This is a genomic window from Streptomyces sp. NPDC053069 (assembly GCF_044546895.1).
In the GTDB taxonomy this organism is placed as follows: Bacteria; Actinomycetota; Actinomycetes; order Streptomycetales; family Streptomycetaceae; genus Streptomyces.
Window position 1 is genome coordinate 1 of the sequence record NZ_JBITZN010000024.1, and the last position, 109,997, is coordinate 109,997.

At 71.5% G+C, this 109,997-nt stretch carries 93 protein-coding genes, 1 tRNA gene and 2 pseudogenes; 50 read left to right on the plus strand and 46 right to left on the minus strand.

Going from position 1 to position 109,997, the window contains the following annotated elements; translation table 11 throughout:
• Both ACIGXP_RS37830 and ACIGXP_RS37835 read right to left on the minus strand, forming a co-directional pair.
• Positions 1-827 (minus strand): adenosylhomocysteinase (locus ACIGXP_RS37830; protein ID WP_399776242.1); only part of this gene is annotated, 827 nt, incomplete at its 3' end.
• A gap of 90 nt (positions 828-917) precedes the next feature.
• Positions 918-2,207, minus strand: a complete 1,290-nt coding sequence (locus ACIGXP_RS37835) for a nucleotide disphospho-sugar-binding domain-containing protein (protein WP_363218766.1) — start codon at positions 2,205-2,207, stop codon at positions 918-920.
• 260 nt (positions 2,208-2,467) lie between these two features.
• On the opposite strand from ACIGXP_RS37835, the gene ACIGXP_RS37840 reads away from it, so the two are divergent.
• Positions 2,468-3,694 (plus strand): cytochrome P450, encoded by a 1,227-nt coding sequence (locus ACIGXP_RS37840; RefSeq protein ID WP_399776244.1) that lies wholly within the window; start codon positions 2,468-2,470, stop codon positions 3,692-3,694.
• A 64-nt stretch (positions 3,695-3,758) separates the two neighbouring features.
• On the opposite strand, the gene ACIGXP_RS37845 is transcribed toward ACIGXP_RS37840, so the two are convergent.
• Positions 3,759-4,982: a cytochrome P450 gene (locus ACIGXP_RS37845; protein WP_399776366.1), complete on the minus strand. Its 1,224-nt coding sequence runs from the start codon at positions 4,980-4,982 to the stop codon at positions 3,759-3,761.
• 225 nt (positions 4,983-5,207) lie between these two features.
• Between ACIGXP_RS37845 and ACIGXP_RS37850 the strand changes: the two genes are divergently transcribed.
• Positions 5,208-5,705, plus strand: a complete 498-nt coding sequence (locus tag ACIGXP_RS37850) for a VOC family protein (RefSeq protein ID WP_399776246.1) — start codon at positions 5,208-5,210, stop codon at positions 5,703-5,705.
• 80 nt (positions 5,706-5,785) lie between these two features.
• Here ACIGXP_RS37850 and ACIGXP_RS37855 read toward each other — a convergent pair whose 3' ends face one another.
• Both ACIGXP_RS37855 and ACIGXP_RS37860 read right to left on the minus strand, forming a co-directional pair.
• Positions 5,786-6,808 carry a methyltransferase gene (locus ACIGXP_RS37855; protein ID WP_399776248.1) on the minus strand — a complete coding sequence of 341 codons (1,023 nt, stop codon included), beginning with the start codon at positions 6,806-6,808 and terminating at the stop codon, positions 5,786-5,788.
• Between the two features lie 69 nt (positions 6,809-6,877).
• Positions 6,878-7,258 carry a hypothetical protein gene (locus ACIGXP_RS37860; RefSeq protein WP_363218771.1) on the minus strand — a complete coding sequence of 127 codons (381 nt, stop codon included), beginning with the start codon at positions 7,256-7,258 and terminating at the stop codon, positions 6,878-6,880.
• A gap of 165 nt (positions 7,259-7,423) precedes the next feature.
• Here ACIGXP_RS37860 and ACIGXP_RS37865 point away from each other — a divergent pair, with 165 nt between their 5' ends.
• From ACIGXP_RS37865 to ACIGXP_RS37880, 4 genes are all read left to right on the plus strand, one after another.
• Positions 7,424-8,440: a Gfo/Idh/MocA family oxidoreductase gene (locus ACIGXP_RS37865; protein WP_363218772.1), complete on the plus strand. Its 1,017-nt coding sequence runs from the start codon at positions 7,424-7,426 to the stop codon at positions 8,438-8,440.
• A gap of 82 nt (positions 8,441-8,522) precedes the next feature.
• Positions 8,523-9,569, plus strand: coding sequence for a methyltransferase (locus tag ACIGXP_RS37870; protein ID WP_399776251.1), 1,047 nt, complete (start codon positions 8,523-8,525; stop codon positions 9,567-9,569).
• Positions 9,566-10,657, plus strand: a complete 1,092-nt coding sequence (locus ACIGXP_RS37875; protein ID WP_399776253.1) for a methyltransferase — start codon at positions 9,566-9,568, stop codon at positions 10,655-10,657. The genes ACIGXP_RS37870 and ACIGXP_RS37875 overlap by 4 nt, the downstream gene beginning before the upstream one ends.
• Positions 10,658-10,800: 143 nt before the next feature.
• Entirely contained in the window at positions 10,801-11,523 is a 723-nt protein-coding gene (locus tag ACIGXP_RS37880; protein WP_399776254.1) for an SDR family oxidoreductase, read from the plus strand.
• Positions 11,524-11,615: 92 nt separating this feature from the next.
• Here the strand turns inward: ACIGXP_RS37880 and ACIGXP_RS37885 are convergent, their stop codons facing one another.
• Both ACIGXP_RS37885 and ACIGXP_RS37890 read right to left on the minus strand, forming a co-directional pair.
• Positions 11,616-13,163 (minus strand): MFS transporter, encoded by a 1,548-nt coding sequence (locus ACIGXP_RS37885; RefSeq protein ID WP_363218776.1) that lies wholly within the window; start codon positions 13,161-13,163, stop codon positions 11,616-11,618.
• 153 nt (positions 13,164-13,316) lie between these two features.
• The gene (locus ACIGXP_RS37890; RefSeq protein WP_363218777.1) at positions 13,317-14,471 is read right to left on the minus strand and encodes a winged helix DNA-binding domain-containing protein; all 1,155 of its coding nucleotides are present in this window, start codon (positions 14,469-14,471) and stop codon (positions 13,317-13,319) included.
• Positions 14,472-14,665: 194 nt separating this feature from the next.
• Here ACIGXP_RS37890 and ACIGXP_RS37895 point away from each other — a divergent pair, with 194 nt between their 5' ends.
• The 3 genes from ACIGXP_RS37895 to ACIGXP_RS37905 are packed head-to-tail and all read left to right on the plus strand — an operon-like array spanning position 14,666 to position 17,501.
• Entirely contained in the window at positions 14,666-15,898 is a 1,233-nt protein-coding gene (locus ACIGXP_RS37895) for a class I SAM-dependent methyltransferase (protein ID WP_399776257.1), read from the plus strand.
• A 41-nt stretch (positions 15,899-15,939) separates the two neighbouring features.
• On the plus strand, positions 15,940-16,521 hold the full coding sequence (locus tag ACIGXP_RS37900; RefSeq protein WP_399776259.1) for a dTDP-4-dehydrorhamnose 3,5-epimerase family protein: 582 nt from the start codon (positions 15,940-15,942) through the stop codon (positions 16,519-16,521).
• A gap of 11 nt (positions 16,522-16,532) precedes the next feature.
• Positions 16,533-17,501 (plus strand): NAD-dependent epimerase/dehydratase family protein, encoded by a 969-nt coding sequence (locus ACIGXP_RS37905; RefSeq protein WP_399776260.1) that lies wholly within the window; start codon positions 16,533-16,535, stop codon positions 17,499-17,501.
• Here ACIGXP_RS37905 and ACIGXP_RS37910 read toward each other — a convergent pair.
• From ACIGXP_RS37910 to ACIGXP_RS37925, 4 genes are all read right to left on the minus strand, one after another.
• Positions 17,488-18,582 carry a winged helix DNA-binding domain-containing protein gene (locus tag ACIGXP_RS37910; RefSeq protein WP_399776262.1) on the minus strand — a complete coding sequence of 365 codons (1,095 nt, stop codon included), beginning with the start codon at positions 18,580-18,582 and terminating at the stop codon, positions 17,488-17,490. The genes ACIGXP_RS37905 and ACIGXP_RS37910 overlap by 14 nt on opposite strands.
• Positions 18,512-19,978 carry an NDP-hexose 2,3-dehydratase family protein gene (locus ACIGXP_RS37915; protein ID WP_399776264.1) on the minus strand — a complete coding sequence of 489 codons (1,467 nt, stop codon included), beginning with the start codon at positions 19,976-19,978 and terminating at the stop codon, positions 18,512-18,514. The genes ACIGXP_RS37910 and ACIGXP_RS37915 overlap by 71 nt, the downstream gene beginning before the upstream one ends.
• A gap of 27 nt (positions 19,979-20,005) precedes the next feature.
• Entirely contained in the window at positions 20,006-20,536 is a 531-nt protein-coding gene (locus tag ACIGXP_RS37920) for a nuclear transport factor 2 family protein (protein ID WP_363218783.1), read from the minus strand.
• 98 nt (positions 20,537-20,634) lie between these two features.
• Positions 20,635-21,795, minus strand: a complete 1,161-nt coding sequence (locus tag ACIGXP_RS37925) for a winged helix DNA-binding domain-containing protein (protein WP_399776265.1) — start codon at positions 21,793-21,795, stop codon at positions 20,635-20,637.
• Between the two features lie 195 nt (positions 21,796-21,990).
• On the opposite strand from ACIGXP_RS37925, the gene ACIGXP_RS37930 reads away from it, so the two are divergent.
• A complete protein-coding gene (locus ACIGXP_RS37930; RefSeq protein ID WP_363218785.1) occupies positions 21,991-23,055 on the plus strand; it encodes a glucose-1-phosphate thymidylyltransferase in 1,065 nt (354 codons plus the stop codon).
• Positions 23,056-23,147: 92 nt separating this feature from the next.
• Here ACIGXP_RS37930 and ACIGXP_RS37935 read toward each other — a convergent pair whose 3' ends face one another.
• Complete coding sequence (locus ACIGXP_RS37935) at positions 23,148-23,984, minus strand: mycofactocin-coupled SDR family oxidoreductase (protein WP_363215318.1); 837 nt, start codon at positions 23,982-23,984, stop codon at positions 23,148-23,150.
• A 155-nt stretch (positions 23,985-24,139) separates the two neighbouring features.
• Positions 24,140-25,261 (minus strand): epoxide hydrolase family protein, encoded by a 1,122-nt coding sequence (locus ACIGXP_RS37940; RefSeq protein ID WP_399776268.1) that lies wholly within the window; start codon positions 25,259-25,261, stop codon positions 24,140-24,142.
• A gap of 219 nt (positions 25,262-25,480) precedes the next feature.
• Between ACIGXP_RS37940 and ACIGXP_RS37945 the strand changes: the two genes are divergently transcribed.
• From ACIGXP_RS37945 to ACIGXP_RS37990, 10 genes and pseudogenes are all read left to right on the plus strand, one after another.
• Complete coding sequence (locus tag ACIGXP_RS37945) at positions 25,481-26,503, plus strand: CaiB/BaiF CoA-transferase family protein (RefSeq protein WP_363215316.1); 1,023 nt, start codon at positions 25,481-25,483, stop codon at positions 26,501-26,503.
• A gap of 110 nt (positions 26,504-26,613) precedes the next feature.
• The gene (cimA, locus tag ACIGXP_RS37950) at positions 26,614-28,233 is read left to right on the plus strand and encodes a citramalate synthase (RefSeq protein WP_399776270.1); all 1,620 of its coding nucleotides are present in this window, start codon (positions 26,614-26,616) and stop codon (positions 28,231-28,233) included.
• 25 nt (positions 28,234-28,258) lie between these two features.
• Positions 28,259-29,290, plus strand: a complete 1,032-nt coding sequence (locus tag ACIGXP_RS37955; protein ID WP_399776272.1) for a ketoacyl-ACP synthase III family protein — start codon at positions 28,259-28,261, stop codon at positions 29,288-29,290.
• Positions 29,291-29,413: 123 nt separating this feature from the next.
• Entirely contained in the window at positions 29,414-30,430 is a 1,017-nt protein-coding gene (locus tag ACIGXP_RS37960; RefSeq protein ID WP_399776274.1) for an aromatase/cyclase, read from the plus strand.
• Positions 30,417-31,046, plus strand: a complete 630-nt coding sequence (locus ACIGXP_RS37965; protein WP_399776276.1) for an antibiotic biosynthesis monooxygenase family protein — start codon at positions 30,417-30,419, stop codon at positions 31,044-31,046. The genes ACIGXP_RS37960 and ACIGXP_RS37965 overlap by 14 nt, the downstream gene beginning before the upstream one ends.
• A gap of 117 nt (positions 31,047-31,163) precedes the next feature.
• Positions 31,164-31,355, plus strand: coding sequence for an acyl-CoA carboxylase subunit epsilon (locus tag ACIGXP_RS37970; RefSeq protein ID WP_363215311.1), 192 nt, complete (start codon positions 31,164-31,166; stop codon positions 31,353-31,355).
• A gap of 11 nt (positions 31,356-31,366) precedes the next feature.
• Entirely contained in the window at positions 31,367-33,154 is a 1,788-nt protein-coding gene (locus ACIGXP_RS37975; protein WP_399776278.1) for a fatty acyl-AMP ligase, read from the plus strand.
• Complete coding sequence (locus ACIGXP_RS37980; RefSeq protein WP_399776280.1) at positions 33,151-34,884, plus strand: acyl-CoA dehydrogenase family protein; 1,734 nt, start codon at positions 33,151-33,153, stop codon at positions 34,882-34,884. The genes ACIGXP_RS37975 and ACIGXP_RS37980 overlap by 4 nt, the downstream gene beginning before the upstream one ends.
• 48 nt (positions 34,885-34,932) lie before the next feature.
• Positions 34,933-36,192 (plus strand): acyltransferase domain-containing protein, encoded by a 1,260-nt coding sequence (locus tag ACIGXP_RS37985; protein ID WP_363215308.1) that lies wholly within the window; start codon positions 34,933-34,935, stop codon positions 36,190-36,192.
• Positions 36,193-36,559: 367 nt separating this feature from the next.
• Positions 36,560-36,826 (plus strand): annotated as a pseudogene (locus ACIGXP_RS37990) (4'-phosphopantetheinyl transferase family protein); the annotation flags it as partial.
• Between the two features lie 192 nt (positions 36,827-37,018).
• Here the strand turns inward: ACIGXP_RS37990 and ACIGXP_RS37995 are convergent.
• The 4 genes from ACIGXP_RS37995 to ACIGXP_RS38010 form a co-directional block, all read right to left on the minus strand.
• Entirely contained in the window at positions 37,019-37,630 is a 612-nt protein-coding gene (locus ACIGXP_RS37995) for a response regulator transcription factor (RefSeq protein ID WP_363215324.1), read from the minus strand.
• 38 nt (positions 37,631-37,668) lie between these two features.
• Positions 37,669-38,835, minus strand: coding sequence for a sensor histidine kinase (locus ACIGXP_RS38000; protein ID WP_399776282.1), 1,167 nt, complete (start codon positions 38,833-38,835; stop codon positions 37,669-37,671).
• 162 nt (positions 38,836-38,997) lie between these two features.
• The gene (locus ACIGXP_RS38005) at positions 38,998-41,274 is read right to left on the minus strand and encodes a TOMM precursor leader peptide-binding protein (RefSeq protein ID WP_399776284.1); all 2,277 of its coding nucleotides are present in this window, start codon (positions 41,272-41,274) and stop codon (positions 38,998-39,000) included.
• A complete protein-coding gene (locus tag ACIGXP_RS38010) occupies positions 41,271-41,573 on the minus strand; it encodes a hypothetical protein (RefSeq protein WP_399776286.1) in 303 nt (100 codons plus the stop codon). Before ACIGXP_RS38010 ends, ACIGXP_RS38005 begins: the two co-directional genes overlap by 4 nt.
• A gap of 292 nt (positions 41,574-41,865) precedes the next feature.
• Here ACIGXP_RS38010 and ACIGXP_RS38015 point away from each other — a divergent pair, with 292 nt between their 5' ends.
• The 7 genes from ACIGXP_RS38015 to ACIGXP_RS38045 all read left to right on the plus strand — a co-directional run bounded on the left by ACIGXP_RS38015 (position 41,866) and on the right by ACIGXP_RS38045 (position 49,518).
• A complete protein-coding gene (locus ACIGXP_RS38015; protein WP_399776288.1) occupies positions 41,866-42,663 on the plus strand; it encodes a BTAD domain-containing putative transcriptional regulator in 798 nt (265 codons plus the stop codon).
• Between the two features lie 53 nt (positions 42,664-42,716).
• Positions 42,717-44,306: an acyl-CoA carboxylase subunit beta gene (locus tag ACIGXP_RS38020; RefSeq protein WP_363215303.1), complete on the plus strand. Its 1,590-nt coding sequence runs from the start codon at positions 42,717-42,719 to the stop codon at positions 44,304-44,306.
• Positions 44,307-44,562: 256 nt separating this feature from the next.
• Positions 44,563-45,828: a beta-ketoacyl-[acyl-carrier-protein] synthase family protein gene (locus ACIGXP_RS38025; RefSeq protein WP_363215323.1), complete on the plus strand. Its 1,266-nt coding sequence runs from the start codon at positions 44,563-44,565 to the stop codon at positions 45,826-45,828.
• A complete protein-coding gene (locus tag ACIGXP_RS38030; RefSeq protein WP_399776290.1) occupies positions 45,825-47,042 on the plus strand; it encodes a ketosynthase chain-length factor in 1,218 nt (405 codons plus the stop codon). Before ACIGXP_RS38025 ends, ACIGXP_RS38030 begins: the two co-directional genes overlap by 4 nt.
• 100 nt (positions 47,043-47,142) lie before the next feature.
• Positions 47,143-47,367 (plus strand): acyl carrier protein, encoded by a 225-nt coding sequence (locus ACIGXP_RS38035; RefSeq protein ID WP_399776369.1) that lies wholly within the window; start codon positions 47,143-47,145, stop codon positions 47,365-47,367.
• A gap of 154 nt (positions 47,368-47,521) precedes the next feature.
• Positions 47,522-49,306, plus strand: coding sequence for an acyltransferase domain-containing protein (locus ACIGXP_RS38040; protein WP_399776292.1), 1,785 nt, complete (start codon positions 47,522-47,524; stop codon positions 49,304-49,306).
• Between the two features lie 5 nt (positions 49,307-49,311).
• Entirely contained in the window at positions 49,312-49,518 is a 207-nt protein-coding gene (locus tag ACIGXP_RS38045; RefSeq protein ID WP_363215300.1) for a DUF6059 family protein, read from the plus strand.
• A gap of 39 nt (positions 49,519-49,557) precedes the next feature.
• On the opposite strand, the gene ACIGXP_RS38050 is transcribed toward ACIGXP_RS38045, so the two are convergent.
• Entirely contained in the window at positions 49,558-50,928 is a 1,371-nt protein-coding gene (locus tag ACIGXP_RS38050; protein WP_399776295.1) for a hypothetical protein, read from the minus strand.
• A 348-nt stretch (positions 50,929-51,276) separates the two neighbouring features.
• Here ACIGXP_RS38050 and ACIGXP_RS38055 point away from each other — a divergent pair, with 348 nt between their 5' ends.
• Positions 51,277-52,008, plus strand: a complete 732-nt coding sequence (locus tag ACIGXP_RS38055; RefSeq protein ID WP_399776297.1) for a ferritin-like domain-containing protein — start codon at positions 51,277-51,279, stop codon at positions 52,006-52,008.
• A gap of 97 nt (positions 52,009-52,105) precedes the next feature.
• Here the strand turns inward: ACIGXP_RS38055 and ACIGXP_RS38060 are convergent, their stop codons facing one another.
• Positions 52,106-52,546, minus strand: a complete 441-nt coding sequence (locus ACIGXP_RS38060) for a hypothetical protein (protein WP_363215297.1) — start codon at positions 52,544-52,546, stop codon at positions 52,106-52,108.
• 305 nt (positions 52,547-52,851) lie between these two features.
• Here ACIGXP_RS38060 and ACIGXP_RS38065 point away from each other — a divergent pair, with 305 nt between their 5' ends.
• Positions 52,852-54,174 (plus strand): TolB family protein, encoded by a 1,323-nt coding sequence (locus tag ACIGXP_RS38065; RefSeq protein ID WP_399776299.1) that lies wholly within the window; start codon positions 52,852-52,854, stop codon positions 54,172-54,174.
• 22 nt (positions 54,175-54,196) lie between these two features.
• Here ACIGXP_RS38065 and ACIGXP_RS38070 read toward each other — a convergent pair whose 3' ends face one another.
• From ACIGXP_RS38070 to ACIGXP_RS38100, 7 genes are all read right to left on the minus strand, one after another.
• Positions 54,197-54,382, minus strand: a complete 186-nt coding sequence (locus ACIGXP_RS38070) for a helix-turn-helix transcriptional regulator (RefSeq protein ID WP_399776301.1) — start codon at positions 54,380-54,382, stop codon at positions 54,197-54,199.
• 69 nt (positions 54,383-54,451) lie between these two features.
• The gene (locus ACIGXP_RS38075; RefSeq protein WP_399776303.1) at positions 54,452-57,067 is read right to left on the minus strand and encodes an ATP-binding protein; all 2,616 of its coding nucleotides are present in this window, start codon (positions 57,065-57,067) and stop codon (positions 54,452-54,454) included.
• Between the two features lie 176 nt (positions 57,068-57,243).
• The gene (locus tag ACIGXP_RS38080; RefSeq protein WP_399776305.1) at positions 57,244-58,578 is read right to left on the minus strand and encodes a Dyp-type peroxidase; all 1,335 of its coding nucleotides are present in this window, start codon (positions 58,576-58,578) and stop codon (positions 57,244-57,246) included.
• A 19-nt stretch (positions 58,579-58,597) separates the two neighbouring features.
• The gene (locus ACIGXP_RS38085; protein WP_399776307.1) at positions 58,598-59,611 is read right to left on the minus strand and encodes a hypothetical protein; all 1,014 of its coding nucleotides are present in this window, start codon (positions 59,609-59,611) and stop codon (positions 58,598-58,600) included.
• 11 nt (positions 59,612-59,622) lie between these two features.
• Positions 59,623-60,156 carry a hypothetical protein gene (locus ACIGXP_RS38090; protein WP_363215292.1) on the minus strand — a complete coding sequence of 178 codons (534 nt, stop codon included), beginning with the start codon at positions 60,154-60,156 and terminating at the stop codon, positions 59,623-59,625.
• Between the two features lie 123 nt (positions 60,157-60,279).
• On the minus strand, positions 60,280-61,074 hold the full coding sequence (locus tag ACIGXP_RS38095) for an SDR family NAD(P)-dependent oxidoreductase (RefSeq protein WP_399776310.1): 795 nt from the start codon (positions 61,072-61,074) through the stop codon (positions 60,280-60,282).
• Between the two features lie 587 nt (positions 61,075-61,661).
• Positions 61,662-61,997, minus strand: coding sequence for a deoxyxylulose-5-phosphate synthase (locus tag ACIGXP_RS38100; RefSeq protein WP_086602836.1), 336 nt, complete (start codon positions 61,995-61,997; stop codon positions 61,662-61,664).
• Between the two features lie 390 nt (positions 61,998-62,387).
• On the opposite strand from ACIGXP_RS38100, the gene ACIGXP_RS38105 reads away from it, so the two are divergent.
• Positions 62,388-65,786, plus strand: coding sequence for a HelD family protein (locus tag ACIGXP_RS38105; RefSeq protein WP_399776371.1), 3,399 nt, complete (start codon positions 62,388-62,390; stop codon positions 65,784-65,786).
• 476 nt (positions 65,787-66,262) lie between these two features.
• Complete coding sequence (locus ACIGXP_RS38110; RefSeq protein ID WP_399776312.1) at positions 66,263-67,183, plus strand: NADP-dependent oxidoreductase; 921 nt, start codon at positions 66,263-66,265, stop codon at positions 67,181-67,183.
• 223 nt (positions 67,184-67,406) lie between these two features.
• On the opposite strand, the gene ACIGXP_RS38115 is transcribed toward ACIGXP_RS38110, so the two are convergent.
• From ACIGXP_RS38115 to ACIGXP_RS38125, 3 genes are all read right to left on the minus strand, one after another.
• Positions 67,407-68,306, minus strand: coding sequence for an NADP-dependent oxidoreductase (locus tag ACIGXP_RS38115; RefSeq protein WP_399776314.1), 900 nt, complete (start codon positions 68,304-68,306; stop codon positions 67,407-67,409).
• A gap of 446 nt (positions 68,307-68,752) precedes the next feature.
• On the minus strand, positions 68,753-70,492 hold the full coding sequence (locus ACIGXP_RS38120; protein ID WP_399776316.1) for a SpoIIE family protein phosphatase: 1,740 nt from the start codon (positions 70,490-70,492) through the stop codon (positions 68,753-68,755).
• Positions 70,493-71,501: 1,009 nt separating this feature from the next.
• Positions 71,502-71,577: transfer RNA gene (locus ACIGXP_RS38125), tRNA-Arg, on the minus strand.
• A 473-nt stretch (positions 71,578-72,050) separates the two neighbouring features.
• Between ACIGXP_RS38125 and ACIGXP_RS38130 the strand changes: the two genes are divergently transcribed.
• From ACIGXP_RS38130 to ACIGXP_RS38155, 6 genes are all read left to right on the plus strand, one after another.
• Entirely contained in the window at positions 72,051-72,173 is a 123-nt protein-coding gene (locus tag ACIGXP_RS38130; RefSeq protein WP_363215288.1) for a lasso RiPP family leader peptide-containing protein, read from the plus strand.
• A 289-nt stretch (positions 72,174-72,462) separates the two neighbouring features.
• Positions 72,463-74,085 carry an asparagine synthase-related protein gene (locus tag ACIGXP_RS38135; RefSeq protein ID WP_399776318.1) on the plus strand — a complete coding sequence of 541 codons (1,623 nt, stop codon included), beginning with the start codon at positions 72,463-72,465 and terminating at the stop codon, positions 74,083-74,085.
• Complete coding sequence (locus ACIGXP_RS38140) at positions 74,082-74,351, plus strand: lasso peptide biosynthesis PqqD family chaperone (protein ID WP_363215286.1); 270 nt, start codon at positions 74,082-74,084, stop codon at positions 74,349-74,351. Before ACIGXP_RS38135 ends, ACIGXP_RS38140 begins: the two co-directional genes overlap by 4 nt.
• Complete coding sequence (locus ACIGXP_RS38145; protein ID WP_363215285.1) at positions 74,348-74,800, plus strand: lasso peptide biosynthesis B2 protein; 453 nt, start codon at positions 74,348-74,350, stop codon at positions 74,798-74,800. The genes ACIGXP_RS38140 and ACIGXP_RS38145 overlap by 4 nt, the downstream gene beginning before the upstream one ends.
• A 1-nt stretch (position 74,801) precedes the next feature.
• Positions 74,802-75,716 carry a phytanoyl-CoA dioxygenase family protein gene (locus ACIGXP_RS38150; protein WP_399776320.1) on the plus strand — a complete coding sequence of 305 codons (915 nt, stop codon included), beginning with the start codon at positions 74,802-74,804 and terminating at the stop codon, positions 75,714-75,716.
• The gene (locus tag ACIGXP_RS38155) at positions 75,713-76,852 is read left to right on the plus strand and encodes a tryptophan dimethylallyltransferase family protein (protein ID WP_399776322.1); all 1,140 of its coding nucleotides are present in this window, start codon (positions 75,713-75,715) and stop codon (positions 76,850-76,852) included. The genes ACIGXP_RS38150 and ACIGXP_RS38155 overlap by 4 nt, the downstream gene beginning before the upstream one ends.
• Here the strand turns inward: ACIGXP_RS38155 and ACIGXP_RS38160 are convergent.
• Positions 76,804-77,712: a heme A synthase gene (locus ACIGXP_RS38160; RefSeq protein WP_399776324.1), complete on the minus strand. Its 909-nt coding sequence runs from the start codon at positions 77,710-77,712 to the stop codon at positions 76,804-76,806. The genes ACIGXP_RS38155 and ACIGXP_RS38160 overlap by 49 nt on opposite strands.
• A 196-nt stretch (positions 77,713-77,908) precedes the next feature.
• Positions 77,909-79,126 (minus strand): M6 family metalloprotease domain-containing protein, encoded by a 1,218-nt coding sequence (locus ACIGXP_RS38165; protein ID WP_399776326.1) that lies wholly within the window; start codon positions 79,124-79,126, stop codon positions 77,909-77,911.
• 501 nt (positions 79,127-79,627) lie between these two features.
• Between ACIGXP_RS38165 and ACIGXP_RS38170 the strand changes: the two genes are divergently transcribed.
• Both ACIGXP_RS38170 and ACIGXP_RS38175 read left to right on the plus strand, forming a co-directional pair.
• Positions 79,628-80,275, plus strand: coding sequence for a TetR/AcrR family transcriptional regulator (locus ACIGXP_RS38170; protein ID WP_399776328.1), 648 nt, complete (start codon positions 79,628-79,630; stop codon positions 80,273-80,275).
• A gap of 192 nt (positions 80,276-80,467) precedes the next feature.
• The gene (locus tag ACIGXP_RS38175) at positions 80,468-82,030 is read left to right on the plus strand and encodes an MFS transporter (protein WP_399776330.1); all 1,563 of its coding nucleotides are present in this window, start codon (positions 80,468-80,470) and stop codon (positions 82,028-82,030) included.
• Positions 82,031-82,046: 16 nt separating this feature from the next.
• Here ACIGXP_RS38175 and ACIGXP_RS38180 read toward each other — a convergent pair whose 3' ends face one another.
• Complete coding sequence (locus ACIGXP_RS38180) at positions 82,047-82,556, minus strand: MarR family winged helix-turn-helix transcriptional regulator (RefSeq protein ID WP_399776332.1); 510 nt, start codon at positions 82,554-82,556, stop codon at positions 82,047-82,049.
• A gap of 97 nt (positions 82,557-82,653) precedes the next feature.
• On the opposite strand from ACIGXP_RS38180, the gene ACIGXP_RS38185 reads away from it, so the two are divergent.
• Positions 82,654-83,466, plus strand: coding sequence for a dioxygenase (locus ACIGXP_RS38185; protein ID WP_399776334.1), 813 nt, complete (start codon positions 82,654-82,656; stop codon positions 83,464-83,466).
• Position 83,467: 1 nt separating this feature from the next.
• On the opposite strand, the gene ACIGXP_RS38190 is transcribed toward ACIGXP_RS38185, so the two are convergent.
• The gene (locus ACIGXP_RS38190) at positions 83,468-83,998 is read right to left on the minus strand and encodes a GNAT family N-acetyltransferase (RefSeq protein WP_399776337.1); all 531 of its coding nucleotides are present in this window, start codon (positions 83,996-83,998) and stop codon (positions 83,468-83,470) included.
• 214 nt (positions 83,999-84,212) lie between these two features.
• Between ACIGXP_RS38190 and ACIGXP_RS38195 the strand changes: the two genes are divergently transcribed.
• On the plus strand, positions 84,213-85,211 hold the full coding sequence (locus tag ACIGXP_RS38195) for a sigma-70 family RNA polymerase sigma factor (protein ID WP_363215275.1): 999 nt from the start codon (positions 84,213-84,215) through the stop codon (positions 85,209-85,211).
• 625 nt (positions 85,212-85,836) lie between these two features.
• Here ACIGXP_RS38195 and ACIGXP_RS38200 read toward each other — a convergent pair.
• Positions 85,837-86,749, minus strand: a pseudogene (locus ACIGXP_RS38200) (MerR family transcriptional regulator).
• A gap of 373 nt (positions 86,750-87,122) precedes the next feature.
• Between ACIGXP_RS38200 and ACIGXP_RS38205 the strand changes: the two are divergent.
• A complete protein-coding gene (locus ACIGXP_RS38205; protein WP_399776373.1) occupies positions 87,123-87,755 on the plus strand; it encodes a TetR/AcrR family transcriptional regulator in 633 nt (210 codons plus the stop codon).
• Between the two features lie 170 nt (positions 87,756-87,925).
• On the opposite strand, the gene ACIGXP_RS38210 is transcribed toward ACIGXP_RS38205, so the two are convergent.
• On the minus strand, positions 87,926-88,969 hold the full coding sequence (locus tag ACIGXP_RS38210; protein WP_399776339.1) for a helix-turn-helix transcriptional regulator: 1,044 nt from the start codon (positions 88,967-88,969) through the stop codon (positions 87,926-87,928).
• Positions 88,970-89,031: 62 nt separating this feature from the next.
• On the opposite strand from ACIGXP_RS38210, the gene ACIGXP_RS38215 reads away from it, so the two are divergent.
• From ACIGXP_RS38215 to ACIGXP_RS38235, 5 genes are all read left to right on the plus strand, one after another.
• Positions 89,032-90,537: an MFS transporter gene (locus tag ACIGXP_RS38215; RefSeq protein WP_399776341.1), complete on the plus strand. Its 1,506-nt coding sequence runs from the start codon at positions 89,032-89,034 to the stop codon at positions 90,535-90,537.
• Positions 90,538-90,826: 289 nt separating this feature from the next.
• Positions 90,827-91,588 carry a DeoR/GlpR family DNA-binding transcription regulator gene (locus ACIGXP_RS38220; protein WP_399776343.1) on the plus strand — a complete coding sequence of 254 codons (762 nt, stop codon included), beginning with the start codon at positions 90,827-90,829 and terminating at the stop codon, positions 91,586-91,588.
• Positions 91,585-92,532 (plus strand): 1-phosphofructokinase, encoded by a 948-nt coding sequence (gene pfkB, locus ACIGXP_RS38225; protein WP_399776345.1) that lies wholly within the window; start codon positions 91,585-91,587, stop codon positions 92,530-92,532. Before ACIGXP_RS38220 ends, pfkB begins: the two co-directional genes overlap by 4 nt.
• A 160-nt stretch (positions 92,533-92,692) precedes the next feature.
• Positions 92,693-94,912 (plus strand): fructose-specific PTS transporter subunit EIIC, encoded by a 2,220-nt coding sequence (locus tag ACIGXP_RS38230; RefSeq protein ID WP_399776347.1) that lies wholly within the window; start codon positions 92,693-92,695, stop codon positions 94,910-94,912.
• A gap of 120 nt (positions 94,913-95,032) precedes the next feature.
• Positions 95,033-95,284, plus strand: a complete 252-nt coding sequence (locus ACIGXP_RS38235; RefSeq protein ID WP_363215268.1) for a hypothetical protein — start codon at positions 95,033-95,035, stop codon at positions 95,282-95,284.
• 53 nt (positions 95,285-95,337) lie between these two features.
• On the opposite strand, the gene ACIGXP_RS38240 is transcribed toward ACIGXP_RS38235, so the two are convergent.
• The 4 genes from ACIGXP_RS38240 to ACIGXP_RS38255 form a co-directional block, all read right to left on the minus strand.
• On the minus strand, positions 95,338-96,084 hold the full coding sequence (locus tag ACIGXP_RS38240; protein ID WP_363215267.1) for a DUF6227 family protein: 747 nt from the start codon (positions 96,082-96,084) through the stop codon (positions 95,338-95,340).
• A gap of 157 nt (positions 96,085-96,241) precedes the next feature.
• Entirely contained in the window at positions 96,242-97,459 is a 1,218-nt protein-coding gene (locus tag ACIGXP_RS38245) for an Ig-like domain-containing protein (protein WP_399776350.1), read from the minus strand.
• A gap of 153 nt (positions 97,460-97,612) precedes the next feature.
• The gene (locus tag ACIGXP_RS38250) at positions 97,613-98,644 is read right to left on the minus strand and encodes a P1 family peptidase (RefSeq protein ID WP_399776352.1); all 1,032 of its coding nucleotides are present in this window, start codon (positions 98,642-98,644) and stop codon (positions 97,613-97,615) included.
• A gap of 40 nt (positions 98,645-98,684) precedes the next feature.
• Complete coding sequence (locus tag ACIGXP_RS38255; RefSeq protein WP_399776354.1) at positions 98,685-99,923, minus strand: low temperature requirement protein A; 1,239 nt, start codon at positions 99,921-99,923, stop codon at positions 98,685-98,687.
• Positions 99,924-100,058: 135 nt separating this feature from the next.
• Here ACIGXP_RS38255 and ACIGXP_RS38260 point away from each other — a divergent pair, with 135 nt between their 5' ends.
• Complete coding sequence (locus ACIGXP_RS38260) at positions 100,059-100,235, plus strand: hypothetical protein (protein WP_399776356.1); 177 nt, start codon at positions 100,059-100,061, stop codon at positions 100,233-100,235.
• Between the two features lie 19 nt (positions 100,236-100,254).
• On the opposite strand, the gene mscL is transcribed toward ACIGXP_RS38260, so the two are convergent.
• From mscL to ACIGXP_RS38290, 6 genes are all read right to left on the minus strand, one after another.
• The gene (gene mscL / locus ACIGXP_RS38265) at positions 100,255-100,713 is read right to left on the minus strand and encodes a large conductance mechanosensitive channel protein MscL (protein ID WP_363215263.1); all 459 of its coding nucleotides are present in this window, start codon (positions 100,711-100,713) and stop codon (positions 100,255-100,257) included.
• Positions 100,714-100,851: 138 nt separating this feature from the next.
• Positions 100,852-101,442, minus strand: a complete 591-nt coding sequence (locus tag ACIGXP_RS38270; RefSeq protein WP_363215262.1) for a hypothetical protein — start codon at positions 101,440-101,442, stop codon at positions 100,852-100,854.
• A gap of 146 nt (positions 101,443-101,588) precedes the next feature.
• Positions 101,589-102,422, minus strand: coding sequence for an S-methyl-5'-thioadenosine phosphorylase (locus ACIGXP_RS38275; RefSeq protein WP_399776359.1), 834 nt, complete (start codon positions 102,420-102,422; stop codon positions 101,589-101,591).
• A 99-nt stretch (positions 102,423-102,521) separates the two neighbouring features.
• Positions 102,522-102,833, minus strand: coding sequence for an FmdB family zinc ribbon protein (locus ACIGXP_RS38280; RefSeq protein ID WP_363215260.1), 312 nt, complete (start codon positions 102,831-102,833; stop codon positions 102,522-102,524).
• A gap of 67 nt (positions 102,834-102,900) precedes the next feature.
• A complete protein-coding gene (locus tag ACIGXP_RS38285) occupies positions 102,901-104,199 on the minus strand; it encodes an MFS transporter (RefSeq protein WP_399776362.1) in 1,299 nt (432 codons plus the stop codon).
• A gap of 275 nt (positions 104,200-104,474) precedes the next feature.
• Positions 104,475-106,001, minus strand: coding sequence for a potassium/proton antiporter (locus tag ACIGXP_RS38290; RefSeq protein ID WP_363215319.1), 1,527 nt, complete (start codon positions 105,999-106,001; stop codon positions 104,475-104,477).
• 192 nt (positions 106,002-106,193) lie between these two features.
• On the opposite strand from ACIGXP_RS38290, the gene ACIGXP_RS38295 reads away from it, so the two are divergent.
• Positions 106,194-109,055 carry a penicillin acylase family protein gene (locus tag ACIGXP_RS38295; protein WP_399776364.1) on the plus strand — a complete coding sequence of 954 codons (2,862 nt, stop codon included), beginning with the start codon at positions 106,194-106,196 and terminating at the stop codon, positions 109,053-109,055.
• Between the two features lie 73 nt (positions 109,056-109,128).
• On the opposite strand, the gene ACIGXP_RS38300 is transcribed toward ACIGXP_RS38295, so the two are convergent.
• Positions 109,129-109,707, minus strand: a complete 579-nt coding sequence (locus tag ACIGXP_RS38300; RefSeq protein WP_399776375.1) for a 5-formyltetrahydrofolate cyclo-ligase — start codon at positions 109,705-109,707, stop codon at positions 109,129-109,131.
• Between the two features lie 135 nt (positions 109,708-109,842).
• On the opposite strand from ACIGXP_RS38300, the gene ACIGXP_RS38305 reads away from it, so the two are divergent.
• Positions 109,843-109,997 (plus strand): sugar phosphate nucleotidyltransferase (locus ACIGXP_RS38305; protein WP_399776377.1); only part of this gene is annotated, 155 nt, incomplete at its 3' end.

Sequence of the window (109,997 nt, forward strand, 5' to 3'; positions counted from 1 at the left end):
ACGATCACACGGGCACCCTGACCCCGCAGCGACTCCGCACAGCCCTTGCCCACATCGCCGTAACCGCACACCACCGCGGTCTTGCCGCCGATCAGCGTGTCCGTCGCACGGTTGATGCCGTCGACCAGCGAATGCCGGCAACCGTACTTGTTGTCGAACTTCGACTTGGTGACGGCGTCGTTCACGTTGATCGCCGGGAACAGAAGGACGCCGTCGCGCTGCATCTCGTACAGACGGTGCACACCCGTCGTCGTCTCCTCGGTGACACCGCGGATCTCGGAGGCGAGCCGGGTCCAGTCGAGGGTGCTGTTCTCCAGCAGGGCGCGGACGACGGCCAGTTCCTCGTTGTCGGCCTCGGGCAGGGCGCCCGTCTTGCGGTGTTCGACGCCGAGGTGGACGAGGAGGGTGGCGTCGCCGCCGTCGTCCAGGATCATGTTCGGGCCGCTGTGTCCGGGCCAGGTGAGGGCCTGCTCGGTGCACCACCAGTACTCCTGAAGGGTCTCCCCCTTCCAGGCGAAGACCGGGATGCCGGCGGCGGCGATCGCTGCGGCGGCGTGGTCCTGGGTGGAGAAGATGTTGCAGGAGACCCAGCGGACCTCCGCACCGAGCGCCACCAGGGTCTCGATCAGCACGGCCGTCTGGACCGTCATGTGCAGGGAGCCGGTGATGCGGGCGCCCCTGAGCGGCTGGGCCTTCGCGTACTCCTCGCGGATCGCCATCAGGCCCGGCATCTCGTGCTCGGCCAGCGTGATCTCCTTGCGGCCGAACTCGGCCAGGGAGAGGTCGGCAACCTTGAAGTCGGTGAACTCAGCGGTCTTGGTGGGCATGCGCGGGCCTCTCGGAAAAAGGGGGGCGGGGTGGGCGTGGCGAGTGTCGGGGCGCTGCCTTGAGCGCCCCTTGACCGACTCCGGACCCGGTCAGCCGCTGTTCCGGTGGCGGGCGACGAGTTCCTCCAGCACGGGGACGGTGTCATGGGGGCTCGGCATGGCCAGCCAGTCGGCGTGCAGCCGCGCGGCCCCCTCCTGGAACGACGGCTCGGACAGCAGCCGCAGGAGCCGCTCGCGCATCTGCGCCACCGACAGGTGCCCCGGGTGCGCATACAGGCCGGCGCCGTGCCGCACCACGTAATGGGCGTGGGCGGCGTACGCGATGCCCCGGTCGTCGACGACCGAGAGCTGCGGCACGCTGTGCGCGACGGCGGCCGTGAACGTGCCGATGCCACCGTGGTGGATGATCGCCGAGCAGCTCGGCAGGAGCAGGTTCAGCGGGAGGTAGTCGACGGTGCGGACATTGCCGGGGACGCGCAGGCCGGCCAGCTGGGAGGAGTCCAGCGTGGCGATCACCTCGACGTCGAGGCCGTCGACCGTGTCGAGCAGCGCCGGGATCATCACCCGGTCGTTGTCGAACATCCGCTGGGTCACGCCGAGCGAGAGGGCCACCCTGGGCCGCTCGGGCGTGGCCCGCAGCCAGCCCGGGACCTCGGCGGCTCCCGAGTAGGGGATGCGCCGGATCGGCACGGTGCGGGCACGGCTCGCCAGCCGCATGTCGGCCGGCGTCGGGTCGAGCGTGAACTGGCCCAGCAGGAGCTCGTCGTCGACCGCCACCCCGTGCCGCTCGGCGGCCGGGCGGATGATCTCGGCGACCGGATGTGCCAGGCCCGCGGCGGCCAGTTCGTCCCGGTGCGCCGTGGCCCGGTGGTCCGCCCAGCCCAGAAAGTCCCGGCCCCACAGGAGCCGGCCCTGCGCGGCACCGCAGGCCCGGGCGGCGACCGCGGCGCTCGGCCAGTTCGGGTCCCACAGCACCAGATCCGGCCGCCAGTCACGGGCCACCGCCACCAGGTCGTCCACCCCGCCCCACCCGGCGCCGCCCGCGCTGTCGGCCGGGTGGAAGACCCGCGAGGACGCCAGGGTGTACGTGCTGAGCGTGGCCCACACGTCGGCCTCGACGTCCGCCGAGACGGACAGTGCCTTCGCGAGCCGGTCCACCCGGTCCTGGGGGAGCAGGTGGTCGCCGACGGTGTGCGGGGCCGCGATGGTCTGCGGGGTGCCGAGCGGGACCGCGTGCAGACCGGCCCCCGTGATGGCCGGGGACAGGTCGGGGTGCGAGGCGATCCGGACCTCGTGACCGGCGCCCTGGAGGGCGTGGGCGAGGGGGAGAGCCGGGTTCAGGTGGGCCGTCAGGGGCCACACCACGATCAGGACGCGCATGGATGCTCCTCTACGGCCCCGGGGCTGTGACCGAGGGCAGCCGAGGGCCTGGGACGGGCGGAGGACCGGGGAGCGTCACGGCACACGCCGCGGGCGACCGGTCACGATGACGAGGCGGCAGGGTCACATGCGAGGGTCGAGGCCGAGTCGAGGACGGCGCGCCGCAGACGTACGACGGCCCCGACGCGGCCCTCCTCGCGGAGCGCTCCGCATGAGCCGTTCCTGAGCGGCAGTCGAGCGCCGGACCCTACCTTCCGGCCATGACGACAACCGAAGCAGGGACGCCGCCGGGGGCGGAGATCATCGCCGACCTCACCGGAACGGACCCGGAGTTCACCGCCGACCCCTATCCGTACTTCGCGAGGCTGCGCGCGCTCGGCCCGGTGCACCGCGCCCGCGTCATGGACGGCAGGCTGGCCTGGCTGATCGTGGGTCCGGCCGAAGCCCGTGCCGCGCTGAAGGACCCGAGGTTCAGCACGGACCAGCGGTATCTGACGGCCTGGCCGGACATGGGCCGCAGCGCCATCGGCACCAACATGCTGCAGGCGGACCCGCCGGACCACACGCGGCTGCGCAAGCTGGTCTCCAAGGAGTTCACGCCGCGCCGCATCGAGGCGCTGCGGCCCCGGATACAGCAGCTCACGGACGAACTCCTGGACACCGCCCTGCCGTTGGGCACCGCCGACCTGGTCGACACCTTCAGTCTGCGGCTGCCGCTGTCCGTGATCTGCGAGCTGTTCGGCGTACCGGAGAAGGACCGCGAGGACTTCCACCGCTGGTCGAGCGAGATGTCCGCGCCGCCGAACCCTGAGGCGGGCCAGGCCGCGGGGGAGGCCATGGCCGGTTATCTGGGGGCCCTCATCGCGGGCAAGCGTGCGGGCGACGGCACGGATCTGCTCAGCGATCTGGTGCGCACCTCCGACGAGTCCGGGGACCGGCTCTCCGACGACGAACTCTTCGGCATGGCCTTCCTGCTGCTCGTCGCCGGGCACGAGACGACGAACAACCTGATCGCCAGTGCCGTCTCGGCGCTGCTGCAGCACCCCGACCAGCTCGCGGCGCTGCGCGCCGACTGGTCGCTGCTCGACGGTGCGATCGAGGAGACGATGCGCTACGAGGGGCCGGTGGAGGTCTCCGCCTTCCGCTACACCACCGAGCCCGTGGTCGTCGGCGGCACCGAGATACCGGCCGGCGAAGTGGTGATGGCCGGGCTCGCCTCCGCGTCCCGCGACCCGGAGCGGTTCACCGACCCGGAGCGCTTCGACATCCTGCGGGACCCCCGCGAGACCCGCGGCCACATCGGATTCGGCCACGGCATCCACGCCTGCATCGGCGCCCCGCTGGCGAAACTGGAGGCGGGCATCGCCCTGCGCACGCTGCTGGAGCGCTGCCCCGGTCTGGCGCTCGCGGTCGACCCGGCCGACCTGGTGTGGCGTCCGCCGACGCTGTTCCTGCGCAGCCTGGAACGGCTGCCCGTGCGATTCTGACGGTGACGGCGCCCGGGTGCCCCTCCGCGACCGGCGGAGGGGCACCCGGGCGCCGTCGTGCGGCTCACGGGGCGGCGGAGACGGCCGCGGCGCGTACCCGCACCGGCAGCGAGGTCAGCCCGCGCATCATGACGCTCGGATGCCACAGCAGCGCGTCCGCATCGACGGCCAGCGCCAGATCGGGGCAGCGCTCCAGGAGCGCGCGGACGGCGGCCTTGGCCTCCAGACGGGCCAGCGGCGCGCCGAAGCAGGCGTGGATGCCGTGACCGAAGGCGAGGTGCCCGCTCGCGTCGCGGCGGATGTCGAACCGGGCCGCGTCGGGGAACCGCGCCGGGTCCTGGTTGGCCGGGGTGTTGCCGATCAGCACCAGTTCGCCGCCGCCCGGCACGACCACGCCGTCGAGTTCCACCGGCGCGGTGGTGAAGCGGTGCAGCGAGGTGCCGGTCGGCCCGCTGTGCCGCAGCATCTCCTCGACCGCGCCGTCCAGCAGGGAGAAGTCGGCCCGCAGGTCCGCCAGTTGGTCCGGGTGGCGGAGCAGCGCCAGGACGCCGTTGGCGATCAGTCCCGTGGTGGTCTCCTGGCCGGCGACGAGCAGCAGGACCGCCATGCCGACGAGCTCCTCGGTGGACAACGCGTCCTGGTCCTCGCCGCTGGTGCGCACCAGTGCGCTGAGCAGGTCGTCGCCGGGCCGGCTGCGCTTGTCCCGCAGGAGCGCCGTCAGATATCCCATCAGTTCGCCCATGGCCGCCTCGGCGCCGCCGTCCCCGAGCCGTTTGGTGATCTCCGTGGACCAGGCGTGGAACTTCTCGCGGTCGTCGAAGGGCACGCCGAGCAGTTCGCAGATCACCGCGGCGGGCAGCGGATAGGCGAAGTCCGTGACGAGATCGGCGCGGCCGTCGGGGCGGGCCAGCATCGCGTCGATCAGCTCGTGCGTGATCTGCTCGACGCGGCCTTCGAGGGCCCGGATGCGCCGCGGCGTGAACTCCCGGACCACGAGCTTGCGCAGCCGGGTGTGCCGGGGCGGATCGGACATCAGCATGTTCGGCGCGTCGGCGACCAGATCGGTGAGGTCCGCGTCCTTGGCGTTGCGCATGTCGTTGGACAGGTGCGGATGGGAAAGGGCCGTGCGCGCGGCCTCGTGGCCGACCACGAGCCAGGCGGTGAACCCCTCGGGCAGCAGGACCCGGTGCACCGGTCCCCGCCGGCGCAGTTCGGCGTAGACGGGGTGCGGGTCGCGGGCGAAGTCCTCGCCGAGCGCCGCCAGGTCAATGACGTCCTCTTCGCTCATCATGTGCCCTTTCAGGCCGGGTTTCCGGTGGTGCCCGCACGCTATGGGGGGCCACTGGAGGACCGATGGGACCCAGGTCAAGCCCGGTGAACGCCCCGGACGGGGCATGGCACACGTGTTCCAGGGGTGGTTACGCCGTCCCGCGGCGCCGTTAGGTCAGCAGCTGTCCTACTGCCGCCTAGCGTGAGGAAGGTGCCCAGCACGCCGTACGCAAGGAGGAACAGCATGGCCGTCGCACCGATCCCCGAGGGCTACACCGCGGTGACCCCCTGGATCATCTCGGCCGACACCGCCGCTCTCATCGACTTCCTCAAGAGAGCCTTCGGGGCCGAGGAACTGGGCCGCATGGTCGGCCCCGGCGGACGGATCGAGCACGCCGAGGTGCGGATCGGGGACGCGGTGGTCATGATGTTCGACCGGCACTCCCCCGACTGGCCGCACACCCCCGCCCATCTGCGCCTGTTCGTCGAGGACGCCGACGCGGTGTACCGGCAGGCGGTCGAGGCCGGGGCCACGCCGGTGACCGAGGTGACCCACCTGGCCTTCGGCGACCGGGTGGGCCGGGTCCGTGACCCGCTGGGCAATCTGTGGTGGATCCAGACGCACATCGAGGACGTCACCCCCGAGGAGCTGCGACGGCGGTTCAGCGACCCGGAGTTCACCGCGCGCATGGAGTACGTGCAGAGCGCCGACCTCTTCCCGGAGCGGACGGGACGGCACTGAGCCGGCCCTCCTCGTCCTGCCCGCGGCGACGGACCGCGGGCAGGACGAGGAGGCAGGGCGAGCGGGCGGGCGAAGGCAGGTCAGGCGACCGTGGCCTCCACGATGGACATCAGGCCGGGGGTGGGCAGCGTCCGCAGCACCGAGAAGCCGGCCGTGCCGAGGATTTCCTCGAACTCCTCCTGCGTGCGCTCCTTGCCGTCGTGGATGACCATCATCATCGCGTCGATGGTCTTGCTGGCGTGCGGCTCGTTGCCCCGCGGGATGACCGGGTCGACGACCAGCAGCCGGCTGTCCTCGCGCATCCCTTCCCGCACGGACTTCAGGATCCGCAGGCAGTCGTCGTCGCTCCAGTCGTGCAGGACCGACTTCAGGAAGTAGTAGTCGTAGCCGGCCGGTACCCGCTCGAAGAAGTCGCCCGCCTGGACACTCCAGCGGCCCGCCAGCTCCGGTACGTCCAGGCGGTGCTCGGCGAGCACGGACTCCTGGTCGTAGAGCGTTCCGGTGATGCCCGGGTGGGCCGCGAGCACCCCGCGCAGCAGGTCGCCCCGGCCGCCGCCGACGTCGACGACACGGGCGCCGTCGGGGAAGTCGTAGCTGGCGGCGATCTGGCCGATCCACTGGCGCGAGAAACCCGCCGTACCCGAGTTGAACAGGGTCGACAGCTCCGGGACCGTCTGCAGATACGGGAAGAACTGCGCGCCGTACATGTCGTCGAAGACCGTGTGGCCGGTGCGCACGGTCTCGTGCAGCCTGCCCATCGGCTTCCAGTACAGCTCCTCGTTGCCCAGCATCAGGAAGCTGTCGCGCAGTGAGCCGGGCACGTCGGGGCGCAGCAGGTTCGCCATCGGCGTCAGGTGGAAGCGGCCCTGCTCGTCCTCGCGGAACACGTCCCGGGTGGCCAGGTAGCGCAGGATGCGGTGCAGATGGGGGCCGTTGACGCCGGCCAGCCCGGCCAGCTCGGCCGGGGTGCGCGGGCCGTCGACGAGATGCTCGGCGATGCCGAAGCGCGTCACCGTGTAGAGCGAGGCGGTGTACAGAAAGCCGTTCATGTGCTCCGAGAGCGTCGCGCTCAGTTCATTCACATCGGACGGAGCGGAAGTCATCGTGTGCCTCCTGTGTCGAGGGGTGGGAACGAGCCCGTCGGCGGGCCTGTGCGGGGGAGGGGCGGCGGTTCAGTCGCGGGTGCCGCGGGCCCTGACATCGGCCTGGTCGAGCAGCCGGTCCTCGGCGTCGTAGACGTACGACGTGCCCGAGCTGGTGAAGGTGTCACCGTCCAGGGTCGCGTGCTGCTCGATGCCCACCCACCCGGTGTACGTGCCGTCCGGCTCGAAGACGAGCTCGGCGATCCGGAAGGTGAACCGGTTCGCACCGGTCGCGCTCCAGTCGCCCGCGCCCACACAGCCGGGACGCGGACCGCGCAGCAGCAGCGCCCGGCCGTTCTCGGTGAAGCGCAGGGTGCTGGCATAGGTCCCCCGGGACAGGAAGAGCTCCTCCCGCCACGTACCGACCGGTGACTGCGTCACGGCCTCCGGGGTGGTCGCCGTCTGACTCATCTCTTCTCCTCACTCCGTGTGCCGCGCAGGCCCGGCCACCATCGGGCCTCGGGCTCGACACACGCTCGAGCCGCGGTCTTCCGTGAGGGGAGACAACTGTCCGCGACCCGTCAGAGGTCGTCCGCAGCGGCCGGCCGGGCCGCCGCCCACCGTGAAGGAGCCGCCGTGGCCGTCGAACCGTCGCAGGGTCCCGTCCGCATCGGGGTCCTGGGCGCCCGCGCCGACATCGCCGTGCGCCGGATGCTGCCCGCCTTCGCCGCCGAACCGGATGCCCGTCTCACGGCGGTGGCCAGCCGCGACGCCGCCGCGGCCGAGGCGAGCGGTCGTGCGCACGGCTGCCGCGGGGTGCACGGATACGCCGAACTGCTGCGGGCCCGCGATGTCGACGCCGTCTACATCCCGCTGCCCGCGGCCCTGCACGCGCCCTGGGCCGAGGCCGCGCTGCGGGCCGGCAAACACGTACTCGTGGAGAAACCGCTGGCCGACACACCCGGTGAGGCGGACCGCCTGTTCGCGCTCGCGGCCGGCAGCGGGCTCGCCCTGATGGAGAACGTGATGTTCCCCGCGCACGGTCAGCACGCCGTCGTACGCCGGCTGCTCGCCGACGGCGCCATCGGCGAACTGCGCGCCTTCCAGGCGACGTTCGCCGTGCCGGCGTTGCCGCGGGACGACATCCGCTACCGCGCCGACCTCGGCGGCGGCGCGTTGCGCGACACCGGCGTCTACCCGGTCAGGGCGGCCGTGCACTTCCTCGGGTCCGGGCTGCGGGTTGTCGGGGCGAGCCTGACCCGCGGTCGCGGACACCAGGTGGACACCGGTGGCGCCGCACTGCTGCGCAGCCCCGACGGGGTGAGCGCCCAGCTGTCGTTCGGCCTCGACCACGCCTACCGCAGCGACTACGAGCTGTGCGGCAGCACCGGGCGCATCACGGTCGACCGCGCCTTCACACCACCCGCCGACCATGTGCCGCGCATTCGGCTGCGGGACGCGACGGGGACCCGGGAGATCCTGGCGGCCGCCGACGACCAGGTCGCCGGCACGGTACGGAGGTTCTGCGCCGCGGTGCGCTCGGGGGCGGCCCCCGCGGACGCCGTGCGCGAGCAGATCCGGCTGCTCGACGAGGTCCGGCGGTGCGCCACGGACGGCGCACGGGCACTGCACCGGGCCTCGACCGGTCGTTGAGGCCGCTGCTGCAAGGTGCTCTGCGACACAGGACGGCCGAGGAAGGCCACTGCCAGCACATGCCAGCGAAGGGGACGAGGCGATGACCGACACGGCAAGCGAGCTGGACCCGCCGGCGCCGGCGGGCGTGCCGCCCGAGGCAGCTCTGATGCCGCTCCTGATGGGCGGGTTCGTCACCCAGGCCATCAGCGTGGTGGCACGCTTCGGGGTGGCGGACGTGCTCGCCGGCGGACCCCGGCCCGTGGAGGACATCGCCGCCGAGGTCGGGGCGAAGACACTCGGCCTGTACCGGGTGCTGCGGGTCGTCGCCGACTTCGGTGTGCTCACCGAACTGCCCGGCCGCCGCTTCGCCCTCACGGCGCAGGGCGAACTGCTGCGCAGCGACCACTCCCCGTCGCTGCGCGGGCTCGCCACCCACTTCGGCTCGCACTTCCACCGCGCCGCCTGGAGCCACCTGTACGAGAGCGTGGTGAGCGGCAGGCCCGGCTTCGACCTCGCCCACGGCGAGCCGCAGTTCGACTACTACCGCACCCATCCCGAGGAGGCCGCGATCTTCGACGGGGCCATGACCTCGGTGGCCTCCACCATCTATGCCACGCTGGAGGCGTACGACTTCGGCCGGTTCGGCAAGGTCGCCGACATCGGCGGCGGGAACGGCGCCTACCTCGCCGGGATCCTGGCCAAGAACCCCGGGCTGCACGGCATCCTGCTCGACCTGCCGGACGTCGTCGAGCGCTCCGGGTCCGTGCTGCAGGGCGCGGGTGTCGCCGACCGCTGCGAGGTGATCGGCGGCTCCTTCTTCGACCGGGTCCCCGGGGGAGCCGACGCCTACGTCCTGACGGCCGTCATCCACGACTGGGACGACGAGCGCTCGGTCGACATCCTGCGCAACGTACGGGCGGCGATGCCCGAGCACGCCACGGTCCTGCTCGGTGAGCCGGTCGTGCCGGACGGGCCCGAGCCGTCCGTCGCCAAGCTCCTCGACCTGGAGACGCTCGTCGGCACCACGGGCCGGCAGCGCACCGAGTCCGAGTTCCGTGACCTGCTCGACCGGTCGGGGCTGCGGCTGACCCGGATCATCCACAGCGCCGGCCCCGACAGCCTCGTGGAAGCCGTGGCCCGCCGATGACGGCAGCCTCCGGCACGTCCGCCCGTACCCCCCGCTCCGAGACCCCCAAGGAGGGCGAGCAGCCCATGGGCAACGCAACGGAACTGGACGGCAGCCTGCGGCTGCTGGAGATCGGCGACGGCTTCATCTACGCCAGTGCCCTGCACCTGGCGGCCGAGCTGCGGCTGGCCGACCATCTGGCGCAGGGCCCCCGCTCGGCGGCGGAACTCGCCGGGCCCACCGGTACCCACGCGCCGAGCCTGCACCGCCTGCTGCGCGCGCTCGCCGGCTGCGGTGTGTTCCGCCAGGACGACACCGGGCGCTTCGCGCTGACCGACGTCGGCGAGGCCCTGCGCTCGGACCACCCGCGTTCGGTGCGCACGACGGTGGCCCAGCAGGGGCGGCTCACCGTGCGTACGTTCCAGTACGCCGAACACGCCCTGCGCACCGGCGAGGGCACCTTCAGCAAGGCGTTCGGGCAGCCGGTCTGGGACTACCTCAAGGAGCACCCGGAGGAGGGCGCCGACTTCGACACCGCGATGCACGAGCACAGCCGCGTGGAGCGGGCCGCCATCGTCAAGGCGTACGACTTCACGGGCGCGGGCCGCATCGTCGACATCGGCGGCGGCGACGGCACCCTGCTCGCCACCGTGCTCGCCCGGTGCCCCGGGGAGAGCGGGGTGCTGTTCGACCTGCCGCACGTGGTGGAGCGCAACCGGATCGCGGACGCCGGGCTCGGCGACCGGTGCGAGATCGTCGGGGGAGACGTCTTCGGGGAACTCCCCGCCGGCGGCGACCTGTACATGATGAAGTCGGTGCTGCACGGCTGGACGGACAGCGAGGTCGTCACGATCCTGCGGGGCGTCCGCGCGGCCATGAAGCCGGACGGCAGACTGCTGCTCATCGAGCGGGTCATCCCCGCGGGCGACGCCCCGCATCCGAGCAAGGCGTTCGACCTGGCCATGCTGATCATGGCCGGCGGTCAGGAGCGGACCGAGGAGGAGTACACCGCGCTGCTCGCCGAGGCCGGGTTCCGCGTCGAGCGGGTCATCGGCACCGAGTCGGTGCTGAGCATCGTTCAGGCGCGGCCCGTGGACACCGGGCGCTGACGTCCTGCACGTCCCGGGCCACCACCGCGAAAGGGGCCGCCGGCTGAGGCCGGCGGTCCCTTTCGTCGGTCGTACCCAGCCGTACCGGGCTGCGCCGAGCCATGGACCAGCCGCGCCCTAGGGGCCCGTGGCACCCTCCCCGCATGACAGCCACATCGAAGATCTCCCTGATCACAGGTGCCAACAAGGGCATCGGTCTGGAAGCCGCCCGGAGCCTGGGACGGCTGGGCGCCGTCGTGCTGATGGGCGCCAGGGACCGGGCCCGCGGCGAGGCCGCGGTGAAGCTGCTGCGCGAGGAGGGCGCGGATGCGCACTTCGTGCCGCTGGACGTCACGGACGGCGCCGGCATCGCCGCCGCCGCGCGCCGGATCGACGAGACGTACGGACGCCTGGACATCCTCGTCAACAACGCCGGAATCAACGTCGAGTGGCCCGCGGCCAAGGCGAGCGAGGTCTCCCTCGACGCGCTGCGGATCACCTTCGAGACGAACGTCTGCGGCCTGGTCGCGGTCACCAACGCGATGCTCCCGCTGCTGCGCCGCTCCCCCCAGGGCCGTATCGTCAACGTCTCCAGCGAGATGGGCATCCCGGCCTGGCTGGCCGGCTCCGAGATGCCGGCGATCACCGGCTACTCGGTGTCGAAGGCCGCGGTGAACATGCTGACCGTGCTCTACGCCAACGAGCTGCGCGGCACCGCCGTCAAGGTCAACGCCTGCTCGCCGGGGTTCGTCGCCACCGACATCAACCACGGCGTCGGCGTGCTGACGGCCGAGCAGGGCGCGCAGGTGGAGGTCACTGCCGCGACGCTGGACGCCGACGGCCCCTCCGGGGTCTTCCTCACCGCGGACGGCACCGTCCCCTGGTGACCTCCTTTCCGCCGATGCCCCCGCACGACAGCGGTCCACAGACCCGAGGAGGGGTCTGTGGACCGTGGTCGTACGGAAGGGGACCGGCGGCCTCAGGCGGTCGCGGCGGCGGCCGACCCGCCCTCCGACAGCCGCGAAGCCTGCTCCGTCGCCCCCGGCGCGGCGGCGTCGTCCGGCTCGGCCGGCTCAGGAGCCGCGAACTGGGCCTGCGCCGCCTTCGGCAGGGCGAACATCAGCAGGAAGGCGAGAGCCATGGCACCGCCCACCCACCACAGCGTGTCGGTGAAGGCGCCGATGTAGGGCTTGCCGCTCGTGACATGGGACGGCACACCGTTGAAGAAGGCCACCGAGGTCAGCCCGAGGCCGAACGAGAGACCGAGCTGGTTGACGGTGTTGACCAGGCCGGACGCCGAACCGGCGTGCGCGCCGGGCACTTCGGAGAGCACCGCGCTGGTGAGCGGCGCCATGATCATCCCAAGGCCCGCACCGGCCACCACGAGCGGCACGATCAGATGCGCGGTCGTGACACCGGTGCCGTGCTCCCGCGCGAGCCACCCGTAGAGCGCGAGGCCCGCGATCAGCAGCAGCGCGCCGGTCTGCAGCACCTTGCGGCCGAACCTCGGGACCAGCTTCTGCACGGACGTGATGGCCACGACCGACATGGTCACACCGAAGATCAGGCTGGTCAGCGCGGCGTGCACGGGCGACCAGCCGAGGCCGATCTGCATGTACAGCGCTCCGGTCAGCGAGAACAGACCGAAGGCCGTGCCGAAGATGAGCTGGACGAGGATACCCGCGGAGAAGCTCCTGACCTTGAACAGCGAGAGCTCGACCAGCGGGAACCCGTCGCGACGGATCTTGGACCGCTGATGCAGCACGAAGGCGGCGAAGACGAGCAGGCTCGCGGGCATGCACACCAGGCTCCACACCGGCCAGCCCAGCTCCTGGCCCCGGGTGAGCGGGAACAGCAGCATCAGCAGACCGAGTGTGGCGACGGCGATGCCCACCAGGTCGAGCCGCGGCGCCGAGGGGGCCTTCGACTCGTTGAGGTAGTGCCGTCCCAGGAGGAGGCCGACGATTCCCACGGGCACGTTGATGAGGAAGATCGGCCGCCACTCCAGACCGAAGACGTTCCACTCGGTGAGCAGCGCGCCGAGGACGGGACCGGAGACGGCGCCGATGCCGCTGACCGCACCGAACATCCCGAAGGCCCGGCCCATCTCCTGCGGGGCGAAGGTGACCTGCATGATCGACAGCACCTGCGGCACCATCAGGGAGGCCATCAGGCCCTGCAGGATGCGTGTGGCGATCAGCATCTGAGGCCCTGCGGCCACACCGGACAACGCCGAGGCGACGGTGAACCCGGCCATGGCGAGCAGGAAGACCTTCTTGCGGCCGAAGATGTCGCCGAGCCGGCCGCCGGTGATCAGGCCGACGGCGAAGGACAGCGTGTAGCCCGCCGTGATCCATTGGACGGCCGTGTTGGAGGCGCCGATGTCCCGCTGGATGCTCGGGATCGCGATGTTGATGATGGTTGCGTCGAGCAGATCCAGCAGAGTTGCGGTCAGCAACACGGCCAGGGCCACCCAGCGCTTCGGGTCTGCAGCGGGAGGGGCCGCTGCTTCACTGGCGGAGCTCATGGGCCTCTTGACCTCTCCTGTGAGGGAACTTGGATGTGCGGCGAGTCTGGGGCAGGAGACTCGAAGACCACTCGCGTCGCGCCGGAGCCGACCATTCCGGCATTCAACGACCCTTGTTCCGCAGGGCGGTCCGGTGTATCGCGCGCGACGTCCTCAGGCGTGCGGACCGGTGGTCACCGTGCCGACGGTGAGCTCGGGCCGGCCCTCCAGGACGGCGCCGACACGCTCGGCCTCCTCGTGCAGCGCACCGAGCACCCCGGTGCCCAGCGGTTCGAGCGGCTCCACGGTGAGGTGGATCCGCCGGCCCGATCTGCGCTGGTGCCACACACCGGCGACGGTTCCGTCGACCAGCAGCACCGGGTAGTTGCCGGCCTGCCCGCTGGGCACCAGAGCACGCTCGGCGGCCCGCCCGGGGAAGAGAAGTTCGCGGGGGCGCCCCGCCACCACGTACGCGTCGAAGTACGGCAGCAGGCGAACGCCGCTCGGCGGAGCCGACGGCAGCTGGGTGTCGCCCGCGTTCACCCAGCAGACCGTGCCCGCCAGGTCGACCTCTTCGATCTTCCCCTCCAGCGAGCGGAACAGCTCGCTCGCCCAGCCGCGAGGGGCGTTCAGCCACTGCGCGAAGTTCTGGGGGGTGGCGGGGCCGTAGGCGTGCAGATAGCGGTGGAGCAGGTCGGCCTGGGCGGCGGGCCCTTCGGCGGGCCGGAAGCCGGGCAGGAAGCGCCGCGGATTGGTGTACGTGACCTTGCGGCCCCGGTTCGGCGCGAAGCACAGCATCCCGCGGTGCGAGGCGAGCGTCATGGCCTGCCGCCAGCGCGGCCACATGCCCTGGAAGGCGGGCATGACGAGGTCACCGGCCCAGGGGCCGGTCGCCTCGACGACGGCGTCGCTCAGCTCGTCGATGGTCAGCTCCGCGTCGGCGAGCACCTGCCCGATGGCCGCGACGACCGCCTCCGTCTGCTCCGGCGTCATCCGCACCTGCGCGGGGAACGCGCTCGCGGGCCTCGGTATCGAGCCCAACGCGCCGATCCACATCGGCAGTTCGGCGGTCGGCAGCAGATGGACCGTGCCGCGCGGGCCGAACATCTTGACCAGGCTGCGCCCCTTCCACAGGGCGTCCTGGACGTCGGTGCGGGTGGCCCCGGCGAGCCGGGTGCCGACGGACAGTTCGGCCGCCGAGAGGACCTGGGCGTGCACGCCGCACAGGGCGCCCACGATCCCCGCGGCATCGTCCGCCGTGGACGGCGCGGCGAGCCGGCTGCGCTCCAGACGGCGGGCGGACACCTCGGTCCACGACAGTTTCGGCATGCCGGAACTCATGGGTCTCCTCCGTGCTGCAGCGACAGATCAGGGTCCGAACGCATCTATACCCAGTGCCGCTCGATTACGGCTGGAGCGGCGCCGTCCCGTCCGAGCCGCACTCCACAGCCGTTCGAGCCCGACCCGCCACGGTGAAACCGATCCGAGCCCGTACGGCTCACGCGCCCTGGAGGACGAGACGAATGGTCATCGACGCCTGCCGTATCTGTGGCAACCGCAGCCTGCTGCCCGTGCTCGACCTGGGGTCATCCCCGCTCACCTGCGTCTTCCCGAGGAGCCGTGAGCAGGAGGTGCCCGAGGTACCGCTGGAGCTGGTGTTGTGCTCGCCGGACGGCTGCGGACTTCTGCAGCTGCGGCACACCGCGGACTTCGGCCTCATGTACGGCGAGCACTACGGATACCGCTCAGGCATCAGGCCGTTCATGATCGAGCACCTGCGCGGCAAGGTCCGTGCGGTCACGGACCGGATCGACCTCGGCCCCGACGACCTGGTGCTCGACATCGGCAGCAACGACTCGACGCTGCTGCGCTGCTACCCCCAGGACGGTCCCGCGCTGGTCGGCATCGACCCCTCGGGCGAGAAGTTCCGCCCGCTGTATCCGCAGCGTGCGGAGCTGATCTGCGACTTCTTCTCCAAGGAGGTCTTCGCCGCGCGGTTCGGTGACCGCCGGGTCAAGGCGGTCACGTCCATCGCGATGTTCTACGACCTGCCGCGTCCGCTCGACTTCATGCGGGACGTCGCCGCGATCCTGCACGACGACGGGGTCTGGGTGATGGAGCAGAGCTACATGCCCGCGATGCTGGAGGCGGGCGCCTATGACGTGGTGTGCCACGAGCACCTGGAGTACTACGCCCTGCGGCAGATCGAGTGGATGGCCGAGCGCGCCGGTCTGGCCGTCATCGGTGCCGAGCTGACCGAGGTGTACGGCGGCAGCCTGTCCGTCACCCTGGCCAAGGCGGGTTCCCGGCACCGCGTCGACCACGAGGGCCTCGACCGCATCCGCGCCCGGGAGCGCGCGCTCGCCCTCGACACCCTTGCCCCCTTCGAGGCGTTCGCCGGGCGGACCCGCGACAGCCGCGACCAGCTCCTGGACCTGCTCGCCGACTCCCGCAAGGCCGGCCTGTCGACCGTGGGCTACGGCGCCTCCACCAAGGGCAACGTCATCCTGCAGTACTGCGGCCTGGGCCCCGACGACCTGCCGTGCATCGGCGAACCCAACGAGGAGAAGCACGGCTGCTTCACCCCGGGCACCGGCATCCCCATCGTCTCGGAGGCCGAGGCGAAGGCGCTCGCCCCGGACCAGCTGCTCGTCCTGCCCTGGATCTACCGCGACGGATTCCTGGAGCGGGAGGCGGCGTACCGGGCCGGCGGCGGCAGGCTGATCTTCCCGCTGCCCGACCTCACCGTTTCGTGACCGGCCCGCACCCCACCCGTCCCCGTCCAGGAGGGCCCACCATGCGTACCCGTGAACTCGCCGTCGCCGGCGCCTTCGAGTTCACCCCCCAGGTGCACACCGATGCCCGGGGCCGGTTCGTCTCGCCGCTGCAGCAGGAGCCGTTCCTCGCCGCGGTGGGGCGTCCCTTCCCGGTGGCGCAGACCAACCACAGCCGCTCGGCCCGCGGTGTGCTGCGCGGCGTCCACTTCACGACCGCGCCGCCCGGCCAGGCCAAGTACGTCCACTGCGCGCGCGGCCGGGCCGTCGACGTCGTCGTCGACCTGCGCGTCGGCTCCCCGACGTTCGGGGTCTGGGACCGCGTGGACATGGACGAGGAGAGCTGCCGGGCCGCCTACTACCCCGAGGGCGTGGGCCACGCCTTCCTCGCCCTGGCGGACGACACCGTCATGTCCTACCTGGTGACCACCGGCTACCGGGCCGAACTGGAGCACGCCGTGTCGCCGTTGGACAAGGAGCTCGCGCTGCCCTGGCCGCGCGACCTGACACCGCTGCTGTCCGAGCGGGACCGGATCGCGCCCACCCTCGCCGAGGCGGCGGCCCGGGGGATGCTGCCCCGCTACGCCGACTGCGTGCACGGCTGACGGGGGAGACGATGAGCCTGGCCGGGCGGCCCCGCAGGGTCGCGGTCCTGGGAGCGACCGGCTGTGTGGGCCGGCACGTCTGCGCCGCGTTCGCGGAGCGGGGGGCGGACGTCGTGGCGATCGCCCGGCGGCCCGCCCCGCACATCGGCCCCTACCCGTTCCGGTCCCTGGACGCCGGGCGCCTCACGGGTGGGGAACTCGCCGCCGTACTCGCCGAGTCGCGCGTCGACACGGTGGTCAACGCCATGCTCGGCTGGGGGCGGAGCGCCCGCGAGATGGACGACGCCAATGTGCGGCCGGTGGAGCGGCTGCTCGCCGCCCTGCGGGCGCTGCCCGACCCCGTGCGGTACGTCCATCTCGGCACGATCCACGAGTACGGCCCGATCCCGTACGGCACCGCTGTCGACGAGACGGCCGAGCCGCGCCCCACCTCGCTGTACGCCCGGTCCAAGCTCACCGCGTCGCGTCTGGTGCTCGACGCGGCGGCGCGCGGCGAACTCGACGCCGTGGTACTGCGGCTGACCAACACCCTGGGTCCGTACACGGCCCCGGAGAGCTTCTTCGGTGCGCTGGCGGCACGGTTGCGCCGGGCCGCCGCCGCCCCGGGCGAGGTCACCGACGTCGCGGTGGCCGCGGCCCACCGGGACTTCGTCGACGTACGGGACGCCGCGGCCGCCGTGTACGCGGCCGCGGCCGGGGCCGCCCCCGAGCGGCTGCTGAACATCGGCCGGGGTGAGGCGGTCGCCGTCGAGACGCTCGTACGGACCCTGGTCGAGGTGAGCGGGCTGCCACCGGACGCGGTGCGGATCCGCCACGCCGAGGTGCGCAGCCGCAGCGCCGGCGCCGACTGGATCCAGGTGGACCCCAGCCGCGCCCGGCAGTCACTCGGCTGGCGTCCCGGACACCTGCTGACCGACGCGCTGCGGGCGGTGTGGCGCACCGTCGAGCCGGCCCCTCCGGTGCCGCTCAGCCCTCGATGACCACCGCGCCGCCGACGGGCCGCGCGGCGGACGGCGGCAGCAGGAAGGCGAGCAGCCGCTCGGCCTCCGCACCGGTCCGCTCGGCCTCGTCCGGGTTCAGTGCGCGGTAGGGCCGGACCCGCAGGGTGGAGTCCCGCAACGACCAGGTGCCGCGCACGAATCCGTCGACCAGGAACGTGGGCCGCACCTCGCTGCCGGTGATCACCCGCGCCCGGTCCTCGTCGCCGATGACGCGCGTACGGTCGGCGTGGCTGAGGATCAGGTTGTCGAAGGCGGGCAGGAAGCGCACCGGGGCCGGTTCGTCCGGGTCGCCGAGGGGCGCGTCCGGCAGGTCGAACAGCTCGCGACCCGAGCCGTCCTGGTAGGTGCGCAGAGCGGAGCGCATGCCGTCGAGCACCGCGCGCAGCCGGGTCAGGCCCGACCAGGCCTGGACGTCCATCGCGGAGGCCGGGCCGTACACCGCCAGATAGCGGGTGATCACGTCCTCGATGCGCGGTGCCGTCTCCAGGGGGCGGCCGATCCACTCCTCGGCGAGCACGATCGGGGTGGCGCCGCGGTCGCCCCAGGTGCCGCTGGGCGGCGGGTGCACATGGGCCACCAGGGACTGTGTCGCATACACGAGGGCCTGCCGGTCCCGGCCGGGGAAGCGCTCGGCGAGCCGACGGGCGAGCTGCGGCCGGGTCAGCCCGTCACCGGCCATGAACTCCCTCCCCACGGCGGTGAGTTCGGACGGGTCGAGACCGGCGATGGCCCGCCCGAAGGCGCCCTGGCGGGCCTTTTTCAGCACCGGTTCGAGCAGCGGGCGCAGCCGGCCGAAGTCCCCGGCGGTGACCAGGTGCTGGGTGTTGCGGTGGAGTTTGGCCCGCACGACGTCCCGGCCGTGCAGCAGCGCCGTCAGATCGGCGTGCCGGAAGCCGGCCAGTCGCGCCCACAGGCTCACGTAGGGCGAGTCGGACTCCTGGGCCTGCAGTCCCACCAGCCGCTCGACGGCCGAGAGGGCGGACAGCGGACTACGGTGCAGCAGTAACTGCCGTTGCAAGTAGGTGCGGTTGAGCGTGCGCACGCTGAGCTGAGGAGGCATGCGCGCCATTGTCGCGGCCCGCGCTGGATCCCCGCTCGAACGTGACGGCCCGCGTGGTGAACAGGGACAGCAGGCTGCGTGCCTGGACGTTGAGATAGTGCCCGTGCCGCACCAGCGCGGCGAGCCGGCCGGGCGCGACCCACCGATAGCCCGGCGGCAGCACGTCCGGTACGTCGCCGGGCGCGGCCTCGACGAGCAGGTAGCGGCTCACGGCGTTGCGGAACCGCCCGCCCTCCTCCGAGTGGACCGCCTCGTACCGGATCCGGTCGGGAGTCGCCCGCAGCACCGCGTCGAGGAACGGCGGCCGGTCGGCGGCCGGCAGCCAGGCGTGGTTGTCCGGCACGCACTGCACGGTGGGCGCCAGCTCGACGGTGTCGAGGAAACCGCCTTCGACCTGTGCGCGTACCAGGACCTGGACGCCTTCCGCGGAGCGGCGCGTCAGGAAGGCCGTGACACCGTGGCCGACGGGCTCGATCAGCGGCTGGGTCCAGCCGCCCACCTCCCGGCTGCCGGCCTCCACGGCGACCGCCACCACCCGGAAGTACCGGCCGTGCTCGTGCTCGATCTCGTACGGCGTGCGGTGCCAGCCCTCGACCGCGTTCAGCGGCATCAGTTCGGCGCGGACCGTGTGACGGGAGCGCTCCGCGGTGAACCAGGACAGCAACTCCGTGGTCTCGTACGGTGCTTCGTCCCCGCACAACGGCAGGGGCGCGCACGACAGGACGGTGCGGGCATCCATGTTCACCAGGTTGTCCTGGTGCAGCAGCGCGCCGATCTGGCCGAGGGTCAGCCAGCAGAAGTCGTCACCGGCCGGCACGTCCTCGGACGTCTCGACGATCATGTTCCGGTTGTGCTTGCGGAAGAACCAGGAGCCGTGCTCGGACTGCAGCACGTCGGCCACCACGCTGCCCGGTCGGGGCCGCAGAAAGTGCTCCAGGTAGGGCACGTCCGCGCCGCGGTGCACCTTGGTGTAGTTGCTGCGGGTCGCCTGCACCGTGGGGGAGAGCTGAAGCGGACGGGGGTTGCCCGGCTCCATCTTGGCCTGCATCAGGAAGTGCGGCACCCCGTCGAACTCCTTGGTCAGGATGCCCAGGATGCCGACCTCCGGCTGCCGGATGATCGGCTGCTGCCAGGTCCTGAACGGCCCGGTGTCCACGGACACCCGTAGCCCTTCCACGCTGAAGAAACGTCCGCTGTGATGGGTCAGATTGCCGCTGCCGGGGGCGAAGGCCCAGCCGTCGAGCGCGGCGAACGGGATGCGCTGCACGGCGAAGCGGTGCGCGTGGGCACGCTGCGCCAGCCATCCCGGCACGTCACGGGTCCGCAGCCAGGAGCCGGAGTCGGTGACGGCGGCGGAGCGCGCGAACCGCTCGGCCGCCGATGGCTGGAAGAACAAGGTCAACCTCCCCTGCGAACAGGCGGGTCAGGACGGGTTGTGGATCTTGTCGGCCCAGGCCGGCGAGTCGTGCGTGACGACGCGGGAACGGGTGTACAGCTCGCCGTCGACGCGGACCAGCACGTCCTCCACGACGGTCGTCGGTTCGAAGCTCACCTTGCCCGACGCGTCGGTCATGCTCACGATCGCCTGATACCGGACGTGCAGGGTGTCCTCGTCGACCGGCTCGATCCGCATCCGGTCGAACCAGTACCGGTACACGAGGCCGTCGTAGTAGGCGATGTTCTTCTCCCGCGCCTCGCGCGCCGACACCTCGTCGACGAGCGGTCGCTCCGGGTCGCCCCGGCGCTGCTGCATCTCGGTCAGCAGCTGCCGGCGCCCCTCGATCCTCCACCCCCCGGGACGGTGCTCGATCGAGCCGTCCTCGGTGAGCGTCTGCAGGAACTCCTCGAACCTGCGCTCCTCCAGGAGCGGCATCTGGTGCGCGTAGAACTGCTGCACCTCGATGTAGAGGTCCGCGGTCACCCGCTGTCGGTCTTCCCGCACTGTCTGAGGCACACCGGCTCCTTCCTTCGGGACCGCACCCGCTGTTCACGGCGGGCGTGGCCGGGAGCTCTCACGGTGGGACCGAAGCCTGGACGCGCTCTGGAGCGCCGCTACAGAACCGGCGCGGTGAAGTCCACCCGGTGGCCGTCCGCGTCGGACGCGGCGAACGCGAGGAGCCGTGCGCCCTCCTCGGCCAGCGCGGCGCGGTCCGCGCCGGTGAGCGCGGCGAACGGCTCGATCAGCAGGGTGGCCGCGCCGTCCTCGCGGTGGATCCGCCAGGTGCCGCGGACGAAGCCGTCGACCAGGATCGTGGCGCGGACGATGCCGTTGCGCGTGAAGATCCGGGCACGGTCCTCGGGCGAGATGATCCGGCTCCGGTCGGCGTGCGACAGCAGGATGTTGTCGAACTCCGGCAGGAAACGCACCGGCACGGGGGTGCCGGCGGCGGGCAGCGGAGCCCCGGGGACGTCGAAGAGCTCGTTCCCGCGCGGGTCGCGGGCCGTGCGCAGGCGCGGACGCAGCCCGTCGAGCACCGTACGCAGCCGGGTCAGGCCCGACCAGGTCTGGATGTCCTTGACCGTCGCGGGGCCGAAGGCCGCCAGGTAGCGCAGCACCATGTCCGGCGCGGACGGCCGGGCGGCGAGCGGCTCACCGAGCCAGGACTCGGCGGTCGCGTAGCGGGTCTGGCCGCCGACGCCCCAGATGCCCCGGGGCGGCACCTGCACCAGGGGCAGCAGGGCCCGCGCCGCGTACGCCAGGTGCCCCGCCTCGATGTCCGGCCACCGCTCCTGCAGCGCCGTGCCCAGTTCGCCGGTGGTGAGAGGGCGTGCCGCCAGCGCGGCACGGGCCGCGTCCGCCAGCGCCTGCCGAGGCACGCCCGCCACGTGCGCGCCCGAGCCACTGGCCCGCAGATTGCGGTCGAGAGCGGGCTGGGTCAGCGGACGCAGCTCCAGGCAGTCGGCGGCGGTGACCAGATGGACGGTGGCGCGCATGACGGCGAGGCGCACCACCAAGCGGTCCTCGACCGCCCGGGCCAGGTGCGTGGTCGAGAAGTCCGCCAGGCGGGACCACAGGCCGATGTACGGCGGGTTGGGCGCCTGCGCCTGCATACCCACCAGGTGGGTCACCGCTTCGGCCACGCCCATCCGGTGGCGCCGCAGCAGCAGCTGGCGGTCCAGCAGTGCCCGGTTCAGGGCGGCGTCGCTCAGGACGGGGACGTCGGGGTGGGCGCCCTGCTGCGGGGGGCCGCTGCGTGTGGTCCGGGTGGCCATCTGATGTCCTCGGATCGGGGGCGGGCGATGTCCGCCCCAGTATGGGGGCGTGGGCCTCGGCGTCGGCTCGAAACCCGGCCGAGCACCAGCGGGGGTTGAGCGTGCCGCGACCTGACGGCCGCATTCTGCGCCGGCACGTGAGGGGCCGACGGCCGCCCGCACGGCGGCCGGTGACACCGCGACGGAGGACTCCCCATGAAGGCACTGGTGCTGTCCGGAGGGCTGGGCAGCAGACTGCGTCCGTTCAGCCACTCCATGCCCAAACAGCTGATCCCGGTCGCGGGCCGGCCGGTCCTCGCCCATGTCGTGACCAGCCTGAAGGACATGGGTGTCGTCGACATCGGCGTGGTGGTCGGCGACCGGGGCGACGAGATCGCCTCGGCCCTCGGTGACGGCAGCTCGCTGGGTGTGCGGATCACCTATGTCCGGCAGGACGAGCCGCGCGGCCTGGCCCACTGCATCCTCGTCGCCAGAGAGTTCCTGGGCGACGACGACTTCGTCATGTACCTCGGTGACAACATGCTCGCCGACGGGGTGCAGGACATCGCCGACGCGTTCCGCACCAGGCGCCCGAGCGCCCAGATCGTGGTGCACAAGGTCCCGGACCCCCGGGAGTTCGGCGTGGCCGAGGTGGACGAGGACGGCCGGGTGCTGGTGCTCACCGAGAAGCCGGCCCGGCCGCGCACCGATCTGGCGGTGATCGGCGTGTACTTCTTCACGGCCGCGGTGCACGAGGCGGTGGCCGCGATCACCCCGAGCGCCAGGGGAGAGCTGGAGATCACGGACGCCCTGCAGTGGATGGTGGACCGGGGCGCGGACGTGCGGGCCCGGGTCTACTCCGGCTTCTGGAAGGACACCGGACGGATCGAGGACGTACTGGAGTGCAACCGGGAACTCCTGGACCGCCTGGCGCCGTCGCTGCGCGGTGAGGTGGACGGGGCGAGCGAACTGGAGGGCCCCGTGGTGATCGAGGAGGGCGCACGCGTCATCCGGTCCCGCCTCACCGGCCCCGTGATCATCGGTGCCGGCGCAGTCGTCAGGGACAGCGTCGTCGGCCCGCACACGGCGGTCGGCGGGGGCTGCGTGCTCGACACGGCCGACGTACGCAACTCGATCCTGCTGGACGGCGCGACGCTCCGGCGGGTCGGCGGGGTGCGGGCGTCGGTCATCGGCCGGGACGCCACCGTCAGCTCGACGGGGTTCGCCCGCTGCGGCAGGCTCGTCGTCGGCGACCACTCCAGCGTCGAAGTGGCCGCGTGACGGGCCCGGAAGCACCGGCGCGCCGGCGGTTCCCGCGAGGGAGCCGCCGGCGCGCGTGCTCAGCGGAGCGACGGTAGCGCCGAGGAGGCCGCTCAGGTCGCGTTCGAGGCGTTCTGGCCCAGCGCGACGGCGATCGTCTCGCCGGTGATGAAGCGGGCTTCCTCGGAGCACAGGAACACCATCGTGTTCGAGATGTCCTCGCACTCAGCCCAGGCCTTCGGGATGGTGTTGAACTGGCTGAACGCCTGCACGACCTCTTCCCGGCTGGGATTGTCCAGGTGCGGCAGGAACAGCTTGAGCGAACTCGGGTTGTTGATCATCGGGGTGTCGACCGCGCCCGTGCACACCACGTTGGCGGTGATCCCGTACTGGCCGACCTCCGTGGCCACCGACTTGACCAGCCCGATCAGCCCCCACTTGGTCGCCGCGTAGTGTCCGACGTTCGCCATGCCCATCTTGCCGGCCATCGACGACGTCGCGACGATCCGGCCCCGGCCCCGCGCGATCATGCCGGGCAGCACGGCACGGATGGAATGGAACGCGCCCGTCAGGTTCACGTCGACCATGTCGCGCCAGGTCTGGTCCGGCATCTCGGCGATCGTGGAGAAGGAGAAGACCCCGGCGTTGGCGAGCAGGAAGTCGACACCGCCCAGCTCCTCCTCGACCTGCGCGACGAAGCTGCCGAGCCGCTCCGCGTCCCGCACGTCGACCCTGCCGGAGACACACCTGCGGCCGAGGTTCTCCACCAGCTTCACGGTCTCGTCCAGGTCGTCGGCGCCCGGCATGGCGTACGGCACGGAGCCGACCTGCGCCGCGACGTCGAGGACGGCCACGTCGGCTCCCTCGCGGGCGAACCTGACGGCGTGGGAGCGGCCCTGTCCCCGGGCCGCACCTGTGACCAGCACCACCTTGCCGTCGAACTTTCCCATCGCTTTCCTCCCCATCGTCGGTTGGCGCATCGTCGGGCGCACGCCGGTCGGCGCACCGTCGGTCGGCGCATCGTGAGCCGGCCGGTCTCCGGCCCACCATCGGCGTCCCGGGTCGGCTTCGGCTGGAGCGTTGCTCGGCCGGTCCGTGGGTGCGCTCAGCGCAACGGCCCGAAGAACGAGCGCAGTTCGTCCACCAGCAGCTCCGGCTGCTCCAGAGCCGGGAAGTGCCCGCCGCGGTCGTGGTCCGTCCAGCGGCGCAGATCCGTGAAGCGGGCCGCGCACCAGGCGCGGGGCATCCGGGCGTCCTTGGGGAAGACGGCCAGCGCGGCCGGTACGGGGACGGGGGCGAGGGCCATCCTGTTGTGGCTCTCCCAGTAGATGCGGGCCGAGGAGGCGCCGGTGCCGCACAGCCACGCCAGCGTCACGGCGTCGAGCAGCCGGTCGCGCGGGACGACCTTCTCCAGGTCACCGTCGTGGTCGGACCACGCCCAGTACTTCTCGACCATCCAGGCCAGCTGGGCGACGGGAGAGTCGACGAGCCCGTAGCCGAGGGTCTGCGGCCGGGTCGCCTGGATCGCCGAGTAGCCGCCCTCGTTCTGCTGGAACTCCTTGAGCGCGGCGAGCCCGGCCAGGTCCCGCTCGTCCAGGGCCACGTCGTGCTGCGGCGGCCGTGCGAACGGCATCGCGAGATGGATGCCGGCCAGATGCGCACCGTCGGTCTCGCCGAGCACGCCGGTCAGGAACGAACCCCAGTCGACGCCGTGTGCCGCGTACCGCTCGTAGCCGAGCCGGGCCATCAGCTCCGCCCAGGCGGCGGCCGTGCGCTCCACCGTCCAGCCGGTGGCGTCCGGCTTGTCGCTGAAGGCGAAGCCGGGCAGGGAGGGCGCCACCACATGGAAGGCGTCGGCCGGGTCGTCGGGGTGGGTCAGGGGCCGGATCAGGTCGAGGAACTCGACGACCGAGCCGGGCCAGCCGTGGCTGACGAGCAGCGGCAGCGCCTGCGGGTGCGGGGAGCGCACATGCAGGAAGTGGATGCCGAGGCCGTCGATCTCGGTGCGGAACTGCGGCAACGCGTTCAGCCGCGCCTGCGTGGGCCACCAGTCGTACGCCGTCCTCCAGTACGCGGCGAGCTCCTGCAGATACGCCAGGGGCACGCCCTGGGACCAGTCGTCCACCGTCTGCGCCTCGGGCCAGCGGGTGCGGGCGAGGCGGCCGCGCAGGTCCTCCAGATCCGCCTCGTCGAAGGTCACGCGGAACGGCGTGACGTCCCTTCTCATCGATGGTCCTCCCGGATCGCGTAGGCCGTGCCGGTCTCGTGACGTGTCCCGCGGAGGCTAGGCGCGGCGACTTGAGCGCAGGTCGAAGGGACCGCCGCGGGAGACGGTTGCCGGATCGGCCCGAGCGCGGCGCGAGGGGCGCTGCGGCCGGGCTCCAGGTGCCGCTTGCAGCGTGCCGGTGCCGTTGACGTCGACGATGGGGACGATGGGGAGCCGCTCATGGAGACAGGCACTGGACCCCTGCACGGCCTGCGGGTCGTGGAGCTCGCCGCGATCGGGCCCGCCCCGTTCGCCTGCATGATCTTCGCGGACCTGGGCGCCGACGTGATGCGGGTCGACCGGGCCGACGGAGCCCGCTCGTTCGCGGACTGGCACGGCGAGCTGGACCGCGGGCGCCGCACGATGGAGCTCGACCTCAAGGACCCCGAGGACGTGGGCTGGCTGCTGCGCCAGGTGGAGCGCTCCGACGTCCTGGTGGAGGGATTCCGGCCGGGCGTCGCCGAACGCCTCGGCATCGGGCCCGACGTCTGCATCGGGCGCAACCCGCGTCTGGTCTACGGCCGGATGACCGGCTGGGGCCAGCACGGACCGCTCGCCAAGGCACCCGGGCACGACATCAACTACCTCGCCCTGACCGGTGCGTTGTACGCCATCGGCGAGCGCGGCGGCCCCCCGGTGCCCCCGGTCAACCTGCTCGGCGACTTCGCGGGTGGCGCCATGTTCCTGGTCGCCGGAGTGCTGGCCGCGCTGTACGAGCGGCAGGCCTCGGGCCGCGGGCAGATCGTGGACGCGGCGATCGTGGACGGCGCCGGCGCCATGCTCGGCATGCTCACCGCGATGGCCGACGCGGGCCAGTGGACCCACGAGCGCGGCGTCAACCTGCTCGACGGCGGCGCCCCCTTCTACTCCTGCTACGCGTGCGCGGACGGCGGATACGTCGCCGTAGGGGCGTTGGAGGACCGCTTCTACCGGGCGCTGCTCGACGGCCTCGGACTCGACCCCGACTGTCTGCCCGACCGCGGCGACCCCGTCAACTGGCCCACGCTCAGACGGGTGTTCGCGCACCGCTTCGGCACCCGTGACCGGGACGCATGGGCCCGTCTCTTCGAGGAGACGGAGGCGTGCGTGACACCCGTGCTCAGCGTCGAGGAAGCCGCCGCCCACCCCCACCACCGGGCGCGCGGCAGCGGTCCCGCCGCGCCCGCGCCCCGCTTCAGCCGCGCTCGGGCAGATCTCCCGTGACGCACGCCGTGACGTGCGCGGACGGGTTCGAGCCCGGCTCAGGGCGGCTTCGAGGCAGTGCCCGGAATCTGTGGGAACCCCAGCCGGAAGACCTCAGTGAAGGAGGGGCGATGGCGGAGCGCGGCTTCCAGCTCTACGACACGACCCTGCGCGACGGAACGCAGATGGAGGGGCTGTCCCTGACCGTCGACGACAAGCTGGCCATTGCGCGCAGCCTGGACGCCCTCGGCGTGGGCTTCATCGAAGGCGGCTGGCCCGGCGCGATCCCGAAGGACACCGAGTTCTTCCGCCGGGCGCGCACCGAACTCGACCTGAGGACAGCCCGGTTGACTGCTTTCGGCGCCACCCGAAGGCCGGGCGTCGCCGTCTCCCAGGACCCGCAGGTACGCGCCCTGCTGGAGGCGGACACGCCCGTGGTGACCCTCGTCGCCAAGAGCCACACCGGGCACGTCGAGGCGGCCCTGCGCACCACGCTCGCCGAGAACCTCGCCATGATCCGCTCGACCGTGCAGCACCTGGTGCTCGCCGGCCGCCGCGTGTTCCTCGACGCCGAGCACTACTTCGACGGGTACGTCGCCAACCGCGAGTACGCCCTCGAAGTGGTCCGCACGGCCGCCGAGGCCGGCGCGGAGACCGTGGTGCTGTGCGACACCAACGGCGGCTCGCTGCCCGAGGAGGTCAAGGCCGTCGTCGCCGACACCATCGCCATGACCGGCGCCGCCGTGGGCATCCACTGCCACGACGACACCGGCTGCGCCGTCGCCAACACCATGGCGGCCGTCGACGCGGGCGCCGACCACGCCCAGGGCACCGTGCACGGCTACGGCGAACGCTGCGGCAACGCCGACCTGCTCACCGTCATCGCCAACCTCGTCCTCAAGCGGGACCGCAAGGTGATCCCCCTCGAACGCCTCGCGGACCTGGAGCCGACCGGCCGGGCCGTCGCCGCGGTCACCGGGCTGCCCGGCGCCCCCGCGGCCCCGTACGTCGGCTCCGCCGCCTTCACGCACAAGGCGGGACTGCACGCCTCGGCGCTGCGCGTCGACCCCGCCCTGTACCAGCACATCGACCCGGCCCGCGTCGGCAACGCCATGCGGGTGCTGGTCTCCGACATGGGCGGCCGCTCCTCCGTCGTACTCAAGGCCCGCGAACTGGGCTACGAGGTGGACGCGGACTCCGCCGCGGTGGGCCGGGCCGCGGCCCGGGTCAAGGAACTGGAGAGCCGCGGCTACACCTTCGAGTCCGCCGACGCCTCCTTCGCGCTGCTGCTGCGCGAGGAACTGGGCGAGCAGCCCGGCCGGCCGCCCTTCGACGTCGAGTCGTGGCAGGTCCGTCTCGGCTCGGACGGCGCGGGCGCCACGGCCACGGTGCGGCTGCGCTCCGACGGGGCGCCGCTGACCGCCACCGGCCGGGGCCGCGAGCCCGTGCACGCCCTCGACGACGCCCTGCACCGGGCACTCGACCCGTTCTTCCCCGAGGCGGCCCGGCTGCGGCTCCGGGAGCACCGGACACGGGAGCTGGCGGGGGACAGCGGGCAGCCGCCCCTGGTGCGGGTGCTGCTGACCTTCCAGGACGGAGAGCGCGACTGGGGCACCGTCGGTGTGGACACCCACGCCACGGCAGCGGCCCTGCGCGCCCTGCTCGACGGCCTCCACCACGTCCTGTCCGGCGGCCCGGGCCGGCCCGGGGGCACCACCGCCCCCGGCCTGGTGGCCGCGCCGGCCGGCTGACACCTTCGAACTCCCAGGAGCGGCTGTGCGCGTGGAAGAGATCTACCTGCGGGCGACCTCCGTACGTCTCCCGGCCTCGCTGAGCATCGACGACGCGGTGGCCGCGGGTTCCTGCCCGGCGGGGCTCGCCGCGACCACCGGGGTGGTGTCGGTGGCGTACTCGCCCGACGAGTCCGCCGCCGAGATGGCGGCCCGCGCCGCGCGGGACGCGCTGCGGCGGGCCGGCAGCGGACCCGGCGACGTGGACCTGCTGCTGCACGCGGACACGTACCACCAGGGGCAGGACCTGTGGCCGGTCGCCTCGTACGTGCAGCGCGAGGCGCTCGGCAACCACTGCCCGGCGCTGGAGATCCGGCAGATGTCCAACGGCGGACTGGCCGCCCTCGACCTCGCCACCGCCTACCTCACCGCCGGCCACGGCCACGGCGACGCACTGCTCACCACCGCCGACCGGTTCTGCGAGCCCGGCATCGACCGCTGGCGCACCGACCCCGGCACCCCCTACGCGGACGGCGCCACCGCCCTCGTCCTGTCCCGGCGCGGCGGCTTCGCCCGGCTGGTCTCGCTCGCGGTGCACGCCGACCCGCAGCTGGAGCCGATGCACCGAGGCGACGAGCCGTTCACCCCGGCCCCGTTCAGCAACCGCATCCCCGTGGACTTCGAGGAGGCCAAGCGCGCCTTCGTCGGCAGAGTCGGGATGTCGTTCGCCATCACACGGGCCAACAACGGCCAGCAGACGGTGGTCAAACAGGCCCTCGCCGACGCCGGCATGGAACTCGGCGACGCCTCCTGGGTGGTGCTGCCGCACTTCGGGCGCCGCCGGCTGCAGGCCATCTACTACAAGCCCTTCGGCATCGAACCGGAGCGCACCGCCTGGGAGTTCAGCAGAACCGTCGGCCATCTCGGCGCGGGCGACCAGTTCGCCGGCCTCGACCACCTGCTGGTCTCCGGCCGGGCACGGCCCGGTGACCGCTGCGTCCTGATCGGTGTCGGCGCGGGCTACAGCTGGGGCTGCGCCGTGCTGGAGATCACCGAACGGCCCGCCTGGGCCCCCTGAGGGGCCCTTCGCCCCGCCCTCGGCCCGGCCGGTTTCCACCGGGGATCAAGGCGGGCTCTAGGGCACCTGTGTCAATCTGCTGATCGCCGTCCCGTACGGCGCGAACCGAGGAAGGACACCGCCGTGGCGACGATCGTTACGAGCGAGACAGCGGCCGGACAGCCCCTCGCCGGGGAGCTGCACGTCACCGAGCACACCATCACCGTGGCCGCGTCCCCGGACGCCGTCTACGCGCTGGTGGCCGATGTCGGCGCGTGGCCCCAGGTGTTCGGGCCGACGGTCCACGTCGAGGTTCTCGAAGAGGAGGACACCCAAGACACGCACCACCAGGTCCTGCGCATCTGGGCCATCGCCAACGAGCAGGTACGCACGTGGACCTCGCGCCGCACCCTCGACCCCGCCGCCCGCGTCATCACCTTCCGGCAGACCGTCCCGGCGGCCCCCGTCGCCGCCATGGGCGGCACCTGGCGCATCGAGCCCGTCGACGACGGCACGACGCGCGTGGTGCTGCTGCACGACTACCGGGCCATCGGCGGCGACCCGGCCGCCGAGGAGCTGATCGAGCGCGCCGTCGACCGCAACAGCGTCGCCGAGCTCGCCGCGCTCAAGAACGCGGCCGAACTCGGCGACGCCGGCGCGGAGCTGCAGTTCACGTTCAGTGACTCGGTGACCGTCGCGGGCGCGGCCGGCGACGTCTACGCCTTCCTCGACCGCGCCGACCGCTGGCCCGAGCGGCTGCCGCACGTGGCCCGGCTCGGCCTCACCGAGGACGAGCCGGGCATCCAGCACATCGACATGGACACCCGCAGCCCGGACGGCTCCCTGCACAACACCACCTCGGTGCGGGTCTGCTTCGAGGACCGCAGGCAGATCGTCTACAAGCAGCTGCGGGTACCGGTCGCGATGCGGGTGCACACCGGCCGCTGGACCATCGAGCCGAGCGGCGACGACGACGGCACCCTCACCGTCACCTCCTGGCACACGGTCGTGCTCGACCCCGCAGGGGTGAGCAGCACGCTCGGCCCGCAGGCCACGCTCGCCGAGGCCAGGGCCCTGGTCCGCAAGGCCCTGGGCACCAACAGCTCCACCACTTTGCGCCACGCCAAGAAGTTCGCGGAGGAAGTGCATGCCGGGACGTGAGATCGCCGGCCCTGTCACCGTCATCAACACGTTCGAGGTCAAGGGCGACACCAAGAAGTTCGAGCGGCTGTTCCGCGAGCACTCCCAGTTCCTGCGCAGACGAGAGGACTTCTCGTTCCTGGTGACGGTGCGGCTGGTGGATCTGCCGCACGTCTATGTGCACCTCGGCCACTGGCGCACCCTGCGCGGCTTCCTCGACACCGTGCACGACGAGACGTTCCTCGGCCACGTCGAGCGGCTCGAACCGCTCGTCGAGACGGAGGCGGACCAGGCCGTCAGCACCGGCCGGGTACTGCGCGACGCCGCCGAGCCCGGCACCCACAGCGTGCTGCTGCTGCGCGCCCAGGTCACCGGGGACTGGCGGGCCTTCGAACGCGACTTCGGTGAACTCGCCGGCAAACTCGGCGAGTCGGACGGCTTCGGCGGCAGTGATCTGCTGCGCTCCATCCTCCGGCCGGCCGTCTACACGGGTGTCCTGTGGTGGCGCGACACCGACGCCATGGACCAGGGACTGGAGAGCGCCGTGTTCAAGAGCGCCCGCGAGGACCTCGGCCGCTTCGCCCGGCTCGACGTACAGCGCACGCAGCACGTGGCGTACGAGCGCACCATCGAATGACACCCCGCAGGGGACCGCCCGTGATCCAGCGGGAGACGAGCCGAGGGCCGCCGGTCCTCGGCTCTCCTGCGTCCGCGGCACGAGGACCTCTCTAGGGGGCGGGTGCACGCTGTCCCCATGGCGAACGACACCCGTATCACCGTGGTGCGAGGCCGGCCCGACGCGGCCGAACTCGCCGCGGTCACCGCCGTGCTGATCGCCCTGGCGCGCCGCGCACAGGAGCCCGAGGACCTGCCGGGCACGGTGTTCGCGGACTGGCGGGTCAAGGGCGGCGGTCCGGGCCCGGCGGTGTCCTGGCCCCGTCGATGAGGGAGCCGAGGGTGCAGACAGCGAAGGGGGAGGCGTTGAGCGACCAGCCGGCACGGACATTCACCGACATCGTGCGCGAGAGGGCCGCCGAGTCACCGGCCCGCCCCGCGCTGATCCTGCTCACCGAGAAGGACGGTGCGCTGCGGCCCGAGACGCACACCTACGCCGGGCTCGACCGTGCGGCCCGCGCACTCGCCGCCCGGCTCGCCGCCCACGCCGGCCCCGGCGAGCGCGCCCTGATCCTGCACCGCTCCCGGGCCCAGTTCGGCATCAGCTTCCTCGCCTGCCTGTACGCGGGCGTGGTCGCGGTCCCGGCCGCGCCGCCCGGCGGCTCGGCCCGGCACGACGAGCGCATCGCGGGCATCGTCAAGGACGCCGCCGCGAGCTGTGTGCTGACCTCGCTCGCCGAGGCCCCCGAGGTGACCCAGCTGCTGGCCCGCACCGGCCACGGCTCCCTCACCTGCATCCCGACCGACACCGGCCACCCGGCCCCGCAGGCCCACCGCCCCTCGGACGAGCCGTGGCAGCCGGCCCGCCGGGACCCCGACGACCCGGCGTTCCTCCAGTACACGTCGGGCTCCACCCGGGAGCCGCGCGGTGTCGTCATCACACACCGGGCGCTGCTCGCGGGCCACGAGGCGATCAGCGCGGCGCTCGGCACCACGCCGGGCAGCCGGATCGGCGGCTGGCTGCCGCTCCACCACGACATGGGCCTGGTCGGCCAGCTGCTGCACGCGCTGTGGCTGGGCGGCACCGCCGTGCTGCTGTCCCCGGTCGCGTTCGTCAAGCGCCCGGCGCACTGGCTGGAGACCATCTCGCGGTACGGCCTCACGGTCAGCGGCGCCCCCGACTTCGCGTACGACCTGTGCGTACGCAGGATCAACGACAGCCAGCTCGCCGGCCTGGACCTGTCGGGCTGGCGGATCGCCGTCAACGGCGGCGAGCCGGTGACCGCGGCCACCATGCGCGCCTTCGCCGAACGCTTCGCGCCCGCGGGCCTGCGCCCCGACGCGCTCGTGCCCTGCTACGGCCTCGCCGAGGCGACCCTGCTCGTCGCCGGGGACCGGGACACCTCCGCGTTCGACGGGTGCGCTCTGCCCACCTCGCTCACCGCCGGCGGCCCCGAGCGCGAGACCGTGTCCTGCGGCCGCCCCGCCTCCGTCGAGCTGCGCATCGTCGACCCGGACAGCTGCGAGGAGGTCGCCGAGGGACGCGTCGGGGAGATCTGGGTGCGCGGCGCCGCCGTCGCCCGCGGCTACTGGTCACGGCCCGCCGAGACCGCCGACGTCTTCGGCGGCCGGATCAGGAACGGCGGCAGCGGTTATCTGCGCACCGGGGACCTCGGCGCCCTCGTCGACGGACGGCTCCATGTGACCGGGCGCATCAAGGACGTGATCGTGGTGGCGGGCCGCAATCTGTACCCGCAGGACCTGGAGCGCTCGATACGCGAGGTCAGCGCCCTGTTCGGTGCGACGGCCGCCTTCGGGGTGCCCGGCGAGCGCGAACGTGTCGTCGTCGTGCAGGAGTTGCGGGGCCGCAGCCGCTACGGCGTCGACTTCGCCGAGCTCGCCGGATCGGTGCAGAGCGCCCTGACCGCCCAGTACGACGTGCGGGCCGGCGGTGTGCTCCTGGTGCGGCCCGGCACCGTGCGCCGCACCACCAGCGGCAAGCTGGAGCGGGCCGCGATGCGCCGCCTGTTCCTCAACGGGGAACTCACCGCCCTGCACCAGTGGCTCGACCCCGAGGTGCAGCGGCTCGTGCGGCAGCCGCCGCCCCGGAAGCAGAGGGGACGCCGATGACGACACAACACGATGTGCAGGAACGCATCGACGCCTTGGAGCGCGCCTTCGGGCCGCTCGACGACCCGGCGAACCCGCTGGGCGGCGAGAGCCTGGTCGCCGCGGACGCGCAGGGCACCGCGCCGCCGGGCGCCGAGCGGATCCTGGACGCCTTCGGCCTCAACGCCGAGTTCGTGCCCGCCGAACTCGGCGGCAGGCTGCGGCGGATGGACGTACTCGGGCGGATCCTGCGGCCGGTCTTCCGCAGGGACGCCTCGCTCGGCTTCGGCTACGGCCTGAGCTGCTTCTTCGCCGCCGTGCCGGTGTGGATCGCGGGTGACGCCGAGCAGCGCGCCCTGGTCGCGCGGCTGCTGCTCGACGGCGAACGCGTCGCCGTCGCCCGGCACGAGGTCGCGCACGGCAACGACTTCGTACGCGACGAGCTGCGGGCCGAGGCCACGGACGGCGGCCTGCGCATCAGCGGCAGCAAGACCGCCATCGCCAACGCGGCACGCTCCCGCGGCCTCGTGGTCTTCGTCCGCACCTCCGACGCCGCGGGCGGGCGCAGCCACGCGGTGCTGCTGATCGACCGGGCCGCGCTGCCCGCCGGGCAGATCACCGACCTGGAACGGCACACCACCACCGGCATGCGCGGCGCGCAGTTCGGCGGTCTCTCCTTCACCGGCTGCGTGGTCCCCGCCGGCGCGGTGCTCGGCGCGGACGGCGACGGCTACCAGCTCTCCCTGCGGTCCTCCCTGCTGATCCGCGGCCTCATCCCGTCGATCGTCCTCGCCGGCGTCGACACCGCCCTGCGCACCGTGGCCGCCTTCGCCACCCGGCGCCGCGACGACGGCCGTTCCTCACTCGACGTACGGCATGTGCGCGACGTGCTCACCGGTGCCTTCCTCGACCTGCTGCTCATCGACTGCCTCGCCCTGGTCGCCACCCGGTCGCTGCATCTGCTGCCGCGGCAGATGAGCGCGTACGCGGCGTCGGCGGCCTATCTCGCGCCCCGGCTGGCCGCCGAGACGATGGACGAGATGGCGGCGGTGCTCGGCGAGGAGAGCTTCGCCGTGAGCGGGACCTACGGGATGTTCCAGAAGCAGCTGCGCGACCTGCCCGTCACCTCGCTGGGCCACGCCGGCAGCGCGGGCCGCCAGGTCAGCATCCTGCCGCAGCTGCCGCACTTCGCCCGGCACTGCTGGTTCGCCGAGGACCAGGCGCCCGCCGCGCTGTTCCGGCCCCACGAGGACCTGCCGCCGCTCGACCTGCCGCTTCTTTCCCTGCTCGGCGACGGTGACCCGCTGGCCGCCACCCTCGTCGCCTGCACCGACTGGCTGGAGTCCGCCGGGCCCACCGCGCCGGGACGCGAGGACCGGCCCCTGCTGCGCGCCCTGGCACAGGCCTTCACCGGTGAACTGCGCGATCTGGCCAAGGCGTTCGCCGAGATCGACCCCGGTGACCGTACGGCGCTGGCGAGCCCGCACACCTTCGCGCTCGCCGACCGCTACACCCTGGTGCTGGCGGCGGCGTGCTGCCTGGGGATCTGGCGCGAGCAGGCGCGGGACGGCACCGACGCGTTCCTGGCCGACCCGGCATGGCCGTCCGCGGTGCTCCACCGCCTCGGCCGCCGGCTCGGCCTGCCCCTGCCCGACCGGCCCGCCGCCGGTGAACAGCGCGTACTTGCGGAGGCACTGGCCCGCCTGCACGGCCGCCGCAGCTACGACCTGTACGGTTCCGCGCTGGCGTGATCCGCCGGCGGAGGTCACCCCACCCGAGCCCGAGATGGAGCACCGACCATGCCCGAACCCCAGCACGACGACGCACACGACGACTCCTTCGGCGCGGCCCAGCGCGAATGGCTCACGGAGCGGCTCACCCACTACCTGGGCGTGCCGGTGGACGAGAACGTTCCGTTCCATGAGTACGGCGGTTTCGACTCGGTGACCGCGCTCAGCCTGTACGGCGACATCGAGGAGGAGTTCGGCCCGGTGATCGACCCCACCGACATCGAGACACATCCCACCGTGCGCGAGCTGGCCCGGTACATGGCCCAGCACGACCCGCGTCCGGCGGGCGGCGGCCTGGTCCGGGCGGCCTTCGTGTTCACCGGCCAGGGCTCCCAGCACCCCGGCATGACCTCCGGCCTGTACTGGAACTGCACCGGTTACCGCGCCCATCTCGACCAGGCCGCCGCCGAGTTGCTGCCGTACACCGGAACGTCCGTGGTGGAGCTGATCCTCGGCAACGATCCGCGCATCCACCAGACCGCGTTCACCCAGCCCGCGCTGTTCGCCGTGGAGTACGCCCTCGCGCAGACCCTGCGGGAGGAGGGCGTGATGCCGGTCGCCGTGCTGGGCCACGGCATCGGGGAGTTCGCGGCGGCCGCCGTCGCGGGGGCGCTGTCGCTGCCCGACGCCGCCAGGCTGGTCGCGCTGCGCGGCGCCTTCATGCAGTACCTGCCCTCCGACGGCGGCATGATGGCCACCTGCGCGGCCCCGTTCGAGGCGGCCGAGCTGGTCGCGTCCGAGCCCGGCGTCGGCATCAGCGCGATCAACGCCGCCAAGGCCACCGTGCTCTCCGGCGACCGGGCGGGGCTGGAGCGCATCCAGGGACAGCTGGAGAGCCGGGGCATCGCCTGCCGCCATCTGACGGTGACCCACCCCTTCCACTCGCCGCTGATGGCGCCCATGGTGCCGAAGTTCGACGCCGTGGCCCGCCGGGTCGCGGGCGGCGCCGCCCGGGTGCCGTTCTACTCCACGCTGTACGGCCGGCTGACCACCGAACCGCTCTACGGGCCGTACTGGAGCGAGCAGATCACCTCCCCCGTCCGCTTCGCCGACGCCGCGCGGGCGATGCTCGCCCAGCAGACCCCCACCCATGTGGTGGAGATCGGGCCGCGGGTGGTGCTCACGCCGTTCCTGCGCCGCATGGGCGGCAGCGGGGGACCGGCCTGCCTGGCGGTGTGCCGCGGGCCGGAGAGCGACGCGGTGGACCTGGCCGGGGTGATCTCGGCGCTCGACGCGGGACCGCTGGCGGCGGCGCTGGCAGGGGCGTGAGCCGGTGACGACGATCGGCCGGCCGCTGTCCGCGCCGGGACCGGACAGCGCCTGGGAGCGGGTGCACGAGGAACTCGTGCGCACCGGCAGCGTCCTGGTGTACGGCAGGATGCCGGGCTGGCAGCCGGACGCCGGCGCGGCGGACCTGCGGCTGCTCCTCGGCCGTGACTGGGTCCGGTACGAGAAGCTCGGCAGGCCCGGCATGCGGGAGCGCTTCCTCGCTTCCCGGCTGTTTCTGCGGTACACCGCCGCGGCGGCCGTGCAGACGCTGCCGCACCTGGTGGACGTGGCGTATCTGCCGGGCGGCCGGCCCTATGTGCGGGGCCTGGACCAGATCGACATCAGCCTCAGCCACACCGACGAGACGATGGTCGTCGGCGTCACCCGCCGGGGCCGGATCGGGGTCGACGTGGAACGTGCCGACCGCCGGCTCGCGTACACCGGGTCCGAGGCGCAGGCCTGCACCCCCTTCGAGAAACACCTTCTCGACCGGGGCGGCGACCGTGCCCGCAACGACACCATGGTGCGGCTGTGGACCCTGAAGGAGGCCTACAGCAAGGCGCTCGGCCAGGGCCTCAGGTTCCGTTTCACCGAGTTCGGCTTCGCGCTGCACGGCGCGTCCGGTGCCCGTCTGGTCCGCCCCGACGGCACGGCCACCGACGACGACGGCTGGACGTTCGCCACCTTCGCCGTCGGCGACCGCCATGTGGTGAGCGTGGCCGTCTTCGACAGCGGGTTCGGCGAGCTGGCGGACGTGTCGGTGGGTACGACGCTGGACGAGGGGCTGCTGGACGCGCTGCTCGGAGCCGGGCCCGGCCCGGCCCGCTCAGGGGATCCAGCCGGCCTCCTCGGCGATGCGGATGGCGTCGACCCGGTTGCGGGCGCCGAGCTTGCCCACGATCGAGGTGAGGTAGTTGCGGACGGTGCCCTTGGTGAGATACAGGCAGCCGGCGATCTCGGCGGCGTCGGCCCCGCGGGCCGCCAGCCGTAGTACCTCCATCTCCCGGCGGGACAGCGGATTGTCCGGGTAGTCCCAGGCGGTCAGCGCGAGTTGGGGGTCCACGACACGTCCGCCGCGCGCCACCGAGCGCACGGCGGAGGCGAGCTGGTCCGGCGGGGAGTCCTTCAGGAGGAAGCCGGAGACATGCGCCGACATGGCGCGGCGCAGGGTGCCGGGCTTGCCCAGGCTGGTCAGGATCAGGGCGCGGCAGCTGGGGAGCTGTTCGTGCAGTTCGGCGGCGGCCGTCAGACCGTCCATCCCCGGCAGGTCGACGTCGATCACCGCGACGTCGGGCCGAACTTCGAGCGCGGTGCTGACGATCGTGTCGCCCCGTTCCACGGAGGCGACGACCCGCAGATCGGGTTCGAGTTCCAGCAGTGCGACGAGAGCACCGCGAATCATGTGCACATCCTCGGCGAGAAGGATGTTGATGGACAGCACCTGTTACCTCCCCCAGGTAGCGGTGTCTCGTCTGGTCAGGCCGTGGCTCTCCCCTGGTCGGGAGTGGCGGCGGCCGTGGTCGTCCCGGCCTCGCCCTGGCGTGGCTGGAGCGGTGCCCGTGCCACGAGGCGGAACAGGCCGTCCTCGTCGACGCCGGCCGTCAGCTCCCCGCCGATCTCGGTGAGCCGCGTGCGGAGATTGCCCAGACCGCTTCCACCCCCGGAATGCGTGCCAGGCTCCGGCCCGTTCGTGACCCCGTCGTTGATCAGTGTGAGGAAAACCGTTTCCGTCCCGCTGGTTGCACTGATGTTACATACCTCGGCCTTGCTGTGCCGGAGGATGTTGGTGACTCCCTCCCGCAACGTGGTCGCGAGGACCGTGTCGACCACCGGGTGCAGCCGCTCGACTCGCACATCGGTCTCGACCTGCACCTCGGCCGACTCCAGGACCTTCGCCGCCGACTCCGCCTCGTCGCACAGTGACATGTCCCGGTAGCCGCGGGAGACGAGGCGCACATCGGCGAGGGCCTGGCGGGCGACGAGGAGCATGGACGTGGTCTCCTCGGCGGCCTGCTCCGGCCGGACCGGGATCAGCCGGCTGACGAGCTCGCCCTTGAGCGTGATGGTGGAGAGGCTGTACCCGAGCAGGTCGTGCAGGTCGCGGGCGAAGCGGAGGCGTTCTTGGGTCACGGCCATGCGTGTCAACTGTCCCCGGGTTTCGTTGAGTTCCCACACCAGGTCGTTCAGCCGGGTCAGGCCGTAGATCACGAGACCCGCCAGGATGACGGAGATGAGGACATAGCTGCAGTACAGCGGGCTCGAACCCTTCACCAGGGGGAACATCGGGGCGCCGACCACGACCGCTCCGAACATCGGCCAGCCGACGCGGCTGGGCAGGGTGAGCAGGACGGTCGCGGCGAGCGGCCCCTGCATGCTGCCCCAGTCGAGCCCGAACCAGGCGACGGGCAGATAGGTCAGGACTGCCTGCACCCCCAGCGTGGCCAGCCGCCGCCGCAGGGGCCAGGTGCGGGCGGCGGGCGAGGCGAGGACGGACTGTACGCCGAACTCCAGCACGACGCCGGTGACGCAGACCGCCAGCCTGGGCGTACTGGCCCCTCCTGTGCTGAGCACGTTGATGACGACGACTGAGCAATAGCAGATGAGCACGAGCTGCACGATCGTGCGGGCGAGGCGGGGAGCCATGGCCAGGCGGCTCGATGCCGGCGGGGAACTAGCGGCACCCTCGGTACCTTCCGTTCTCCGGGAAGTTTCCGGCATCGTGACCTCCTCGCCCGGGAGACATGGCGCAACGCATGGTATGGCTCACCGTAGGAACGGGCCACCGATGGCTGACCTCAACCGGATTTACACGAACAACGGAATCGGGTTGAGGTCGTCGTAATGCGTCGCGCGCGGAAGGCGGCCGAGCGCCACGGGGGTGTCGAAGAGCCGGCCGGGCGCGTACCTGCCCCAGAAGGGACGCATTCCGGGAACGATCACTTTCACCACGGGAAGCCGCACGTCAGGCCGAGTCTGATCGAGGACGAGCAGTTCCATGCCGCGCTCCTCCACCAGCCTCTGAACCGCTGTGAGGTCGCCCAGCAGGTCATTTCGTGGCTTATACACATAACTATCGGGTGTGCGGGGCGACTCGGCCGGGTCCGGCAGGAGATATGGCTGATTCCGGGTGGTCGCCCCCGACCACCAGGAGGCCAGTTCCGGATGGAGGGAGGCGAACCCGCCGTCCGCCTCCGCTTCCACGTCCGAAGGCGGGAGCAGCTGCGCCATCTCGGTCACCGCGCGGCGCAGTGCCGTACGCGGGTCGAGATGGGCGCCGAACCCGAAGCAGATGCGCTGGGCCGTTCTGTCGTTGCGGCAGGAGACGGCGGCCATGACGGGGATGCCGAAGTCCGCGGTGAGGTCCAGCACCCACAGATCGCGGCGCAGCCCGGCGTACGCCGCGCGGATCTCACCGAGCCAGGGCTCGTCGAAGGCGTCCAGGTCGACGGCGGGCTGCCGGGTGCGGTTGTACCACCACAGGGCCACCGCGTCCCGCTCGACCACTTCGAGGAATCCCTGGAGCGCCGCGTCCTCCAGGCTGCTGCCGGCCGCGTTGCCGTTGGAGTCCGCCCACGGCGCCGACAGCCGTCCGCCGGGTGCGGGCCCGAAGTAGAGCATCGAGGTGGGCAGCAGCCGGTGGGTGCCCGCGGTCACCGACCACACGGGCGTCCATTCGGTGGGAGCATGCGGGTCGAAGGGCGGCGGGACCTGCTGGAACCCGGCGGCCGTGCGGTTGTGTCGCTCCCGCTCGGCGAACTGCCGGTCCGCGTACAACTGGCAGGCGTTGGGGTGCAGCGCGCTCTCACCGAGCCCGGCGAGGGTGTCGACCACGACCGGTTCGTCCCCCTGGCGGGTCGCGCTGTAGCGTTCGACCGCCTCGCACAGCGCGCCGACCTCGGCCTCCAGCGGTGTGATCCCCTTGCCGCCGCTGTGACTGCGCAGTCCGTGCCGCAGGGCGGCGAGCGAGTCGGCGCGCAGCGCGGGGTTGCGGCCGGAGACATAGTGGTTGAGGCCCTTGGGAGTGCCGGGGGCGGGCCGCAGCTCGGGGACCACACCGGTGAGCGGGTCGACGAGGTGCCGGTAGCGGGTGAGCACGCTCTCGGGCGGCAGCGCCCGGTGACCGCCGCCGGCCGTGGCCGACTTCGGGCGGGAGACGAAGCACACCGGGCGCTGTACGCCCGCCGCCACCAGAGCGGGGTCGCCGCACTCGGGGCACTGCGGGCGCCGGGTCACCGTGTGGTGGCGGGTACGCAGGGTGTGGGTGTCGACGGTACACAGGTCGGCCTGTTCGGCGTAGCGCATCCCGGCGACCCACTTCATCGTCTCCAGAACGGCGCTCTGCAGCCCCAGTGCCCGGACGGACGCCAGAAAGGCCCGCGGAAGCGCCACCGGACCGGGCAGCCCGAGTACCCGCTGCACCGGCGCCTGCGTGGCGCGGTGCCCGCGCAGCCGGTGCGCCAGGCACGACCAGCAGGCCCGGCCGGCGACCCCGAACACCGGGCCGACCCAGGCCTCGACGCCGCACGGCTTGGCCAGCAGCCAGGGCCGGCCCGCGGCCCGGTGCCGAGCGTCCACGCCGGCCAGCGCCGGGTCCAGGTAGTCCTCGCACACGACCAGCGTGAACGCGGCGGACGCGTCGTCGTCGGCCAGGGTGAGACCGGAGGCGAGGCACTCCTCGCGGACGGGCCCGGGGTCCGTGCGGCCCAGCACCAGGAGGTGCACCGGCGTGCCGTGCAGCGCCGCCTGGGCGCCCGCGCCGCTCAGGCCCGCGAGTTCCCAGTACGCTTCGGCCGCGGCGTCCGCCGACGGAGCGCGATATCCGATGAGCTGGGCCTGGGCGAGCGCGGCGATCGTCCGGCCCGCAGCGGCGACGTCCACCACGGCCGCGGCCTCCTGGAGAACGGCCTCCAGGGTCCGGGTCCCGTCCAGCAGCGGCGCGAGAATCTCCACGTCCGGACCGTGCAGGGCGGTCGTACCGCGCTCGGACAGCAGATACACGGCCTCTCCGCCGACGACCTCGACGCGCAGGTGGGGCTTGAAGCCCACCTGGGGTGCCGCGGAGGGCAGGGCGGCTCTGTTCATGCGAGGGGCAGGGAGCCGACGATCGGGCCCTGCTGGTTGCACCAGATGCTGTCGTAACTGATGGACGTGTCCATCCGGTCCAGGTCCTCCAGCACAAACGTTTTCCCGGTGGCGCCGGACAGATACACCGGCTCCGCCGCCACCACTCCGAACTCCGCGAGGACCGACACCGGGTCGGTGAGATAACGTGCGGCGAGCTCCGGTTCGAGTCCCGCACGCGCCGTCAGCAGTGCGATGCGGTGGTCCTGGGAGGTCGTTCCGGCCGAACGGGCCGGGGCGGGCATGGTCAACGCGCTCATGGAGCCCTCCAGAGTCATGAGTGGTGAGAGACGCTGCGAATCGTGAATTCGTTCGGCGGGTCCCGCCTGACCGAATTCTGGGGGGCGCTGTTCAAGAACGCACAGTGCGGTCGTCACCATCGCGGTATGACATTTTCATAGGTCTCTTCGTGACCTGCGCACTGGGGCTGGAACCCGGCTGCTGCCAGGCTCTAGTCATGCTCGGGAGGCAGCGGCCGTCGTCCGCCGCCGACGGCACAGCCCGCGCGATACGGGGGCGGGCTCCGCCCGTGCGAGACGGGAGAGTGATCACATGGACATCAAGGTACTGGGTCGACTCACGGCCGAACTGAACGGCGTCTCGGTGGTGCCGACCGCCGCCAAGCCACGGCAGATTCTCGCTCTTCTCGCCCTGCAGACCGGACGCGTCGTCACCGTACCGACGCTGATGGAGGAGATCTGGGGCGAGCACATACCCCGCAGCGCCGCCACCACGCTGCAGACCTACATCCTCCAGCTGCGCCGCAGGATCGCGGCCGCCCTGGACGGCGACCCGGTCCGGCAGCCCAAGGACATCCTCGTCACCCAGCACGGGGGCTACCTGCTCGAAGTACAGCCGGGGCAGATCGACGTCCAGGAGTTCGAGCAGCTGTGTGCCTCCGGCCGTGACGCCCACGAGGCCGGCGACCACCGGACCGCGGCCGAACTGCTGCGCAAGGCCCTCGCCCTGTGGCAGGGACCCGCCCTCGTGGACGTACGCGTGGGCGGTGTACTCGAACTGGAGTCCCTGCGGCTCGAAGAGGACCGGATGGCGGCGCTGGAGCGGCGCATCGAGGCCGACCTGCACCTCGGACGCCATGCCGAGCTCGTGCCCGAGCTGCGCGTCCTGGTGGCCAAGCACCCCATGCACGAGAACTTCTGCGCCCATCTGATGACCGCGCTGCACCGCTGCAACAACGCATGGCGGGCCCTGGAGGCGTACCAGCGGCTGCGCGGCTCGCTCGTCGAGGAGCTCGGCCTGGAGCCCTCGCCCCGGCTGCAGCGCCTGCACCAGTCGATCCTCTCGGCGGACCCGGAACTGGACGTGGTGTCCTCCTCCGCGGCCGGCTGAGGCCCCGGCGCATCCTCGACCCGGGTTCGAGGGGGCGGGCCTACGTTCGGCCGATGACGATCCTCGACGACCTCACGGTCACCTCGACCACCCCTGACCTGCGCCGGGCCGCCGCCGAACTGCGCCGTATCAAAGAGGAAGTGAGCCGCGGCCCCGACCCCGACGCCACCCGGCGCCAGCACGCGAAGAACAAACTCACCGCCCACGAACGGCTCGCGGTCCTCTTCGACGAGGGCACCTTCACGGAGATCGAACCGCTGCGCAGGCACCGCGCCACCGGGTTCGGCCTGGAGGACAGAAAGCCGCACGGCGACGGTGTGATCACCGGCTGGGGCCTGGTCCACGGCCGTACCGTCTTCGCGTACGCCCATGACTTCCGGGTCTTCGCCGGGGCGCTCGGCGAGGCCCATGCCGCCAAGGTGCACAAGGTGATGGACCTGGCCGAGTCGGCCGGAGCACCCCTGGTGTCGCTCAACGACGGGGCCGGCGCCCGCATCCAGGAAGGCGTCACCGCGCTCGCCGGCTACGGCGGGATCTTCCGCCGCAATGTCGCCGCCTCCGGGGTCATCCCGCAGATCAGCGTGATGCTCGGCCCGTGCGCCGGGGGCGCCGCGTACTCGCCCGCGCTCACCGACTTCGTGTTCATGGTGCGCGAGACCGCGCAGATGTTCATCACCGGACCCGACGTCGTGCAGGCGGTCACCGGCGAGCGGATCACCCACAACGGCCTCGGCGGCGCCGAGCCGCACGCCACCGTCTCGGGCGTCTGCCACTTCGCGTACGACGACGAGACCGAGTGCCTGGAGGACGTACGGTTCCTGATCTCCCTGCTGCCGTCCAACAACCGTGAACTGCCGCCCGCCGCACCGGCCGGCGACTCCGCGGACCGGCGCACGGAGGCCCTGTGCGACCTCGTACCCGCCGAGCCGGGCCGCTCCTACGACGTCCGCGCCGTCATCGCGGAACTCGTCGACGACGGGGAGTACTTCGAGGTCCACGAGGCATGGGCGCGCAACGTGGTGTGCGCGCTCGCCCGCCTCGACGGGCACACCGTCGGCATCGTCGCCAACCAGCCCGCCGTGCTCGCCGGTGTGCTCGACATCCACGCCAGCGAAAAGGCCGCCCGCTTCGTCTCCACCTGCGACGCGTTCAACATCCCGCTGGTCACCCTGGTCGACGTGCCGGGCTTCCTGCCGGGCGTCGACCAGGAGCACAACGGCATCATCCGGCACGGCGCGAAACTGCTCTACGCGTACTGCAACGCCACCGTGCCCCGGATCTCCGTGGTGCTGCGCAAGGCGTACGGCGGCGCCTACATCGTCATGGACTCCCGCTCCATCGGCTGCGACCTGTCCTTCGCCTGGCCCACCAACGAGATCGCCGTGATGGGCGCGGAGGGTGCCGCGAACGTCATCTTCCGCCGGGAGATCAACGCCTCCGATGACCCGGAGGCGGTGCGCGCACAGCGCATCAAGGAGTACCGGACCGAGCTGATGCACCCCTACTACGCCGCCGAACGCGGCCTGGTGGACGACGTCATCGACCCGGCCGAGACCCGCTCCGTACTGATCCGCTCCCTGGCCGTGCTGCGCGGAAAAAAGGCCGAAATCCCTGCTCGCAAGCACGGCAACGGTCCCACCTGAGGGCCCGCGGAGACAGGTCCACGCGTACACGAGCCTCCGTCGAGGACCGGCACGTTCCATGGGCTCACCGGATACGGCGGCGTGCCACAAGCGGCCGGCCGTCCGGGCCGGCCGGCCGGGGCGAGTTCCCATCCACGGCAGCCCCGGCCGCCGCGACACCGCAGTGCTCCGGACGAAGGGATCGACAGTGGCCCGCACAGTTCCATCCGGCAGGGAGTGCGCGAAGCACCCCGCCCCGTCGAAGGCGAGGTAGATGATGCGTCGAGTTGCCATCACCGGACTGGGTGCCGTGGCCCCTGGCGGGATCGGCGTCAAGGAGTACTGGGACCTGCTCACCGCCGGCCGTACCGCCACCCGCACCATCTCCTTCTACGACCCCTCCCCGTTCCGCTCCCGGGTCGCCGCCGAGTGCGACTTCGACCCGCTGGCCGCCGGCCTCTCCCAGCAGGAGGCCCGCCGCCTGGACCGGGCCGCGCAGTTCGCGGTCGTCTCCACCCGTGAGGCGCTCGCCGACAGCGGCCTGGACACCTCGGCCCTCGACCCGGGCCGGATCGGCACCTCCCTCGGCAGCGCGGTCGGCTGCACCACCAGCCTGGAACGCGAGTACGCGGTGGTCAGCGACGGCGGCCGGGAGTGGCTCGTCGACCACGAGTACGCGATTCCCCACCTGTACCGGCACTTCGTGCCCAGCTCCATGGCCGCCGAGGTGGGCCGGGCGGCCGGCGCCGAAGGACCGGCGGCCGTGGTCTCCACCGGCTGCACCTCGGGCCTGGACTCGCTCGGCCACGCGGTGGAACTCATCCGCGAGGGCACCTGCGACATCATGATCGCCGGCGCGACCGAGGCCCCGATCTCCCCGATCACCTCCGCCTGCTTCGACGCCATCCTCGCCACCACCCCGCGCAACGACACCCCCGAGAGCGCCTGCCGCCCCTTCGACAGGACCCGCAGCGGCCTGGTCCTCGGGGAGGGCGCGGCCGTACTGGTGCTGGAGGAGCTGGAGAGCGCCCGGGCGAGGGGCGCGCACATCTACGCCGAGATCGCGGGCTTCGCCCAGCGCTGCAACGCGTACCACATGACCGGGCTCAAGCCGGACGGCCGCGAGATGTCCGAGGCCATCGACGCCGCCCTCGCCGAGGCCCGGCTCGACCCGGCCGCGATCGACTACATCAACGCGCACGGTTCCGGCACCAAGATGAACGACCGCCACGAGACGGGCGCGTTCAAGCGCAGCCTGGGCGAGCACGCCTACCGGACCCCGGTCAGCTCCATCAAGTCGATGATCGGGCACTCGCTCGGCGCGATCGGCTCGCTGGAGATCGCCGCCTGCGCCCTCGCCATGGAGCACGGCGTGCTGCCGCCCACCGCCAACCTGCACGAGCCGGACCCCGAACTCGACCTCGACTACATCCCGTTGACCGCCCGGGAGAAGAGGACGGACGTCGTTCTCAGCGTGGGCAGCGGCTTCGGCGGCTTCCAGAGCGCGATGGTCCTCGCGCGACCGGAAAGGAGCATCGCATGACCACGACCACCGTGGTGACCGGCCTCGGCATCGCCGCGCCCAACGGTCTGGGCACCGAGGACTACTGGAAGGCGACACTGGCCGGCGAGTCGGGCATCGGCCCGGTCACCCGGTTCGACGCCACCCGCTACCCGTCCCGGCTCGCCGGCGAGGTGCCCGGGTTCGTCGCCGAGGAGCACATCCCCAGCCGGCTCCTGCCGCAGACCGACCACATGACCCGCCTCGCCCTGGCCACCGCGGAATGGGCCCTTCAGGACGCCGGCCTGGACACCGGGGAACTGCCCGAGTACGGCATCGGCGTGGTCACCTCGGCGTCCGGCGGTGCCGTCGAGTTCGGCCAGCGCGAGCTGCAGAACCTGTGGAGCAAGGGCAAGGAACACGTCAGCGCCTACCAGTCCTTCGCCTGGTTCTACGCCGTCAACACCGGCCAGATCTCCATCCGGCACAAGCTGCGCGGCCCCAGCGGCGTCCTGCTGACCGAACAGGCCGGCGGCATCGACGCGATCGGCCAGGCCCGCCGCCATGTCCGCAAGGGATTCCAGGCGGTCGTCTCCGGCGGCGTCGACGCGGGCATCTGCCCCTGGGGCTGGGTCCCGCAGCTGGCCACCGGCCTGCTGAGCACCGAGCAGGACCCGGCCCGCGCGTTCCTGCCCTTCTCCGCCGACGCGAACGGATACGTGCCGGGAGAGGGCGGCGCCATCCTGGTCGCCGAGGACCTCGCGGCGGCCCGCGAGCGCGGCGCCTCCCACATCTACGGCGAGATCGCCGGGTACGCCGCCACGCTCGACCCCGCCCCCGGCTCGGGCCGCCCGCCGGGCCTGGCCAGGGCCGCCCGCACCGCCCTCGCCGACGCCGGACTCGCCCCCGCCGACATCGACGTCGTCTTCGCGGACGCCGCCGGGGTCCCGGACCTGGACCGGGCCGAGGCCGAGGCCCTCGCGGAGGTGTTCGGCCCGAACGCCGTACCGGTGACGGCGCCCAAGTCGCTGACCGGGCGGCTGCTCGCCGGCGGCGCCGCCCTCGACGCGGCCACCGCGCTGCTCGCCCTGCGCGACGGGGTGATCCCGCACACCGCGGGCGTCGACTCCGCCGCCGGCCACCCGATCGACCTGGTCACCGGGGCGCCCCGGGAGGCGGACCTGCGCACCGCACTGGTTCTCGCCCGCGGCCACGGCGGCTTCAACGCGGCACTCGTCGTACGCCGCACGGCGTGAACCGCCCTCAGTGAGCCAGGCACCACACCCATCACCCAACGGAGGACCCACCGTGACCACCACCACGAGCACCACCGTCACCCTGGCCGACCTGACCCGGATGCTGCGCGAGAGCGCCGGTGAGGAGGAGGGCGTCGACCTGGACGGCGACGTCCTGGACACCCCCTTCCTGGAACTCGGCTACGACTCGCTCGCCCTGCTGCAGGTCATAGGTGAGGTCCAGCGCACCTACGGCATCAGCGTTCCGGACGACGCCGTCGTCGACGCCGAGACCCCCCGCGCGCTGCTCGAACTCATCAACTCCGCCCAGGGCGACGCGGCCTGAGCCGGAGTGCGGGCCGCCCCGATTCCGGATCCCCCGCCGCCAGGGGCGGCCCGCACTCCTCCTTCCCCGACCCGACCCACCCCCCACGCCCCCTGGTTCCTTTCGATCCTTGCCCCACCGGCCGCGGCGGTCCGCGGCCCACGAGGAGGTACCCATGCCGCTGACGGCTGACAGCGCGGTGATCCGGAGGCTGATGGTCCGTCCGGGCCCCGCGGGAGAGGACAGGGCGCCCGTGCCGGCGTCGGCCGCCGCGGTCTCGGCGGTGCTGCGGGCCTTCGGCCGCTCCCCACGCGACCTGCCCGTACGGACCGTCGTCTACGTCGGTGCGCACGCACCCGACCCCGCCCTCGCCCCCGAACACGAGGGCTTCGCGGTACGGACCGCCTCGGCGCCCGGCCGCGCCCTGCGCCTCGCCCACCAGGAACTCCACGACGGCACCGCCGACTTCGCGCTCGTCGCCGGATTCGACGAACCCGAGGCCGGGACCATCACGGTCCACGCGGTCAAACGCGCCGCGGAGGCGGTCGCGGACGGCGACACCGTCCTCGGCATCCTCGACCCCGCCACCCCCGCAGACCCCGGCACCGCGCCCGAGCTGATGCCCCTGACGCACGGCCACCGCGCCACCGACCCCGGCCGGCACCGGCTGCTGCTGTGGTCGGGCCGGGACGAACAGGACGAGCAGCGGGTGCGGGGCGAACTGCTGCCCCTGCTCTCGGGCCTGCACCACGAGGCGTTCCCCGCGCTGCCCACCGTGGTGCCGTGCGGCACCGAGCCCGGACCGGTGCGCGGCGCCGCCGTCACCGTGGCCGCGCTGTCCGCCGCCGCCGTGCACAAGGCGAAGGCGGTCACCGCGGCCAGGCCCCGGCCCGTCGCCCTGCTCTTCCCGGGCCAGGGCTCCCAGCACCACGCCATGGCGGCCGGTCTGTACGGGCGGGAGCCGGTGTTCACCGCCGCCTTCGACGCGGCCGTGTCCCACATGGGCGACGAGGGCCCGCGGATCCGCGCGGACTGGCTCACCGACGGCCGCCCGCTGATCCCCGTCGACGACGTACGCCGCGCCCAGCCGCTGCTGTTCGCCGTCGACTACGCACTCGGCCGCATGGTGATCGGCTGGGGAGTGCGCCCCACCGCGGTGCTGGGCCACAGCGCGGGCGAACTCGTCGCCGCCACCATCGCCGGCGCCGTCGCCCTGCCCGACGCCGTCGCCATGGTCATGGAACGCGTCCGCGAGGCGGTGAGGATCCCGCCCGGCGGCATGCTCGCGGTCGCCGCGGAAGAGCACCGCCTGCGCCCCTACCTGCGCGACGACGTGGCCGTTGCCGCCGTCAACGCCAACCAGCAGACCATGCTGGCCGGTCCCGCCGAACCGCTCGCCGAGATCGCCCAGGCGCTCCGTGCGGACGGCCTCACCGTGGTCACCGTACCGGCGACCAGCCCCTTCCACTCCCCGGCGATGGCCCCCGCGTCCGAAGCCGTGGAGGCGGCCTACCGGAACATCCCCCTGCGCCCGCCGACGCTGCCGCTGTACTCCGGGTACACGGGAGAACTGCTGCGCCCCGAGGAGGCGGTCAGCCCCCGCTTCTGGGCCCGCCAGATCACCGACACGGTGTACTTCAAACAGGCCCTGGAGTCCCTGCTCGCCGCCGACGACATGCTCCTGATCGAGGCGGGCCCGCGCCAGACCCTCACCGCCTTCGCCCGCCGCCACCGCGCGGTACGCCTCGGCGCCAGCGCCGCCGTACCGCTGCTCCCGGGCCGCCCCGGCACGGCGGAGGCCGACCGCCAGTCGGTCCTCACCGCGGCGGCCAGGCTGTGGACCGAGGGCCACGCCCCCTCCCCGGTCGCGCTGTCCGCCCTGTGGACGTGGAGCGCCGGCCCGCACACCGGCGCCGAGGACACCGCCCCCGCCCCCCGGCTCGCCGCGGCGACCTCATGAGGAGCATGACGGCGACGAGAGCGCTGCGCGTCCTGAAGGCGATCTACGGCACTCTGATGGCGGCGGGCCGCATGTACGTCTGGGTCCCCCCGGAGGACCCCCGTCCCGGCCACTGCGACCCCCCGCCCCTCCACCCCGAACGCCTGCGCCCCGACCTCCCCCTGACCGCATACGAACGCGCCCTGGAACAGGAGCTGACGGCCCAGGACTGAGCCGTCGCACAACGGCCCGGGACCGACATCCGGACAGGCTCACGCCGGCGCGAAGACGAACAGGCCCGCGTCCGTGCCGACGTAGCCGTAACCGGTCGCCGTGTCGACGGACGGGATGTTCTCCTCGGACAGGTTCTTCGCCAGCACCTTCTTCGTCCGGGTGTCCACCGCGATGCCGGTGTCGGTGGCGCTCTTGTCGTCCGTCACCCCGTACAGCACCGACCCGTCGGCCGTGAAGCGGACCGGGTCGAGGGTGTGTTCGCCGTCCTGCTGCTCCCACAGCCGCTTGCCGTCGGCGGTCTGCCACACGGCGGTGCCGGGGAAGTCCTCGAACTTGACCACGTCCCGGGCGGCGAGGTCGCCGGAGGGCGAGAACAGCACCTCCGCCGCGCCCTTGTACGAGGTGAGGAGTGCGCCGCTCTTCAGGTCGTACCAGGCGTGGATCCAGCTGCCGGAGGAGAGGGAGGAGCCGGCCTTCCAGCCGACGAGGACCTTGCCGCCGGAGATCCGCAGAATGCGTTTCTCCTCGCTCTCGGGGTGGCCCTTGTCGTCCAGTTCCACACCCTCGGGGATCTTCGCGTCGGCGGTGCTCCACACCTGCTTGCCGGTGGCGAGTTCGTTGAGCGTGATCTGCTCGGGCTCGGTCTGGTAGTTGCTGGCGTTCAGGAAGCCCGGGTAGTAGCCGCCGCTGATGAGCGGGGCATGGGCCACCGAGGCGTCCGCCTGCCCGGTCTCGGCGTCGTAGGTGCAGCTGGCGAGGGTGCCGGTGCAGGTGACCGTGCGGGACGGGCCGCCGTCGACGGGCGTGAGGCGGAGGGTGTCGCCGGCCTTCTCGACGCGGTAGCCGTCCAGCAGGGTGCCCCGCTCGTACGAGGGGACCTTGGCGAGCTCGCCGCCGTCGGCGCCGTACAGGGTGGCCGTGGTGGTGGTCCTCGCCTCGGTGAGGCCGTCGGACTTGCTGGTCGTGGAGGAGGTCACAGCCACGACGGGGGCGCCGTCGTGCCAGGTGACCGCCTCGACCGTCCTGGCTTTCACCTTCAGCGCCTTGCGGACGGCGCCGGTCTTCACGTCGCGGAACTCCAGCGTGAGGGGCTCGGCCTCCTCGGAGTCGGACAGCATGCCCTCGGTCGGCGTGCCGGCGTAGTCGCCCCGCGCGTCCTTGGCCAGCAGCAGGGTGGAGCCGAGGTCGAGTACGCCGGGTGCCGAGGTGCCCTCGGCGGGCAGGCTCCAGGCGGGCCGTGCGGCGAAGCCGGGCAGCGCGGGCCCGCGGTAGGCGGGGCCTTTCACGGCGCCTTTGGCGGCCGGGGCGGGCGCCGTGGCCTTGTCGCCGCCGGCCGTCGCATCACCGCCACCGTCACCGCCGCACCCGGTCAGCAGCGCCAGGGACAGCGACATCCCGATGAGCGACATCCCCCTGACCGCGCCGCGCGCCCCCGCATGTGTACCGCTTGTGTGGTTCACAGATCACACTCCCCCGTGTTCATGACATAGCGGGGGGTGATCCTAGCGGAATGATGATCTTCCATTGGCGACGGGCGATCGGGCATCGCCGCCACGGCCCGCCGTCGTCCGGGGGCCGTTTCACGGCCGGCAGCCGTCGGATCTGGAGTCCGCCTGGGCCCCCGGAGGCGGGACAGCAGAATGGGCACCGTTCCGGGGCGGTTCCGGCGCCGCCCCGGCATGGGGAACGGTTCGGCGCCCGCCGGCGTCGTCCCTCTCCGGGGGACGGGTGGCTGTGCCCCGGAGAGGGGAGACCGGGTGCACACGGACGGCTTCGCCAAGTGGACACGGCGGTTCGAGGACGAGCGCGAGCGCAGGCACGCCCAGGGTGACCCGGACTGGGGGCAGAGCGCGACGCTGCATCCGGCGGTCTGGGCCAGCATTCAGCGCTTCCAGGTCGGCGAGGACGGTGACGGCGCCAATCTCGTCGGCAAGGCGGACGAGGCCGGCGACGGCGACTACGCGCAGGCGGTCCGGCTCTTCGTCGCCGAAGAGCAGAACCACGCCCGTCTGCTCGCGCGGTTGCTGGCTGCGGGCGGCGTACCGACGCTGACCGGCCACTGGAGCGACACGGCATTCGTACGGCTGCGGCGTCTCATGGGCCTGCGCATGGAACTGCTCGTGCTGATGATCGCGGAAGTGGTGGCACTGCGTTATTACCGGGCCCTGCGCGAGGGCACCGACGACGCGCTCACCTCCGATGTGGCGGGGCGGATCCTCGCCGACGAGCAGCGCCACGTCCCGTTCCATTGCGAGCGGCTGCACGCCTCCCTGGCGGAATTGCCCCGCGTGATGCGCCGCCCGGTGATGTCCCTGTGGCGGCTTCTCCTGCTCGCCGTCTCCCTCGTCGTCGCCGTCGACCACGGTCCGGCGCTACGACGACTCGGCATCGGACGCCTGCGCTTCCTGGCCGATGTCGCGGCCTCGTCCGGCGCGGTCGTCTCCGCGGTGCTGGCCCCCCTCCCGGATGCATGGACGAGCGCGGGCTGAAGGGGGGCCGCGCCGGAACCCGAGTGGCGGGGCGCAGTCGCTGCAGTCATCGAGGCCCACGTTGCCCTGACTTCGAGGCGAAACCCGCCATGAGTCGTCACGACTTGGCAGTGCAGCCCTGTGAGCTGTAGATCCACTCGGAATTGTGCATCTCGATGGACAGGTAGTACGTGTGGTCCTCCGGCAGATCCCCCGTGACGGGTCCGGCGGTGTACCCCGCGGTGTGTCCCTTGGTGCTCGCGACGCGGCCCGTGCTCAGGTGTGCCTCCACCCAGAACCCGTCGGACTCCGCGTCCGTGGCGTACAGAGCGTCACCCGGGCTGCCGCCGTAGGGGTCCTGGTCGAACAGCGCCAGGCCGACGTAGTGGCCGTCCTGGTTGTAGGCGACGGTTTCCCACTCGCTGGGCGACGTGAGGTGGACGCACTTGAAGGTGAAGGTCGGAGCCGCACTCGCAGTGCCGGTCCCGAGCGTCGTCGCTGCCAGAGCGAGCATCGACACGGCCGCGAACGAAGCGGCGGTTCTTCTCTTCCGAGCCATAAAAACGCAACTCCCTTGCTTGGATACGTACTTGCCGCTCATCTTTTGTCAACGACGGGCAACTCGCGCACCATATCTGCCCGGGAGCCCCCGCGACACCCTGAGAGCCCATCGTCCCGATGCCCGGACGACGGCGGACGGGGGCCGGTGTCGGGTGAAGCAGGCGTCGTTGTGGGCGCGGGTCACTGCGCGCAGCGCGCGACTCGTGGAGGTGTAGGGGGTTCCCTCATGCTTCGGCCGGGCCGACACGGAACGCTGATCGGACAACCGGCTGCCGTGGCGGCGAACCGAACAGAAGGACACCCATGAGACGTCTCTCCGTAATCCGCAACGCAGGGCGCGCAGTGCTCGCGCCGGGAATCGTCGCGGCGCTGTTGTCGGGCGGCGTCGCCCATGCCACGGATGCCGACCCGGGGCCCGCGGGCACGGTGCCGATCAGCAACTCCGCCGGCGGGCCGTCGATCTCCGCCGACGGCCGCTACGTGGCTTTCGCTTCCCTGGCAAGGGATCTGGTGGCGGGCGACACCAACCGAGCGTCCGACGTGTTCGTGCGCGACCGGCAGACCGGCGTCGTCACCAGGGTCAGCGTCGACTCCGCGGGCAACCAGGCCAACGACACGAGCCTGAATCCGTCGATCTCCGCCGACGGCCGCTACGTCGCGTTCGAGTCCACGGCGTCGAACCTGGTGTCCGGCGACACCAACCGCTACCGCGACATTTTCGTGCACGACCTGCAGACCGGTGAGACGAGCAGGGTCAGCGTCGGCAGGCACGGCGAGCAGAGCGACAGTGAGAGTTTCCATCCGTCGATCTCCGCCGACGGCCGCTTCGTCGCGTTCGACTCTCCCGCGTCGAACCTGGTGTCCGGCGACACCAACGACATCCACGACGTCTTCGTGCGCGACCGGCAGACCGGTGAGACCACCAGGGTCAGCGTCGACTCGAACGGCCGCCAGGGTGACGACATCAGCCAACTGCCGTCGATCTCGGCGGACGGCCGCTACGTCGCCTTCTCCTCCGGGGCGAGGACACTGTCCCTGTTCCCCGACAACAACCATGCGGACGACGTGTTCGTGCACGATCAGCTGACCGGGCGCACCGACCGGATCAGCGTCGGTCCCGACGGCAACGAAGGCAATTCCGCCAGTCGCACGGCGACCATCTCGGCCGACGGCCGCTACGTCGCGTTCGAATCCACCGCGTCGAATCTGGTGGCGGGTGACACCGGCGGTCCGTACGACACCGACATCTTCCTGTACGACCGGGTTGCCCGGACGACGACGCAGGTGAACCTCGGCCCCGATGGCCTGAGCGACAGCAGCACCCCCGGCCAGGAGCGGACGACGCTCTCCGCCGACGGCCGCTACATCGCGTTCGTGTCCGGCGAGGACAAGCTGGTGACCGGCGACACCAACTCAAGCTGGGACGTGTTCGTGCGGGACAGGGTGACCGCCACCACGACCAGGGTCAGCGTCACCAATGACGGCTCGCAGAGCGATGGCTACAGCTACAGCCCCTCGATTTCGGCCGACGGCCACCACGTCGCTTTCACGACCAGTGCGACGAACCTGGGCGGTGACGGCACCAGCCGGAAGTTCAACCTGTACGTACGCGACCTCGGCAACTGAGTCGTCGGCCGCCGTGGCGTCCTCAATCACGCGCCGCGGCGGCCCACACGCCGGCCAGAGCAGCACGACCGGAGACGCCGACCTTCGCGTAGACCCGGCCCAGGTGGACTTCGACGGTCCTGGGACTCAGGTGCAGCCGGAGGCCGATGTCCCGGTTGGTCAGGCCGTCCGAGACCAGGTTGACGATCTCGACCTCACGGGCGGTCAAGTCGAAGCGCTGGGCGCCCCTTTCGGGCCGCGGGCCGCGCGCGTTCAGGCGCCGCTCCTCACGCGCGACCTACGGCAGGAACAGCTGCGCGTCACACCGGGTGAACAACGCGCGGGCGGACACGAGGTGCGTACGGGCCTGGTCGAGCGCCCCGCTGCCGCCGAACGCCGTCGCGGCGAGCAAGTGTGCCCGCCCGGCCTCCACGGCCACCCCGATCCGGCCGAACGTGCCGGCAGCGGCGACAGCGAGCGGTGCGGCTGCCGCCGGATCCGTCGGCAGCGTGGCGATCGCGCGGGCCTGCTGTGCGATGGCTGTGCGCAGCGGAAGCTCGAGCCGACCGGCCGCGTCCTCCGCCCGGTCGGCCCATGCCGCGGCCGCGGCAACCCGGCCGGCCGCGACCTCCGCCTCCGTGAGCAGCAGGTACACCAACGGCCTGGTGCGCAGGCCCACCGCGGGCAGCTCGGCCCCACCGCCACTGGTGAGCAGCAGCTCGATGCAGGCGTGCGGATCACCCGAGTGCAACATCGCCTGCGCCAGCATCGCCTCGGCCTGGCCACTGCGCCAGGAACTCATGGCCGTCGCCTGGTCGTCGACGACGATGGCCTCCTTGCCCAGGCGGATCGCCTCGGCCAGGTCGCCGCGCCAGGTGGTGATCCAGCACCCGAAGGTCAACGCCATGACGCGCAGCTCCTCGCTGCCGGTCAGTTCCGCCGACTCCAGGCTGTCGTCGAAGCAGGTCGTCGCCGCCGCCAGCTCGCCGAGGTAGGCATGCACCATGCCGCGGATCGCGGTCAGCAGCGCGATCTTGTGGGACTGCCCGCTCGCGCGGGCCAGTTGCAGGCCGCGGCTCATGTGCCGGCTCGCCGCCGTGAGCCGGTCGGCGGAGATTTCCGACCAGCTCAGCCAGAACGCCGCATCGATGTCGCGGACCAGGTCGCTGTCGGGCAGCGCGTCCAGGAGTGCGGCCGCCTCGTCCAGCCGGTCCGCCCGCCGGTCGATGAGCGTCGCGGCCGACAACGCCGTCGCCAGCAGCATCGGATCCCCGACTTCCCGCGCGGCGGCGATCGCCTCGGCCACCCGGTCCTGTCCGTGTTCGCGCTCGGCACTTTCACCGGCGACGAGTGCGACGAGCAGGACGGCCGCCGCGTGGGCGTCCACACCTTCGACGCGTTTCCACTCGCTGTGCAGCATCGCCCTGGCCTCGGTGTAGCGCCCAAGAATCTGCTCCACCGTCGCACAGGCCCGCACTGTCTGTGCCCGGATCCGGGTGAGTTCGGCAGGCAGGAGCCGCAGCACCTCGTGCATGGTTTCCCTGGCCTGCCGCAGGTCGCCCGTGGCGCCGAGTGTCTGCGCCAGCCGGCCCAGCAGGATCAGGCGCTGCGGCGTGGCCGACTCCGAGTCGGGGAGCAACCGGATGGCCGCCCGCAGGAAGTGCCCGGCGGTCGTCGGCGTGGTGTGCATCGTCGCCTCGGCCGCCTCGGTGAGCGCCGCGACCGCCTCCAGGTCACCGCGGACGGCGGATCGCTCCACGTGCCGGGCGAACTCGGCCGGCGGCGTGCCCCGGCTCCGGAGTGCCGAAGCGGCCCGGCCGTGTGCCTGAAGCCGCCAGCCGGGACCGGCGTCCTGGTAGGCGACGCTGCGCACCAGCGGATGCCGGTACCGGAACCGGCCGGTCGCGCCGTCCAGCCGCACCAGGTCACGCTCGGCGAGCCGGTCGAGCGCGGCGAGCACGGACCCGGCGTCCATGGCCGCTGTCTCAGCGAGCGAATCGGCCTCGAAGTCGTCGCCCACGACCGCGGCGGCGTGCGCGACGACCCGCTCCTGCGGGGTCAACGCGGCCAGCTCCGCGGCGAGCACCGCGTGAACCGCCACCGGGATCGCCCCGTCGGGGTGGAGCGCCGCATCACCGACGGCGATACCCCGCTCACCGGCCCGCACCAGGGCTTCCAGGTAGAACGGGTTTCCGCCACTGGCCCGGTAGAGCTCCTCCCGCCGGGAACGGCCCAGCCTTTCCGGCATGAGGTGGCCGGCGTCGGCTTGGCTCAGCGGTGCGAGTTCCAGCAGCTCGGCCGCCCCGTCGGTCACGGCGCGGGACAGCGCGTGCCACAGCCGCAGCGACGTCTGCCGCGGCCTGCCCGCCACCGCCAGGACCAGCCGCGCCTGGGGCGGGTGGCGCAAGAGGTGGTCGAGCAGCTCGACCGAACCCTCGTCCGCCCAGTGCAGATCGTCGAGGACGAGCACCAGGCCGGACGGCTCGGCGACCAGCTCCAGCAACGCCCGAACCGCCCGGTGCAGCCGGTACCGCTCCGCGTCGACCAGGTCGGCGGGACCGGCAGCGGGAATCGCCGGGAACACGGTCGCGAGAAGTGCGAGCCGCTGCCGTCCGAGGGCGGCGAGACGCTCCGGGCCCAGCTCGGCGAGCTGGTCGTCGAGCGCGTCGACGAACACACCGAACGGGATGTGGGACTCGAACTCCGCCGCGCGTGCGCTGCGGACCGTCCATCCTGCTGTGTCCGCGAGCTTCCCCAGCTCCGTCAGCAGCCGGCTCTTGCCGATCCCCGGTTCGCCGGTGACCGCCACGCACCAGGGGCCACCTTCGCCCGCCAGCACCGCCCGCAGGATCGCGACTTCTCGCGCCCGGCCGGGCAATCCGCCGACGGGCTCCCCTCTCGCTGCGTCAGTCATGCTGGCGTCGACTCACTTTCCGTCCCCGACCAGGCGATGGTATCGACGCTCCCGCGCCCTCGGCAGGCGGCTCAGCCGATCACCTCAGTCCGCAAGCACGGAACAGCGCCGCGATGAAGACGACCGTGACTGCGTCGAGTACCAGGTGCAGGGCCTCCATGGACGCTTCCCCGTTGTCAGCCGTGCGGGTCGCCGAGCCAGCGCAGTGCGGTCAGGCTCGGCAGGAAGCAGTACTCGCCTCCTCGCGTGACGACGAAGCGCGGCAGTGCTGCGAGGCGTCGGCGCAGCGGCCGCCGGGGAATGGTGAAGTCGGTGGAGCCGTCGCGGGATCCGGTCACGGGGTCCTGGGCGTTGTTCGCGCCGAAGAAGACGCCGTCGTTCATCCACTGCGACTGGACGAACTCGAACTGCCGCCCCAGATGCGCGCCGATGAACGCGAACATCAGACCGCGGTCGGCTCCGTCGTCCTCCAGGACTCCCTCGGGCAGCGGCGGACCGTAGACGGCGCCGCGCCGGATCATGCGGTGCAGCCGTACCTCTCCGGCCACCGCGGCGTCACGGGGGTTGGCCCGGCGGATGTGGCAGCCGCCCGGCGTCGTGAATCCCGCCGGGTCGTCGCTCTCGTACAGGAAGGTGTTACGGCGGTACGGGTCGGCGCCGAGCGCGGGATCGTCGTGCTGCGGAGCCAGCGCCAGGGGAGCGCCGCTGCGCCAGCGTCCCATGATCTTCGCGGCGATCAGTTCCTCGTCCTGGGGCCCGGTGGAGTTGTCCTTCAGACAGCGCCGGAACTCGGCGGCCTTCTGGTGGAGTTTGCGAAAGACCGCGTAACTGCCGTTGCGTCCCAGTACGTTCGGCTGCGGGCTCTGGAGACCGCCGATCTCGTCCCGGTAGCCCAGCACGAACTCACCGGCCCTCAACGGCACTTCCAGCCGGTTGGATCCCGGTATGCCGCTGCCTTCGACGGCCGGATGGCTGACCCCGTCGCGATAGCCGAAGTGCTCGGTCTCGGTGGGCAGGGCGTAGCAGTCCTGCCGCCATATCGCCGTCACCCCCGACAGCCGGTCGTACGCCGGGCGGGCCCGGTCGACGGCCGCCTCCAAGTGCGCCGGGTCGGGCGCGACCGCTGTGAGCACCACATGCACGTCGGGACTGCCCAGCGGGGTTTCCCAGTGCTCCGGACTGCTCTCGCCCACATCGCCCAGCGCTTCGGCGCGGGCCGCCATCCCCTGCCGGAACTCCCAGGCGAACGTGTCCAGCGAGGCGCGCGGCACTCCCAGCGTCTCCAGGCCACGACAGGTGACGGCCACACTCACCCACGTCTCGCCCAGGGAGCTGACGGAGTCCGCCGCGGAGGTCACCGCCGTACTCGCGCGCCGCATCAACTCCCGGCCGTGCTCCCGGTCGTCGATACGGAAGGCGAGGTAGGTCGCCGCGTACGGCGTCGGCCGGGCGCTGAGAACCCCACTCTGGATGTCGTCGAGTTCCAACGTGACGTCCGTGTTCCCAGTCACGGTCGACCTCCCCGCTGCACTATTTGGTGACGAGGTTTCGCCAGAAGTTCCGCAGACTGTCGTCCCCGCCGAACAGAGAGCTGAAGATCGTCGAGTCCGCCAGCAGCAGATCGCCGGCACGCTCACCACCGGGCGGCATCCACAGGAACATGTTGAACTCCGTGTTGCCGGCCTCGGTGAACGGATGCGGCCTCGACATGTCGATCGGCTGCCTGGCCAGCACGCGGACGGCGTCCGGGTCATCGGTCGTCACGTCGTAGTGGGGCAGGTGCATGTGGAAGTTGAAGTTCGTCACCCCGTCCAGCCAGCCCTTCGGGTCCTGGTCCCGGACTGTGGACAGAGGGGCGATCTGGTTGCCCTCGCCCGTCGCCGGACGCAGCCCGTACCGGTTCATGACCGGCACGCCGAGGCCTTTCATCACGTCCCTCACATAGGTGGCGAACCGCTGCTGCCGGGGCACCAGGGGATCGCCGTGGTGGCGGTATTCCATCTCCCGGACCTTCAAGTCGTCCGAGGCGCCGACGTCATGGTGCGGGCCCAGCACGAGGCAGGAGTCCTCCCGGGCGAGAAACGCCCGCAGGGCGTCGATCTCGCCGGGCTGGGCCTCCTGCTCGGTGACCGCATGGTCCAGCCCGAACACGAACAGCACGTCCGTGTCACCGAGCACCCGCTCGTCGAGCGGTGTGAAGAAGCCCGCCTGGTCGATGCGCTGGTACACCGGGACGGGATGCCCCGTGACCTCCTCGACGAAGTCCTGGAACGGCACCCACGCCCAGAAGAACAGCTCCAGGGACCCGGCGATGCCCTGCTGGAACCGGTACGGGTCCGACCACTTCGGATCCTCGTACGCCGGCCAGGCAACCCGCCTGACCTCGGTCATCGTGGAGAAACGGTTGTCCAGTTCGGCCGCGTTGCGACCGGCCTCGGCCGGATAGCTCCACGAGACATAGATGCTCACCCGCCGCCCGTCAGGGGTGTACTCCCGCGGAACGTGCCGCTGGTTGTACGTCCGCGCGGTCCTGACCTCGCTCATTTCGCTCAGCCTCACTGCATCTGATCGAGCATCTCCGACAGAGCGCTCTTGATCCGCAGAGCCTTTTTGATCTCGTCCGCCGTCACGTACGGATACTCTCCGTACTCGATGAAGCTCGGACAGTGGTGCTCCCGTACGAAGCGCACGAACGCCTCCGGGTTCGTCTGCCAGTCCTCGGGAAACCCTTCGAGGTTCTCGAAGGTGGTGCTCACGCCCGACTTGCTGAACAGCGCGACGGCGTCCTCGGTGTACTTGTCGAAGTCGGTGTCGAAGATCCCCTGGTACATGAAGCGGGTGTCGTCGTCGAAGAGAACCCAGCGCAGGTAATGCAGCTTCAACGGCGCGAGGAAGTGCGGATCCTGCTCCAGCGCCTTGGCCAGGGTGTGACCGTGCTCCCGTATCGCGTCGGCCCTGCCCGGCTTGACGTTCGCGATGATGGTGAACCCGTAGCAGGCCGGAGTTCTGGGAAAGACGGGGCCGTACTTCCCCTGTTCCAAGTGGTCCGTCTCCTTTGGGATGACGACCATCTGCGGCTTGATCTCCATGTCCGCTCCTCCGCATTCCGCAGGTCGGAACCCACCTACAGCGTGGCACCGGACGGCTGACCGCGCCCGCCGAGCGGCCGGGGGCCGACGGGTCAGCGTCAGTGGAGGGGCAGGGGCAAGAGATCACAATGTCTTGACCTGGCCGCCATCGATGGTGAACTCGGCTCCTGTGATGTTGCCGGCGAGCGGGGAGGCGAGGAAGAGAGCCAGATCGGCGACTTCGTGAGCTTCGGTGACTCGTCCTGTGGAGATGCCCATGCTCTGCGGCACGACTGCATCGATGGCTTCCTGCGCGGTGGTGCCGGCCTGGGCCGCCGTGGCATCGGCGAAGCCGCCCGGCGCGGTCCAGAAGGGAGTGCGAACCGGCCCCGGGGCGATCGCGTTGACCCGGACGCCTCGCGGTGCGAACTCCTCGGACAGCGACTTGGTCAGGCTGCTCAGCCCGGCCTTGGCCGCGGAGTAGTCCACGACCATGGGGAAGGGGAGACGCGCGTTGATGGAGCTGATGTTGATGATGGAACCCCCGTCCACGACCAGCAGGTGAGGAAGCGCAGCGCGACTGGCCCGGACCGCGCTGAACAGGGTCATGTCGAAGATCCGCTGCCACTCGGCGTCGTCGATGTCCAGGAAGCTCGGACGGGGCGTCGCGGTACCCAAATTGTTGACCAGGACGTCGACCCTGCCGTACTGGTCCACCGCGTGTCGGACGAGTGCGCCCGGTCCGTCTGCGGTGGACAAGTCGACCGGGAGTGCGGTGACGCCGTACTTCTCGTGGAGCCCTTTGAGTTCGGGAGTAATGCTCCGGCTGCCGACGGTGACGTGTGCGCTTTCACGGGCGAACGCATCGGCGATGGCGAGGCCGATGCCCTTGCTCGCTCCGGTGACGACGGCGACCTTGTCCTTGAGCTGGAGGTCCATGGCGGTCCTTCTCCGGGTTGGTCACCCCCTATATCGAGGGTAGGCAGAACCGGCGCCGCCGGCTCAGGCGGGCAGCCGGCCCCCGCCTCGGATGGGGGCTGACCTGGTCTGCGCTGGGGAGAGGCGTCTGCGCTGAAGGTGGGCCGCGTGAACCTGGCCTCCTGCCGGGCCCACATCGAGGCGTACGCCGAGGACAACGGCAAGCAGCGGTCGTGAAGGCCGGGCTGGGCCACCTCAAGGTCATCCCGCACAAGCTGTGGCACACGGCGGCCTCGCTCGCCATCACCAGCGGAGCGGACGTCAACGTCGTACAGACGATGCTGGACCACAAGTCCGCGACGCTGACCTTGGACACTTACGGGCATCTTTCCCGGACCGTCTGGACGAGGTCTCGAAGAAGATGCACAAGCGCCGTGCCAAGCAGTTGGCCAAGGCCAAGCTTGAGAAGGCCGAGAGGAAGGCTCGCGAGGCCGCCGAGGCGGTGGCTGCCCTGGAGGATTCCGCAGCGTGATGTGTGCCTCAGCGTGGTGCGTATGACAGCAGGGCCGCTTCGGCGGCGTGGCGAAGCGCCCCCTGCTTTCGGGCTGCTATGGCAGGTCGCGGCGGACCAACGCCTGAGCGAATGGTTCTCCGGTGGCCCGGGCGTAGGCCATCCGCTCGCGCACCTCGCTGAGGGTGCGTGGGCGGTAGCCGGGGCCGCCGCAGCAGCTCTTGTGGAAGCGCACACCGGCGTGCAGCAGCACGGAGAGGGTGCGCCAGGCGGCGGTGTCCCGCCTCTTGGGTGCTGCGAAGGCGGAGCCGACGTGAATCAGTGGTTCGGCGCAGCGTGGACAGACCCGGTCGTGGTCGTGGTAGCCGGGGTAGGGCTGCTTGTACGAGGCCCGGCAGGGCAGGCAAACGTACGAGGTCTTTCCATGGGCCATGCGGGAAGGGTAGGGCCGGCGCGGGGTCGGGCTCGACAGATTTCCGGCATGCTGCGGAGCCCTCCCGTCCGCTGGACGGAAGGGCTCCTGAAGAACGCCGTCAGGGAACTGGAGAAGCGCTGTGCCTCCATTGCTACACCGCGGCGGAGACCGCTCGCCGCGCCAACGCCGTCTGGTCGCACCTCTGCCTGGGATGCCACTACCACCAGTACGAGATCGGCCCCACGCACGACCAGGTACGCGCCTGGTGGACGGAGGTTGGCGAGCTGGTCGGGACGTTGACCATCTGACTGTTTGTTACCAGCAGGTCTCTGATAGTTATTTCGACGGGGCCGGGCGTATGCCCGTCGCAGCGTCCTCCGGGGTGTTGCAAGGGGAGGGGACATGTACATGGGCACCGCCACGCGCGAAGAGATCATCGCCCTTGAGCAGAAGGCGGTGGACCGTGCCTACGACTGCTATGCCGCGCGGCTGGCCGAAATGACCGGGGGCTCGGTCGCCGTGGCCTCCGCCAGCGGCAAGGACAGCGTCGCCAACCGGATCGTGGCCGAGGAGCGGGCCGCGGCATACGACGGACTCGGCAACGAGTCGCTGGTCATCGGCCGTGTCGACGCACCGGACGAGGACGAGCCGGGTACGGGGCCCAAGACCTGGTACGTCGGCCGACGTGCCGTTTCCGACGTCCGTACCCGCGACACCGTCGTCGTGCTGTGGACCAGTCGGCTGGCCAAGAAGTGGTTCGAGGCGCTGCCCGACGCCCCGGGCGAGGTGCTCCTGCGGCGGCGACTGCGCTGTGTACAGCGTGTCGTCGAGGACTACTTCGACGAGATCACTGCCGCCGCCCCCGTCCCGCAGCCACGGACGGCGGCAGACGACGCCCAGCGGGAGGCCCAGCCCACGGAGTCGGCCACCGTCACGCAGAAGGAGGGAGCACCGAGCCCGCCCGTCCCCACACCCGCCGACATCGCCCGCGTCCAGCGCCAGAAGCCGCTGCAGCCCGACGACTTCCTCCTGCGTGAACTCCAGCGCTCGCGCAGCGGCAGCATGCGGGACATCGTCGAGACCATCCGCCGCGACCAGATGGCCCTGGTCACCGGCTCGCCCTCCGACATCCTCGTAATCCAGGGCGGCCCGGGTACCGGCAAGTCGGCGGTCGGCCTGCACCGCGTGACCTGGCTCGTCAACAACGGGCACTTCAAAGCCCAGGACGTCCTCGTCGTCGGCCCCCATCAGCAGTTCCTGGACTACGTGAGCCAGGTGCTGCCGACGCTCGGCACCCGGAACGTCAACGCCGTGCAGGTGACCCGTCTGTGGGACGGCGAGGTCCTCGGCACCGACACCGCCCAGGCGCGGGTGGTGAAGTCCGATGAGCGTATGGCGGCCGTCCTGCGGCGGCGCGTCGAGATCGAGTGCCGTCCCGAGGCCGTCGACGAGTTCACCACCACTGCCTCCTACGAGGGGGCCAAGCCGGAGCTCACCGTCACCGTCGGCAGCACGACCCTGCGCGTCCCGCGCTCCGAAATACTTTCGCTCCTCGAAGACGTGCGCCAAGGCGATGGCTCCTACCGTGAGCGCCGCGACCGCTTCCGCGGGCTGCTCGTCGACCGCCTGCTGCGGGAACTCGTCGCCGTCGCCCCTCGCCGCAGCCGCGACGACACGATCCGCCGCGACCTGGAACGCAACCGTCAGGTCGAGCGCCTCATCGAACGTGTCTGGCCTTCGCCCGGCGCCAGGGAAGCCCTCCGCACCCTCTACGACTCCGAAGACCTCCTGCGCACCTGCGCCGAGGGCATTCTCGACGCCTCAGAGCAGGCCGCTGTGCGCCGTTCTCGGGCCGACACGGCCGACGCCGATCCCTGGACGCTCGACGACCGGGTCTGCCTCGAAGAACTGCGGTATCTCATCACCGGGGAGACCCCACAGCGGTACGGGCACATCGTGGTCGACGAGGCACAGGACCTGACACCCATGCAGGCCCGCTCCCTGCGCCGGCGCTCCGCCGCGCAGGGCTCCATGACCATCCTCGGCGACCTCGCCCAGGCCACCGGCCCCCACACCCACACCGACTGGGACCGCCTCGGCACCCTCCTGTCCGACCACGGCGACTGGCGCGTGGCCGAGCTGAACACCAGCTACCGCGTGCCCGCCGAAATCATGGAGTACGTCGCCCCCCTCGCCCGGACCGTCGCCCCCACGCTGCCCTACCCGCAGGCCGTGCGCGCGGCGGGCGAGGACGCCGTACGGACGGTCGCGACCGAGCCGTGGAAACTCCTCGGCGACACCGTGACCCAAGCCACCCGCCTCGTCGGCACCAGCGACGGACACACCCTGCGCTCCGTGGCGGTCATCGTCCCCGACGACTCCGGCTGGCTCGACGAGATCAGCCGCCAGCTGGACCTGGCCGAGGGCATCACCGAGCAGGGACGCGAGGCGGTGTCCGTGCTGGCCGCCGCCCAGGCCAAGGGCATGGAGTACGACCACGTCCTCGTCGTCGAACCCGCCACCATCGCCGACCTGGGCCCGGCCGGCCTGCGCCAGCTGTACGTCGCGCTCACCCGCAGCACCCAGAGCCTGACCGTCCTGCACACGTCCCCGCTCCCGGAGGCCCTCACGAAAACCGACGGCAGCAGTACCGAACCAGCACCTGCCGAAGGCGAACCAAGCATGGCAGACGCTGACGTCCCCGACATCGGTACGGACGTCCGAGTCCGCGTGACCGGCCGGGCACCCGGTGGCCGGTACAGGGTCAAGGCCCTGTCTCCCGCGATCGACGTCCCTCTGGTCCTGACCGTCCGCCACGGCTCGGTGCCCCCGCGTCCCGGCGCGGTACTGGACTGCTGGGTGTTCGCTCACGAGACGAACCACTGCCTGCTCACCGCGGACCGGCGTGGCCGCCAGCCCATCTCCCCCACCATGGCGGATCGCTATGTGGCGGCGCTCGGCGTCTTCGACGACCTGACCAACGGTGACGGAACCATTCCGGAGAACGCCCGTGATCGTCTGTCCGAGCTCAAGGGCATGGCCAACCGCGTCCTCCGCCGTGACCAGGCGGACTGGGTGGACGTGCGTCGTGTGCTCGGATCCCCGGACAAGCATCGCCTCAGCCTCCTGCGCGACCTGGCGGCGCACACCACCCGCATGCTCAAGGACAACAACCTGGACCTGGACCGACTCCAGGCGGACCTGGCACGCGCCGACTGGGCCCAGGCCCTGAACGCGGCCCGAGAGGCGCTCCAGCACCGCCGGGCCGCCCGGGGCGAACCGGAAACCGAGAGCGCGCCCGCCTCCGTCGAAGAGCCGTCCGAGCAGAAAGAAGCAGAGCCCGTGACCTCCGAAGGCATGCCCGCCACGCCGGCGCCCGCCACGCCCGCCAAGGGACTTCTGCACTCGCTGGAGACCACGGCGGCCGCCGACCGCACGTGCAAGAAGCACGAGGCGGTGCGCCATGCTCTCAAGGCGGCTCTGCTCTGGGCGGACCTGCAGCCGACCGACTCCCCGGTCGTCGATGTCAGCCGCACCGCGGAAGACGGTCACTTCCTCTACGAGGTCCTCGGTGCCGGCCGCTCCACCTACGCCGACCTCCGCGCGGGAGCCACCCGACTCCTGGAGATCAACCACACCCTGCCCGCTCCTGCCGACCGCCTCTACCTGGTGCTCTCCGAACCGCCCGCCGAGGACTGGTCGGCCGACACCGTGTTCGGTGTCTTCGGGGTTCGGGTCCTGTGGCGCACCCCCGACAGTTGGGGCGGCCACGACGCGGAAACCGCCCTGGGCTCCGGAGAGGCGTAACCACTTTCGGCAGAAGCGGGATTCTTCCGTGCTCGCTCGTGCGCTCCTTGGGTGCCCGAAGCGGAGCCAGAGCAGGATTCGAACCTGCGACACCCGCTTCAGGAGAGACCCTACAGCTGTCCCTCTCTGTGGTGATCTTCCCCGGGGTTCACCATTCCAGGCAGGCCAGCGAGATGGGGTCTTCCTTCTCCGCCTGATCCTTCCCTGCCCTTACTCGGCCTTGCGTTCCCATGACGTTCCCATGAGGGCCCCCACGAGGCCCTGGGAACGGGGGCCGGGGAGTCGCCCGAATGTCGGCTGCGGGGGGCCACACCAGCGTCCGTCGTTTGCCCCGGATACACCGTCTGAAGTGGCTTCGCGGTGGACGAGGCGCTGAGATGGGTCATGGCCAGTCACGGCTCCTCCGCCTGACCACGCCACGCGCAGGCGGGCCGCACGTCTCGGATTCCGGAAACTGCACCGAACAAGGAGTTGCCATGCGAGCCGTCACTGTCCGAGACCCTGACGCTGGCGTCGGTGGCCTCTCCCTGACGGACATGCCCTATCCCCAGGCCGCTGAGAACGACGTCATCGTGCAGGTGCATGCCGCCGGTTTCACCCCCGGAGAGCTCGACTGGCCGGTAACCTGGACGGACCGCGCCGGCCGCGAGCGGACCCCGAGCGTGCCCGGGCACGAAGTGTCGGGTGTCGTCGTCAAGCTGGGGTATGGAACCACCGGCCTCACCGTCGGCCAGCGGGTATTCGGACTGACCGACTGGACCCGTAACGGGGCACTGGCCGAGTACGTCGCGGTGGGGGCCCGCAACCTCGCTCCGCTTCCGGCGGACGTCGACCACACCGTGGCCGCCGCGTTGCCCATCTCCGGGCTGACCTCATGGCAGGGCCTGTTCGACCATGCGCGCCTCCTAACCGGACAGACCGTCCTGGTCCATGGCGTTGCGGGCGGCGTCGGGTCGATCGCGGTGCAGCTTGCGCGCGAGGCGGGAGCCAGGGTGATCGGTACCGGCCGGGCGGCGGACAGGGAGACGGCACTCGGTCTGGGCGTGAATGCCTTCCTGGACCTGCAGGCCGATCAACTGGAGGGTGCCGGCGAAGTCGACGTGGTGTTCGACGTGATCGGCGGCGAGATCCTCGACCGCTCGGCCGCGCTGGTGCGCGCCGGCGGCACGCTCGTCACGATCGCCGCGCCCCCTAAGGTCCATCCCAAGGACGGACGGGCCCTCTTCTTCGTCGTCGAACCCGATCGTGCCCGGCTCACGGACCTCGTCCAGCGGCTCCGGGATGGACGGCTCAAACCCATCGTCGGAGCGGTGCGGCCGCTCTCGGAGGCGCCCGCGGCCTTCGCCCCCGGCCGGCGCACCCCTGGCAAAACGATCATCAGGGTCGTGGAGGGCTGAATGGGAGAGCAATCGTGATCACAATGCGGGTCTCGCCTTGGCGGCTGTCTTGTGAACCCGGCTGGTCATCGCTGCCCAGAGCCCGCTCCTCTTTCCCGCCCCCTGCTTGGGTTCACTGCGGAGTGGTGCGCTCCGAGCCTCCGGGCCGGGCGAACGTTGATTTCTCGATCGGGCCCTGGCGGGCACCGTGGCCCAGCATCGGGATCGGGCGTGCCCGGTCGGGTCATGCTCGGGTGAGCACGATCTTCTTACCGCCGGCCCGTCCGGTAACCACCCGGGCGAACGCAGCCGGTCCCTCGCTCAGCGGCAGGGGTTCAGGTGCGAGTTTCAAGGTTCCCGCGGCGGCCTGCTCCGCCAGCTGGACAAGCTGCGCGGCGTTGGGTTCGACGTAGAGGTCCCCACTCGTGATGCCTCGTTCCTCCGGAGGCGCGTCCGAGGTCAGGGAGCACAGCCGGCCGCCGTCCCGCACCAAAGGCAGGGCGGCGTCCGCCGTGCTGGTGGCGATGATGAGGGCGGCGTCGAACCCTCCGCGTACCTTGGCCGACCAGTTCGGGTCGTGGTAGTCGACGACCTCCATCGCTCCCAGACCGAGCACGCGCTCTGCGGCGGCAGCAGACGCGGTCGCGGTCACCTCGATGCCCTTGGCCGCAGCGAGCTGGATGGCCAGGGCTCCGGTGGCCCCGCCTCCGTTGGTGATCAGGAGCCGCTGCCCTCGGCTGAGGTCCAGCTTCTCCAGGGCCTGCACCGCGGTGAGGCCGTTGACCGGCAGCGCCGCCGCGTGCACGGCGTCCAGCCCGAGTGGGCAGGCTGCCGCGTGATCCGCGTTGATCAGAACTCGTTCGGCCCAGAAGCCGCTCCCCCCGGGCAGCGGGGCCTCGTGGGCGAGCACCCGGTCGCCTACGGCAAACCCGGTGACACCCGCGCCGACGGCCAGCACCTTGCCCGCGCCCTCCACTCCCAGCGCCGCCGGGGGGTGCAGCCCCACGTCCCAACCAGCGTCGTTCAGCAGTTCGTCCCACGGGCCGACCCCGGCCGCCTCAACCGCCACCAGGATCTGACCGGGGCCGGGAGATGACGGTTCGGGCAACTCCAGCAGGGCGACTTCCTTCTCGGCCCCGGACACTCCGCACGCCTTCACAGCAGATCTTTGTCCTCTCACTCAGTCCGACCGATCGGGAGGTACGGGCCGGAAACCCGAAGCAGGCATCAGTGCCGACCTCGGGATCCCCTACAGAGGTCGCTGAGTGGGTCGCACCGGCCCCGTGCGGCTTGCGGCTCATTGCCGAACCGTTGACCCCTGCGGGACGCCGTTCGCGCATTCGGCCCGCTCACAGGCCGTGTGCCACATCCTCGGCCTTCCAACCCGCAAACCAGCGTGTGACCTGCCGTCGTACTGGAGAACTTCGCCGATCGAGGGCAGGCTCGTCGGCCTGCGTCCCAGGTCGGCGTGGCCGGGCGTGCGTCGGCAGTTCGCCCCTCCCAGGACCGTGCGGCGGAAGAGCAGCCGGAGACGACTTATTGGCTCCGGGAACGTGAGCACCTCCGGCGTCGATCACGCCTCCGCCCGGTTCAGGGCATGGGCAGGCGCAGGGCGAGGAGGGCGATGTCGTCGGTGCTGCCGGGGGGCACCCGGGCGCACAACCGGTCGCAGAGGGTGTCCAGCGGTTCGTGCGCGAGGGCGAGGGCATGGCGGCGCAGTCGGCCGAGCCCGGTGTCCAGGTCGCTGCCGGGAACCTCGATCAGGCCGTCGGTGTAGAGCAGGAGCGTGGACCCCGGCGGCAAGGCGTGGGCGGCGCTCGGCCGACGGATGCCGCCCAGGTGCGTTCCGAGGATCAGTCCCTGCCCGGCTTCGAGATACTGCGCGTTCCCGTCGGGGGACAGCAGCAGGGGCGGCGGGTGCCCGGCACTGGTCCAGTGCAGTGTGTAGGGGCCGGTGTCCGGGCCGTCCACCCGGGCGAGGACGAGGGTGGCCATCGACACGGCCGTGATGGCGTGCATGGCATCGTCGAGTCGGTCCACGACAGGACCGGTCGGCCCGGTGTGGTCCCAGGCGAGGGAGCGCAGGATGCCGTGCAACTGCGCCATGCCGGCTGCGGCGGTCAGATCGTGGCCCACGACGTCGCCGATGACCAGGGCGAGCGTGCCGTCCCGCAGCGTGAACGCGTCGTACCAGTCGCCACCGACCTGCGAGCCGGCCGGCGCGGGCTGGTACCGGGCGGCCAGCTGGATGCGGCCGTGCACGGGCAGCGGGGGCAGGAGGTTGCGCTGCATGGCCTCGGCGACCTCGCGCTGTCGGCCGAACCGGCGGGCGTTGTCGATGACCGGGCCGACCCGGCGGCCGATGGCGCTCGCCACGTCCAGGTCGCCGGTGTCGAAGGGCCGTTCCGGGTCGCTGCGCACCAGTGTCAGGGCGCCGGTGACCCGCTGGCCGGCGCTCAGCGGCACCGTGATGACCGATGTCGCGCCGGTCGCTTCGAGGAAGGCGTGGTGGACGGCGGCCAACGGGGAGTCGGGCGGTGCCTCCATGCCGGAACGGTCCCGCAGGACGGGGCCGCCTCCGTTCAGCACCTGTACCAGGGCCGAGTGGGCCGCTTCCCCGGCCGGCGGCGGAAGGTGTCCGCGCCAGTCCTCCTGCCCGGCGTCGCGGCCCTCCGGTCCGGTCACCGCCACCCGGTGCACCTGACGGGAGCCGACCCGCAGGTCCACCGCCGCGAAGTCGGCGAAACGGGGGACCAGGAGCCGGCTCAACCGGGCGAGGGCCTCGTCCACCTCCAGGGTCTGACCGAGCACCTCGGTGATCTCCGCGACTAGCGTCAACCGCTCGGCGCGGCTCTCCAGAGCGGTCGTGCGAGCGGCTCGTTCCGCCCGCTCGGCACGTTCCGCGCGCTCTCTGTGGGCGCGCTGGTCCGCCGCGGTCTCGATGGTGAGTACGACCATGCCCAGGGAGACACCGTCCTGCGTCAGAGGAGTGGCCGACCAGGAGACCGGGATCAGCCGTCCGTCACCCCGCAGGCACCTGTCGTCGTCCCCGCGCGCCGGACGCCCCTCGGCCAGTGCCTGCAGCAGTGGGCAGTGCTCGCGTGGGATCCGGGCGCCTACCGGATCCCGATGGCACAGGTCGTGCAGGTCCTGCCTGTCCATCACCGCTGCCGCGCGCCCCAGCAGCCGTTCGGCGGCCGGGTTGACCGCGACGATCCGCCCCGCTGGGTCGATCACGGTCACCGCCGTGCCCAGCTGCTCGACGACCCGCTGCCACAGTCCCGGTTCCGCCGCCGACAGCCGCCACTCGTGCTTTTCGCCGGGCTTCACGTCCTCCACGATGCCGCCGTCCCCTCCACGGCGCACTTCACTGGTGCCTCGGCCTTCGAGGTCGCGTAGGACGCCGGTGCCCGTCGGTCTCGTACGAGAACGAGAATCCGGCCGCACGGCCGACGCAACGGCGCCTCCGCGACACCGCTGTACGGCTGCTCTGGTCATGTCCGTCACCGCCGGTAGGGAACGTGTCGGCCGTCGTGGCCCTCGTCGTGCGGGGTTACCGAAACCGGCTCGGAACCGGGACACGGCAGGAGCGAGCATGTACCGGAGCAAGGCGGCGAGGTCGGCGAGGTCGGCGAGGTCGGCGGGGATGGTGAAGACGCCGATGATGCCGCAGGCGTCGCGGGGCCGGTGCCGTGGAGGTTCTTCAGCTGCGCCCGCAGCGGGACGCCGGCGGTGCGCGTCGGCAACTGCCGGGCGGCAACGGCGGCGAGCGGGTGGCCGACGGCCACGGATCAGAAGCTGTCGAGCGGCTCGGCTACGGAGTCAAAGCTCGTCATTCGGCGGCCACCCCGGCTGCCGGCGTGCCCCTGCCGAAGGCTGCGCCGACTGACCACGTGTGCCTCGACGACATGCAGGTCGACGCGGTGTTGCCCGCTCAGCGAACTCCCGCGCCCGGTCCCGTTGTGGGCCGCCGGCGGCCTCGCCGACCACCGGCGCTCCCGGGCTGCCTGACGCACGGCGAGCACCAACGCCGCCAGAGATCGCCAAGTCGTCGGCTCGGGTCGTCCGTTGCGGGCGGTGGCGCGCGTGACGTCGGCAGGCGGTCGGAGAGGACGTTTCACAGGACGACCGCGGGGTCCTGGTCGTGCTCGAGGGCGCCGATGTGGACGGGGTCTACTGACGGCTGGGCGCGAAAGGGGATGAAGTAGGGCAATCGCTCAGGACTCCAGCGCGAGAGGTTGCCCGACGGCCCGTTCCCATTCGTTCCCCTACAAGGCCAAAAAGCCCCTCGGAGATCACTCCCGAAGGGCCTTTCTGGTGCATCGTGCCTGTTCAGGCATGGTGCCCCCGGCAGGATTCGAACCTGCGACACCCGCTTTAGGAGAGCGGTGCTCTATCCCCTGAGCTACGAAGGCAACCTTGCCTGCACCACGGATGAATACTCTCAGTGAGCAGTCACTCGCGCCCGGCAAGGGGGAGACCGCCGCTGGGGACGGTCCCTGACAGGGTAGCGGATCAGGCCGGGGTGGTGGGGCCGAGGGCTCGGTCGTCCCGTCGGTGGCAGTCGCGTTGCGGATGGTGCACCCACGGACGTGGCCGAGCCAGGGGCGATTATCGGACAGAGATGGTTGCGGGTATGCCACTGTCATGTCCCGGGCTAGGACGGATCCCCGCGTCGCGTCAATGTAATTTTTTGCGTCGTGATCGCGTAGCTTTCCGGTCAGTCTTCCCGTCCGGTCGGTGCTATATGCAGCGATTCGTTTTATAGTGCGCCGTTCTCTGCGGTGCGGTTCGGTCCTGTTCGTGACTGGAAACACTGTGGAGTGCCGATCCGGCTCGTGATGTGCTTGCGGTGCGATTTCGGTTTCCATAGGAGGAGGTGAATTCAGTGAACGAGTTCGAGACGACTGAGTACGAGGCCCCCCAGATCGAGCCGATGGGCGACTTCAACGAGCTGACCATGTGGTACGGCTGGGCGAGCAAGGACGGCGAGGGTGAGGCCATCATCTGACGCCCTTTGAGAATTTGGTCGGCGGGAGGGACCTGAATTGGGTGCATCGTGGTTCGTGACTTTCTCGGGAAAGTACACGGAAACGTCTCCTGGTCCATTCCCGGAAACCGGCCAGATTTCGGTCGCGCGCGACCTGTCGGGGAATCCGTGGATTGTCGCTGACACCACGCACGCCCGGCTTGTCGTCGCCGACGCGGGTGCCAGACGTCTCGCTCTGTTCGGCGAGACGGATGCCGACACGGGGCGTCTGGCACGCATCCTCGACCGGCACGAGGACGCACCCGCGGTCATGGAAGCCGCGCACCGCCGGCCCGGCAGCTTCCACATCCTCTACACCGACGGGCGCACCACGTACGTCCAGGGCACCGCCTCGGGCCTGCGGCAGGTGTTCCACGCCCGCCGGCCGGACGGAGGCCACGCCGCGTCCGACTCGCCGGAACTGCTGGCCCGTCTGTGCGGCGCCGCTCCCCGGATCGAGATGGCCGCCTGGGAACTGATGCAGCCGACGCTCGACTACGGCCTGACCGAGGCGGCCTGCTGGACCGGTGTGCACCGCCTGATGGCGGACCAGCGGCTGCGCATGAGCGGCGACACGGTGGACACCGTCACATGGTGGCGGCCGCCCGCCCCGGAACTCTCCGTCGCAGAGGGTGCGCCACAGCTGAGAGCGGCGCTGGATGCCGCCGTCGGCGTACGGGTCGCCACGGCGGCGGGACTGTCCGCGGATCTCTCCGGGGGCATGGACTCCTCGTCGCTGTGCTATCTGCTGGCCCAGCACGGCGCCCCCTTCCAGGCGTTCGTCGAGCAGACCGTGGATCCCAACCACGACGACGCGAAATGGGCCGCCCTCGCGGCCCGGGAGATCGGCTGCGACCTGACCGTCTTCCAGCCGGACGACATACCCGGCCCTTACGACGGCATCTGCGACACCGAGGGTGTCCTCGACCGTTCCGTCCCGCACAGCCTGTCCACTCCGTACACGCTGATCCGCAACCGTGCACGCAAGACCGCGATGGCGCGCACGTTCGCCGCGACGGGCGCCACCGTGCACATGGCCGGCTTCGGCGGCGACGAGCTGTTCACCGTCACCCCCGCGTACTTCAGCGATCTGTACCGCACGGCACCTCTGAAGGCCCTGCGCGAGATACGCCCGCTCGCCCGGCTGCGCCGCTGGCCGATGCGGGCGGTGATGCGCGCGCTCGCGAGCGGACAGTCCTATGGGGAGTGGATCGACGAGCAGGTGCGGTCGCTGCACCTGCCCCGGCCGGCCGTGCAGGGCCCCACGGTGCAGTGGGGCCCGCAGTGGCGCATCCCCGTCTGGGCGACACCGAGGACGGCGGAGGCGGTCCGTTCGCTGGTGCGCTCGGCACCGGACGGTATCGCTCCGCAGGCACCGGAGAGATCCGTCCATGTCTGTCTGGCCGGCCAGCGCATCGGGGGCCACCGGCTGGCGCCGCTGCGCGAGTTGATGCAGCGCCAGGGCGTACTGCTCTCGTTGCCGTACATGGACGACGGCGTACTGGAGGCCGCCCTGTCGCTGTCCCGCGCCGAGAACCGGCCCGGTGTGAGCTACAAGCCGGGCCTCAAGGCCGCCATGCAGACGGACGGTCCGAAGGCGGTGCTGTCCCGCTCCACCAAGGGGGAGTTCAGCATGTCGGTGCACCAAGGCATCGCCCGCAACCGCCGCAGCCTGCTCGCCCTGTTCCAGGACTCCCTGCTCGCCGAGCACGGATTCATCGATCCGGCGCGGCTGCGGTCGAGCATCCGGAACAGCATGCGTCCGGAGGCCGAGACCTCCGCCCTGGAAGTGACCGTGGGCGCCGAGATATGGCTGCGGACGGCCGTCTCGCCCGGGAGCGTGCCGGAGCAGTTCCTCGGCAAGCCGAACCAAGCACTCTCTAACGGAAGTTGACCCATCCCGTGCTGAAGCCGTCACCGGACGTCGTACTGACGAAGAGCGAGGACGCGGCCGTACTGCTCGACAAGAAGTCGGGCAGCTATTACCGCATGAACCCGCTGGCAGTGGCCGTGTACGAGAGCCTCTCGGCCGGGCGCGCCGAGGACGCCGTCGTCGCGGAACTGCAGACCCGGTTCCCCGACGCCCGCGACCGCATCCCCGGTGATGTGGCCCGGCTGATCACCATGCTGCGGTCCGCGGGCATCCTGGTGGCCTCATGACTCTGCCCATGACGCTGGAGCCGCGCTCGCCGCTCCCCGTCCACAGAAGACTCCTCCCGCTGGTCGCCGTAGGGCTGAGCCGGCTCCTCATCGCGGCGTGCACCCCCCGGCGGCTGGAGAGGGTCCTGCGTGTTCTCAGCCGGGGCGCCGCACCGGCCTCGTACGCCGAGGCACTGCGCGCGCGCAGCGACGTGGTCTCCGTCAGCGGCCGCTGCGCGGGCCAGTACTGCCTGGACCGGTCGGTCGCGGCGGTGCTTCTCGCCCGGTTGCGGGGGCGCTGGCCGGACTGGGTGTCGGGCGTCAACCTCGTGCCGTTCGCCGCGCACGCCTGGATCGAGGTGGACGGCCGTCCCGTCGGCGAGGCGCTGAAGCTCGACGGTTTCCAGAAGAACATGGTGGTCGGCTGCCGCGGTGCGGCGGACCGGCCCGTCCCGGGGGGAGAGGCGTGAGATGAACGTCGAGGCGGTGGCGGAAGAGATAGAGGCCCGGGGATACGCCCTGATTCCCGGTTTCCTGTCGGCGGGGGAACTGGAGCAGGCGGTCGCGGCCATCGAGGAGTACTTCCCCGACCCGGAGGCCGGCCCGCAGGCCGGCGCGGCGGACGCCGTCGACGTCGGCGCGTTCAAGCACGCGGTCCCCTTCCCCTTCGCCAGCAACGCCCTCAACCGGCTCCCCCTCGACCCGCGGGTCATCGCGGTGGCCGAGCGTCTGCTGAGCACCCGGGACATCCTCCTGACGAGCTCGTACGTGCAGGCCAAGTACGGCACCGCCTACGGGGAGACCAAGGACCAGTCGCTGCACAACGACACGTGGGCCGTCAACAGCCTGCTGCCGCCCCGGACGGACGGCGTCTACCGGCGGCTCTTCGGCATCGTGTACCTGACCGACGTGACGGCCGGCACCGCACCCACGTATGTGGCCGGACGCGCCGGTGACCTCGGAGTGCCCCTGATCACCTCGGAGCGGAGGGCCACGTACAGCAGCGCCGAGTACCCGGGACTGTACGAGCGCGAGCGTCCCGTCGAGGCGCCGAAGGGCTCCCTGCTCCTGTTCACCGGAGATCTCGTGCATCGCGGCTCGGCCTACCGGGACCGGTACGGCCGCCGGCTCGCGCTGTTCTTCAACCTCCACTCCGCGGCGGCCCGCTGGACCGGCAAGCACCTCTGGGCGCTGCTGCCCTCGTCGCCGGGCTGGGCGACCTTCCAGGAGCTGATCAGTGAACTGACGCCCGAGCAGCGGCAGTTGCTCGGATTCCCGGAGCCGGGCGATCCGTACTGGACGGCGGACACCGTGCGGCGCCTCTGTGAGCTGTACCCGGGGATCGACGTGACGCCGTACGAGCCGGCCGTACGGGAGCCGGCATGACGGTCACGGCGGGCACCGCGGCGGCCGGCTCCGGCGCGGCCCGGGAGGACGGCTACGCGGCCCAGGCGATCCGCGGACTGACGTACCTGGGGCGGCTGTTCGGCGCGGAGGCCGGTTTCGACACGGCGGCGCGGGACGCGGTGGAGGCGCTGTTCGCCGGGTGGGGGCACCGCACGACGCGGGGCATCGACGAGCCGGAGGCGGCCCGCGGCCGGGCGCCCTTCGAGTTCTCCCTGGTCATGAAGGACAGCGGCCCGGAGATCAGGATCTTCCTCCGCCCGCTGTCCGGCGAGGGACCGACCACCGCGGACTCCAGCTGGCAGGCCGGGTGGCGTGCCGTGCACGCACTGGAGGAACAGGGCGTCGCGTCCCTGGCACGGGCACGGACCGTGCGGGACCTCTTCGTCCCGCGCAGCGACCGGGCGGCGTTCGGATTGTGCATCGCGGCGACGGTCCGGCCGACGGGCGTCGCCGGCGTCAAGATGTACTTCGACACCCTCGCCGCGGGCACCGCCGAGAACCGGCGGGTGATCGGCGAGGCGATGGAACGCCTCGGCCTCGGCGACGCGTGGCAGTGGCTGCGGCGGCAGGACCCGGAGGGCATGGCGTGCCTGATGCCCGCGTTCTTCGCACTCGACCTCGACGACTCGCCGCAGGCCCGGATCAAGTTCTACACGACGGTGGACGAGCGGTCCGCCGATGCGCTCCGGGCCCGGCTGGGCAGGCTGTCCGGCACGGCCGGCCGAAGTGCCGCCGGGCTGCTGCACGCCCTGTCGGCCGGCGGTCCGGCCGCTCTTGCCGCGCCCGGGGTCCGGCCGACGCTGTGCTGGAACCTGACGCAAGGAGAACGGCAACGCCCCGGTGACGCCACGCTCTATCTGCCGTTCCAGCGGTACACCCCGTCCGGCGACGAGGCGCTGGACCGCTTGCGGCCGTATGTGCGCGCCGAGCAGCTGACCCGGCTGGACCGCTTTCTGGCCCACTGCGCGGCAGACGGTGCACACGACCGTGCCGAGCGGCAGCTGCCGAACCCGTTCCACTGGGCGGCGGCGAAAGTGAACCGTGAGGTCGTGGGGCCGCTCACCCTCTATGTGTCGGCGGCGGTCGTGGACGGGGCGAGCCGCGCGGAGAGCTGATCGCCGGCCGGCCGCTCGGCCGGTACGGCGGTCGGCTGCCGGTTCACCGCGAGGACGACGCGGACCGCGCCCGCCCACACCAGGGCCGAGCCGAACAGATGCAGGATGACCGCCACCGCGGGCAGCGAGGTCAGCGACTGGAACACGCCGATCAGTCCCTGCGCCAGGAAGACGGCGAGGAAGACGCCCGTGCGCCTGCGGGCCGGGGAAGCGGCGGGCAGAGCGGCGAACAGCAGACAGCCCAGGACGAGGCAGCCCAGCGCGACCGCGCCGTGCACCGCGGTGACGCCCGCCCAGTCGAAGGGCATCCGCTGCACGGCGGAGGAGTCACCCGCGTGCGGCCCGGAGCCGGTGGCCGCCGTGCCCACGACGAGCAGCAGGGCCGTTCCGGCCGTCAGGAACCGGCTCAGCAGGACGGCGCGTCGCGTCGGGACGGCGGCCGTCGCCGCCGCCTCGTGCGCCGGCCTCTGCACGTACTCCAAGGTGACCGCCGCGGTGGTCAGCAGCAGCACCGCGGCGAGGAAGTGCGCGGCGACGATGTACGGGCTGAGCCGCATCCACACGGTGATGCCACCGACGACGGCGTTGAGGACGATGACCCAGAACTGGGCCCACGCCGCGCGCAGCACTGCGCGTGACGGCTCGCGTTGCAGCCGTGCCGCGATGATGAGCCAGCCCACCACCGCGCACAGCGCACCGGTCAGCATCCTGTTGCCGAACTCGATCGCACCGTGCACGCCCATCTCCGTCGTGGGCGCCAGGCTCTGGGCGGTGCACGACGGCCAGTCCGGGCAGCCGAGCCCGGATCCGGTGACCCGCACCACACCGCCGGTGACGATGATCGCGACGGCTGCTGCCACCGAAGCCACCGCGGCCAGGCGCAGGCTGCGCGGCCCCCATGTGTACCGATCGGCTAACCAGGACAGCGGTGTCCGCACGATGACTCCTCGCTGACGACGTCCGTATCCCCCGCCGCCCACCCTAGCCGGGGCCGCCGGAGCCCCGGCCACCGCCCCTGGCGTGGCCCGCCCGCACAGAGCTCCCCCCGAAGAGCCCCTACGCCCGCGTGACCCGCACCCGGTAGCCGCCGTCCTCGTCCTTGCCGAGCACCTGGACGGTGATGCCGTGGCGGGGGTCCTTGAAGGCGGTGCCGGGGGAGAAGGGGGCGTCGGAGAGTTCTGCCTGGACGTTGGGGCTGCGGGTGCAGCCGCCGCTGTTGGGGTGGCTGTCGTAGACCCTGACGGGCCCGCGTCCGGTGTCGATCGTGCCGTCGACCTTGTAGACGAGCAGGCCCGGGCGGCAGACCGCCTCGTCGTTGCCGCCCTGCTCGCGCACCTCCAGCGCGTAGGAGCTGTGGGCGCTGACGGGGACCAGGACCAGCTTCCCGCCGCCCGGTCTGTACAGCGGCGTCAGCAGGTACTCGACGCTGCCCCGCGCCGCCGCGCAGCCCACCTGCGAGCTGTCCAGCCAGCCCAGCTTCCACTTGTGCCAGGCGAGCAGATCGTTGTTGGCCCCCCAGTCCTCGCTCATGATGTCCCAGTGCCCGACCGCGCCCCCGCCCTCCTGCGTGTACAGGTCGGGCAGGCCGAAGGCGTGGCCGTTCTCGTGCGGCAGCACCCGGTAGCCGGTGCGGCCGTAGGAGCCGGAGCCGTCGTCCTGGCGGGAGTAGACGAAGGACGCGTTGGCGATGGGGACGCCGTCGGCGACCGGGGCGTCGGTGTTGCCGGCGAAGGTCACGGACAGGACGGTGTCCAGCGCGGAGGGGCCGGCGTTCGGGGTGATCAGGATGTTGAAGAGGTCGTACGAGCGGAAGTCGACGGCCGGGTCGGCCGCGTCCACGATGTCCTGCACCAGCTGCCGGTACCCGGGGTCGAAGGGCGCGCCGCGATCGATGCCGTACTCCTTGAAGGACTTGGGCATGCGCAGCCACCCGGGGACCGGTGTCTCCGGCCGGTAGTCCAGCCGGCCGTACGACGCGGTGCGGAACCACTCCTGGGTCTGCGGGAAGAACTCGTGGAAGCGGTCCATGGCGCTGCCCTGCCCGGGCGCGTCGGAGAAGTCGACCATCAGGGTCAGGGCGTGGACCGTGCCCGTGGAGCGGGCGTAGCCGTGCGGGGTGGGCAGGCCCTCGGTCATCTGTACGTCGAGAGCGCCGTGGACCGTACAGGGGGCGAGGGCGGAGGAGTGGGCCATGCCGATGGGCCCTGCGGTGGTGGGCGCCGTCAGGTGTCCGGTCCCGGCCGAGGTGCTGACCGCGAGGGTCAGTGCGGTCACCGCGGCGAGAGCGGCCGCCCGGCGCGGGCGTATGGGGCGGCGTATGCGGCTGCGGCCCGTGCGGGGGGCGCGGCCCCGCGATCCCTGGGAGGAACCCCCGCCGGACGGGCGGCCCCGGGCGCGGCCTCCGTCGGGGAGGCGCCCGTGGGGAAGGGATATGCGGCGGGGCGGCTGCGGCTGCATGCATGGGCCCTTCGCTCCACGGCAGCCGCCGGTCACCGGCTGCACCCTTGGGCTCACCCTGTGTCGGCGGGGTGGGGGTCGCGCGCTGGAGGAGACCGATCGTGGGAATGGCGGTGCGCACGGGGGTGAATCCCGGCGGGCGAGGAGTGGGCCGGCGAAGTGGCTCAGGTCACAGCGGTTCTTTCGCCGGGCGGGAAATAACCGGGGAGCGTTTCCCCGTTTAGCCCTGTGTCCGAGCGAAACGGGGACTGTCTCCCCGGATCGCCCCCTCATCGCCGGCCCAGCACCGGCAGAGACCACCAGCACCGAGGAGTCCCCGTGCCGACCGCGACCACCCCCGCACCGCGCAAGGCGCACCGGCCCCGCGCCGACGCCCTGCGCAACCGGGAGCGGATCGTCACCGCCGCCCGGGAGATGTTCGTCGAGCACGGCCCGGACGTGCCGCTCGACGAGATCGCCCGCCGGGCCGGCGTCGGCAACGCCACGGTGTACCGCAACTTCCCCGACCGCGAGGCCCTCGTCCGCGAGGTCGTCTGCTCCGTCATGGACCGTACGGCCGAGGCGGCCGAAGTGGCCCTCGCCGAGACCGGGGACGCCTTCGCCGCGCTGGAGCGCTTCGTGCACGCCGCCGCCGACGAGCGGATCAGCGCGCTGTGCCCGATGATCTCCGGCACGTTCGACCAGCACCACCCCGACCTGGAAGCCTCCCGCGAGCGCGTCGAAGAGCTCGTGAAGGAGGTCATGGGCCGGGCCGAGGCGGCCGGACAGCTCCGGCCCGACGTCGGAGTCGGCGACCTGCTGCTCGCCGTGGCCCAGCTGAGCCGGCCCCCGGCCGGCACGGACTGCCCGCGCGGCGACCGCTTCGTCCACCGCCACCTTCAGCTGTTCCTCGACGGCCTGCGGGCGCCCGCCCGCTCCGCCCTGCCGGGCACGGCCGTGACCCTCAAGGAACTGCGCGCGTGCTGACCGATTAGTTCCGCCCCCGACCCCGGTCCTTCCCTGAGCCCACCCCTACGGCACCGGAGACGGCCGCACATTCTCCGCCACGGCCGTTTTCTCACGTTTTTCCCATCTTTCCCTGCCTTTCTCATCCTTTCCGATCTTTTCTAGTCGTTTCCCCGCCGTTTTCCATCCTGAAGTCCCGAAGTGGGTCCCTCCATGTCCGAAACAGCCCGCAAGGCTCCCGGCGCCCCCGCGCCGACCGGCTTCGCCGCACGCGCCGGCGACGCCAACCGCTGGAAGGCGCTCGTCTTCATCGCGCTCGCCCAGCTGATGGTCGTCCTCGACGCCACCATCGTGAACATCGCCCTGCCCTCCGCCCAGACGGACCTCGGCATATCCGACGGCAACCGGCAGTGGGTCGTCACGGCCTACGCCCTCGCCTTCGGCGGTCTGCTGCTGTTCGGCGGCCGTATCGCCGACAAGTGGGGCCGCAAGCGCGCCTTCGTCACCGGCCTGGCCGGCTTCGCCCTCGCCTCCGCGCTCGGCGGTGCCGCCACCACCGGCCCGATGATGTTCGGCGCCCGCGCCCTGCAGGGTGTCTTCGGCGCCCTGCTCGCCCCGGCCGCGCTGTCGCTGCTCGCCGTGATGTTCACGGACGCCAGGGAGCGCGCCAAGGCGTTCGGCATCTACGGCGCCATCGCGGGCGGCGGCGGTGCCGTCGGCCTGATCCTCGGCGGTTTCCTCACCGAGTACCTGAACTGGCGCTGGACCTTCTTCGTGAACGTTCCGTTCGCCGTCGTCGCCGCGCTCGGCGCCTGGTTCGTCATCCGTGAGCCGGAGGGCGGCCGCAACCGCAACCCGCTCGACATCCCGGGCGTCCTGCTGTCCACCCTCGGCCTGGTCGCCCTCGTCTACGGCTTCACCCGCGCCGAGTCCGACGGCTGGGGCGACGCGGTCACCGTGTCCATGTTCGTGGCGTCCGCGGTGCTGCTGCTCGCCTTCGTGACCGTCGAGTCCCGGGTCAAGGCCCCGCTGCTGCCGCTGCGCGTGGTCAGCAACCGCAACCGCGGCGGCATCTACCTCTCCCTGGGTCTCGCGATCATCGGCATGTTCGGCCTGTTCCTCTTCCTGACCTACTACCTGCAGGTCGTGAAGGGCTACTCGCCGGTCAAGACCGGCTTCGCCTTCCTGCCGATGGTGGCCGGCATGATCACCGGCTCCACTCAGATCGGCACCCGGCTGATGACCCGGGTCCGCGCCCGGCTGCTGATGGGCCCCGGCTTCCTGGCCGCCGGTCTCGGCATGCTGCTGCTGACCCAGCTGGAGACCGGCTCGTCGTACCTGACCCTGCTGCTGCCCGCGATGGTGCTGCTCGGCCTCGGCATGGGTACGGCGTTCATGCCCGCGATGTCGCTGGCCACCCAGGGTGTCGAGCCCCGGGACGCCGGTGTCGCCTCCGCGATGGTCAACACCTCGCAGCAGGTGGGCGGCGCGATCGGCACCGCCCTGCTGAACACCATCGCCGCGTCCGCGAAGACGTCGTACTTCAAGGACCACATCGCCGGCGCCGCCACCAGGCCCCAGCAGCAGCTGGTCGGGCTCCGGGCCATGGTGCACGGTTACAGCACGGCGATCTGGTTCGCCGTCGGCATCCTGGGCGTGGCCGCCCTGATCGCCTTCACCTTCGTCAATGCCGGCCGCCCCGGCACCACCGAGCTGATCTCCGGCGAGAGCGTCGAGGACGAGGTGCCGGTGCCGGTGCCGGTGCCGGCGCACTGACCGGCCCTGCGGCACATCAGCGGAGCCAGGGCAGGTCCGCACCCGCTTCATTGGGCTGAAGGCCCTCGGCGACGATCTCCATGATCTCGCCGAGGGCCTTCTGCTGCTCGGGGCTGAGCCGGTCGAACATCGCTTGCCGTACGGCGGCCACATGGCCGGGCGCGGTGCGCTTCAGCACCTCGGCACCCTCCTCGGTGAGCACCGCGAACTGGCCGCGCTTGTCGGAGGGGCACTCCTCGCGGCGCACCCAGCCGTTCTTCTCCAGCCGCGCGATCGCGTGCGACAGCCGGGAGCGGGTGATCTTCGCCTTCATCGCCAGCTCGGTCATCCGCAGCCGGCGGCGCGGGGCCTCGGCGAGGCCGACGAGAAGGCCGTAGTAGATGTGCGGCATGCCCGCGTCGCGCTGCAGCTGCCGGTCGAGGTGGTCCTCCAGCAGGGTGGTGGCGTGCAGGTAGGCGCGCCAGACGCGCTGTTCCTCGTCGGTGAGCCAGCGGGGCTGTGCGGCGGAGTCGGATGCCGTGTTCATGGATCCCACTGTACGAGCCGGCTCCTTGAAACTTGAACAAGTCGGGCGTACGGTGTGGAATGAAACTTGAGAGTTAAAGAATCCGGGAGCCGTCGTCATGTCCACCACCGCACAGGAGAAGCCTGCCGCCGGGCCCGACCGCATGCCCGCCCTGTACCTCAGCCACGGCGCCCCGCCGCTCGCCGACGACCCCGTCTGGCCCGGCCAGCTCGCCGCCTGGTCCGCGGACCTGCCCCACCCCCGGGCGATCCTCATCGTCTCCGCCCACTGGGAGGAGGCCCCGCTCGCGCTGGGCGCGGTGCACACCGTCCCCCTCGTCCACGACTTCTGGGGCTTCCCCGAGCACTACTACCGGGTGCAGTACGCCGCCCCCGGCGCCCCCAGGCTGGCCGAAACCGTCCGCAAGCTGCTGCGCGCCCCCGGCACCCCCGTCCAGGACATCCCCGACCGCGGCCTCGACCACGGCGCCTACGTCCCCCTCGTCGAGATGTTCCCGGCCGCCGACATCCCCGTCCTGCAGATCTCCATGCCCACCCTCGACCCCGTGCGACTCATGGACATCGGCCGCAAGCTCGCCCCCCTGCGCGACGAGGGCGTGCTGATCGTCGGCTCCGGCTTCTTCACCCACAATCTCGCCGCCCTGCGGCACACCGGCGGCGGCGTGCCCGGCTGGTCCTCGGAATTCGACGACTGGGGCCGCCGCGCCCTGGAGGGCCGCGACTGGGACGCCCTGCTGGACTTCCTGGACAAGGCGCCGGCCGGCCGCTACGCCCACCCGCGCACCGAACACTTCGCCCCGCTGTTCGTCACCATGGGCGCGGCCGAGGCGGGCGGGGAACTGGATGCGCACCGGACCGTGATCGACGGCTTCTGGATGGGGCTGGCGAAGCGGTCGGTGCAGTTCGGCTGACCTACAGCTGCTTCTCGTACCAGGCCACGTCCCAGTAGCGGCCGAACTTGCGACCGACCTCGCGGTACGTGCCGACATACCGGAAGCCGAAGCGGGCGTGCAGCCGCTCGGAGGCCTCGTTGGGCTGGGCGATCCCGGCGTAGGCGCGGTGCACGTCCTCACCGGCCAGCGCCTTGAAGAGGGCGTCGTAGAGCAGCGTGCCGATGCCGCGCCGGCCCGTGCCCGGGGCGACGTACACCGAAACCTCCACGGATGTGACGTACGCGGGCTTCGGCCGGTAAGGGCTGGATGTGGCGTACCCAAGAATTCGCTGTGAGTCGCCCTCCGGTTCCGTTTCCGTGGCAACCATCAGGCGGTACGGGCCGTCTTCCGGGTGGGAGAGCAGCCAAGGGCGGCGCTCTTCCGGAGTGAAGATCGCGGTATCGAATGTGATGGCCGTCTCACGTACATAGTGGTTGTAGATCGCCGTGAGGGCGTTGAGATCCCTCTCGACTCCTGGTCTGACCTGCACCTCTGTACGTTCCGTGGGCATCTCGCCTCCCAGTGTGGCGGAACAGGGTACTGCATGATCAGAAAAATTGGGGGGCGGGTTGGGAATTCTGTCCGGATTCCAGTCGTTGTTTCCCACGGATGCAGGGCACCCGGAGAGAGTCGCAGAGGACTCGGAAGGAGTCCCGGTGACGGTCCCCGCCAGTGCCGAGCGTTCGCAGGACCACCCGCCAGCCCACCATCGCAAGGGAGCACGCATGGCAACCCGTGCCGTCGCCCGTCGTCAGTCCGCCACCGGCGAGACGGCCGACTCGGCAAGCAGTGTTCGCGCTCATGGCGGCGAGATCGCGGACCGCGACCTGGTCGGCATGTACCTCGACGAGATCGCGCGTACGCCGCTGCTCGACGCCGCAAAGGAGGTCGAGCTGTCCCAGACCATCGAGGCGGGTGTCTTCGCGCAGCAGATCCTCGACGGTGAGGAGAAGTCGGCGACAGACGCCTCCCGCGAGGAGCTCGAGGCGCTGGTCGCCGCCGGCGAGCGGGCGAAGGACATCTTCATCCGTTCCAACCTCCGCCTCGTCGTGGCGGTGGCCCGGCGCTACCCGCGCAGTGGCCTGCCCCTGCTCGACCTGATCCAGGAGGGCAACGCCGGCCTGGTGCGCGCGGTCGAGAAGTTCGACTACCGCAAGGGCTTCAAGTTCTCGACCTACGCCACCTGGTGGATCCGCCAGGCCATCACCCGCTCCATCGCCGACCAGTCCCGCACCATCCGGCTCCCCGTCCACCTGGTGGAGGAGCTGGGCCGCATCCGCCGCGTGCAGCGCGAGTTCAACCGTGAGAACGGCCGGGACCCGGAGCCCGCGGAGATCGCCGCGGAGCTGGGCGCCACACCGGAGCGCGTCATCGACGTCCTCGACTGGGCCCGCGACCCGGTCTCGCTGAACATGTCGGTGGACGACGAGGGCGAGACCCAGTTCGGCGACCTCCTGGAGGACACCTCGGCGGTCAGCCCCGAGCAGTCCGTCCTCACCCTCCTCCGCAGCGAGGAACTGGACGACCTGATCGGCCGCCTGGACCAGCGCACGGCCTCCATCATCAAGATGCGGTACGGCATCGAGGACGGCCGCGAGCGCACCCTGACCGAGGTCGGCAAGGAACACGGCCTGACCCGCGAGCGCATCCGCCAGATCGAGAAGCACGCCCTCCTCGAACTGAAGAAGCTGGCCCGCGACACCGGGTTCGACGCGGCGGCGTAAGGGGTTTCCGGGGGATGCGGCGGCGGCTGTGGGTGTCTGCGGCCACTGGGGCGCGCTGTCGCGGGACGGGGCGTGCGTGGAGTGCCGGCGCCGTCCGGGGTGCGCGCGTCGGCCTCGGGGGTCGGCGTGGCGTGCGCGGGCCTCGGACGTCCGTGCCTCGCCTGCCCTGGAGCGTGCGTGTGGTGTGCGCGTGCCTGGGGCGTACGGTGCCCGGGACGCGCACGCCGGTGGCGAAAGACGGCGCAAACATGGCGTGGTCCCATCGCTTCAACCCCGGGGCCCGCGGGAAAAACCCTTCCGGGCCCGGCAGCAGCAGCCCCCGGAACCGCACTCCCCACACCGCACGGACTTCCCACACCGCACGGACCGGCGACCCCCACGCGCCCACGCCGCACCACAGAGCCAGGTCCCGACGCAATCCCCCCCGGCGCCGGGACCTTCCCGAGCCGGGCTTCGGCACCCATCCCCCCTGGGCGCCGAAGCCCGGCTTCATCCGCGCCCGCAGGCCGCCCGTCCGCGCCAACCCCTGGGCCCCATAAGCCTGTTACGGTTCCCCGGTCACCCGGCCGCACACCTCGGCGGAGGGGAATCCCGGCCAACCGCTCGGTTCGCCCGGACGTTCCCCTCAGGCCACTGCCCGCGCCCGCAGAGCCGAGGCCGCCCAGTCGATCACCGGAGTCACCGGCTCCGGCCAGCCGTTGATGAGGGACAGCAGCCGTACATACGTGTCCCTGCGCGGCTCCCGCACGGCTTCCAGGCGACCGAGCAGCCACTCGTGCGGCGAGGCACGGCCAGGGCGCCCGGAGACGGGGGCGCACCGGGTGACCAGGGCCGCGACGACGGGATCCGCTTCCGGCGCCTCGGGCCGGATGCCGGATGCCATGGCGGCGCGCACGACCTCCCGGGCGACGGCGACGAGGTCCGGAACGGGTGGCGCGCCGGCGGCGCCGACGGCCTCCGGCCGGTCCCCGGCATGCCCCAGGACCAGGCGCCGTACGGCGGCACGGAACGCGTCGTCGAGTGACAGCTCGGCCAGCTCCACCCACGCCGCCACCTGCTCCTCGGTCGGGTTGCCGGGCAGCTCGGGGTGAGGGAACACCGAAGCGCGGTGTCGGAAGGCCGAGGCGCGCGGAAAACGGCGTCGAGGAAGCCGTTCACCAGGCGTCGCCGTTCCGTTTCGGACAGGGCCGCCAACCGGTGCATGAGTTCCATCTCCTCGAAGGTCGGCTCGCGCCTGGCCGCCACGGCGGACAGCACCGCCCGGCGCAGCCGCAGCACACGGTCTGCGCATCCAGCGCGGCGGCCTGCTCCGCAGCGATCCGGCCGAGGGCGAGCGGCCGGTCCACGATCCGCCGGATCACCTCCAGGCCGAGTCCCGGCTCGCGCAGCGTCCGCACCAGCGCAAGCCGGGCGACGGCTTCCGGGCCGTAGCGGCGGTAACCGGCCGGGGTACGGCTCGCCGGCACCACGAGGCCGTGATCCGAGTAGAGGCGGATCGTCTTGACCGACAGGCCGCTACGCCGCGCCGACTCACCGATCGAGTACGAGGTGGCGGGGCGGGAGGAGTCGTCAGGCGAGTTGTCGTCGCATGAGGTGTCGTCGCGTGAGGTGTCACCCTGCGGGTCAAAGATGCCGTGCATGGGTCCCACCTTCCGGTCTCCCCCCGCAGGAGACTCAAGTCCGCTGGGACGGTGGAGAGTCTGCACGGATGGGGGAGCGGCGCCGCAGCGGTGGCGCCTCGTGGAATGGCGGCCCACCCCGTACCTGAACCCCGGGGTGGACCGCCGGATGGCAGATTCTGCCACATGGGCATAGCCTGCCGGTGTGAGCACCACCCCCAGCGCCTCCCACCAGCTGTTTTCTGCCTCCCCGCCGGTCTCGCTGACCGAACGCCGCAAGGCCGAGACCCGGATGGAGATCGCCCGCGCGGCGGCTGCCCTGTTCGTCCGCCAGGGCCTGCGGGCCACCCGCGCCGAGGACATCGCGCAGGCGGCGGGTATCGCACCGCGGACGTTCTACCGCTACTTCGCCACCAAGGAGGAAGCGGTCGCCCCCCTCTACGCCGCGGGCGCCCAGCGCTGGTCGGAAGCGCTCCGCTCGGCCCCGGCCCACCTGACCGTCCCGGAAGCCCTGGAGCACGCCGTCCACCACACCCTCACTCCCGGTGTCGGCGTCTCGGCGGGGTCCTGGGAATGGGTCCGCACCCTGATCCGCCTGGCCGGCGACAGCCCCGCCCTGCGCAAGGTCTGGGCCGAGGTGTGCCAGGCATCCGAACAGACCCTGGCCGAGATCCTTGCGGCCCGTATGACGCCGACGGCTCTACGGACCACCCCCGCGGCCCCCGTCCCGGTCACCCCCCATCTCCGCTTCGCCGCTGCCGTAGCCGGCGCCGCCGTCCGCGTGGCCGTGGAGTCCTGGGCCGCCACCTCCTCCCCACCCGCCGGCCCCAACGGCCCCGCAGCCCTGGCCCTGCGCAACCTCGCGTCCCTACGAGACTTCGAGTGGGCCACCGAGCAAGCGAAGACCGACAACGAAGGCACCTGAGACCGGGCAGGACTTGGACTTCCCAGCAGGGGTCTGCTGGGCAGGGTCGGGCTGTCAGGGCAGGGGGTGAGGCTGGGCAGGGCCGGGCTGTCACGGCACAGGGGTGAGGCTCGGCAGAGCCGGGACGGCACCGAAGAATGCGTGAGGCCGGGCAAGCGCAGGCCGTCACCCTAGAGACCCTCCCCAGCACCACTCTCCCCAGCACCGCCGCCCCAGCCGCCACCCTTCCCGGTGGCACTCTCCCCGGCATCACCCACCCCCGCCCGGCTCAGCCGCCCGCCCAACTCCCGTACCCGTGCCATCAGTTCACCGGGCTCCCGCACGGTGAACTCGTACCCCGTCATCGCCAGCCGCACAGCCAGCCACTCCACGGAATCACCGGCGGTGCCCTGCAGGACACAACCGCCCTCGCCGTCGTCCTCCAGCGCCCCGAGCCATACCGGGAGCCGGGCGGAGACCCGCTCCGCCGGCGCGGCGAACCGCACCGCGAACGCGTATGTCTCCTGCCGCCGCTGGATGGACTGCCGCAGGTATTCGGCGGCGTTCCCCGTCGGCAGTTCCCGTGGCGAGAACCGGGCTCCGGTCGCGAACGGCTCGCTCACCCGGTCCACCCGGAAGGTCCGCCAGCCGGCGCGGTCGAGGTCGTAGGCGACGAGGTACCACCGCAGCCCGGTCGACACCAGCCGGTGCGGCTCGGTCAGCCGCCGCGACTCGCTGCCGTCCTTGTCCCGGTAGACGAACCGCAGCCGCTCGTGCCCCGCCACCGTCGAGGCCATCACGGTCAGCGTCTCCGGTGCGATGCTCGGCCCGTCCCCGCTGGTCAGCGGTGTGGTCGCCGCCTGCAGTGTGGACACCCTGTGCCGCAGCCGGGCCGGCAGCACCTGCTCCAGCTTGGCCAGGGCCCGTACGGACGCCTCGTCCACGCCCTCCACGGCATGCCCGGCACCGGCCCGCAGGCCCACCGCGATCGCCACCGCCTCCTCGTCGTCCAGCACGAGCGGCGGCATCGCCTTGCCCGCGACCAGCCGGTACCCGCCGTCCGAGCCTTTCGTGGCCTGCACCGGATAGCCCAGCTCCCGCAGCCGGTCGATGTCCCGCCGCACGGTACGACGCGACACCCCCAGTCGCTCGGACAGCTCCCCGCCGGGCCACTCGCGGGGCGTCTGGAGGAGCGAGAGCAGCTGCAGCAGCCGTGCCGGCGTGTCTGTGGTCATGAGAACGAGAATGCCGTAGCACTAGGACATGATCTGACCTAATGGGGGCCTACCTTCATTTCATGACCGACACCGCATCCGCCCGCACGGCACTCCCCTCCCCAACCGACAGGACCCGCTGGCTCGCGCTGGCGATCGTCATGACCGCTGCCTTCATGGACCTCGTCGACGTGACGATCGTCAATATCGCCATCCCGTCGATCAAGCGGAGCGCGAACGCCTCGGTCAGCCAGATCCAGTGGATAACCGCGGGTTATGCCCTGGCCTTCGCCGCCGGTCTCATCACCGGTGGCCGTCTCGGCGACATCCACGGCCGCAAGCGGCTGTTCCTGATCGGTATCGGCGGCTTCACTCTGGCCTCCGCCCTGTGCGGCTTCGCCGCCAATCCGGAGATGCTGGTCGCCTCGCGCATCCTGCAGGGCGGCATGGCGGCGATGATGGTGCCGCAGGTGCTGTCGATCGTCCACGCCACCTTCCCGGCCCACGAACGCGGCAAGGTGTTCGGCCTGTTCGGCGCGATCGTCGGGCTGGGCGCGGTCTCCGGTCCGCTGCTCGGCGCCCTGCTCACCGAGTGGAACCTGTTCGGCCTCGAATGGCGGCCCATCTTCCTCATCAACCTCCCTGTCGGTGTCCTGTCCTGGCTGCTGGGCCGTCGCTTCATCACCGAGTCGAAGGCCCCCAAGGCGCTGAAGCTGGACCTCGTCGGTGTCGCCCTGGTCTCGCTGGGCCTGCTGATGCTGCTCTACCCGCTCACGCGCGGCCGGGAGCTGGGCTGGCCGCTGTGGGGCCACGTCTGCATGGCCGGCGCGCTCGTCGTCTTCGCGATGCTGGTGTCGTACGAAAAACGGAAGGCGGCCAGGGACGGTTCCCCGCTCATCGAGCTGTCCCTCTTCCGGGTGAAGAGCTTCGCCGCGGGCATCGCCGTGCAGACCGTCTTCGGAGTCGCGCTCGGCATCTTCTTCCTGGTCTGGACGCTGTACATGCAGATCGGCCTGGGCTGGAGCCCGCTGCGGGCCGGGCTGACCGGGGTGCCGTTCTCCCTCGCTGTGTCCACGGCGGCCGGCCTGTCGGTGCAGCAGCTGGTGCCGAGGTTCGGGCGGAAGGTCCTCCAGGCGGGCGCGCTGGTGCTCGGCGCGGGCGTCCTGCTCTATCTGTGGGAAGCGCATCGGTACGGCCTGTCCATCGCCTCCTGGCAGATGGCCCTGCCGCTGGTCGTGATGGGTGTCGGGATGGGCCTGATCGTCGCCCCGCTGACCGACGTGGTGCTCTCGGAGGTTCCGCGTGAGCACGCCGGTTCTGCATCAGGCCTGATCAACACGGTGCAGCAGATGGGCAACGCGCTCGGTCTCGGGCTCGTGTCCGTGGTGTTCTTCGGGGAGATCGGCGACCGGCTGGCCCCGGCCCGGGTCGGGCCCGCCTTCGTGCACGCCTTCCAGCATGCGCTGTGGTGGGTCGCGGCGATCATGGGTGTGATCTTCCTGCTGATGACCGCCCTGCCGAAGCAGCCCGCGCAGGCGGCGGCGACGGAACCGCCGGCGAGGGAGCGGGAGCCCGAACTGGTCCCCTGACCGGCCGGCGGCCGGCCAGCCGGCAACCCGACCGGGCGGCAGTGACCAGCGAGCCTGACCAGGCAGGACTGTCCGGCCACGACAAGGCCCGGCACCGACCAGGTGCCGGGCCTTCGCGTGTCCGCAAGCGCCGTGCCGCACGGCTCCTCCGGACAGCACAGGAAGTCCGTTCACGCCCGATCGACATCCGAACCTGTTTACTTCCGGGAAATCCGGGCGTAGTCTCGCCTTGAAACCACACGTTCGGGCATCAGCCAGAAGTGATCGGACATCGGTGGAGGCCGGCGACATGTACGCACCGGAACGGCAGCAGGAAATCCTCCGGCTCGCACGCGACGGCGGCCGGGTGGACGTGCTGTCGCTCGCCGAGGAGTTCCAGGTCACCGCGGAAACGATCCGCCGCGATCTGAAGGCCCTCGACCGCGCCGGCCTCGTCCGCCGCGTGCACGGCGGAGCCATCCCGGTCGGCCGCCTCGACTTCGAACCGGACCTCAGCGAGCGCGAGGCCACCGCCGCCGACGAGAAGGACCGCATCGCCAAGGCCGCCCTCGCCGAACTCCCGACCGAGGGCACGATGATCCTCGACGCCGGAACTACGGTCGCCCGGGTCGCCGCCGCGATCCCGCTGGAGTCCTCCCTCACCGTCGTCACGCACAGCCTGCCCATCGCCGCCCGCCTCGCCGACCACCCGGGCATCCAGCTCCACCTGGTCGGAGGGCGCGTACGGCACCGCACACGCGCCGCCGTGGACGCCTGGGCGCTCCGCGCGTACGGCGAGATCCGCGCCGACGTGCTGTTCGTCGCGGCGAACGGCTTCTCCGCCGAGCACGGTCTGACCACCCCGGACCTCGCCGAGGCCGCGGTCAAGCGGGCCGCGCTCGCCGCCGCCCGCCGCGTGGTGCTGCTGGCCGACTCCGCCAAGCACGGCGAGGAGCACTTCGCCCGCTTCGGCGACCTGAGCGACGTGGACCTGCTGATCACCGACAGCGGGCTGAGCCCCGAAGACGCCACCGCCATCGAGCGCGCCGGCACGGAAGTAGTACGCGCATGATCCTCACCGTCACCCCCAACCCGTCCCTCGACCGCACCTACGAGGTCCTCCGCCTGGAGCGCGGCGAAGTCATCCGCGCCGAGACCGAGCGCATGGACCCGGGCGGCAAGGGCGTGAACGTCTCGCGCGCCGTCACGGCCGCCGGACGGCGCACGGTCGCCGTCCTGCCCCTGGGTGGTGCGCCGGGGGCGCTCGTCGCCGATCTGCTCGACGCGCAGGGCATCGAGGTCGCGCCCGTCCCGATCAGGGGAGCCACCCGCTCCAACATCGCGCTCGCCGAGGCGGACGGGGTGCTGACGAAGATCAACGCGCCCGGCCCCGAACTGTCCCCGGCCGAGCAGGAACTCCTCCTGGACACCGTCCGCGAACAGTCACACAACGCCGACTGGATCGCGTGCTGCGGCAGCCTGCCCCGCGGGCTCGCGCCCTCCTGGTACGCCGATGTCGTCACGCGGGCGCACGCCGGGGGCGCACGCATCGCACTGGACACCTCGGGGTGTGCGCTCCTGGAGGCGCTGCGCGCGCGGCCGGACGTGGTGAAGCCCAACGCCGAGGAGCTCGCGGAAGCCGTCGCGCGCCCCCTGGCGACCGTGGGCGACGCACTGAAGGCGGCCGAGGAGTTGCGCGGCATGGGCGCACGCGCCGTGCTCGCGAGCCTGGGCGCCGACGGGCAGCTCCTCGTGGAGGACGCGGGCGTCTGGTTCGCCACCGCGCGCGTGGACACCGTCCGCAGCAACGTCGGCGCCGGCGACTCCTCCCTCGCCGGCTTCCTCATCGCCGGCGGCACCGGCCCCGAGGCCCTCGCCTCCGCCGTCGCCCACGGCGCCGCCGCCGTCCAGCTCCCCGGCAGCGTCATGCCGACCCCCGCCGACCTGGACCCTGCGGCGGTGACCGTCACGGCCGAGATCCCACTCGACCGCGAACTGACGGAGCCGGCGTCATGAACGCCCTGATCCGCCGTCGTACGACCACTCCGGCCCGGCCCTGGCGAGACTCCCCGTCACTCACCACGGCCACCCTCCCCACCGCCTCCCCCCGCAGCACCCCCGTCCCCACACCCGCCCACCCCTCCCCCCGGGCGATACGCGTGCATAGGAGCCCGCGATGAGCTACATGATCACCGCGGACCTGGTCGACCTCGACCTGTCCGCCGACACCAAGGAAGCGGCGGCGCGCGCCCTCGCCGAGCGCATGGTGACCCAGGGCCGGGTCACCGACCTGGAGGGCTTCCTCGCCGACGTGGCCGCCCGCGAGGCCCAGATGCCGACCGGCCTCGACGGCGGCATCGGCATCCCGCACTGCCGCAGCAGCCATGTCACCGAGCCGACCCTCGCCTTCGGCCGCAGTGCCGCCGGCATCGACTTCGGTGCTGCGGACGGTCCGGCCGACCTGATCTTCCTGATCGCGGCACCGGCCGGCGCCGACGACGCCCACCTCACGATCCTCTCCTCGCTGGCCCGCCAGCTGATGGACAGCGAGTTCACCTCGGCGCTGCGCACGGTGTCCGACGCGGAGACGACGGCGGCACTGATCCGCGGGGACGAGGCACCGAGTACGGCGCAGACGCCGGGGGCGTCTTCGGGCGAGGGCGCGGAGACGGATGCGAGCGCGGGCGCGGCCGACACGGCGGGCGCGGGCGCGAACGCTGCGGCAGGCGCTGCTCAGGGCGCCGTGGGCGCTGCGGGCGCCTCCGAAGACACCGCTGCGACGCCGGTGGCGGCCTCCGCCGGCGCCGCAGCGGGCACCACGGCCCCGGCGCCGGGGGTGGCGGACCAAGGATCCACCCCGGCGCCGGGCGCCACCGCCTCCGGCGAGCGCCTTTTCCGAATCGTCGCCGTCACCTCCTGCCCGACCGGCATCGCGCACACCTACATGGCCGCCGAGTCCCTGGAGAACGCGGGTCGCGAGGCAGGCGTCGAACTCGTCGTCGAGACGCAGGGATCGGCCGGTTTCACCCGGCTGGACCCTGCGGTGATCGCGGCGGCGGACGGCGTGATCTTCGCCCACGACATCCCCGTACGCGACAAGGACCGCTTCGTCGGCAAGCCGACCGTCGACGTCGGAGTGAAGGCCGGCATCAACAGGCCCGTCGAACTCATCACGGAGGTACGTGAGAAGGCGGCGCGCGGCGAGAGGAGCGCGCCGGCGCCCGCGTCGGGCAGCACGCCGGTCGAGCGCGCCGGCGATTCCACCGAGGGGTACGGCACCAAGCTCCGCAAGTGGCTGATGAGCGGCGTGAGCTACATGGTCCCGTTCGTCGCCGCGGGCGGCCTTCTCATCGCCCTGGGCTTCGCGATCGGCGGCTGGCAGGTCAACAAGGCACCGTCGGTCATGGACCACTTCGTATGGACGCAGACCGACAGCTGGGGCGCCCTGCTCTTCCAGATCGGCGGCGTGGCCTTCAAGTTCCTCGTCCCGGTCCTGGCCGGCTACATCGCCTACGGCATGGCCGACCGCCCCGGTCTCGTACCCGGCTTCGTCGGCGGCGCCATCGCCCTCGACATCAACGCGGGTTTCCTCGGCGGTCTCGTGGCCGGTCTCATCGCCGGTGGTGTCGTGATGGGCATCCAGAAGGTGAAGATCCCGGCGCCCGCGCGCGGCATCATGCCGGTGGTGGTGATCCCGTTGATCTCCTCGGCGATCGTCGGATTCCTGATGCTCGTCGTGATCGGCAAGCCCATCGCCACCGCCCAGAAGGGCCTCACCGACTGGCTGAACAGCCTCACCGGCACCAACGCCATCCTGCTCGGCGCCCTGCTCGGCCTGATGATGTGCTTCGACCTCGGCGGCCCCGTCAACAAGGTCGCCTACACCTTCGCCACCGCCGGTATCGCGGTCTCGAACCCCAGCGACTCCGCGATGAAGATCATGGCAGCGGTGATGGCGGCCGGCATGGTCCCGCCGCTGGCGATGGCCCTGGCCACCACCGTGCGCGGGAAGCTGTTCACACCGGCCGAGCGTGAGAACGGCAAGGCCGCCTGGGTCCTGGGCGCCTCCTTCATCTCCGAAGGAGCGATCCCGTTCGCCGCGGCGGACCCGCTGCGGGTCATCCCGTCCGCCATGGTGGGCGGCGCGCTCACCGGCGCCCTGTCGATGACCTTCGGCGCCACGCTGCGCGCCCCCCACGGCGGCATCTTCGTGGTCCCGCTGATCGGCAACCCGTTCCTGTACCTCGTCGCCATCGCGGCCGGCGTCTGCGCCACCACGGCCCTGGTCGTCCTCCTCAAGGGCATGCGCAAGCCGACCCCGGAGGCCACGGCCACCGACCCCGCCGCCAACGCGGCCAACACACCGAAGGACACCAAGCAGCCCGTGGCGGCCTGAGCACCGCACCCCCCACCACCGCGCCTTGTCCCTTTAGTTCGCTGTGAGTTGTTCACGGCACCTGCGAGATACGTCACGGTCCGGGACCAAAGTCCCGGACCGTGGTGTGTACTGGGACGCATGCCTGAGCACGTCCCGACACTCCAGCTGATCGGCGAGGCCGTCCTCGCTGTGGCAGCCATCGCCTGGATCGTCGTCCTGACGCGCCTGCTGCGCCGCACCGGACGCCAGGCCCCCGCCCGGCGCACCACTGCCCCGCTCCCGGCCCTGCCGCGCCAGAACCGGGTCGGCCCGCCGCTGGAGTCCGTCGAGCTGACGCCCGACGAACAGGCCGCCTTCGCAGGCCTGGCACGGCAACTCACCAACGACTGACGGCGGAAGGACGCCACAGCGCCCTCGTACCGGGCGCACGCCACCTGCGTGCGCTACCCCTGCCGCGCCGCGCGCCGCTCCATGGCTTCCCGGGCGGCGTCCTCCGACATGTACACCTCGCACATGTGCCGCCCGTCGGGCGTCGCCGTGTGCTCGACCTCCCACAGGGAGATCTCGCTGTCGTCCGGCAGCAGGAACGCGTGCTCGTACAGCGCGTAGCTCAGTCCCGCGCGTCCTGCGCGCCCCGGGCGCCCGAACGCCTGCGTGATCTCGTGCGCGGTCGCCGTCGCCAGCAACGCCGCCGTCTCCGCACCGGGACGGTCCGGGTTCTCCGCTCGGCGCAGGAGCCGACGCGCGTGGTCCGCCGAGTCGTCGGAGGCGAACACATGCCGGGGCTCGGGAATCGCCCACAGCCGCATCAGCGCGGGCAGCTCGAACTCCGGTGTCTCCGGCGGCATTCCGAGCCGCGCGGTGGCCGTCTGCAGCTCCTCCTCGTCGACGTACACCTCGTGCTCCGAGGGACCGCCCGGAGTGGGGTTGTGCACGAGCTCCCACAGGGTGACCGCGGAGCCGTCGGCGAGGAGCCAGGTGTGCCGGTACGTCTCCCGGTGCAGGCCCGCGCTGTGGTGCGCGGAGTGCAGCGAGCTGTCGTGGGCCAGCGCGCAGTCGAGCTGCCGTATCACCTCGTCGGGCAGTTCGAAGGAGTTCAGGGCACGGCCGAGGAGTCGCGCGAGGTGCTCCTCCGGAGACTCGGGCGACTCGGCTGGTTCGTACGCTGCTGTCTCGTACGGAACGCTCAAGGTTTCTCCCGGCGTTGCTGCATGTCACCTTGTGGGTGCATACGGTAGCCCCTCGGTCGGACATCATGTCCGGGAACCGAGAAAACGTACGCCGGGAAAACGCGCGGGCCGCGCGAGAAGTTCCCGCGCGGCCTCACGTGGCGTCAAAAGCTGCAGATCAGGCGGCGCTTCCCGCGGTCCAGGCGCTCCACGGTATGTTCCAGCCGTTGAGTCCGTTGTCCGGGGCGACGGTTGTGTCGGGGGAGTTCTTCACGATCACGACGTCCCCGACGAGCGAGTTGTCGAAGAACCACTTGGCGGACGTGTCGCCCTGCGCGCCCTGCACGTCCGCGAGGCCGATGCAGCCGTGGCTGGTGCCCTCCCGGCCGAAGGGCGGGTTGCCCTTGTTGTACCAGTAGTTGCCGTGGATGAACGTCCCCGACGACGTCAGCCGCATCGCGTGCGGCACGTCCGGGATGTCGTACTCGCCGCCGAAGCCGACCGTCGAGCCGTTCATACGCGTCTGCACGAACTTCTCGGCGATCACCATCTGCCCGTTGTACGTGGTGTGCTGCGGGCTGCCCGCGGAGATCGGCACCGTCTTGACCGTCTTGCCGTCCCGCACCACGGTCATGGTCTGCGCGTTGACGTCGACCGTGGAGACCTGCGAACGCCCGACGGTGAAGGAGACGGTCTTCTTCTGCACCCCGTAGACGCCCTTCGCGCCCTCGACCCCGTCCAGGTCGATGTTCATCGTGACCTTGGAACCGGCCTTCCAGTACTCCTGCGGCCGGAAGTCCAGCCGCCGGTCCCCGAACCAGTGCCCGACCACCCGTTGACCACTGCTGGAGTCGACCGAGATGTGCGACTGCACGGACTTCTTGTCGGTGATCGACTTGTCGAAGGTGAACGACACCGGCATACCCACCCCGACCGTGCTGCCGTTGTCCGGCGCATAGGTGCCGATGAAGCTGTTCGCCGACGTGACCGTGGTGAAGATGGAGTTGGCCGCCGCGGTGCGCCCGTCGGCGTCCTTCGCCGTCGCGCCCATCTGGTACTTCGTCCCGCGCTCCAGCTGCTGCTTCGGCTTCCAGGTGCTGCCGTCCGCCGATATCGCCCCGGCCACGGTCTGCCCCGTCCCCGCCACGGTCATCTTCACGTCGGTCAGCTTGCCGCCGCTGACCTTCACTCCGGTCGCGTTGATGGACGCGTCGGTCGAACCGTCCTTGGCCGAGATCACGATCTTCGCCGTCGACGTCTTCGGGGAGTCCTTGCCGCCCTTGCCGTCGCTTGTCGCGTTGGCGCTGCCACCGCAAGCGGTCAGGGCGAGGGCCCCGACCATCATGGCGGCACAGGCCCCCAGCGCGCGCCGCGCTGCAATGTCCGGCGTTGTCACGTGCTGCTCCAGGTTCATGTGATGTGCGTGATCCGTTCCCGTGCGTGAAGAAAGAGCGCACTGGCCCCCGGGAAGGTTCCGTCCAACCCCCGTAAACGCCATCACGTGACAGAACCGCGACAATTCAAGCCCGGCGCACGGGTCAGTCCCTCATCACCCCTGTCGCGCCCCGTACAACTCGCTGTACGACGGCCACGTTCCGCCCGGGCCGACGACCGACTCGGCGGCGCGCACGCCCCGCACGATCGCGCGGGTCACGGCATCCGCGCCGGCGGCGAGGATCCCATTGAGCTCCAACGGGCGCTCGGACATCGAGCGTGCGCCGGTCGCCAGCGCGAACACCGTGTCGCCGTCGTTCATGAGGTGTACCGGCCGTACGGCGCGCGCAATCCCGTCGTGCGCCGTCCCCGCCAGCTTCTGCGCCTGCGCCCTGGAGAGTCCGGCGTCGGTGGCGACGACGGCCAGCGTCGTGTTGAGCGGGGGCGGCGCGTTCTTGGCGGCGGTCTCGGCGAGGCGCCGGCGCGCGTCCTCGTGCACGCGCCCCTCGGGACACTCCACCCGCCCCTGCAGCAACTCCCCGTACAACGCCCCCGTCTCGGGCTCGATCACCGACCCCGCAGCGTTCACCACCGCCAGCGCGGCCACGGTGATCCCCGAGTCGAGCACCGTGCTCGCAGTGCCCACCCCGCCCTTGATCGGGCCCGCCACGGCGCCCGTGCCGGCCCCGACGCACCCCTGCGCCACCCGGGCGCCCGGCGCGCTCGCCGCGGCGGCCTCCACTGCCGCGCGCCCCGTCGCCGCGTCCGGCCGCGCGCGGAAGTTCCCGCCGCGCCCCAGGTCGAAGACGCACGCGGCGGGCACCACCGGCACGACGTGCGCCGGGTCCGTCCCCACCCGCACCCCGCGCCGCTGCTCCTCCAGCCAGGCCATCACCCCGGAGGCCGCGTCGAGCCCGTACGCGCTGCCGCCGGTCAGCACCACCGCGTCGACCCGCTGCACCACGTTGCGCGGGTCGAGCGCATCGGTCTCCCTGGTACCGGGACCGCCGCCGCGCACGTCCACGGCGACGACCGCGCCGCCCTCCGGAGCGAGGACGACCGTGGTGCCGGTGAGCCAGCCGTCCCCGCTGCGCGTCGCGTGGCCCACCCGCAGGCCGGCGATGTCCGTGATTGCGTCCACTGTCATGACGGCCAGTCTCGCCTGCCGCGGCACCTGCAAGGAGAGCTCAGCCCGCCGGAGCGGTGGTGTTCGCCGCACGCCCCCGACGGACCATGCGTGCCGTCAGCGTCACCCCGGTCGCCACCGCGGCCGACGACACGAGCCCCGCCGCGAGCACCGCCCATTCGCCCAGGAAGGTGCAGCAGATCACCAGCAGCGCCGTGACCGGCAGGACCAGCTGCTGGGTGATACCCACCTTGAAATGCCTCGAGTGAAGCGCCCACACGGTCAGCAGATACAGCGCCGTGGGCAGCGTGACGGCAGCAGACGCGGCCAGGGCGGAGATGTGGGTCTTGCCGGCCGCGTGTTCCACGGCCACCTCCAGGCCCGCGCCGATCGCCGCGGCCGAGGCGAAGATCAGGTAGTGCCCGTAGCCCCAGAGGAACGCCTGCTTGTTGGAGCGCAGGTGACCGTGGATGGGCACCACGAAGTAGATCCACCACGCGGAAAAGACGATCAGGAGACCGCCCGCAGCGGCCGGCAGCAACGCGCCCAGCGCATGGTGCTCGTCCACGGCCGACTTCACGGCGACGGTCGCCGCGGAGATCGTCTCGCCGAGCACGATGATGGTGAACAGCCCGTACCGTTCGGCGATGTGGTGCGGGTGCCAGGAGGTGCCGTGCCCCTTCTCGGCGAACAGCGGCACGCACATCTCCGCGACCGCCATCACGAGGAACACCCAGGGCCGTGCGGGTCCGGGCAGCAGCACCAGTCCGAGCCAGCCGATCTGGCACAGCAGCACGCCGCACGCGTACCGCAACGCCATGGCTCTCTCCGCGCCCTCAGACGATCTCGCGGCTCTCAGCCATTGCGTGGCCATCGCCAGCCGCATGATCGCGTAGCCGAGCCAGACCACGAGGTAGTCGTGCTGCTGGAAGGCCCGGGAGATGCCGGCCGCCAGCATCAGCACGCCGGCGATCTGCACCAGGGTGACGACCCGGTAGAGCGCGTCGTCGTTGTCGTACGCCGAGGCGAACCAGGTGAAGTTCATCCACGCCCACCAGATGGCGAAGAACTGCATGGCGTAGTTGAGGATTCCCCCGCCCGCGTGCCCTTCGGCGACGGCATGCACCAGTTGCACACCCGCCTGAGCGATCGCCACGACGAAGCACAGGTCGAAGAAGAGCTCCAGCGGCGAGGAGACCCGGTGCGCCTCGTCACGCCCGCGCGCGGTGAGCCGTCGCAGTGGTCCGGAGGACTGTGGTGCGCCCGAGGGGGCGGGCGCCGGAGCGGAACTCGACGTCATGTCTCTCAGCACACCAGAAAAGCGGGCGGACGGCCTTGCAGAGGCACCGGCAGACAGTGAACGCATTCACAAGCGGCTCCTGCCGGCGGTGCCGGACGCGCGCGGGCGCGTGGACCGGGGCCGTACCCTTGGGGCATGCGCACCGCCCCCGGATCCGAGCCCCGCGACCCGAAGCCCTCGCTGGTCTTCGACGACCCGCTGGACCAGCAGTCCTCGGACGACACCGATCGCGGCTGGGGCGAGCGCACGGACGGCGACAGCGCCGCCGACCTGAAGCGCTTCCTCGACGAGAAGCCGCCCCACCACCTCTGAGCCGTCCGCAGCAGCGCCCCTAGCGCTCGTCGCGCCCCGGTCCACGCTGTGCGACCAGCGCGTCGCGGATCTCCTTGAGCACCTCCAGCTCGGTCACCTCGATGACCTCCTTCGTGCCCTCCCGCGCCGCCTTGCGGGCCGCCTGCCGGGCCAGGTACTTCGACATCGGCAGGACCATCAGGAAGTACACCACCGTCGCGGTGATCAGGAAGGTCAGCGTGGCACCGAGAACAGAGCCCCACATCAGCCGGATGCCATGCGTCCCTTTGCACGAGGCGCTCAGGCACGAGCTGTAGTTGTCCAGGTTCTGCGTCCCGATCGCGCCGACCAGCGGGTTGATGATCCCCTTCACCACTGAGTTGACGATGTTCGAGAAGGCCGCACCGATCACCACGGCCACGGCCAGGTCGACGACGTTGCCGCGCATGAGGAAGGCCTTGAAGCCGTGCCAGACGCTCGGTTCCTGCTTCGCACTCACCTAGGGGACTCTCCTCGTGTGCACAGGGTGTGGAACGAAACGCTCCGCAACCTACGGCACGGGGAGGCCATTCTGTCCAGTGCGGTCGCTTGATCGAGCAACGTGACAGCAAGCCGCCCAGGAACTGTCGGAGCCGGTTCAGCACAGCGTCACCGCCAGCCGCGCCGTCGCGCTCGCACCGACGAGCCGTGCCGCCGTGGTGCGCGGCACGGACAGCACGACCAGCGCCCCGCTCTCCGCTCCGCCCTCCAGGGGCTCGGGCACCCTGGTCACCCGAACACCGCGCGCGAGCACCCGGGCGCCGCCCCCGGCCGACGGGTCCCCGGCGGCGATGACGTCGACACGGTCACCGGGTCGCAGAAGCCGGACCGTGGCCGCGTCGGCGATCCGCACCGGCGCCGTCACCACGTCCACCACCGCGTGCCGGCGTACGGGTTCGGTGACCCGGTGACCGGGGGCCTGTTCCGCGCGGTGCGGTCCGGCCCCGTCGCGCGGCCCTGCGGCGACGAGTGCGGCCGCGGTCACCGCGAGACCGGCAGCGATGGCCCGCCTGCGGTGCCGTACGAGCCGCTGCAGCTGATACCGCCCGCCGCGCACGCGCACCGGAGGGAACTGCGGGATCTCACAGGTCGCCGGGGCGTCCGTGCCCAGCGGATGCGGGAGCCGGAGAGGAGGCGGGAAGGGGGGAGGAGACGAGGACGCATACGGGGAGGACGAGGATCGGGGCATGGGAATCACCGCCTGCGACGAGGAATTCGGCTTGCGAGGCCACGATGAGGCCTCGTGCCGAATCCCGCCGGAGCCGGTGGATCACAGACGGATTGTGGATAACCCGCTCACCCGGACGGGGAAGTCCGCTCGGTTGCCCGCGTGCCCTACGGCAGCTCGAAGCCAGGATCCATTCCGCCGAGCGCGTTCACGCACAGGCAGTCCCGCGCCGCGGTCTCCGGCAGTGCCGCCACCGCGTCGAACAGCACGCCGCGCAGCCGGTCCACGTTGGCCGCGAACACCCGCAGCACCTCTTCGTGCGAGACGCCCTCGCCGGTCTCGGCGCCGGCGTCCAGGTCGGTGACCAGGGTCAGCGACGTGTAGCACAGCTCCAGTTCCCGGGCGAGCGCCGCTTCCGGGTGACCGGTCATGCCCACGACCGACCAGCCCTGCGCCTGGTGCCACAACGATTCGGCACGCGTGGAGAAGCGCGGCCCCTCGACCACGACCAGCGTGCCGCCGTCCACCGGCTCCCAGTCCCGCCCCCGGGCGGCCTTCAGCGCGACGGCCCGTCCGGTGGGGCAGTAGGGGTCGGCCATGGACACGTGCACGACGTTCGGCACGGTGCCGCCGGGCAGCGGCAACCCGTCGAAGTACGTCTGCACCCGGGACTTCGTACGGTCCACGAACTGGTCCGGGACGAGCAGGGTGCCGGGGCCGTACTCCGGCTGCAGGCCGCCCACCGCGCAGGGGCCGAGAACCTGCCGTACGCCGACGGAGCGCAGCGCCCACAGGTTGGCGCGGTAGTTGATGCGGTGCGGCGGCAGATGGTGGCCGCGGCCGTGCCGGGGCAGGAAGGCGACCCGCCGGCCGGCGATCTCGCCGAGGAAGAGGGAGTCACTGGGCGGCCCGTAAGGGGTGTCCACCTGGACTTCGGTCACGTCGTCGAGGAACGAGTAGAAACCCGAGCCGCCGATTACGCCGATCTCTGCGTTCGCCATGACCAGCACACTAGCGGGCGCCGAAACCGCTGGGGAGCCGGTGCCGGCCAGTGCCGAAGACCCTGCCGTCGTACGACGGCAGGGTCCGGGGAAGAGATGTCAGGCGGCCGAGCTGCTGGCGGAGCCGGCCGCGGACGACGTCGAGGAGGACGTGGACGACGCGGACGACTTCGAGTCGGACGAAGACGTGCCGGAGCTCGACGCCTTCGACGCCGGGCTGCTGCTCGACGTGGAGCCGCGGGAGTCGTTGCGGTAGAAGCCGGAGCCCTTGAAGACGATGCCGACCGCAGAGAACACCTTCTTCAGGCGGCCACTGCAGCTGGGGCACTCGGTCAGGGCGTCATCGGTGAACTTCTGCACCGCCTCAAGGCCCTCGCCGCACTCGGTGCACTGGTACTGGTAGGTCGGCACTGTCTTCCTCCTGGCACTCTCACTCGATGAGTGCTAACGACGATCCATAGTGACGTATTCCCGGGGATCAGTCCACCGTGACCGGCACGCGGTGACCGACGCCACGTGCGACGGTCCGGTTCTGCTGCCGGGCGACCAGCCGCGATCGCAGCGCCAGCAGGGTCGCCAGCGCGAGCACGGTGCCGGCCATCGGCACCAGGAATCCCGCGCCGCCCCACAGCCGGTCCTCCAGCTGTCCGGCGACCGTGACGGCGGCCGCCTGACCGAGCGCGACCGCGCCGGTCAGCCAGGTGAAGGCCTCCGTGCGGCCGCCGGCCGGGACCAGGCCCTCGACCAGCGTGTAGCCGGTGATCAGCGCCGGCGCGATGCACATGCCGACCAGCAGGCCGAGCCCGGCGAGCAGCAGCACCGAGTGCGCCGTCCACAGGGCGGACGCGACGATCGCGAGCGCCGCGTAGCCGATCACCAGGCGCCGCTGGGGGGCGGCCTTCCAGGCGATCGCGCCGCACACGATGCCGGACAGCATGTTTCCGGCGGCGAAGACGCCGTACAGGACGCCGTTCAGGCCGGGCTCGCCGATCGACTCGGTGAACGCCGCCAGCGAGACCTGCATGCCGCCGAAGACGGACCCGATACCGAGGAAGGTCACGACCAGCACGCGCACACCGGGCACGCGCAGGGCGGAGGCGTGCTCCACGCGCGCGTGTCCGCTCTCACCGTTCACCGGTGGCTGCGTGCCCTTCTGCGCGGCGAACAGCAGCCCGCCGACGAGGGTCAGCGCACCCTCCGTGACCAGGCCCGCGGCCGGTGCCACGGTGGTGCACAGAGCGGTCGCCAGCAGCGGACCGAAGACGAAGGTCAGCTCGTCCGTGACCGACTCGAACGCCGCCGCGGTGGTCATCAGGGGTGAGCCCTGCAGCTTCACGCCCCAGCGCGCACGCACCATGGGGCCGACCTGCGGTACCGAGGCGCCCGTCGGGACGGCGGCCGCAAACAGCGCCCACAGGGGCGCGTGCGCCAGCGCGAGCGCCGTCAGGGACAGGCCCGCCAGCGTGTGCACGAGGACGCCGGGGATCAGCACGGCGCGCTGGCCGTAGCGGTCGGCGAGGCGGCCGCTGTACGGCGCGAACAGCGCCATCGAGACACCGGTGACGGCGGCGGTGGCGCCCGCGGCGCCGTACGAGCCGGTGGTGTGCTGCACGAGCAGCACGATGGAGAGGGTGAGCATCGCGAACGGCTGGCGCGCCGCGAAACCGGGGAGCAGGAAGGTCCAGGCGCCGCGGGTGCGCAGCAGCTGTCCGTATCCCGGGCGGGACGAGGCCGGCGAGGTCTTCTCCGGTTCGGTGGTGGTGACCGTGGATCCCACGGCCCGTGCCTTTCTGCCGCCTGGTAGCGCGGGCCGTGTGGGCCCGGGTGCCGAGAGCTGTCCTCTTGCGCGGACTGCGGTAGATACCGGCGCCCACTGCGGGTGGGGGGACCCGGCCGCCATACGGTCGCGCCAGCTCTGCGTCAGGCAGAGTTGGTTCGATCAGGGTGCGCCTTCATGCTACAGGGATCATCGCCGCCCACGGCTGTGAAAACGAGCACCACGAAACGGGCCGCCTGGGATTTCATGGGGCGTGAACTGTCCGAAACGCGCCCTTAACGCAAGCTGCCCGCCCCGTTCGTGCCCAGCCAGCCCGCCAGCTTGCCGCCGTGGGCGACCGCGCGCAGGCGTCGTTCCGCCGCGTCGCGCACCGGGTCGGTGGCGACGACGAGCAACTCGTCGCCCCGGCGCAGCACGGTGGTGGGCAGCGGAACGAACGATTCTTCTTCGCGGACGACGAGCGTGACCGCCGCCCCGGGCGGCAGGCGCAGCTCGCTGACCTCCACGCCGTGCATCCGGGAGCCCTCCGGGATCGAGACTGACAGCAGGTGCCCGCGCAGCCGCTCCAGGGGTGCCGACTCGATCCCCAGGTCGGAGGCCTCGCCCTGCTCGCCCAGGCGCAGGGTGCGCGCCAGCCACGGAAGCGTCGGCCCCTGGACGAGGGTGTAGACCACGACCAGCACGAAGACGATGTTGAAGATGCGGCGGCTGCCGGCGACGCCGTTCACCATCGGGATCGTCGCCAGGATGATGGGCACGGCACCGCGCAGTCCCGCCCACGACATCAGCGTCTGCTCCTGCCACGGCACACGGAACGGCGCCAGACTGAGCACCACGCTCAGCGGACGGGCCACCATGGTCAGGACCAGCCCGATCACGAGGGCGGGCCACACGTCGTCGCCCAGTTCGTGCGGGGTGACCAGCAGGCCGAGCACGACGAACATGCCGATCTGCGCGATCCAGCCGAGCCCCTCGGCGAAGCCGCGCGTGGCGGGCCAGTGGGGCAGCTTGGCGTTGCCGAGCACCATCGAGGCCAGGTAGACGGCCAGGAAGCCGCTGCCGTGCGCCAGGGCGCCGGCGGCGTACGCGGTGACGGCGATGGCCATCACGGCGATCGGATAGAGACCCGAGGCGGGCAGGGCCACGTGCTTGAGCCCCCAGGAGCCGAACCAGCCCACAGCGAGCCCTATGGCGGCGCCGATGGCCAGTTCCAGGGCTATCTTGCCCAGCAGGACGTACCAGTGCTCGACCGGGCCGGCCGTGGAGAAGGCGACGACCAGGATGACCACCGGGGCGTCGTTGAAGCCGGACTCCGCTTCCAGCGTGCCCGTCACGCGCGCGGGGAGGGGAACTCTGCGCAGCACCGAGAAGACCGCCGCCGCGTCCGTCGACGACACCACCGCGCCGATGATGAGCGCCTGCCGCCACTCCAGCCCGACCAGATAGTGCGCGCCCGCCGCGGTGACCCCCACGCTGACGGCGACTCCGGCGGTCGCCAGGACGGAAGCGGAGGACAGGACCGGCCTGATCGCCTTCCACTTCGTGCCGAGACCGCCCTCGGCGAGGATCACGACCAGCGCCGCGTACCCCATGACCTGGGTCAGCGCGGCGCTGTTGAAGTGGATCTCGCCGATGCCGTCCTGGCCCATGAGGACGCCGATCGCCAGGTAGACGAGCAGGCTGGGGAGCCCGCTGCGGGAGGAGACCCGCACGGCCGCGACGGCGACGAGCAGGACCACGGAGCAGACGAGCAGGAGCTGGTTGAGGTGGTGAACAGTCAGCGGCGTTTCCTCCCCTGAGATCTCCGGTTACTTCGTTACCTTACCTAACTCTTGACGCTTTCTTGACGCTCGGCGGGGCAAGATCGAACGCCCGTGCGCGCTGGTTCCCGACTCCGCGTCAAGGCGGACAGGGCCCTGCGCCTATGGTTGCTCCAGCGCTCATTCAAAGTCACAGCCCGACCTGCCGCTCGCGTTAGGACAGCAAGGACAGCGATGCCCCCCAACACCACCGCCACAACGGGTGACACCGCCACCACCGGTGCCGCGCCCGCCAAGTCCGGCAGGAAGAAGGGGCGCAAAGCCCGACTGATCGTGCTGGTCCTGGTACTGGCCATCATCGGAGGCATCGCCTACGGGGCGTACTGGTCGATCAGTACGGTCCGCGCCTCCTTCCCGCAGACCACGGGAACGATCAAGCTCCAGGGCCTGTCCGGGCCGGTCGACGTCAAGCGGGACGGCAACGGCATCCCGCAGATCTACGCGACCTCCGACGAGGACCTGTTCATGGCGCAGGGGTACGTCCAGGCGCAGGACCGGTTCTACGAGATGGACGTGCGCCGGCACATGACGTCCGGGCGCCTGTCGGAGATGTTCGGCAAGAGCCAGGTCAAGAACGACGAGTTCCTGCGCACGCTCGGCTGGGACCGCATCGCCAAGCGGGAGTACGACACCAAGCTGTCGGCCGCCACGAAGAAGTACCTCCAGGCGTACGCCAAGGGGGTCAACGCCTATCTCCAGGGCAAGGACGGCGAGGACATCTCCCTCGAGTACGCCGCCCTCGGCTTCACCAACGACTACAAGCCGGCCGACTGGACCCCGGTCGACTCCGTCTCCTGGCTGAAGGCGATGGCCTGGGACCTGCGCGGCAACATGCAGGACGAGATCGACCGCGCCCTGATGGCCGGCCGCCTCGGCCCGCAGCAGATCCAGGACCTGTACCCGGACTACCCCTACAGCCGCAACAAGCCGATCGTGCAGGAGGGCCAGTACAGCCGGCTGACCAAGTCCTTCGAGCAGAGCGGCGCCACGGGCACCGCGCAGGGCACCGGCACGACGGGCACGTCCGGCACGACGGGGGCGACGGGCACGTCCGGTACCACCCGCGGCGCCACAGGCGCCTCTGCGGGCACGACGGGCTCGGCGGGCTCGTCCGCTTCGGGCGCGGGCGGATCGACGCTCAGGAGCCAGCTGGGGGGCCTCTACAACGTCCTGGACGACGTTCCTACCGCCGTCGGTGTGAACGGCCAGGGCATCGGCTCCAATTCCTGGGTGGTGTCCGGGAAGTACACGATCAACAAGAAGCCGCTGCTCGCCAACGACCCGCATCTGTCGCCGTCGCTGCCGTCCGTCTGGTACCAGATGGGCCTGCACTGCCGCAGCGTCTCCAGCAAGTGCCAGTACGACGTGACCGGCTACACGTTTGCCGGGATGCCCGGTGTGATCATCGGCCACAACGCGAACATCGCCTGGGGCATGACCAACTCCGGGGTGGACGTGACCGACCTCTACCTGGAGAAGGTGAGCTCGAACGGCTACCTGTACGACGGCAAGGTCCGGCCGTTCAAGACCCGCGAGGAGACCATCAAGGTCGCCGGCGGCGCCTCCAAGACGATCGTCGTGCGTCAGACGCAGGACGGGATGCCCCTGCTGTCCGACCGCGACGACGAACTCGTCGATGTCGGCAAGAAGGCCACGGTCAACACCGCCGCCCCCGACCGCGGCGACGGCTACGGCATCGCCCTGAGGTGGACCGCGCTCGACCCGGGCACCTCCATGGACGCTGTCTTCGCCCTCGACAGGGCGGCGGACTGGAGCGGCTTCCGCCAGGCGGCCGCCCTGTTCGACGTGCCGTCGCAGAACCTGGTCTACGCCGACACCGACAACCACATCGGCTACACGCTGCCCGGTAGGATCCCCACCCGCTCCTCCGCCGACGACGGCTCCGTCCCGGCGCCGGGCTGGGACTCGAAGTACCGCTGGACCGGCTTCATCAAGCAGGACGAGCTGCCCTACGAGTTCGACCCCAAGCGCGGCTACATCGTCACCGCCAACCAGGCCGTGGTCGACAAGAACAAGTACCCGTACACCCTCACCACCGACTGGGGCTACGGCACCCGCAGCCAGCGCATCGCCGACCTGATCGAGTCCAAGGTCCGCAACGGTGGCAAGATCTCGCCCGACGACATGCGGCAGATGCAGCTGGACAACAGCAGCGAGATCGCCAAGCTCCTGGTGCCGAAGCTGCTGAAGATCAACCTCGACGACAAGAACGTGCGCGATGCACAGAAGCTGCTCGAGGGCTGGGACTACACCCAGGACGCCGACTCCGCGGCAGCCGCCTACTTCAATGCCGTGTGGCGCAACATCCTCAAGCTCTCCTTCGGCAACAAGCTCCCCAAGGAGCTGCGCGTCAAGGGACAGTGCCTGTGGGTGGACAAGGTCGACAGCACCGGTCCGGTCGACGACGACACCAAGGTGCGCGAGTGCGGCGAACGCGACGCCGACCAGGCGCAGCCGGACGGCGGCGACCGCTGGTTCGAGGTCGTGCGCACCCTGATGGAGAAGCCGGACAGCGACTGGTGGAAAACCCCCAAGTCCGGTACGCGTCCTGCGGCGAACACCATGGACCAGCTCTTCGCCCGCGCCATGATCGACGCCCGCTGGGAGCTGACCGCCAAGCTCGGCAAGGACATCGACACCTGGAGCTGGGGGCGGCTGCACCGCCTGTTCCTGAAGAACCAGACGCTCGGCACCGAAGGTCCCGAGGTGCTGCAGTACATCCTCAACCGCGGCCCCTGGAAGCTCAGCGGCGGCGAGGCCACGGTGAACGCGACCGGCTGGAACGCCGCCGGCGGCTACAACGTCGTCTGGGTGCCGTCCATGCGGATGGTCGTCAACCTCGCCGACTTCGACAAGTCCAGGTGGATCAACCTGACCGGCGCCTCCGGGCACGCCTTCAGCGCGCACTACACCGACCAGACGAGCCTGTGGGCCAAGGGCGAGCTGCTGCCCTGGTCGTTCTCGGGCAAGGCGGTCGACGAGAACACGAGCGACACACTGGTCCTCACACCGTGACCCGCTGACGGCACGGTACGAAAGCGGCCCTCCACGCACGCGTGGAGGGCCGTTTCGCCTACCTGGGGTCCGCTCAGGCGCCCGGGAAGCGGTGCACGCCGGAGGGTGTCACCACCGCGTGCACCGGCTTGTCGTGCGCCTCCGCCGGGACGTGTGCGACGACCTCCGTGTCGTACAGGAGCACCACGAGCCGGGGGCGTACGCCCGCGCGCTCCAGGCGGGCCAGTACGCGGTCGTACGACCCTCCACCACGCCCCAGGCGCATCCCGCGCGCGTCCACCGCGAGCCCGGGCAGCAGCACCACGTCCGCGGCCGTCACGGCGTCCGGACCGAGACGCGCGCCGGCGGGCTCGAAAAGCGCCATCTTCCCGCTGTGCCGGACCTGAGCAAGGGAGCCCGGGCCGGCGTATTCACCCCAGTCCAGGTCGTTGTCGGGCAGGAGCGCCGGGAGCAGGACACGCACGCCTCGCGCGCGCAGCGCGTCCAGCAGCGCCGCCGTGCCGGGCTCGCTGCCCACGGAGACGTACGCCGCCACCGTGCGCGCATGCGCCAGCTCGGGCAGTCCCAGCGCACGCTCCGCCAGCGCGCGGCCCGTCTCGCGGACGTCATCGTCGGTCAACCTGTTCCTCACCGAGAGGAACTCCCGCCGCAACCTCCGCTTGTCAGGCTCGCTCACGCGTCCTTGGTCTTCCACGGCTCGTCCTCGCACCCTTCCCGTGCAGCCATATAAGGGTCAACCAGCCGGAGCCACAGAAACGCTGCAAAGGCACCGGATAAGGTTGCGGGCATGACTCAGTCGCACCCCAGGATCAGCAAGGCTGTCATTCCGGCGGCAGGTCTCGGTACCCGGTTCCTGCCGGCGACCAAGGCCACTCCCAAGGAGATGCTGCCGGTCGTGGACAAGCCGGCGATCCAGTACGTGGTCGAGGAGGCCGTGTCGGC

What these genes read in the sequence shown, in the direction of transcription:
- ACIGXP_RS37835 (WP_363218766.1), bottom strand. Translation starts at nt 2,207, where the DNA reads ATGCGCGTCCTGATCGTGGTGTGGCCCCTGACGGCCCACCTGAACCCG.
- ACIGXP_RS37840 (WP_399776244.1), top strand. Translation starts at nt 2,468, where the DNA reads ATGACGACAACCGAAGCAGGGACGCCGCCGGGGGCGGAGATCATCGCC.
- ACIGXP_RS37845 (WP_399776366.1), bottom strand. Translation starts at nt 4,982, where the DNA reads ATGAGCGAAGAGGACGTCATTGACCTGGCGGCGCTCGGCGAGGACTTC.
- ACIGXP_RS37850 (WP_399776246.1), top strand. Translation starts at nt 5,208, where the DNA reads ATGGCCGTCGCACCGATCCCCGAGGGCTACACCGCGGTGACCCCCTGG.
- ACIGXP_RS37855 (WP_399776248.1), bottom strand. Translation starts at nt 6,808, where the DNA reads ATGACTTCCGCTCCGTCCGATGTGAATGAACTGAGCGCGACGCTCTCG.
- ACIGXP_RS37860 (WP_363218771.1), bottom strand. Translation starts at nt 7,258, where the DNA reads ATGAGTCAGACGGCGACCACCCCGGAGGCCGTGACGCAGTCACCGGTC.
- ACIGXP_RS37870 (WP_399776251.1), top strand. Translation starts at nt 8,523, where the DNA reads ATGACCGACACGGCAAGCGAGCTGGACCCGCCGGCGCCGGCGGGCGTG.
- ACIGXP_RS37875 (WP_399776253.1), top strand. Translation starts at nt 9,566, where the DNA reads ATGACGGCAGCCTCCGGCACGTCCGCCCGTACCCCCCGCTCCGAGACC.
- ACIGXP_RS37880 (WP_399776254.1), top strand. Translation starts at nt 10,801, where the DNA reads ATGACAGCCACATCGAAGATCTCCCTGATCACAGGTGCCAACAAGGGC.
- ACIGXP_RS37885 (WP_363218776.1), bottom strand. Translation starts at nt 13,163, where the DNA reads ATGAGCTCCGCCAGTGAAGCAGCGGCCCCTCCCGCTGCAGACCCGAAG.
- ACIGXP_RS37890 (WP_363218777.1), bottom strand. Translation starts at nt 14,471, where the DNA reads ATGCCGAAACTGTCGTGGACCGAGGTGTCCGCCCGCCGTCTGGAGCGC.
- ACIGXP_RS37895 (WP_399776257.1), top strand. Translation starts at nt 14,666, where the DNA reads ATGGTCATCGACGCCTGCCGTATCTGTGGCAACCGCAGCCTGCTGCCC.
- ACIGXP_RS37900 (WP_399776259.1), top strand. Translation starts at nt 15,940, where the DNA reads ATGCGTACCCGTGAACTCGCCGTCGCCGGCGCCTTCGAGTTCACCCCC.
- ACIGXP_RS37905 (WP_399776260.1), top strand. Translation starts at nt 16,533, where the DNA reads ATGAGCCTGGCCGGGCGGCCCCGCAGGGTCGCGGTCCTGGGAGCGACC.
- ACIGXP_RS37910 (WP_399776262.1), bottom strand. Translation starts at nt 18,582, where the DNA reads ATGCCTCCTCAGCTCAGCGTGCGCACGCTCAACCGCACCTACTTGCAA.
- ACIGXP_RS37925 (WP_399776265.1), bottom strand. Translation starts at nt 21,795, where the DNA reads ATGGCCACCCGGACCACACGCAGCGGCCCCCCGCAGCAGGGCGCCCAC.
- ACIGXP_RS37930 (WP_363218785.1), top strand. Translation starts at nt 21,991, where the DNA reads ATGAAGGCACTGGTGCTGTCCGGAGGGCTGGGCAGCAGACTGCGTCCG.
- ACIGXP_RS37935 (WP_363215318.1), bottom strand. Translation starts at nt 23,984, where the DNA reads ATGGGAAAGTTCGACGGCAAGGTGGTGCTGGTCACAGGTGCGGCCCGG.
- ACIGXP_RS37940 (WP_399776268.1), bottom strand. Translation starts at nt 25,261, where the DNA reads ATGAGAAGGGACGTCACGCCGTTCCGCGTGACCTTCGACGAGGCGGAT.
- ACIGXP_RS37945 (WP_363215316.1), top strand. Translation starts at nt 25,481, where the DNA reads ATGGAGACAGGCACTGGACCCCTGCACGGCCTGCGGGTCGTGGAGCTC.
- cimA (WP_399776270.1), top strand. Translation starts at nt 26,614, where the DNA reads ATGGCGGAGCGCGGCTTCCAGCTCTACGACACGACCCTGCGCGACGGA.
- ACIGXP_RS37965 (WP_399776276.1), top strand. Translation starts at nt 30,417, where the DNA reads ATGCCGGGACGTGAGATCGCCGGCCCTGTCACCGTCATCAACACGTTC.
- ACIGXP_RS37970 (WP_363215311.1), top strand. Translation starts at nt 31,164, where the DNA reads ATGGCGAACGACACCCGTATCACCGTGGTGCGAGGCCGGCCCGACGCG.
- ACIGXP_RS37980 (WP_399776280.1), top strand. Translation starts at nt 33,151, where the DNA reads ATGACGACACAACACGATGTGCAGGAACGCATCGACGCCTTGGAGCGC.
- ACIGXP_RS37985 (WP_363215308.1), top strand. Translation starts at nt 34,933, where the DNA reads ATGCCCGAACCCCAGCACGACGACGCACACGACGACTCCTTCGGCGCG.
- ACIGXP_RS38000 (WP_399776282.1), bottom strand. Translation starts at nt 38,835, where the DNA reads ATGGCTCCCCGCCTCGCCCGCACGATCGTGCAGCTCGTGCTCATCTGC.
- ACIGXP_RS38005 (WP_399776284.1), bottom strand. Translation starts at nt 41,274, where the DNA reads ATGAACAGAGCCGCCCTGCCCTCCGCGGCACCCCAGGTGGGCTTCAAG.
- ACIGXP_RS38010 (WP_399776286.1), bottom strand. Translation starts at nt 41,573, where the DNA reads ATGAGCGCGTTGACCATGCCCGCCCCGGCCCGTTCGGCCGGAACGACC.
- ACIGXP_RS38015 (WP_399776288.1), top strand. Translation starts at nt 41,866, where the DNA reads ATGGACATCAAGGTACTGGGTCGACTCACGGCCGAACTGAACGGCGTC.
- ACIGXP_RS38020 (WP_363215303.1), top strand. Translation starts at nt 42,717, where the DNA reads ATGACGATCCTCGACGACCTCACGGTCACCTCGACCACCCCTGACCTG.
- ACIGXP_RS38025 (WP_363215323.1), top strand. Translation starts at nt 44,563, where the DNA reads ATGCGTCGAGTTGCCATCACCGGACTGGGTGCCGTGGCCCCTGGCGGG.
- ACIGXP_RS38030 (WP_399776290.1), top strand. Translation starts at nt 45,825, where the DNA reads ATGACCACGACCACCGTGGTGACCGGCCTCGGCATCGCCGCGCCCAAC.
- ACIGXP_RS38035 (WP_399776369.1), top strand. Translation starts at nt 47,143, where the DNA reads ATGCTGCGCGAGAGCGCCGGTGAGGAGGAGGGCGTCGACCTGGACGGC.
- ACIGXP_RS38040 (WP_399776292.1), top strand. Translation starts at nt 47,522, where the DNA reads ATGCCGCTGACGGCTGACAGCGCGGTGATCCGGAGGCTGATGGTCCGT.
- ACIGXP_RS38045 (WP_363215300.1), top strand. Translation starts at nt 49,312, where the DNA reads ATGACGGCGACGAGAGCGCTGCGCGTCCTGAAGGCGATCTACGGCACT.
- ACIGXP_RS38050 (WP_399776295.1), bottom strand. Translation starts at nt 50,928, where the DNA reads ATGTCGCTCATCGGGATGTCGCTGTCCCTGGCGCTGCTGACCGGGTGC.
- ACIGXP_RS38060 (WP_363215297.1), bottom strand. Translation starts at nt 52,546, where the DNA reads ATGGCTCGGAAGAGAAGAACCGCCGCTTCGTTCGCGGCCGTGTCGATG.
- ACIGXP_RS38065 (WP_399776299.1), top strand. Translation starts at nt 52,852, where the DNA reads ATGAGACGTCTCTCCGTAATCCGCAACGCAGGGCGCGCAGTGCTCGCG.
- ACIGXP_RS38075 (WP_399776303.1), bottom strand. Translation starts at nt 57,067, where the DNA reads ATGACTGACGCAGCGAGAGGGGAGCCCGTCGGCGGATTGCCCGGCCGG.
- ACIGXP_RS38085 (WP_399776307.1), bottom strand. Translation starts at nt 59,611, where the DNA reads ATGAGCGAGGTCAGGACCGCGCGGACGTACAACCAGCGGCACGTTCCG.
- ACIGXP_RS38090 (WP_363215292.1), bottom strand. Translation starts at nt 60,156, where the DNA reads ATGGAGATCAAGCCGCAGATGGTCGTCATCCCAAAGGAGACGGACCAC.
- ACIGXP_RS38095 (WP_399776310.1), bottom strand. Translation starts at nt 61,074, where the DNA reads ATGGACCTCCAGCTCAAGGACAAGGTCGCCGTCGTCACCGGAGCGAGC.
- ACIGXP_RS38100 (WP_086602836.1), bottom strand. Translation starts at nt 61,997, where the DNA reads ATGGCCCATGGAAAGACCTCGTACGTTTGCCTGCCCTGCCGGGCCTCG.
- ACIGXP_RS38105 (WP_399776371.1), top strand. Translation starts at nt 62,388, where the DNA reads ATGGGCACCGCCACGCGCGAAGAGATCATCGCCCTTGAGCAGAAGGCG.
- ACIGXP_RS38110 (WP_399776312.1), top strand. Translation starts at nt 66,263, where the DNA reads ATGCGAGCCGTCACTGTCCGAGACCCTGACGCTGGCGTCGGTGGCCTC.
- ACIGXP_RS38135 (WP_399776318.1), top strand. Translation starts at nt 72,463, where the DNA reads ATGGAAGCCGCGCACCGCCGGCCCGGCAGCTTCCACATCCTCTACACC.
- ACIGXP_RS38145 (WP_363215285.1), top strand. Translation starts at nt 74,348, where the DNA reads ATGACTCTGCCCATGACGCTGGAGCCGCGCTCGCCGCTCCCCGTCCAC.
- ACIGXP_RS38150 (WP_399776320.1), top strand. Translation starts at nt 74,802, where the DNA reads ATGAACGTCGAGGCGGTGGCGGAAGAGATAGAGGCCCGGGGATACGCC.
- ACIGXP_RS38155 (WP_399776322.1), top strand. Translation starts at nt 75,713, where the DNA reads ATGACGGTCACGGCGGGCACCGCGGCGGCCGGCTCCGGCGCGGCCCGG.
- ACIGXP_RS38175 (WP_399776330.1), top strand. Translation starts at nt 80,468, where the DNA reads ATGTCCGAAACAGCCCGCAAGGCTCCCGGCGCCCCCGCGCCGACCGGC.
- ACIGXP_RS38180 (WP_399776332.1), bottom strand. Translation starts at nt 82,556, where the DNA reads ATGAACACGGCATCCGACTCCGCCGCACAGCCCCGCTGGCTCACCGAC.
- ACIGXP_RS38185 (WP_399776334.1), top strand. Translation starts at nt 82,654, where the DNA reads ATGTCCACCACCGCACAGGAGAAGCCTGCCGCCGGGCCCGACCGCATG.
- ACIGXP_RS38190 (WP_399776337.1), bottom strand. Translation starts at nt 83,998, where the DNA reads ATGCCCACGGAACGTACAGAGGTGCAGGTCAGACCAGGAGTCGAGAGG.
- ACIGXP_RS38195 (WP_363215275.1), top strand. Translation starts at nt 84,213, where the DNA reads ATGGCAACCCGTGCCGTCGCCCGTCGTCAGTCCGCCACCGGCGAGACG.
- ACIGXP_RS38205 (WP_399776373.1), top strand. Translation starts at nt 87,123, where the DNA reads ATGGAGATCGCCCGCGCGGCGGCTGCCCTGTTCGTCCGCCAGGGCCTG.
- ACIGXP_RS38210 (WP_399776339.1), bottom strand. Translation starts at nt 88,969, where the DNA reads ATGACCACAGACACGCCGGCACGGCTGCTGCAGCTGCTCTCGCTCCTC.
- ACIGXP_RS38215 (WP_399776341.1), top strand. Translation starts at nt 89,032, where the DNA reads ATGACCGACACCGCATCCGCCCGCACGGCACTCCCCTCCCCAACCGAC.
- ACIGXP_RS38220 (WP_399776343.1), top strand. Translation starts at nt 90,827, where the DNA reads ATGTACGCACCGGAACGGCAGCAGGAAATCCTCCGGCTCGCACGCGAC.
- pfkB (WP_399776345.1), top strand. Translation starts at nt 91,585, where the DNA reads ATGATCCTCACCGTCACCCCCAACCCGTCCCTCGACCGCACCTACGAG.
- ACIGXP_RS38230 (WP_399776347.1), top strand. Translation starts at nt 92,693, where the DNA reads ATGAGCTACATGATCACCGCGGACCTGGTCGACCTCGACCTGTCCGCC.
- ACIGXP_RS38235 (WP_363215268.1), top strand. Translation starts at nt 95,033, where the DNA reads ATGCCTGAGCACGTCCCGACACTCCAGCTGATCGGCGAGGCCGTCCTC.
- ACIGXP_RS38250 (WP_399776352.1), bottom strand. Translation starts at nt 98,644, where the DNA reads ATGACAGTGGACGCAATCACGGACATCGCCGGCCTGCGGGTGGGCCAC.
- ACIGXP_RS38255 (WP_399776354.1), bottom strand. Translation starts at nt 99,923, where the DNA reads ATGACGTCGAGTTCCGCTCCGGCGCCCGCCCCCTCGGGCGCACCACAG.
- ACIGXP_RS38260 (WP_399776356.1), top strand. Translation starts at nt 100,059, where the DNA reads ATGCGCACCGCCCCCGGATCCGAGCCCCGCGACCCGAAGCCCTCGCTG.
- ACIGXP_RS38270 (WP_363215262.1), bottom strand. Translation starts at nt 101,442, where the DNA reads ATGCCCCGATCCTCGTCCTCCCCGTATGCGTCCTCGTCTCCTCCCCCC.
- ACIGXP_RS38275 (WP_399776359.1), bottom strand. Translation starts at nt 102,422, where the DNA reads ATGGCGAACGCAGAGATCGGCGTAATCGGCGGCTCGGGTTTCTACTCG.
- ACIGXP_RS38295 (WP_399776364.1), top strand. Translation starts at nt 106,194, where the DNA reads ATGCCCCCCAACACCACCGCCACAACGGGTGACACCGCCACCACCGGT.